The organism is Exiguobacterium sp. SH1S1 (assembly GCF_004337245.1).
In the GTDB taxonomy this organism is placed as follows: domain Bacteria; phylum Bacillota; class Bacilli; order Exiguobacteriales; family Exiguobacteriaceae; genus Exiguobacterium; species Exiguobacterium aurantiacum_A.
In genome coordinates this window covers 1-115,343 of the sequence record NZ_SJUZ01000004.1, presented here as the reverse complement: position 1 = coordinate 115,343, position 115,343 = coordinate 1, and the positions used below count along the sequence as shown (strand labels likewise).

Annotated in this window: 117 protein-coding genes, 2 tRNA genes, 1 rRNA gene and 1 other annotated feature (1 of these 121 running past the window's edge); of the genes, 76 read left to right on the top strand and 44 right to left on the bottom strand. The window is 51.8% G+C overall.

Going from position 1 to position 115,343, the window contains the following annotated elements; genetic code table 11:
* From EVJ23_RS09535 to EVJ23_RS09525, 3 genes are all read left to right on the top strand, one after another.
* Positions 1-781 carry the 3' portion of an LCP family protein gene (locus EVJ23_RS09535; protein ID WP_131465707.1) on the top strand. 434 nt of this gene lie to the left of the window's left edge, so the window shows 781 of its 1,215 coding nt (coding positions 435-1,215); the start codon falls outside the window, past its left edge; its stop codon occupies positions 779-781.
* Between the two features lie 79 nt (positions 782-860).
* On the top strand, positions 861-1,565 hold the full coding sequence (locus EVJ23_RS09530; protein WP_071399121.1) for an SDR family oxidoreductase: 705 nt from the start codon (positions 861-863) through the stop codon (positions 1,563-1,565).
* A 28-nt stretch (positions 1,566-1,593) separates the two neighbouring features.
* Positions 1,594-1,812, top strand: a complete 219-nt coding sequence (locus EVJ23_RS09525; RefSeq protein WP_016508377.1) for a PspC domain-containing protein — start codon at positions 1,594-1,596, stop codon at positions 1,810-1,812.
* 36 nt (positions 1,813-1,848) lie between these two features.
* On the opposite strand, the gene EVJ23_RS09520 is transcribed toward EVJ23_RS09525, so the two are convergent.
* Positions 1,849-2,700 (bottom strand): aldose 1-epimerase family protein, encoded by an 852-nt coding sequence (locus EVJ23_RS09520; RefSeq protein WP_233589682.1) that lies wholly within the window; start codon positions 2,698-2,700, stop codon positions 1,849-1,851.
* 75 nt (positions 2,701-2,775) lie between these two features.
* On the opposite strand from EVJ23_RS09520, the gene EVJ23_RS09515 reads away from it, so the two are divergent.
* Positions 2,776-3,330, top strand: coding sequence for a TlpA family protein disulfide reductase (locus tag EVJ23_RS09515; protein WP_070328877.1), 555 nt, complete (start codon positions 2,776-2,778; stop codon positions 3,328-3,330).
* 41 nt (positions 3,331-3,371) lie between these two features.
* On the opposite strand, the gene EVJ23_RS09510 is transcribed toward EVJ23_RS09515, so the two are convergent.
* The 4 genes from EVJ23_RS09510 to EVJ23_RS09495 all read right to left on the bottom strand — a co-directional run bounded on the left by EVJ23_RS09510 (position 3,372) and on the right by EVJ23_RS09495 (position 5,107).
* Positions 3,372-3,578: a DUF3006 domain-containing protein gene (locus EVJ23_RS09510; RefSeq protein ID WP_016508383.1), complete on the bottom strand. Its 207-nt coding sequence runs from the start codon at positions 3,576-3,578 to the stop codon at positions 3,372-3,374.
* 392 nt (positions 3,579-3,970) lie between these two features.
* Positions 3,971-4,771 carry an MBL fold metallo-hydrolase gene (locus EVJ23_RS09505; protein ID WP_131465705.1) on the bottom strand — a complete coding sequence of 267 codons (801 nt, stop codon included), beginning with the start codon at positions 4,769-4,771 and terminating at the stop codon, positions 3,971-3,973.
* Positions 4,772-4,934: 163 nt separating this feature from the next.
* Positions 4,935-5,008, bottom strand: a tRNA-Gly gene (locus EVJ23_RS09500).
* Between the two features lie 25 nt (positions 5,009-5,033).
* Positions 5,034-5,107: transfer RNA gene (locus EVJ23_RS09495), tRNA-Gly, on the bottom strand.
* Between the two features lie 128 nt (positions 5,108-5,235).
* Between EVJ23_RS09495 and EVJ23_RS09490 the strand changes: the two genes are divergently transcribed.
* The 3 genes from EVJ23_RS09490 to EVJ23_RS09480 are packed head-to-tail and all read left to right on the top strand — an operon-like array spanning position 5,236 to position 6,562.
* Positions 5,236-5,595 carry a hypothetical protein gene (locus tag EVJ23_RS09490; protein WP_131441135.1) on the top strand — a complete coding sequence of 120 codons (360 nt, stop codon included), beginning with the start codon at positions 5,236-5,238 and terminating at the stop codon, positions 5,593-5,595.
* A 2-nt stretch (positions 5,596-5,597) separates the two neighbouring features.
* On the top strand, positions 5,598-6,152 hold the full coding sequence (locus EVJ23_RS09485; protein ID WP_070328879.1) for a hypothetical protein: 555 nt from the start codon (positions 5,598-5,600) through the stop codon (positions 6,150-6,152).
* Positions 6,149-6,562: a hypothetical protein gene (locus EVJ23_RS09480; protein WP_070328880.1), complete on the top strand. Its 414-nt coding sequence runs from the start codon at positions 6,149-6,151 to the stop codon at positions 6,560-6,562. The genes EVJ23_RS09485 and EVJ23_RS09480 overlap by 4 nt, the downstream gene beginning before the upstream one ends.
* 40 nt (positions 6,563-6,602) lie before the next feature.
* On the opposite strand, the gene EVJ23_RS09475 is transcribed toward EVJ23_RS09480, so the two are convergent.
* The 3 genes from EVJ23_RS09475 to EVJ23_RS09465 all read right to left on the bottom strand — a co-directional run bounded on the left by EVJ23_RS09475 (position 6,603) and on the right by EVJ23_RS09465 (position 11,979).
* Complete coding sequence (locus tag EVJ23_RS09475; RefSeq protein ID WP_131465703.1) at positions 6,603-9,173, bottom strand: SH3 domain-containing protein; 2,571 nt, start codon at positions 9,171-9,173, stop codon at positions 6,603-6,605.
* Positions 9,174-9,365: 192 nt separating this feature from the next.
* Positions 9,366-10,268, bottom strand: a complete 903-nt coding sequence (locus EVJ23_RS09470) for an alpha/beta fold hydrolase (protein ID WP_131465701.1) — start codon at positions 10,266-10,268, stop codon at positions 9,366-9,368.
* A 25-nt stretch (positions 10,269-10,293) separates the two neighbouring features.
* Positions 10,294-11,979, bottom strand: a complete 1,686-nt coding sequence (locus EVJ23_RS09465) for a formate--tetrahydrofolate ligase (protein ID WP_070328882.1) — start codon at positions 11,977-11,979, stop codon at positions 10,294-10,296.
* A gap of 243 nt (positions 11,980-12,222) precedes the next feature.
* Between EVJ23_RS09465 and EVJ23_RS09460 the strand changes: the two genes are divergently transcribed.
* The 25 genes from EVJ23_RS09460 (at position 12,223) to EVJ23_RS09340 (ending at position 37,497) form a co-directional block, all read left to right on the top strand.
* Positions 12,223-13,128, top strand: a complete 906-nt coding sequence (locus EVJ23_RS09460; RefSeq protein ID WP_070328883.1) for a carbohydrate ABC transporter permease — start codon at positions 12,223-12,225, stop codon at positions 13,126-13,128.
* A complete protein-coding gene (locus EVJ23_RS09455) occupies positions 13,125-14,030 on the top strand; it encodes a carbohydrate ABC transporter permease (protein WP_083274118.1) in 906 nt (301 codons plus the stop codon). Before EVJ23_RS09460 ends, EVJ23_RS09455 begins: the two co-directional genes overlap by 4 nt.
* A 105-nt stretch (positions 14,031-14,135) precedes the next feature.
* Positions 14,136-14,377: a binding site (T-box leader), on the top strand.
* A gap of 65 nt (positions 14,378-14,442) precedes the next feature.
* Positions 14,443-15,426 (top strand): aspartate--ammonia ligase, encoded by a 984-nt coding sequence (gene asnA / locus EVJ23_RS09450; protein WP_070328884.1) that lies wholly within the window; start codon positions 14,443-14,445, stop codon positions 15,424-15,426.
* Between the two features lie 180 nt (positions 15,427-15,606).
* Positions 15,607-16,902: an ABC transporter substrate-binding protein gene (locus EVJ23_RS09445; protein ID WP_070328885.1), complete on the top strand. Its 1,296-nt coding sequence runs from the start codon at positions 15,607-15,609 to the stop codon at positions 16,900-16,902.
* Positions 16,903-17,049: 147 nt separating this feature from the next.
* The gene (locus tag EVJ23_RS09440; RefSeq protein ID WP_131443902.1) at positions 17,050-18,240 is read left to right on the top strand and encodes a right-handed parallel beta-helix repeat-containing protein; all 1,191 of its coding nucleotides are present in this window, start codon (positions 17,050-17,052) and stop codon (positions 18,238-18,240) included.
* Positions 18,227-18,793 carry a nitrous oxide reductase accessory protein NosL gene (locus EVJ23_RS09435; protein WP_201739233.1) on the top strand — a complete coding sequence of 189 codons (567 nt, stop codon included), beginning with the start codon at positions 18,227-18,229 and terminating at the stop codon, positions 18,791-18,793. The genes EVJ23_RS09440 and EVJ23_RS09435 overlap by 14 nt, the downstream gene beginning before the upstream one ends.
* A 3-nt stretch (positions 18,794-18,796) precedes the next feature.
* Positions 18,797-19,597 (top strand): ABC-2 transporter permease, encoded by an 801-nt coding sequence (locus tag EVJ23_RS09430; protein ID WP_070328888.1) that lies wholly within the window; start codon positions 18,797-18,799, stop codon positions 19,595-19,597.
* Positions 19,584-20,303, top strand: coding sequence for an ABC transporter ATP-binding protein (locus tag EVJ23_RS09425; protein ID WP_070328889.1), 720 nt, complete (start codon positions 19,584-19,586; stop codon positions 20,301-20,303). The genes EVJ23_RS09430 and EVJ23_RS09425 overlap by 14 nt, the downstream gene beginning before the upstream one ends.
* A gap of 63 nt (positions 20,304-20,366) precedes the next feature.
* Positions 20,367-21,827, top strand: a complete 1,461-nt coding sequence (locus tag EVJ23_RS09420) for an MDR family MFS transporter (RefSeq protein WP_131465798.1) — start codon at positions 20,367-20,369, stop codon at positions 21,825-21,827.
* A gap of 35 nt (positions 21,828-21,862) precedes the next feature.
* Positions 21,863-22,981 (top strand): PQQ-dependent sugar dehydrogenase, encoded by a 1,119-nt coding sequence (locus EVJ23_RS09415; RefSeq protein WP_236633747.1) that lies wholly within the window; start codon positions 21,863-21,865, stop codon positions 22,979-22,981.
* A gap of 95 nt (positions 22,982-23,076) precedes the next feature.
* Positions 23,077-24,285 carry a M48 family metallopeptidase gene (locus EVJ23_RS09410; protein ID WP_131465699.1) on the top strand — a complete coding sequence of 403 codons (1,209 nt, stop codon included), beginning with the start codon at positions 23,077-23,079 and terminating at the stop codon, positions 24,283-24,285.
* A gap of 102 nt (positions 24,286-24,387) precedes the next feature.
* Positions 24,388-26,139 (top strand): sensor histidine kinase, encoded by a 1,752-nt coding sequence (locus tag EVJ23_RS09405; RefSeq protein WP_236633746.1) that lies wholly within the window; start codon positions 24,388-24,390, stop codon positions 26,137-26,139.
* Positions 26,136-26,843, top strand: a complete 708-nt coding sequence (locus EVJ23_RS09400) for a response regulator transcription factor (protein ID WP_070328894.1) — start codon at positions 26,136-26,138, stop codon at positions 26,841-26,843. Before EVJ23_RS09405 ends, EVJ23_RS09400 begins: the two co-directional genes overlap by 4 nt.
* A 15-nt stretch (positions 26,844-26,858) precedes the next feature.
* Positions 26,859-27,572, top strand: coding sequence for a purine-nucleoside phosphorylase (gene deoD / locus EVJ23_RS09395; RefSeq protein WP_016508372.1), 714 nt, complete (start codon positions 26,859-26,861; stop codon positions 27,570-27,572).
* Positions 27,573-27,714: 142 nt separating this feature from the next.
* Positions 27,715-28,881: an MFS transporter gene (locus EVJ23_RS09390; protein ID WP_070328895.1), complete on the top strand. Its 1,167-nt coding sequence runs from the start codon at positions 27,715-27,717 to the stop codon at positions 28,879-28,881.
* Between the two features lie 105 nt (positions 28,882-28,986).
* Entirely contained in the window at positions 28,987-30,372 is a 1,386-nt protein-coding gene (locus EVJ23_RS09385) for an aldehyde dehydrogenase (protein WP_070328896.1), read from the top strand.
* 185 nt (positions 30,373-30,557) lie between these two features.
* Positions 30,558-31,268 carry a Crp/Fnr family transcriptional regulator gene (locus tag EVJ23_RS09380; protein WP_070328897.1) on the top strand — a complete coding sequence of 237 codons (711 nt, stop codon included), beginning with the start codon at positions 30,558-30,560 and terminating at the stop codon, positions 31,266-31,268.
* Positions 31,269-31,452: 184 nt separating this feature from the next.
* Positions 31,453-31,572: a cytochrome c oxidase subunit 2A gene (locus EVJ23_RS09375; protein WP_233589685.1), complete on the top strand. Its 120-nt coding sequence runs from the start codon at positions 31,453-31,455 to the stop codon at positions 31,570-31,572.
* Positions 31,573-31,593: 21 nt separating this feature from the next.
* Positions 31,594-32,064, top strand: coding sequence for a cytochrome c oxidase subunit II (locus EVJ23_RS09370; RefSeq protein ID WP_070328898.1), 471 nt, complete (start codon positions 31,594-31,596; stop codon positions 32,062-32,064).
* Entirely contained in the window at positions 32,065-33,750 is a 1,686-nt protein-coding gene (locus EVJ23_RS09365) for a b(o/a)3-type cytochrome-c oxidase subunit 1 (RefSeq protein WP_070328899.1), read from the top strand.
* A gap of 48 nt (positions 33,751-33,798) precedes the next feature.
* Positions 33,799-34,407: a kinase gene (locus EVJ23_RS09360; protein WP_070328900.1), complete on the top strand. Its 609-nt coding sequence runs from the start codon at positions 33,799-33,801 to the stop codon at positions 34,405-34,407.
* Between the two features lie 135 nt (positions 34,408-34,542).
* A complete protein-coding gene (locus EVJ23_RS09355) occupies positions 34,543-34,935 on the top strand; it encodes a GntR family transcriptional regulator (RefSeq protein WP_070328901.1) in 393 nt (130 codons plus the stop codon).
* Positions 34,913-35,593: an ATP-binding cassette domain-containing protein gene (locus EVJ23_RS09350; RefSeq protein WP_131465695.1), complete on the top strand. Its 681-nt coding sequence runs from the start codon at positions 34,913-34,915 to the stop codon at positions 35,591-35,593. Before EVJ23_RS09355 ends, EVJ23_RS09350 begins: the two co-directional genes overlap by 23 nt.
* The gene (locus tag EVJ23_RS09345; RefSeq protein WP_131465693.1) at positions 35,590-36,396 is read left to right on the top strand and encodes a hypothetical protein; all 807 of its coding nucleotides are present in this window, start codon (positions 35,590-35,592) and stop codon (positions 36,394-36,396) included. The genes EVJ23_RS09350 and EVJ23_RS09345 overlap by 4 nt, the downstream gene beginning before the upstream one ends.
* Positions 36,397-36,405: 9 nt before the next feature.
* Positions 36,406-37,497, top strand: a complete 1,092-nt coding sequence (locus EVJ23_RS09340) for a hypothetical protein (RefSeq protein WP_131465691.1) — start codon at positions 36,406-36,408, stop codon at positions 37,495-37,497.
* Between the two features lie 29 nt (positions 37,498-37,526).
* Here the strand turns inward: EVJ23_RS09340 and EVJ23_RS09335 are convergent, their stop codons facing one another.
* From EVJ23_RS09335 to EVJ23_RS09325, 3 genes are read right to left on the bottom strand one after another with little or no spacing between them, the layout of a single operon-like run.
* On the bottom strand, positions 37,527-38,168 hold the full coding sequence (locus EVJ23_RS09335; protein WP_070328905.1) for a hypothetical protein: 642 nt from the start codon (positions 38,166-38,168) through the stop codon (positions 37,527-37,529).
* A complete protein-coding gene (locus EVJ23_RS09330; protein WP_070328906.1) occupies positions 38,165-39,331 on the bottom strand; it encodes a DEAD/DEAH box helicase in 1,167 nt (388 codons plus the stop codon). The genes EVJ23_RS09335 and EVJ23_RS09330 overlap by 4 nt, the downstream gene beginning before the upstream one ends.
* Positions 39,332-39,385: 54 nt before the next feature.
* Positions 39,386-39,808, bottom strand: coding sequence for a hypothetical protein (locus tag EVJ23_RS09325; RefSeq protein WP_070328907.1), 423 nt, complete (start codon positions 39,806-39,808; stop codon positions 39,386-39,388).
* A gap of 360 nt (positions 39,809-40,168) precedes the next feature.
* On the opposite strand from EVJ23_RS09325, the gene pflB reads away from it, so the two are divergent.
* The gene (gene pflB, locus EVJ23_RS09320) at positions 40,169-42,415 is read left to right on the top strand and encodes a formate C-acetyltransferase (RefSeq protein WP_131465689.1); all 2,247 of its coding nucleotides are present in this window, start codon (positions 40,169-40,171) and stop codon (positions 42,413-42,415) included.
* 56 nt (positions 42,416-42,471) lie between these two features.
* Positions 42,472-43,188 (top strand): pyruvate formate-lyase-activating protein, encoded by a 717-nt coding sequence (gene pflA / locus EVJ23_RS09315; RefSeq protein WP_070328909.1) that lies wholly within the window; start codon positions 42,472-42,474, stop codon positions 43,186-43,188.
* 40 nt (positions 43,189-43,228) lie between these two features.
* Here the strand turns inward: pflA and EVJ23_RS09310 are convergent, their stop codons facing one another.
* Positions 43,229-44,455, bottom strand: coding sequence for an NAD(P)-dependent malic enzyme (locus tag EVJ23_RS09310; RefSeq protein WP_131465687.1), 1,227 nt, complete (start codon positions 44,453-44,455; stop codon positions 43,229-43,231).
* Positions 44,456-44,662: 207 nt separating this feature from the next.
* Positions 44,663-45,631 (bottom strand): ribosome small subunit-dependent GTPase A, encoded by a 969-nt coding sequence (gene rsgA / locus EVJ23_RS09305; RefSeq protein ID WP_236633745.1) that lies wholly within the window; start codon positions 45,629-45,631, stop codon positions 44,663-44,665.
* Between the two features lie 244 nt (positions 45,632-45,875).
* Here rsgA and EVJ23_RS09300 point away from each other — a divergent pair, with 244 nt between their 5' ends.
* From EVJ23_RS09300 to EVJ23_RS09275, 6 genes are all read left to right on the top strand, one after another.
* Positions 45,876-46,259 carry a lmo0954 family membrane protein gene (locus tag EVJ23_RS09300; protein ID WP_016508398.1) on the top strand — a complete coding sequence of 128 codons (384 nt, stop codon included), beginning with the start codon at positions 45,876-45,878 and terminating at the stop codon, positions 46,257-46,259.
* Positions 46,260-46,282: 23 nt separating this feature from the next.
* Positions 46,283-46,939, top strand: a complete 657-nt coding sequence (locus tag EVJ23_RS09295) for a PspA/IM30 family protein (RefSeq protein ID WP_070328911.1) — start codon at positions 46,283-46,285, stop codon at positions 46,937-46,939.
* Positions 46,940-47,025: 86 nt separating this feature from the next.
* Entirely contained in the window at positions 47,026-47,718 is a 693-nt protein-coding gene (gene liaF, locus EVJ23_RS09290) for a cell wall-active antibiotics response protein LiaF (RefSeq protein ID WP_070328912.1), read from the top strand.
* A complete protein-coding gene (locus tag EVJ23_RS09285) occupies positions 47,715-48,743 on the top strand; it encodes a sensor histidine kinase (RefSeq protein WP_016508424.1) in 1,029 nt (342 codons plus the stop codon). Before liaF ends, EVJ23_RS09285 begins: the two co-directional genes overlap by 4 nt.
* A complete protein-coding gene (locus EVJ23_RS09280; RefSeq protein ID WP_070328913.1) occupies positions 48,740-49,372 on the top strand; it encodes a response regulator in 633 nt (210 codons plus the stop codon). The genes EVJ23_RS09285 and EVJ23_RS09280 overlap by 4 nt, the downstream gene beginning before the upstream one ends.
* Before the next feature lie 22 nt (positions 49,373-49,394).
* A complete protein-coding gene (locus tag EVJ23_RS09275; RefSeq protein WP_131465685.1) occupies positions 49,395-49,940 on the top strand; it encodes a GNAT family N-acetyltransferase in 546 nt (181 codons plus the stop codon).
* Positions 49,941-49,958: 18 nt separating this feature from the next.
* Here EVJ23_RS09275 and EVJ23_RS09270 read toward each other — a convergent pair whose 3' ends face one another.
* The 4 genes from EVJ23_RS09270 to EVJ23_RS09255 form a co-directional block, all read right to left on the bottom strand.
* On the bottom strand, positions 49,959-51,848 hold the full coding sequence (locus EVJ23_RS09270; RefSeq protein WP_131465683.1) for an ABC-F family ATP-binding cassette domain-containing protein: 1,890 nt from the start codon (positions 51,846-51,848) through the stop codon (positions 49,959-49,961).
* Complete coding sequence (locus EVJ23_RS09265) at positions 51,845-52,546, bottom strand: lysophospholipid acyltransferase family protein (RefSeq protein WP_070328916.1); 702 nt, start codon at positions 52,544-52,546, stop codon at positions 51,845-51,847. Before EVJ23_RS09265 ends, EVJ23_RS09270 begins: the two co-directional genes overlap by 4 nt.
* A gap of 87 nt (positions 52,547-52,633) precedes the next feature.
* The gene (locus EVJ23_RS09260) at positions 52,634-52,894 is read right to left on the bottom strand and encodes a hypothetical protein (protein ID WP_016508370.1); all 261 of its coding nucleotides are present in this window, start codon (positions 52,892-52,894) and stop codon (positions 52,634-52,636) included.
* Between the two features lie 84 nt (positions 52,895-52,978).
* Positions 52,979-53,221, bottom strand: a complete 243-nt coding sequence (locus EVJ23_RS09255; protein WP_070328917.1) for a hypothetical protein — start codon at positions 53,219-53,221, stop codon at positions 52,979-52,981.
* 567 nt (positions 53,222-53,788) lie between these two features.
* On the opposite strand from EVJ23_RS09255, the gene EVJ23_RS09250 reads away from it, so the two are divergent.
* From EVJ23_RS09250 to map, 5 genes are all read left to right on the top strand, one after another.
* Positions 53,789-54,640: a CvfB family protein gene (locus tag EVJ23_RS09250; protein ID WP_070328918.1), complete on the top strand. Its 852-nt coding sequence runs from the start codon at positions 53,789-53,791 to the stop codon at positions 54,638-54,640.
* A gap of 162 nt (positions 54,641-54,802) precedes the next feature.
* Complete coding sequence (gene cshA / locus EVJ23_RS09245) at positions 54,803-56,332, top strand: degradosome RNA helicase CshA (protein ID WP_070328919.1); 1,530 nt, start codon at positions 54,803-54,805, stop codon at positions 56,330-56,332.
* A gap of 102 nt (positions 56,333-56,434) precedes the next feature.
* Complete coding sequence (locus tag EVJ23_RS09240) at positions 56,435-56,686, top strand: hypothetical protein (protein ID WP_035385950.1); 252 nt, start codon at positions 56,435-56,437, stop codon at positions 56,684-56,686.
* A 67-nt stretch (positions 56,687-56,753) separates the two neighbouring features.
* Positions 56,754-57,917 (top strand): EAL-associated domain-containing protein, encoded by a 1,164-nt coding sequence (locus EVJ23_RS09235; protein ID WP_236641231.1) that lies wholly within the window; start codon positions 56,754-56,756, stop codon positions 57,915-57,917.
* A gap of 11 nt (positions 57,918-57,928) precedes the next feature.
* Positions 57,929-58,684 carry a type I methionyl aminopeptidase gene (gene map / locus EVJ23_RS09230; protein WP_131465679.1) on the top strand — a complete coding sequence of 252 codons (756 nt, stop codon included), beginning with the start codon at positions 57,929-57,931 and terminating at the stop codon, positions 58,682-58,684.
* Positions 58,685-58,725: 41 nt separating this feature from the next.
* On the opposite strand, the gene menC is transcribed toward map, so the two are convergent.
* Genes menC through EVJ23_RS09200 form a run of 6 tightly spaced genes read right to left on the bottom strand, consistent with a single transcriptional unit; the run spans position 58,726 to position 65,826 of the window.
* The gene (gene menC / locus EVJ23_RS09225) at positions 58,726-59,793 is read right to left on the bottom strand and encodes an o-succinylbenzoate synthase (RefSeq protein WP_131465677.1); all 1,068 of its coding nucleotides are present in this window, start codon (positions 59,791-59,793) and stop codon (positions 58,726-58,728) included.
* Positions 59,777-61,147: an o-succinylbenzoate--CoA ligase gene (menE, locus tag EVJ23_RS09220; protein WP_131465675.1), complete on the bottom strand. Its 1,371-nt coding sequence runs from the start codon at positions 61,145-61,147 to the stop codon at positions 59,777-59,779. Before menE ends, menC begins: the two co-directional genes overlap by 17 nt.
* 49 nt (positions 61,148-61,196) lie before the next feature.
* Entirely contained in the window at positions 61,197-62,021 is an 825-nt protein-coding gene (gene menB / locus EVJ23_RS09215; RefSeq protein WP_070328925.1) for a 1,4-dihydroxy-2-naphthoyl-CoA synthase, read from the bottom strand.
* On the bottom strand, positions 62,022-62,798 hold the full coding sequence (locus EVJ23_RS09210) for an alpha/beta fold hydrolase (RefSeq protein ID WP_236633743.1): 777 nt from the start codon (positions 62,796-62,798) through the stop codon (positions 62,022-62,024). It abuts the gene before it with no gap.
* On the bottom strand, positions 62,795-64,444 hold the full coding sequence (gene menD, locus EVJ23_RS09205) for a 2-succinyl-5-enolpyruvyl-6-hydroxy-3-cyclohexene-1-carboxylic-acid synthase (RefSeq protein ID WP_131465672.1): 1,650 nt from the start codon (positions 64,442-64,444) through the stop codon (positions 62,795-62,797). Before menD ends, EVJ23_RS09210 begins: the two co-directional genes overlap by 4 nt.
* Entirely contained in the window at positions 64,441-65,826 is a 1,386-nt protein-coding gene (locus EVJ23_RS09200) for an isochorismate synthase (protein ID WP_131441103.1), read from the bottom strand. The genes menD and EVJ23_RS09200 overlap by 4 nt, the downstream gene beginning before the upstream one ends.
* 167 nt (positions 65,827-65,993) lie before the next feature.
* Here EVJ23_RS09200 and EVJ23_RS09195 point away from each other — a divergent pair, with 167 nt between their 5' ends.
* Both EVJ23_RS09195 and EVJ23_RS09190 read left to right on the top strand, forming a co-directional pair.
* Positions 65,994-66,893: a 1,4-dihydroxy-2-naphthoate polyprenyltransferase gene (locus EVJ23_RS09195; protein WP_131465670.1), complete on the top strand. Its 900-nt coding sequence runs from the start codon at positions 65,994-65,996 to the stop codon at positions 66,891-66,893.
* Positions 66,894-66,913: 20 nt separating this feature from the next.
* Positions 66,914-67,465, top strand: a complete 552-nt coding sequence (locus EVJ23_RS09190) for a beta-class carbonic anhydrase (protein WP_070328930.1) — start codon at positions 66,914-66,916, stop codon at positions 67,463-67,465.
* Between the two features lie 46 nt (positions 67,466-67,511).
* On the opposite strand, the gene EVJ23_RS09185 is transcribed toward EVJ23_RS09190, so the two are convergent.
* The 4 genes from EVJ23_RS09185 to EVJ23_RS09170 form a co-directional block, all read right to left on the bottom strand.
* Entirely contained in the window at positions 67,512-68,459 is a 948-nt protein-coding gene (locus tag EVJ23_RS09185) for a YihY/virulence factor BrkB family protein (protein WP_131465668.1), read from the bottom strand.
* Positions 68,460-68,528: 69 nt separating this feature from the next.
* Positions 68,529-68,966, bottom strand: coding sequence for an NUDIX hydrolase (locus tag EVJ23_RS09180; RefSeq protein ID WP_201739232.1), 438 nt, complete (start codon positions 68,964-68,966; stop codon positions 68,529-68,531).
* 65 nt (positions 68,967-69,031) lie between these two features.
* On the bottom strand, positions 69,032-69,958 hold the full coding sequence (locus EVJ23_RS09175) for a carbohydrate kinase family protein (RefSeq protein ID WP_070328933.1): 927 nt from the start codon (positions 69,956-69,958) through the stop codon (positions 69,032-69,034).
* A gap of 118 nt (positions 69,959-70,076) precedes the next feature.
* A complete protein-coding gene (locus EVJ23_RS09170; protein ID WP_131465664.1) occupies positions 70,077-71,987 on the bottom strand; it encodes a heavy metal translocating P-type ATPase in 1,911 nt (636 codons plus the stop codon).
* A gap of 199 nt (positions 71,988-72,186) precedes the next feature.
* On the opposite strand from EVJ23_RS09170, the gene EVJ23_RS09165 reads away from it, so the two are divergent.
* Both EVJ23_RS09165 and EVJ23_RS09160 read left to right on the top strand, forming a co-directional pair.
* The gene (locus EVJ23_RS09165) at positions 72,187-73,131 is read left to right on the top strand and encodes a DMT family transporter (RefSeq protein WP_131465662.1); all 945 of its coding nucleotides are present in this window, start codon (positions 72,187-72,189) and stop codon (positions 73,129-73,131) included.
* 134 nt (positions 73,132-73,265) lie between these two features.
* Positions 73,266-73,568 carry a hypothetical protein gene (locus tag EVJ23_RS09160; RefSeq protein ID WP_016510464.1) on the top strand — a complete coding sequence of 101 codons (303 nt, stop codon included), beginning with the start codon at positions 73,266-73,268 and terminating at the stop codon, positions 73,566-73,568.
* A 41-nt stretch (positions 73,569-73,609) separates the two neighbouring features.
* On the opposite strand, the gene EVJ23_RS09155 is transcribed toward EVJ23_RS09160, so the two are convergent.
* Genes EVJ23_RS09155 through yfkAB form a run of 3 tightly spaced genes read right to left on the bottom strand, consistent with a single transcriptional unit; the run spans position 73,610 to position 76,145 of the window.
* The gene (locus tag EVJ23_RS09155; RefSeq protein ID WP_016510467.1) at positions 73,610-74,752 is read right to left on the bottom strand and encodes an MFS transporter; all 1,143 of its coding nucleotides are present in this window, start codon (positions 74,750-74,752) and stop codon (positions 73,610-73,612) included.
* Between the two features lie 38 nt (positions 74,753-74,790).
* Positions 74,791-74,985 carry a hypothetical protein gene (locus EVJ23_RS09150; protein WP_233589689.1) on the bottom strand — a complete coding sequence of 65 codons (195 nt, stop codon included), beginning with the start codon at positions 74,983-74,985 and terminating at the stop codon, positions 74,791-74,793.
* Between the two features lie 53 nt (positions 74,986-75,038).
* Positions 75,039-76,145 carry a radical SAM/CxCxxxxC motif protein YfkAB gene (gene yfkAB / locus EVJ23_RS09145; protein WP_071399171.1) on the bottom strand — a complete coding sequence of 369 codons (1,107 nt, stop codon included), beginning with the start codon at positions 76,143-76,145 and terminating at the stop codon, positions 75,039-75,041.
* An 85-nt stretch (positions 76,146-76,230) separates the two neighbouring features.
* Between yfkAB and EVJ23_RS09140 the strand changes: the two genes are divergently transcribed.
* The 3 genes from EVJ23_RS09140 (at position 76,231) to cdd (ending at position 78,315) form a co-directional block, all read left to right on the top strand.
* A complete protein-coding gene (locus EVJ23_RS09140; protein WP_016510454.1) occupies positions 76,231-76,440 on the top strand; it encodes a hypothetical protein in 210 nt (69 codons plus the stop codon).
* Positions 76,437-77,813 carry a 23S rRNA (uracil(1939)-C(5))-methyltransferase RlmD gene (rlmD, locus tag EVJ23_RS09135; protein ID WP_070328938.1) on the top strand — a complete coding sequence of 459 codons (1,377 nt, stop codon included), beginning with the start codon at positions 76,437-76,439 and terminating at the stop codon, positions 77,811-77,813. The genes EVJ23_RS09140 and rlmD overlap by 4 nt, the downstream gene beginning before the upstream one ends.
* Positions 77,814-77,907: 94 nt before the next feature.
* Entirely contained in the window at positions 77,908-78,315 is a 408-nt protein-coding gene (cdd, locus tag EVJ23_RS09130; protein WP_016510463.1) for a cytidine deaminase, read from the top strand.
* A gap of 32 nt (positions 78,316-78,347) precedes the next feature.
* Here cdd and EVJ23_RS09125 read toward each other — a convergent pair whose 3' ends face one another.
* Positions 78,348-78,557, bottom strand: coding sequence for a hypothetical protein (locus EVJ23_RS09125; RefSeq protein WP_070328939.1), 210 nt, complete (start codon positions 78,555-78,557; stop codon positions 78,348-78,350).
* Between the two features lie 124 nt (positions 78,558-78,681).
* Here EVJ23_RS09125 and EVJ23_RS09120 point away from each other — a divergent pair, with 124 nt between their 5' ends.
* Complete coding sequence (locus EVJ23_RS09120; protein ID WP_070328940.1) at positions 78,682-78,969, top strand: hypothetical protein; 288 nt, start codon at positions 78,682-78,684, stop codon at positions 78,967-78,969.
* A 25-nt stretch (positions 78,970-78,994) separates the two neighbouring features.
* Here the strand turns inward: EVJ23_RS09120 and EVJ23_RS09115 are convergent, their stop codons facing one another.
* The 5 genes from EVJ23_RS09115 to EVJ23_RS09095 all read right to left on the bottom strand — a co-directional run bounded on the left by EVJ23_RS09115 (position 78,995) and on the right by EVJ23_RS09095 (position 84,077).
* Positions 78,995-80,383, bottom strand: a complete 1,389-nt coding sequence (locus tag EVJ23_RS09115) for a sensor histidine kinase (protein ID WP_070328941.1) — start codon at positions 80,381-80,383, stop codon at positions 78,995-78,997.
* Positions 80,380-81,069, bottom strand: coding sequence for a response regulator transcription factor (locus EVJ23_RS09110; protein WP_070328942.1), 690 nt, complete (start codon positions 81,067-81,069; stop codon positions 80,380-80,382). The genes EVJ23_RS09115 and EVJ23_RS09110 overlap by 4 nt, the downstream gene beginning before the upstream one ends.
* Before the next feature lie 168 nt (positions 81,070-81,237).
* Entirely contained in the window at positions 81,238-81,804 is a 567-nt protein-coding gene (locus EVJ23_RS09105) for a GNAT family N-acetyltransferase (protein WP_070328980.1), read from the bottom strand.
* A 199-nt stretch (positions 81,805-82,003) separates the two neighbouring features.
* Positions 82,004-83,155 carry an amidohydrolase gene (locus tag EVJ23_RS09100; protein ID WP_070328943.1) on the bottom strand — a complete coding sequence of 384 codons (1,152 nt, stop codon included), beginning with the start codon at positions 83,153-83,155 and terminating at the stop codon, positions 82,004-82,006.
* 13 nt (positions 83,156-83,168) lie between these two features.
* Positions 83,169-84,077 carry a TIGR01777 family oxidoreductase gene (locus EVJ23_RS09095; protein WP_070328944.1) on the bottom strand — a complete coding sequence of 303 codons (909 nt, stop codon included), beginning with the start codon at positions 84,075-84,077 and terminating at the stop codon, positions 83,169-83,171.
* 155 nt (positions 84,078-84,232) lie between these two features.
* On the opposite strand from EVJ23_RS09095, the gene recX reads away from it, so the two are divergent.
* The 12 genes from recX to EVJ23_RS09035 all read left to right on the top strand — a co-directional run bounded on the left by recX (position 84,233) and on the right by EVJ23_RS09035 (position 97,178).
* Positions 84,233-85,045, top strand: coding sequence for a recombination regulator RecX (gene recX, locus EVJ23_RS09090; protein ID WP_070328945.1), 813 nt, complete (start codon positions 84,233-84,235; stop codon positions 85,043-85,045).
* Positions 85,046-85,095: 50 nt separating this feature from the next.
* A complete protein-coding gene (locus EVJ23_RS09085) occupies positions 85,096-86,736 on the top strand; it encodes an L-lactate permease (protein ID WP_131470813.1) in 1,641 nt (546 codons plus the stop codon).
* 315 nt (positions 86,737-87,051) lie between these two features.
* A complete protein-coding gene (locus EVJ23_RS09080; protein ID WP_070328946.1) occupies positions 87,052-88,776 on the top strand; it encodes an ABC transporter ATP-binding protein in 1,725 nt (574 codons plus the stop codon).
* 24 nt (positions 88,777-88,800) lie between these two features.
* Positions 88,801-90,846: an ABC transporter ATP-binding protein gene (locus EVJ23_RS09075; RefSeq protein ID WP_070328947.1), complete on the top strand. Its 2,046-nt coding sequence runs from the start codon at positions 88,801-88,803 to the stop codon at positions 90,844-90,846.
* Between the two features lie 13 nt (positions 90,847-90,859).
* A complete protein-coding gene (locus EVJ23_RS09070) occupies positions 90,860-92,038 on the top strand; it encodes an RtcB family protein (protein WP_131465660.1) in 1,179 nt (392 codons plus the stop codon).
* A gap of 67 nt (positions 92,039-92,105) precedes the next feature.
* Positions 92,106-92,420, top strand: a complete 315-nt coding sequence (locus tag EVJ23_RS09065) for a YfhH family protein (protein WP_070328949.1) — start codon at positions 92,106-92,108, stop codon at positions 92,418-92,420.
* Complete coding sequence (locus EVJ23_RS09060; RefSeq protein ID WP_070328950.1) at positions 92,417-92,686, top strand: YfhJ family protein; 270 nt, start codon at positions 92,417-92,419, stop codon at positions 92,684-92,686. Before EVJ23_RS09065 ends, EVJ23_RS09060 begins: the two co-directional genes overlap by 4 nt.
* A 163-nt stretch (positions 92,687-92,849) precedes the next feature.
* The gene (locus tag EVJ23_RS09055) at positions 92,850-93,389 is read left to right on the top strand and encodes a helix-turn-helix domain-containing protein (protein WP_070328951.1); all 540 of its coding nucleotides are present in this window, start codon (positions 92,850-92,852) and stop codon (positions 93,387-93,389) included.
* Between the two features lie 16 nt (positions 93,390-93,405).
* Entirely contained in the window at positions 93,406-94,512 is a 1,107-nt protein-coding gene (locus EVJ23_RS09050; RefSeq protein ID WP_131465658.1) for an ABC transporter ATP-binding protein, read from the top strand.
* The gene (locus EVJ23_RS09045; protein ID WP_070328953.1) at positions 94,499-95,320 is read left to right on the top strand and encodes an ABC transporter permease; all 822 of its coding nucleotides are present in this window, start codon (positions 94,499-94,501) and stop codon (positions 95,318-95,320) included. The genes EVJ23_RS09050 and EVJ23_RS09045 overlap by 14 nt, the downstream gene beginning before the upstream one ends.
* The gene (locus tag EVJ23_RS09040) at positions 95,317-96,111 is read left to right on the top strand and encodes an ABC transporter permease (RefSeq protein WP_070328954.1); all 795 of its coding nucleotides are present in this window, start codon (positions 95,317-95,319) and stop codon (positions 96,109-96,111) included. Before EVJ23_RS09045 ends, EVJ23_RS09040 begins: the two co-directional genes overlap by 4 nt.
* Positions 96,108-97,178, top strand: coding sequence for an ABC transporter substrate-binding protein (locus EVJ23_RS09035; RefSeq protein WP_131465656.1), 1,071 nt, complete (start codon positions 96,108-96,110; stop codon positions 97,176-97,178). Before EVJ23_RS09040 ends, EVJ23_RS09035 begins: the two co-directional genes overlap by 4 nt.
* Before the next feature lie 50 nt (positions 97,179-97,228).
* Here the strand turns inward: EVJ23_RS09035 and EVJ23_RS09030 are convergent, their stop codons facing one another.
* The 3 genes from EVJ23_RS09030 to exaC form a co-directional block, all read right to left on the bottom strand.
* The gene (locus tag EVJ23_RS09030; protein WP_070328982.1) at positions 97,229-97,960 is read right to left on the bottom strand and encodes a nuclease-related domain-containing protein; all 732 of its coding nucleotides are present in this window, start codon (positions 97,958-97,960) and stop codon (positions 97,229-97,231) included.
* A 153-nt stretch (positions 97,961-98,113) separates the two neighbouring features.
* Entirely contained in the window at positions 98,114-98,473 is a 360-nt protein-coding gene (locus EVJ23_RS09025; RefSeq protein WP_131465654.1) for a DUF779 domain-containing protein, read from the bottom strand.
* Between the two features lies 1 nt (position 98,474).
* Complete coding sequence (gene exaC / locus EVJ23_RS09020; protein WP_131465652.1) at positions 98,475-99,995, bottom strand: acetaldehyde dehydrogenase ExaC; 1,521 nt, start codon at positions 99,993-99,995, stop codon at positions 98,475-98,477.
* Positions 99,996-100,217: 222 nt separating this feature from the next.
* Here exaC and EVJ23_RS09015 point away from each other — a divergent pair, with 222 nt between their 5' ends.
* Positions 100,218-100,751 (top strand): YceI family protein, encoded by a 534-nt coding sequence (locus EVJ23_RS09015; RefSeq protein ID WP_131465650.1) that lies wholly within the window; start codon positions 100,218-100,220, stop codon positions 100,749-100,751.
* Positions 100,752-100,778: 27 nt separating this feature from the next.
* Here the strand turns inward: EVJ23_RS09015 and EVJ23_RS09010 are convergent, their stop codons facing one another.
* Complete coding sequence (locus tag EVJ23_RS09010; protein ID WP_236641229.1) at positions 100,779-101,738, bottom strand: metal-dependent hydrolase; 960 nt, start codon at positions 101,736-101,738, stop codon at positions 100,779-100,781.
* A gap of 109 nt (positions 101,739-101,847) precedes the next feature.
* Between EVJ23_RS09010 and mutY the strand changes: the two genes are divergently transcribed.
* The 5 genes from mutY to EVJ23_RS08985 all read left to right on the top strand — a co-directional run bounded on the left by mutY (position 101,848) and on the right by EVJ23_RS08985 (position 106,949).
* The gene (mutY, locus tag EVJ23_RS09005; protein ID WP_131465648.1) at positions 101,848-102,882 is read left to right on the top strand and encodes an A/G-specific adenine glycosylase; all 1,035 of its coding nucleotides are present in this window, start codon (positions 101,848-101,850) and stop codon (positions 102,880-102,882) included.
* Positions 102,869-103,294, top strand: coding sequence for an SRPBCC family protein (locus EVJ23_RS09000; RefSeq protein WP_071399191.1), 426 nt, complete (start codon positions 102,869-102,871; stop codon positions 103,292-103,294). The genes mutY and EVJ23_RS09000 overlap by 14 nt, the downstream gene beginning before the upstream one ends.
* A gap of 88 nt (positions 103,295-103,382) precedes the next feature.
* Complete coding sequence (gene ntdP, locus EVJ23_RS08995) at positions 103,383-103,925, top strand: nucleoside tri-diphosphate phosphatase (RefSeq protein WP_021067741.1); 543 nt, start codon at positions 103,383-103,385, stop codon at positions 103,923-103,925.
* 37 nt (positions 103,926-103,962) lie between these two features.
* Positions 103,963-105,711 (top strand): ABC transporter ATP-binding protein, encoded by a 1,749-nt coding sequence (locus EVJ23_RS08990; RefSeq protein ID WP_131465646.1) that lies wholly within the window; start codon positions 103,963-103,965, stop codon positions 105,709-105,711.
* Between the two features lie 89 nt (positions 105,712-105,800).
* Positions 105,801-106,949, top strand: a complete 1,149-nt coding sequence (locus tag EVJ23_RS08985; protein ID WP_071399193.1) for a DUF3238 domain-containing protein — start codon at positions 105,801-105,803, stop codon at positions 106,947-106,949.
* Positions 106,950-106,962: 13 nt separating this feature from the next.
* Here EVJ23_RS08985 and EVJ23_RS08980 read toward each other — a convergent pair whose 3' ends face one another.
* The gene (locus EVJ23_RS08980) at positions 106,963-107,382 is read right to left on the bottom strand and encodes a thiol-disulfide oxidoreductase DCC family protein (RefSeq protein WP_131444189.1); all 420 of its coding nucleotides are present in this window, start codon (positions 107,380-107,382) and stop codon (positions 106,963-106,965) included.
* Between the two features lie 53 nt (positions 107,383-107,435).
* Complete coding sequence (locus EVJ23_RS08975) at positions 107,436-108,668, bottom strand: MFS transporter (protein ID WP_071399195.1); 1,233 nt, start codon at positions 108,666-108,668, stop codon at positions 107,436-107,438.
* 92 nt (positions 108,669-108,760) lie between these two features.
* Between EVJ23_RS08975 and EVJ23_RS08970 the strand changes: the two genes are divergently transcribed.
* Positions 108,761-110,398 (top strand): ABC transporter substrate-binding protein, encoded by a 1,638-nt coding sequence (locus EVJ23_RS08970; protein WP_161567024.1) that lies wholly within the window; start codon positions 108,761-108,763, stop codon positions 110,396-110,398.
* Between the two features lie 33 nt (positions 110,399-110,431).
* On the opposite strand, the gene EVJ23_RS08965 is transcribed toward EVJ23_RS08970, so the two are convergent.
* Positions 110,432-111,730: a glutamate-1-semialdehyde 2,1-aminomutase gene (locus EVJ23_RS08965; protein ID WP_131465642.1), complete on the bottom strand. Its 1,299-nt coding sequence runs from the start codon at positions 111,728-111,730 to the stop codon at positions 110,432-110,434.
* A gap of 193 nt (positions 111,731-111,923) precedes the next feature.
* Here EVJ23_RS08965 and perR point away from each other — a divergent pair, with 193 nt between their 5' ends.
* Entirely contained in the window at positions 111,924-112,355 is a 432-nt protein-coding gene (gene perR / locus EVJ23_RS08960) for a peroxide-responsive transcriptional repressor PerR (RefSeq protein WP_131441208.1), read from the top strand.
* 27 nt (positions 112,356-112,382) lie between these two features.
* Here perR and EVJ23_RS08955 read toward each other — a convergent pair whose 3' ends face one another.
* The gene (locus EVJ23_RS08955) at positions 112,383-112,742 is read right to left on the bottom strand and encodes a YgzB family protein (protein ID WP_070328968.1); all 360 of its coding nucleotides are present in this window, start codon (positions 112,740-112,742) and stop codon (positions 112,383-112,385) included.
* Positions 112,743-112,914: 172 nt separating this feature from the next.
* Here EVJ23_RS08955 and EVJ23_RS08950 point away from each other — a divergent pair, with 172 nt between their 5' ends.
* From EVJ23_RS08950 to EVJ23_RS08940, 3 genes are all read left to right on the top strand, one after another.
* Complete coding sequence (locus EVJ23_RS08950; protein ID WP_070328983.1) at positions 112,915-113,781, top strand: nucleotidyltransferase-like protein; 867 nt, start codon at positions 112,915-112,917, stop codon at positions 113,779-113,781.
* Positions 113,782-113,813: 32 nt separating this feature from the next.
* On the top strand, positions 113,814-114,989 hold the full coding sequence (locus EVJ23_RS08945) for a PstS family phosphate ABC transporter substrate-binding protein (protein WP_236633742.1): 1,176 nt from the start codon (positions 113,814-113,816) through the stop codon (positions 114,987-114,989).
* 291 nt (positions 114,990-115,280) lie between these two features.
* Positions 115,281-115,343 (top strand): 16S ribosomal RNA (locus EVJ23_RS08940); the annotation flags it as partial.

Genomic DNA, 115,343 nt, shown 5'->3' with positions numbered 1-115,343 from the left:
CGGGGTCGGTTATATGGCATCAAACCCAGTTACGTTCTTAGTCATGGGCAGTGACGCCCGTGTCGGCGAATCGGTGTCCGGTTCACGAACCGATTCGCTTCAGTTGATGGAGTTCGTCCCGCGTTCGCGGACCGTTCAAAACGTATCGATTCCACGAGATACGTATACGACGATCCCTTGTGAACCTGAGCGCGAAGGCGATAAGATTACCCATGCCTTCGCTTATGGAGGCGCTGAGTGTACGGTCGGTGCAGTCGAAGGATTGACCGAGACTTCGGTCGACGGTCAAGTCGTCATCACGTTCGAGACGTTCATGGAATTGATCGACGTCGTCGGCGGAGTGAACATCACGGCCACCCATTCGTTCAGCGAAAAGGGGTTTAATCAAACGTATGAATACACGGAAGGTGTATCGTATTCGATGGACGGGGATATGGCGCTCGCCTACGCGCGACATCGTAAATCGGATACAGACGGTGCCCGTTCAAGTCGCCAAACCGAAGTCATGTCGGCAGTGGCCGACAAGTTGGTAAGCCCGGCCGGATGGTCGAAGATCCCGGCCACGTACAGTTTTATGAAAGATGAGATGGGGCTCGAAATGAATCCGCTGCAAATGGCGTCGGTTGGCCTCACGATGATGCTTCAACCCGAAGTGAACAAACTTCAAGTCGACGGACAAGATGCTTACATTGACAACATCTACTATTACCAACCGAATGAAGAGAGCGTCCAATCGATTCGTGACGCGCTCGACTTAACGATGTGGGGAACTGTGAGATAATTTTGCGAAACGGGTTTGATTCCGTACGGAAAGAGGAATTTTAATCAAATGAACTACTCTTTTGAGGAGGGAAATTTGAATGAAAGTTTTAGTCATTGGAGCAACAGGAAAGATCGGTAGACGTGTCTTGAAAAGTTTAGCGAAAACGCATCAAGTGACCGCTTTAATTCGTTATCCTGAACTGCAAGCAGAGTACGAAAAAATGGGTGCGCGCGTGCTCACCGTCGATGTTGAAAAAGAGCTTGATAAAAAGATTCACGAGGCGACCGCTGGCCAAGACGCCGTCATCGTCGCTGCGACAGCAGGTGCTGAAGGCACGAGCAAAGAGATTGAACTGCTTGACCGGAACGTCGCGATGAAAGCGATTGACGCCGCTAAAAAAGAGCGCGTCCGTCACGTGGTCTTACTAAGCGCATACGGTGCCGATCGACCAGACGCGGGCCCGAAAGAACATTACAACTTCTTGTCTGCGAATAATGCGGCCGATGAGTATATCGAACATAGCGGCTTGAACTACACGATCATTTGCCCAGTGGCAATTATAGATGGACCTGGAAAAGGGTCGATCGAAGCTTCAGAAGACTTAAGTGACGCCTCAGGCGCCACGATTTCCGAGACGGACGTCGCGACAGTCATTGCTGCCTCGCTCGATAATCGGGGCTTGTACGGACGTCGGATTGAAATTAGATCAGGAAGTACACCGATCAACGATGCACTCGATTTTGATAGTCGAGGCGAAGCCGCGACAGCTGGAAGAACGACACTTCGTCGACCACAGCGATGACCGAAAAAATGAAGGAGAAGGTGTCTTGATGGAACGAAAACTGTACAAAGATCCGTCTGACCAAATGATAGCAGGCGTTTGCTCGGGGCTCGGGAAGTACCTCGGAGTAGACGTGACGTTGATGCGGATCATCTTCGTCGTACTCGCCTTATTCGGCGGACCGGGCTTGTTAATTTATATCGTGCTCGCGATTGTCATGAAAAAACCGCCTTCAGAGTATGAGGCGGAACAAGAAAGCCGCTTCTAACGAAAACGTGCTGACCAATGCGGTCAGCACGTTTTTTCATTCCGTATAGAGCGTGTAAGTCGCTTCGAACGTTTCGTTCGGTGCGAGCAACTGCATATCTTCTTTTTGACGGATGTCTTTACGATGTCCTTTATAATCGGCATGACCGAACCAAGGTTCGAGGCAGGCGAACGGGGCGTCAGACTGAGGCGGTGACCAAATCCCGAAATGGGTGAATGTCGGGCACTCCATGACGATGGCGCGACCGCTCGGTTGGTGGCGCAGTGCAGCATACTCGATATTTTCGAAAATTAAAGCGTCTTGGTCGAACAAGTGATGCGAGAGCGGGATGTAGCGACGTTCGCCGAGCGGTTGATAGGCGCCGGTCAAATAAGGACCCTCTAACAATAAGCGATCAAGTGAGCGCGTCTCACCGAAATCGATTGTATACTCTTCGAACACCCCGCCCGCGAACGGGATATTGAAGGCAGGGTGTCCGCCGATGCTGAACGGTAACACCTCGTCGCCGCCGTTTCGGACGCGATATGTCACGTTCAATTCCTCGCCGATCAGTCGATAGTCCACGTGAAGTTCGAACGGGAACGGATAGTGTTTCTGTGTCTCGACCGAGTCACGGAGAACGAACCGGACGTGTGTATCAGACGATTCTGCGACTTCGAACGTCTCATCGCGAGCGAATCCGTGTTGGCTCATCGTATACGTCAAGCCATCATATAAGTAACGGTCATCCAACAACCGTCCGACGAACGGGAATAAAATCGGGGCTTGTCGTCCCCAATACGTAGGGTCGCCTTGCCAGAGTAGCTCGGTCCCGTCGACTTTCCAACTCGTCATTTCCGCGCCTTGCGCTTTCAAAGTGACACTGACTTTTTCATTGTGAAGTTGCACGATAGTTCCGCTCCTTTGAGTGAATGTGATAAGTTAAGTTTAGAAATGAATAGGACAGAGAACAAGGGGTAAATGATGCGATTTCATAAACTGGCTATTGGATTGATTATGGCGGGACTCATCGCCGGTCTGGGCTATAAAGGGTATGACGAATACAAGGCGAGTCAAGCGAGCGAACAGACTGACCGTGTCGCGACGGACGACACGGTTCTCGGTGGTCTCGAGATCGGTCAACGCGCGCCCGCCTTCGAACTGGAGACAATCGAAGGGGAAACGTTGGCACTTGATGCATACGCAGGACAGCAAGTCGTCTTAAACTTCTGGGCATCGTGGTGCCCGCCTTGCCGAGAAGAACTGCCGGAATTGATCGAGTTCGGCGAAGAAACCGGGATTCCGGTGCTCGGGGTGAACGTCACGAAAAATGAGCGACGCGGCAGACAAGACGTCGAGGCGTTTTTGAAAGAAGTCCCGGTCAGCTTCCCGGTATTATTGGACGAAGCAGGCACGGTGGAGAAGACGTACCGCGTCGTCGCTTTGCCGACAACGTATGTCGTCGGTCCGGACGGTGTGATTACAGCCAAACAAGTCGGTCCGGTCGACTTTAACTGGTTACGCGAACAGACAAAATGAACGTACAAAGACAGACTGGAAGAGAACCGGTCTGTCTTTGTTTACTTTTTATAATGTTGTTTGATGAGCGCATCGAAATTCGGTGTCATGTCTTCTTCAAGATAATAATGGTGGTTATCTCGAATGATCGTATCGCCAACCCGTGCTTCTGATGGCAAGAATCGTCGTGGGATAAAACTTGAGCCGTTGTTCCAACGTAACACGGCGTATTTCCCTTCGACTCGCACCAACGTGCCGTATTTGATCATGCCTCTTCCTCCTCAGCGAACAGCTTTCTGTCTCTTTTATTCTTATAGAGTGTATTCCCACATTCCATAAAACCTACACATATTTGAATGTTGCTACACAAACGAAGGAGAAGTAAACAACGATCAGTAATTGTGAAGAAAGTTTGAAGAAAACGCTTTCTTTTTGAAATGTTTTCTTCTATAATGAAGGCACGGGGTGATTATGACGAATTTGTGAACAATGGGGGTATGGTCAATGTTTTCATCAGCTATGATCGGATTGCTCGCTCTTACCGGAGTGACGATTTATGGGATTGACCGTATGTTCACGGTCCGTTCAGAACGCATCACAAAGAAATAGGTTTACATAGGGGGATCGCAACGTCTTGGGGAGACGTTGCGATTTTTTTGCGTCAATAGTCGCGTTGGCGTGCCTCGCGCTCATGCTCTTTTTGTTCGACATGTTTTCGATTGCGTTCGTGAACCCGGTTAAAAAAGGCGTGCTCAGGCCAAAGCGGGGACCAGACGCGTTCTTCAGGCAAAGCGAGGATATATTCTTCGGCAGCGCTGAGTCGCTCGATCATCTTACTGCGGTCATCACATAGGTCGCCGTGGCCGGGGATGAGCCAACGGATCTCGTGTTCGTAGACGGCGGATTGAAGTTTTTGAAGCGATTCGAGATACGCTTCCGCGTCGTGCTCAATGAACGGTGGTTCGATGTTCGATCCGTAATCACCGCACACGAGCAGACGCAACGGTTCGACAATGAGTGACATATGGGTCGCTTCATGTCCTGGCGTCAAGTAGAACGTGATCGGGGTAGCACCGAGCTCGACCGTACTGTCTTCGGAGATGATGATGTCGACGACTGGCTTTTGAATCGGGCGGTCGATGTAATACTGTTCGTAGAACGTTTTAATCTCTTCAAGTTGGGCGCTGGCGTCTGTTTCGACGAACGTTTTTGAAGCAATCACGGTCGCATCAGGGAAAGCGTAAGCGCCGATGATATGGTCATAGTGCTGGTGCGTATAAATGACGTACAATTTCTTACCTTGTCGCTTCAACTCGATATCGCGACGGATGGTCGCAACTTCTTCTGGCAACCAGTTCGGGTCGATTAAGATGAGGCTGTCTTCAGTGTCGATCAAAGTCGATGTGGTTCGCATTAAAGCACTCTCATAAACGGTAAATGGCTGTAGGCGGACTTGAATCATGGTGATCCCTCCTTCATATCTCCAATTCTTTTCCCGAATCGGTCTCATTTAAGCGTGACGTCAAAAAACAAAAGAGCAGGAAGTCGAATGACCTCCTGCTCGTTACATGGTGTGCACCATGTGGTTATGTGTGCGAGTTAAGCCTCGCGAATATGTCGGAAATTGGAGCGGGTGAAGAGAATCGAACTCTCGTCATCAGCTTGGAAGGCTGAGGTTTTACCATTAAACTACACCCGCACATTCAAGTATACGATTTAAAAATTGGAGCGGGTGAAGAGAATCGAACTCTCGTCATCAGCTTGGAAGGCTGAGGTTTTACCATTAAACTACACCCGCGAAACGCTTAACGTTACGGTAATATAATAGCACACGATTTAACCTTTGCAAACCCTTTTTCGAAAAAACATTAGTTGTGGCGGATAGGTGGTCTTGCTAAGATAATAGAAGAGGGGAGTGGGACGGGTATGAGCGAACGAAAATCTTATTTGAAGATGATGAGTGAAGGGTTTCGCATGATGAACCAGGCGAAACAAGTCGAACAAACTGTAACGCTCCGTCAATGGACGTTCTCGGTGCGGCATGAGTCGATGTGGCATGTGATTTTACGGACTGACCGGCTAAAATGGGTCAGTTCACCGACCGAGACGTTGGTCATCGAGCCGATGTTCGTTCAAATCGGAGCGTTGCATCTCACGCGCCACGTTGAAACGAACGAGGTACGTTTGAAAATCGAGGAAGAATGGGGAATTGAAAGTAAGATCGTCTGCGACGACCAAGAGTGGGAACGATTCGTCGAAGCGCTCAAACAATTGAAGGGGGAGTAGTCGTGAGTCGAGAACGACTGTATCGGATTGAAGCGGAAGCCCGTGGCAGCGCTTGGCGGGCCCGCGTATTGACCGGCATCCAACGGTTCCGCTTTTTTAAAGGGGAACTGCTCGCACCGACTGAACGACCCTACGTCGTCTTGAGCATCTCCCAAGACGCGGGGGCGTTACCCGATTTGATTGAGACGGATATGGGCGTCTTGCTCATCCACGAACGAATCGGACCCATCTTTATGAATCTATGTCCGTACGACATCCAGCTCGTCCGGGTTGAACTGCATACGAGTACCGGCAAGACCGACCACTATTGCGCGCTCAACGTCTTACGCCGATTTGAGATCGAGCACCTCGAGGATTCCGGTGAATATCGTCCGTTAAGCGAGGATCGTCTCTACTTTCTGTCCCGACAAACCGTTCGGATGGATTTATGCGGACATATGATCGCCCAAGATCGAAACAGCCAACGCCTTTACGTGACGGAGCGGCTCAAATATGCGCTGCAAGCCAAAATGGTCACCGGCCTGACATTCAAGAAAACGAAGGAGCAATTAGCATGAAAGAATACGAAATCGACGGGTGGCTTCGTTTATCCTACCCAGAGCACTATGAATACAATGAAGAAGAGGATCACGTCAGCTTCTATTCGGTGGAGGAAGATGCGCAAGGCACGCTTCAAATGTCTATCTATGAAGCAGAGGAGGCCCAGGCCCCTGAAGATGCGGCGCTGCAAGAACTGAATACCTTTTTAGGGGAGTTCCCGATCGACATTAAAGTCGCACCGAGCGTGACGGATCAATCGGGCGGCATGACGACGGCTTACGCGAGCGGGATTGAAGACGACATGTATTTGGACGTCTGGTCGCTCACGGACGGGAAGCGCCTGTTGTTTTTGACGTACGTCGCCGACAAGAAGACGGATGAAAAGTTAGAGATCGAAGCGATCGTCGATTCCATCGAATGGACATGAAAAGAGACACGAAGCCAAGTTGGCTCGTGTCTCTTGTTCGTTATTGGAACTTTGGTACGTCGAAGTGAACTGTGTACGAATTAAGTTGGCTATACACGTTATTGATTCGATGGGTTTGTTTTAAAGCCCAACCGATATCGGTCGCATATTGATGCACACCCGGTCGGTCTGGGTTGAAACGCATCTTATAAAGTGTATTTTGTTTATAGGTTGGGTGATTGATGTATTGTTCGCTAATCCATCTAGCACCATCTTTAATTGCAATCTCTGGTGTGAACCACTTCTGCTCGAACGCGAATTTCGCGCCTAAAACAACGGGATTGCTATCTGAAGCTCGGATGCCGTACATATTGTAGACTGTAGCCGCAACAGGACGTTCAGGATAGATGCGTGTACCGCTATTATTAATTAATGCGTTGCCGTCTTTATCGACAGGAACCCCTTTAGATAAAAGTGATGAACCATACCCTGTTTCATGTGTAGCGTGGGCAAGCAAATAGACTTCATTTACATTATATTGTTTTCCTGAGTCGATGAAGAGTTGTCCTTTATCGGTTAACGTTCCGCTCAATCTGCCGTTGTTATTGAGGACTTTATTCAACATCGGGGCAGTCGTTCCTGCATTCTTCGTCAAGTCGAGGAATTGATAAAATCCACCTGAACCAACTGTGAAATGATCAGGGTTTGTAAACGCATCAATTTCAGACAACGAAGCGTGACGCCAAACATGATCGTAAATACGAACGTTATGTCCGCCTGGTCGGTAGTACGGACCGATTAAATAGTAATTTCCGACTTGTCCCGTAATACGGACTGTTTCACCAGGGTTAATATGTCCGTATACATGTGAATTCAGATTATCTAAACTAAGAAGTTTTGCTTCTCCGACAACGGAAGAGGCCGGAACGTATCCGATCATTGGACCATAAGAAACTTTGTACCACGTCGAGATGCCGCTCGGACGCTCCATATATTGAAGAAGAGCGCCGCTTGGGATTGTCGCCAACACTTCGGCGTTATTGCTTGACGGATTTTTTTGCAAGTTAATCGATCGAACTGTTTGAAGAGGTGTATGAGTGATCACACCAGTAGACCCGGTGACTTTTACCCACGAACGCGGTAAGTAAGTCGCTTTCGTTTTATTCGCGTCTGTCAGCCCGGAATTGGCGGCTTGGCGTTCGGCCATCCCGCGAACTGTCATTGGATAGTCTGTATACGATACAATGCGTTGGATACCAGTAGCTGGCGGCGTCGTCGTAACGGGTGCCGTATAACTCAAATGGATATAGCCGCCGACGAAACTTCCGCTCGTCAAGATGCCCCATTCCGTATTCAAGACAGGTTTCACTTTTACAATCGTGCCATGGATAAGGGTGCCGATGGCGGCATTTCCAGTCCCAGGAGTCGGCCGGACGTTCAGTGGCGTACCGCTTGAGATGACTTGTACTTCAAGCTCAGGTCCGTATTGTTCGGTTGAAGTCGACGGGGCTGTGAGCGAGAAGTTACGTGCTGCGACATACCCAGTCGTGTTTGCGTAACGAACTTTGAACCATGAGCCCGTCGCGCCGTGCGCCGACAGCTGATCGACTTTTGCACCGACCGGGATCGTTTGAAGGACGTTTCCGCGCGTCGAAGTCGAAGAGTACATCGTCGCCGTCTCTTTAGCGTAGTAAGGTGTGACCTGTTCTGCGACTTGTGACTCAGATAAGTTTCGCATCGGTACGTAACCTGTCAACGAGCCGGCTGCGACTTTCGCCCAAGACCCGGTTGTACCGTGTGTCGAGATCAATTTAACGCTTGTCGCGATTTGAAGTGTGCCGACTACTTTTCTTGAAGTCGACATCGAATTGAAAATACTTGATGTCGATTTGACGTACATCGTTGTCGGTTCGACTGTCACGAGCGGCTGCAAGTTCCGTTTCGCGACATAGCCCGTCTTCCCGCTGTATGTCACTTTGGCCCACGATCCGGTCGCGCCGTGCTCCGAGAGGAACGTTACTTTCGCACCTTTCGGGATCGCAATCAGGGTTGGGGACGTTGAAATCATCGAGCTATGCATCGTCGTGTTTGTTGTCGTACTATGCGTCGGGTTCGCTTGGGGTGCCACGGTTTCGCCTCCTACTTGAGAGAAGTAGCGTTGAGCCACATAGCCAGTTTTCCCGCCGTATGTGACTTTGAACCATGATCCAGTCGCGCCGTGCGTCGATATGTAAGTGACGGTCGCACCTTTTGGAATCGTTGTAACGATTGAAGCGCTCGTTGTCATCGCCGAGCGCATATTGACGGTCGCATTAGCTGTATACGTTTTGGTTGTTGCCGCTTTCGTGACGGTAGACTTCAACGTTAAGTACGAGGAAGAAACGTATCGCTTTTGGCCTTGAAACTCGATTTGGGCCCAGTTGTTGCTTGTCGAATAAACTTGTACAGCAGTTCCTTTCGTCAACTTGCCGACAATCGCTGCCGAAGTCGACGTAGACGACCGGACGTTCAAAATGGAGGTATTCACCGTGCCTTCGTATGTTGCTGCATATGACTCGGTCGGTCCGATCATGCTCAATACTGTGCTAGAGATGAGGACGGCCGCGCTCAGTCGTGTAATAGTTGGTTTCAATGTGTTACCCCTTTCATTCCATATACTTCAATCTGTAAGTGTTCTTCGTAGTGCGCGGTCTAAGTATAGCGCACTTAAAAAATGGAAAGAAGATGAAAAATTTCAAAAAAGGTAAATGAATTAGAAAGTCGTTGTCTTAAAATGTAAAAATAAAAAACCTCCATTTAATAGGAGGTTTTTCCATGTCTTAGCTTAGAGGTTGCGCAAGAGCCAACTGCTTATATCGGTCCACACTTCGTCGCGTTGCCGTTCGCGGAGCACTTCGTGACGCGCATTGTCGTAAGACAACACCGTCAGTTCGACTTCTGCTGCCTGATAGTTTCGAACAATCCCTTTCAACCCTTCCCCGTCGTGTACGACCGGGTCGTCCGTTCCGGCGACGAAGAGAATCGGGAGCGTCTTCGGATGTTCATGGATACGGGCGAGGGATGTGACCTCTAGCGAAGCGCTAGCTACTTCATATAAGTAACCGAGTGTCGGGATACCGCCGCAGTCCGGGTCGCTGCGGTAAGAGGCCACTTCTTCCGGGACGCTAGAAATCCAATCGTTCTCCGTCTTCGCGGGGAAGAATTTTAAATTGTAGCGCCCGAACAAGAGGCGTTCGAATAGGCGAGAGTGGTAATCGCTCCCTTTCATACGAATTGCCGACCCGATGGCGTAAAGCCCGAGCCGGCCGACGAAACCAGAGCCAGGAGGCGGTGAAATGGCGACGATGCCGGCTAGGTTATGACCCATGATTTGACCGAGACGACGGACGAGCAAAGAACCGAAACTATGTCCGATTACAAACGTCGGCAAATCATTTTGATAGTGACCGATCAATGCGACAGCGTCTTCGACCATTTGGTCAAATCCTTCTTTTGGAAGTAAGTGAGCGTATGTGGATTGAGCACGCGCTGATTTTCCAGCTCCGCGAAGGTCGCAAACAAAAACGTTAAATCCAGTTGTTGCCATAAAATCGGCGAATTCGACATACCTACCGTGGTGTTCGAGCATGCCGTGAAACAAGAAACAATTTCCAATCGGGTTCGTTGCCGGGACGTGCAATACATGCGTGCGGTACCCGTCTGCGTACGTGTGCTCAATGACGTCCAAAGTCATCCCTCCGTTGTCGTGTGGATTAAAACAATCCGATGGCCTTACCTGTCTCGTCGATGCCCATGTTGAGAGCGGCTGGATGTTTTGGCAGTCCTGGCATCGTCAAGACGTTACCCGTCAAGGCGACGAGGAAGCCGGCACCGACCGACGGTTTCAACTCTCGTACGGTTACCGTGAATCCTTGAACGTATCCGAGTTTTGTCGGATCGTCGGATAGTGAGAACGGTGTTTTGGCCATACAGATCGGCAAATCGTCCCATCCGTTCGCTTTAATTTGAGCCATTTGTTTTTTCGCCGTAGCGGTGAACGTGACGCCGGCCGCTCCGTAAACTTCTCGGGCAATCGTCGTAATCTTCTGTTCGATCGAATCGGTCAGCTCGTAAAGAGGTGTGAGCATGGCTTCGTTCGACTCGACTGTCTCGATGACGGCCTCGGCAAGTGCTTGTCCGCCTTGTCCGCCGCTCGCCCAAACTTCGCTGAGGGCGACGCGGATTTGATGCGTTTCGCACCAGTCGAGCACAGTGTCGAGCTCTGCGATCGAATCTGAATTAAAGCGGTTCAAGGCAACGATGGTTGGCAAACCGAGCTTTGTCATCGTGTCGACATGTTTGGCGAGCAACTCCATGCCTTTTGTGACGGCCTCGACGTTTTCGATGTGGAGTTGGTCTTTGGCGACACCACCATGCATCTTCAACGCGCGGACTGTCGCCACGAGGACGACCGCATCAGGACTTAAGTTGCCGATACGCGATTTAATATGACAGAACTTCTCGGCGCCAAGATCAGCTCCGAAGCCGGCCTCGGTGACGACGTATTCGCCGAGCTTCAAGGCAGTCTTTGTCGCGATGAGCGAGTTACAGCCGTGCGCGATGTTCGCGAACGGGCCGCCGTGGACGAGAGCCGGGGTCTGTTCAAGTGTTTGGACCAAGTTTGGCTTGAACGCCTCTTTCAGTAAGAGTGTGGCCGCACCGGCCGCACCAATCTGTTCAGCCGTGACGGGTTCATTATCGAAGTCGTAGGCGACGACGATCCGCTTGATACGCGCCTCTAGATCGGCGAGCGAATCGGCGAGGCAAAGGATCGCCATAATTTCTGAGGCGACGGTGATGTCAAAACCGTCTTCGCGCGGGACACCGTGTGCGGCTCCGCCAAGTCCGACCGTCACGTGGCGAAGGGCACGGTCGTTCAAGTCGAGGACGCGCTTCCAGACAATTTTCCGAACGTCGATTTTTAGGTCGTTGCCTTGATGAAGATGGTTGTCGAGCATGGCGCTGATCGTGTTGTGGGCTGACGTGATGGCGTGCATGTCACCCGTGAAGTGGAGGTTGATGTCTTCCATCGGCAAGACTTGGCTGAATCCGCCGCCGGCCGCTCCGCCTTTTAGCCCCATCGTCGGGCCGAGTGACGGCTCGCGGAGACAGACGATCGCTTGTTTATCGAGTCGGTTCAACGCTTGACCGAGTCCGACGGTGACCGTCGATTTTCCTTCTCCGGCGGGCGTCGGATTGATGGCTGTGACGAGGACGAGCTTGCCGTCTGCTCGGGTCTTCACTTGTTCGAGCAAATCGAACGACAGTTTTGCTTTGTATTTCCCGTAAAGGTCGAGATCATCTTCTTGTAGGCCGAGCTTTTCAGCGATTTGCTTGATGGGGAGCATGTCCGCTTGTTGGGCGATCGCTAAGTCAGATAACGGTTTGATTGTCGTCATGTATAAATTCCCTCCACTTTCGAACGTTTTACTAATATTATGTTTGATTCATTCGTGATTCGAGCCATAATTTGGATCGTTTCTCTAATATAAACTGGCTCGTTCGTATTGTCATTGACTTTATCATAACGCATCAGTTCTGCAAATTCACTAATTGAGTTCAATATATTCCACCCATTCCGTCAAATGTATCCGTTTTCATTTTATTTCATTGCAGGTAAATTGATAGTGGAGGCGATGAAGATGATTGAAACACCGAAGCGAAGCAAACAGAGACGGAATTGGAAGAAGCCGGCAAGCTTTATCGCATTTGTCGGTCCGGCCTTTTTGGCGTTCGTGGCCATTGTACTCATCCCGTTCTTTAACGGGATCTATTACAGTTTCACGGACTGGAACGGGGTGACCGGTCAGTTGAACTTTGTCGGATGGGATAACTATCATCGACTCTTGTTCGAGGACGCCCAGTTCCGTTCGTCGTTTTGGATCACGACGAAATACACGATCGTGGCCGTCATCATGACGAACATTGTCGGCTTTTCATTGGCGCTACTGTTGACGATGAATATTAAGACGCGAAATATATTGCGAACGGTCTTCTTTATGCCGAACTTGATTGGCGGACTCATCCTTGGTTTCATCTGGCAATTCATTTACGTGAAAGGATTCGAGTCGATCGGATCATTGACCGGCTGGAGCCTGTTCGAGCTGCCGTGGCTCGGCGACGCCCAGACAGCGTTTTGGGGAATCGTCATCGTCGCGATCTGGCAAGGCGGGGGCTACGTGATGGTCATCTATATCGCGGCGCTGCAGAACGTGCCTACGGATTTGCTCGAGGCGGCCCGGATCGACGGGGCGAACCGGTTGAAAATGTTGCGCCATATCACGCTCCCGATGATCATGCCATCGATTACGATCTGTCTGTTCTTGACGATCTCCTGGTCGTTCAAAGTATTCGATACGAATTTGTCGCTCACGAACGGAGGACCGTTCAAATCGACCGAGATGCTCGCCTTGAACATTTATACAGAGTCGTTCGTGAACAACAATTACGGTCTCGGCTCGGCGAAAGCGGTCATCTTCTTCCTCGTCGTCGCGGCGATCACCGTCACCCAAGTGTATTTGACGAAAAAACGGGAGGTGCAGGCATGACGACGGAAAAAATTGAACAGTTCGAACCAAAAATAGATCAGACGCCGAGACGGCAGTTGCCGCAAAAGCCGCTGCGGACGAGCGGATATACGACCGGCCTTGGCCTCATCGAATTGGTCGCTATTTTACTAGGACTGTTGTATCTCGTCCCGTTTTATTACGTCATCGTCAACTCGTTCAAGTCGATTGCTGAGATTTATACGAACACGTCCGCACTCCCGAACGTCTGGCTCGGATCGAACTATACGGAAGCGTGGGAGGCGATGAACTATGGCCGCGTCTTTTTGAACTCGCTTTTGATCACGGCCGGCGCGAACATCGTCATCGTCATCTTCACGTCGATGGCGGCATGGAAGCTCGTCCGGACGAAACATTGGATCTCGACCGTCATCTTCTTCTTGTTCGTCGCGGCGATGGTCATCCCGTTCCAATCGATCATGATTCCGCTCGTGAAAGTATCGAGCGTGCTCGGTCTATTGAACAGTCATTGGGGACTGATGGTCATGTATCTCGGGTTCGGGTCAGGTATTTCGGTGTTCTTATATCATGGCTTCATGAAATCGATCCCGGAAGAAATCGAAGAGGCGGCCATCATCGACGGTTGCTCGACATGGGGGCTGTTCTGGCGGATCGTGTTCCCGCTCTTGAAACCGATCACGGTAACGATCGTCATCTTGAACAGCCTATGGATTTGGAACGATTTTCTGTTACCTTCACTTGTCCTCCGAGACATTGAACTGCGGACGATCCCGCTCGCGACGTTCTATTTCTTCGGACAATATACGAAACAATGGGATTTGGCACTCGCTGGTTTAGTTCTTGGGATCGTTCCGCTCCTCATCTTCTTCTTTGGTATGCAACAGCATATCATCAAAGGGATTACGAGCGGCTCGATCAAATAACCCTTCCCAAGGGATCTCCCTCGTCCGCTACACGGGGGAGAATTTTTTTTAGAAAAGCTGTTGACATTCGTCTGAATATTTATAATAATGAGTTCAATTCAATTGTGAACGACATTGAAAGGACGAGTACACAGAAGACGTAAGCAAAGCGAGCCGGGGAAGGTGAGAGCCCGGACTGAAATCTCTGTCGAAGAACCTCCTGGAGTCGCTACCCGAACGCTTTGCAAGTAGACGTAGCCGGACCGTTCCCCGTTATCGGAACTACGAGATGTTCGTCTCGAAAAAGTGAGTAGATTCGTCTACTAATTTGGGTGGCACCGCGGAGCTTGAAGCCTTCCGTCCCATAGTCCATGGGATTGGAGGGCTTTTTTCTATTGCTCCGTCCCAAATCCCACAATTGGAGGAAGACAAAATGACAACGACAGCAACAAGCATGATGAAGGAAAAACAACAGGCAATCACGGCGGTAAAGGCAATGTTCGAGGACAAGTTCAGCACGGCGCTAGGTCTCACGCAAGTACAGGCACCGCTATTCGTCACATCGGCGAGCGGAGTCAACGATCACTTGAACGGCGTCGAGCGCATCATTCAGTTCGACACACAATATCCGGGACATGAGCTTGAGATCGTCCAGTCGCTTGCGAAATGGAAACGCGAAGCGCTCGGCCGGTACGGGTTCAAAGTTGGCGAAGGGTTGTATACACAGATGCGTGCGATCCGCCGCGACGAAGAACTCGACGCGACACACTCGCTTCATGTCGATCAATGGGACTGGGAACGCGTCATCGCCCGGGAACACCGGACGACCGACTATTTGAAAGCGACCGTCGAATCGATTTATGCGGCCTTGCTTGAAACGGAACGGTCGGTCGAGTCGGCATACGCGATCGAAGCGATTCTTCCTGAGTCGATTCACTTCTTGACGAGCCAAGAGCTAGAAGACCTGTATCCGACGCTGACGCCAAAAGAACGGGAACATGCGATTTGTAAAGAGCATGGCGCGGTCTTCCTCTCACAAATCGGAGGCGCGCTCGCCTCAGGAGAGAAACATGATGGCCGAGCGGCTGACTATGACGACTGGTCGCTCAACGGCGATATTCTCGTCTGGCATCCAGAACTCGAGACGGCGTTCGAACTGTCGTCGATGGGAATCCGTGTCGATGAGACAGCGCTCGCTGAGCAGTTGGTGACAGCCGGCGCGGAAGAGAAGCGGAAGTATCCGTTCCATCAAGCCGTGCTCGAAGGACGTCTCCCACTTACGGTCGGAGGCGGAATCGGCCAGTCACGTGTCGCCATGTATCTGCTCCGGGCCCGTCATATCGGTGAAGTCCAATCGTCGGTCTGGCCGAGCGAGATGGTCGCGGCGTGCGAAGAAGCTGGAATTAGCCTGTTGTAATTATATAGAAGCAAATGAGCCAGGACTTTCTTACGAGAAAGTCCTGGTTTTCTGTACAACATTTTCCACCCTACACGTCAATTTTGACACCTACATAATGGAAGCGTTTTCATTTAAAGTAAGGGTGTACTGATTGGATCGATTATTTTAGTCGACTTACACACCGAGGGAGGAAGCAAGATGAAACGCAAATGGAGATTATCGACAGCTGTGATGACGGCTGGCATGGTATTGACGCTCGCTGCCTGCGGGGGCGGATCGCTCACAGAAGGGGAAGGGTCGGCTGACGGGAACGCGGATAGCGGTGACTCAAAAGATGTGACGTTGAACGTCTTCCAATTTAAAGCCGAAATCGCTAAAGACCTCGAGGCGATGGCGAAAGAATATGAAGAAGAGACGGGCGTCAAAGTAACCGTTCAAACGGTCGGCGGCGGAGCCGACTACGGTGCCGCGCTCAAATCGCAATTCGCATCTGGCAATGAACCGGATATCTTTAACAACGGTGGCTTCACGGAAGCGCAGACGTGGAAAGATAAGTTGGAAGATTTGTCGGATGAAAAGTGGGTCGGTGATTTGACGGAAGTGGCCAAAGAACCGATGACGATGGACGGGAAACTGTACGGTATGCCGATGAACCTTGAAGGCTACGGTTTCATCTACAATAAGGAGCTGTTTGAGAAAGCGGGCATCAGTGAACTGCCGAAGACGCTGTCTGAATTGACGGACGCGGCTGAAAAATTGGACAAGGCGGGCATCACCCCGTTCTCGGTCGGATACGCGGAGTTTTGGATTCTCGGCATCCACTTGCTCAACATCCCGATGGCACAACAAGATGATCCCGATGCGTTCATCCAAGCGCTCAACGACAACAAAGAGAAGTTCGAAGACAATGAGCAGTTCCAACAGTTCTTGAAACTGTTCGACCTGACCATCAAATACGGCAACAAGAACCCGCTCACGACGGACTACAACACGCAAGTCACACAGTTCGCCCAAGGCGAGACAGCGATGCTCCAGCAAGGCAACTGGGCCCAACAGATGATTCTCGACGTGAATCCGGACATCGAGATGGGCTTCGTACCGATTCCGATCAATGATGATAAAGAGAAGATGGACCGCTTGCCGGTCGGCGTCCCGAATAACTGGGTCGTCAACAAAAACTCACAATATAAAGAAGAAGCGAAAGACTTCCTCGAGTGGATGGCGACGTCAGACACAGGAAAAGACTACATGGTCAACAAGTTCAAGTTCATCCCGGCGTTCAAGTCGATCGAAGCGAACGACCTCGGACCACTCGCTGACGATATCCTTGCCTATTCGAACGAAGGCAAGACGATCTCATGGAACTGGTTCAAGTATCCGGACGGCGCGGTCAACGAGTATGGTGCCTTGATGCAAGCGTACGTCGGCGGTCAGAAGACCGGTGACGAGATGCTCCAAGACTTCACAAAAGTATGGATGGATAAAGCTAAATAAAGAAAACACAAGCAGCGAACTGACCCCTTCGCCGCTTGTGTTTTTTTTATGAAGAAACTGTCACAGGAATCCCATAAAAAGCACACACATACCCCCCTAGGTTTTCGTACAATATGTTTTGTAAGCGATTGATCAAGAGGAGGGGTTATGAGACAACTAAAACTTGGATTGCTCATCGGCTTGTTGTTCGCAGCCCCGTCTGTCCACGCGGAGTCCGATTTAGTGACGCTTGACGAACCGATCGTGGTCCGTTCGAATGAGACGTTTGACGGTGCGGGGAAACGCTTCGTCAGCTGCAATGAACCGGCGTTTCGGTTAGAAGGGACCGGGGCGGTGCTCGAGAATGTTTTGGTCGAACAGTGCCGGCAGACGGACGTGGCTGCCATACAAGTCTCAGGGCTTGGCCATCAGCTGATCGATGTGACCGTCGAAGCGTCCGGGACCGGTATCGTAGTGGAAGACAGCTACGGGGTAAGGCTCGTCCGTCCCGTCATCTCGGGGTCTAATCAACACGAGGGCATCTCGCTATTGAACAGCGAAGCGGCTTTGATCAAAGGGGCGGTCATCGACCGAGTCCGTGACGGGATCTACATCGAGAACGGGTCGGGTCACCAGCTGATTCGACCGAGCGTTGCCGATGCTAGATACGGTGTCCATCTCATGTTTCCGACAGACGTGTCGATCAATTTGCCGAACCTCCGGCGCAACGGAGCAGGTGCGATGATCATGGGGACAGAGCGCGTCGTCATCGAGAACGGACAAATCCATGACCAAGTCGGCGCGACGGCGACCGGGATCATGTTGTTTGAAGCAGTCGAGACGACGTTGCGTGCCAACGCGATCTTCGGCAATCGGATCGGGATTTATGCGGAAAAATCGGAGTGGACGACGATTCATGACAACGGTGTAAACGGCAATGATGTAGGACTGCGCTTGAAGTCGGCGAACGGGATGACGATGGCAGGGAACGACTTGACCGGCAATCGGTATCCGGTCGTCTCGTTTGAGTCGGCAGACAATGTGATTCAAGGAAACGATTGGGGCGGACAGACGCTCGATTTGACACGCGACGGGTTCAGTGAGATCCCGTTTCGGGCCGACCCGTACTTGTTTTTATTGGCCGATTCATATGAAGCGTTCGAGTTGCTGTACGGTGCCCCGGGGCTAACCGTGCTTGAACGTGTGCTCCGTAGCCCGGACGAGGTCACACTCACGGACGCAGGGCCAATTGTGTCCGCGTTTCGCATCGAGTGGAACGGGTCGTTCGGAGCGGTCGCTTTAACCGGAATGATGGTTTTACTATGGATATTTGGGAGGAAACGATATGACTACGTATAAAAAAATGGCAGGACTATTCGCCGCATCAAGTTTGACGCTCGCACTTGGGGCGTGTTCGAGCGCTGCGGCGGAACCGTTCGATATCGAATGGGGCGAGACCGAGTGTGAAGTGTGCAAGATGAAAGTGATGGATAAACAATTCGCTGCCGAAGCGATTATGGACAACGGGAAAGGCTATGCGTTCGACGATATCGGTTGTTTGATGCGTGACTGGTACCCTGAGCAAACGGAAGAGGACATCGCGGCGATGTATGTGAAAGACTACAATACGATGGACTGGGTCGATTTAGATGAAGGTACGTTTGTCTATAATAAAGAAGCGAAAACGCCGATGGCTTATAACATCGTCTCGTTCGCAAAAGCAGCGGACGCGGAGACGTATGCCGAAGAGAATGGCGGCATGGTGATGGATTTAGACGACTTGAAAGAACACACGTGGGAACGCGGCGAGATGAACGGTCATAAAAAAATGAATTCGGACGACGATGGCGAAGCGAGCGACATGAGTGACGCGCACGATTCGGATGAGTCATCTGACGGTCACAGGCAGTAAGCGATGTTATGGCGGATCGAATGGTCCCGTACGCTGCGTCAGAAAGAAAGTTACGTCTTCTTGCTTGCTTGGGTACTGACACTCGTCTTGCTGGGTGGTCTCGGCCAAGCGATCCCGGTGGCGACGGCGTATACGAACGTCAGCGCGACACTCGTCACGGTGATCGGGCTCGTGTTACCGCTCCTCGTCATGTTGACGACGGCACTGCAGTGGGGCAATGAGCGTGAATCAAAGCGGATGCGACTCGTCTCGACGTTCACGGTGTCGATGCGCCGCGTGGTCTGGATGCGTTACAGCGCATTCCTGGCGACGCAAGGACTCATCATCACGCTTGCGTTCGCGCTCGCCTCGTTCCTTGTTTCGATGCCGCTCGAGACGTGGTTCGTCCTATGGGTGTATGCGTTCGGCCTCACCGCGTACGGTGCCGCGATCGGCACGTTCATCGGCGTCGTCGGACGGACGAGGCTTCGAGCCGTGCTCCTCTCGTTCATCGTCTGGGTCGTCCTCGTTTTACTTTGGCCGACGCTCCTCGTGGCAACGATTGCTTGGCTGCCTTACGGGTCGCAAGCGAGTGCGATGGTCGGGCTTCTGTTTTTGAACGGATTTGAGCTACTGCGCGTCTGGGTGAGCTCGGTCTTGTCGGCACCTGACCTGTTCGGGGCCGTCTATGAAACGTTTATCGGCTGGCTCGGCGACCCACTCGGTAGTTTGACCGTCAGCATCGCGATCTTGAGTGTCGTGTTTGTGTTGTGGTTCGGGACAGCTTGGTTACTTCGACAGGAGGGACGACATGATTCAGCTTGAACAGGTCGGTAAACGCTATGGCGATGTATGGTCGCTCCATCCGCTTGACGGAGCGATTGCCGACGGTCGGGTCGTCGCCTTATGCGGAAGCAACGGGGCTGGGAAATCGACGCTACTGAACATGATGAACGGTACGCTCGCACCGAGTGTCGGTCATATCTCGTTGAACGGGGAGACGCGTGACCGTCGAAAATCGTATAATCAATCGTTTGGTTATATGCCTGATGATTTCGCATTCGATCCGTCGTGGACCGTCGGTGAGACGTTTGCGTATTACGCGTTGCTTCAAGGAGTCAAACCGGATGCGTCTCTATTGAACCGTGTCGGGCTTGACGCCAAGACCCGGCAACAGGTCGGGATGTTGTCGAAAGGGATGCGGCAACGTCTCCTGCTCGCTCAAGCGTTGGTCACGAAACCTGACATTTTACTGCTAGACGAGCCGACGAACGGTCTCGACCCGACGTGGATGCATGTATTGGGCCGACTGTTGCGGGAAGAGGCCGATCGCGGGACGACGATCGTGTTCTCGACACACCAGCTCGATGTGGCGGCGAGGCTTGCTGACGAAGTCTGGATGCTTGATGCCGGCCGGCTGGCCGGACGTGTCCTCGTTCAAGATGAACAGGCCGCTTACGCCGAAATTAAAAACTTCTTTTTCGAACCGGAAGTTGAGGCTTGTCAAACAGACGCCGCTCGCACAAAATAATAGACAGTTGAAGTGGTGGTCGGAGCCTTCCGGCGCCACTATTTTTGTGGGGAGATGGAACAGATGAGAAAGAATGTTACGGTCGCACTACTGCTTGCGACTTTTTTGGCGGCGATCGAAGGGACGGTCGTCTCGGTCGCGACGCCGGTCATTGCGAGCGAGTTGAACGGCGCGGCGCTCGTTAGTTGGGTATTTGCCGCCTTCTTACTATTTACCGCGGTGTCGACACCGATTTACGGGAAAGTCGCCGACTTGTTCGGTCGAAAGCGTGTCCTCTTGTTTGGGATCGGGCTGTTCACACTTGCCTCGCTCTTATGCGGTTTAGCGACATCGATGGAGCAGTTGATCGTGTTTCGGGCGCTGCAAGGTCTTGGTGCCGGTGCGGTCCTGCCGATCTCGATGACGATTATCGGGGACTTGTATAAGTATGAAGAGCGCGGCAAAATCCAAGGGATTTTAAGCGCGGTGTGGGGCGTGTCCGGTGTACTCGGACCGGTCATCGGAGGATTTTTGGTCGAGACGTTGTCTTGGCGCTACGTGTTCTTGTTGAACGTTCCGTTTGCGCTCTTATCGTTCATCATGATCGTCACATTTTATAAAGAGACGGTCGCCGAGACGACCGAACGGATCGATATAAAAGGGGCACTCCTGTTCGCCGGGGGGACGACCGCATTCTTGTACGCCTTGATCACGTTCAGTGAAACGAACATCTTGACGTTACCGGTCGTCGTCAGCGCTGTGCTCAGTCTTATCTTGCTCGTCAATTTCTTCATGTCGGAGCGCCGGGCCAAGACACCACTCCTGCCGCTCGAGCTTTTGAAGCAGCCGATTATCGCGTCCATCAACGGGGCCGTCTTCTTTGCTGCTTGGGTGCTCGTCTCGATGTCAGCCTACATCCCGATTTGGGCGCAGGCTGTACTTGGTAAATCGGCGACGGAGGCGGGCTTTATGCTCATGCCGCTCTCGGTCGCATGGACGTTCACGTCGATTATCGGCGGACGGACGCTCGGAGCGGCATCACCGCGACGACGAGCTGTCTTCGGGATGGGCCTGCTCTTGATCGGGACGGTCATCTTGACGCTGATGACTCCATCGAGTTCGGACGTCTGGGTGTACCTCGCCGTCGCCATCATCGGCGTCGGATTCGGTTTGTCACAACCGATGTTCATCGTCGTGTTGCAGACGGTCGTGTCATACCGTCAGCGCGGGACAGCGACAGCGGCGAACTCGTTTTTAAGTACGGTCGGACAGACGCTCGGCGTCGCGGTGTTCGGGGCGATGTTCAACTTTATCGTCTTGAGCGGATTCCGGAACGACGAAACGTTGAGCGGTGCCTCGCTCGAATCGTTCTTCAACCAGGCGGCGAGTGCCACGCTTGACGAGGGTGTTCGCCTGCAAGGTGAGCAGTTGATCGCCTCGGGACTGAACAGTGTCTTCGTCGGAGCGGCGCTCGCGGCGTTCATCGCCTTGCTCATCGCGCTTCGGTTACCGGCCCGCCCACCCGAACCTTCACGTGACGCCTAAAAGCGCGGTATGATGGGGGAAAGGAGGCGGTCACGTTGAAACGATGGTTACTCATGTTGTCACTCGTCTTTGTTGCCGGTTGTGCGTCTGATTCGGCGGACGATGCGGTCCAAGAAGAGGAAACCCCGATCGAACAACCGGCTGAATCGACGGAAGTTGCGCCGAACGAAGATGACGCGTTATCGGTTGCGCCGAACGAAGATGACGCGTTATCGGTTGGGGCGAACGAATCGATTGCGCGACAGCTCGACGTCCCATGGTCGATTACACGAACCGAGGACGGTTGGCTTGTTTCAGAGCGCGGGGGAACGATTGCTGTCATTGATGCTGACGGTAACGTCTCGCGTCAACCGGTCGAACTGACTGAAGATGTGCTTGAAATCGGGGAAGGCGGACTACTCGGTCTTGCTCTCGCGGATGACTTTGCGACGTCGCGACAGCTGTACGCCTATCATACGTACGGGATACCTGGGGATGTGCGGAACCGGGTCGTCGAATTGACGTGGGACGGAGAACGATTTGAAGAGACGGACATCGTCTTGGAAGACATTCCCGGAGCGCAGTTTCATAACGGCGGACGCTTATTACTCGACGGTGACGTGATTTGGGTCACGACCGGAGACGCACTCGTCCCAGACCTCGCTCAAGATGAGACATCGATTGCCGGGAAAATCCTGCGCGTGCCGTTGTCCGGCGAAGGGGACCCGGTCGATTGGATTTATTCGTCCGGCCATCGGAATCCGCAAGGGTTGACCGTCATCGAAGACGTGCTCTATGCGAGCGAACATGGGGCATCCGGTCATGACGAAGTGAACATCATCGAGCCAGGAAACAATTACGGGTGGCCGATCATCGAGGCCGATGAGACGGAAGACGGTCTCGAGACGCCTTGGTTTGAGGTCGGGGGAACGTCATGGGCGCCATCTGGCATCGTTGCCGACGATCAGTACGTCTATATGGCGACGTTGCGTGGGAATCGTTTGGTCGCGATCGACCGTGAGACGCGCGAAGTCATTCCGCTCGTCGAGGATCAAGGTCGCATCCGTGACGTCTGGTTAGAAGATGATCGCCTGTATTACATCACGAACAATACGGACGGCCGTGGAAATCCAGGAGCGGAAGACGATCAACTGTTCGTGCTCGAATTACGTTAGAAGCTGACATTTCGTCAGTTTCTATTTTTTTGTTGTTTTACGTGTGAGATTCCGTATAATAAAGACGGTAATTGGAAAATGAAGGAGTTAATGACATGAATCATTCAAAATTGGTACATAAGCACGAACAATTGTATTTCGGACTGCTTGTCGCGATGAGCATCCTGACAATTATTGTCGGAATCGTCTTGACGATTGCCTCACTCGGTATCTTCCTGTGGATCATCGGGCTAATCGTCTCGCTGTCGATGTTCGCACACTGGATTCAAATCGGCTATATTCGGACGAACGGGGTCAAAGTGACGGAGCGACAATTCGCCGACCTGCATGAGATGTATCAGCGCGTCGGACAAGGGATGGGTATCCGTTTGTTGCCAGACGTCTATATTTTACAGGCGGGCGGGGTCTTGAACGCGTTCGCGACCCGATTCTTCCAAAAGAATATGATCATCTTGTATTCGGACGTCGTGGAACTGTCGCGGAACGGTCAGACGAAAGAAGTCGAGTTCGTCATCGCGCATGAACTCGCGCACATCCGCCGCAATCACGTCCAAAAACAGTGGCTCGTCTTGCTCGGGAATATCGTTCCATTTTTAGGGACAGCGTATTCACGCGCGTGCGAATATACGTGCGACCGGATGGCCGCGCATTATATTCAAGACGAAGCGGCTTCAAAACGAGCGCTCACCATCCTTGCCGTCGGCGGAAAGCTCGCCAAAGAAGTGAACGAGTTCGACTATTTATATGAAGCAAGCCGTGAGAACGGGTTCATCGCCAAATATAGCGAACTGATTTCGACGCATCCGACATTGCCGAAACGGATCGCCGCTATCGCCACGCATGCCGGTGAGGCGAACGTGCCGATGTTCAAGACGGCTGGTTATGTCAAAGCCTCAATCATCGGAACGATTGTCGTCACCGTGCTCGTCAACGGGGCCATCATCGCGTGGCTCGTCATGAGTGATGGGTTCACGAGCCTCGCCGCTTCACCGTTCAGCGAAGGGTTCGCCGGTGAAATGACGGAAGAACCGCTCCAAGAATTGGCGTACGACAATGCAGGTGCCGATGCGATTCGAGAAGAGCTGGCGAATGGGGCAGATGTCAATATGCAAGACAGTTATGGCGATACGCCGCTCCATAACTTGCTGTACAATGATGGAATGGACTACGATTCATTAGTGCTCTTGCTCGAAAGCGGGGCAGATGTCACCATAGAAAATGACGATGGTATGACGCCGATCGATGTGGCGAAAGATTGGAGCCACGAATTTGGGATTATAGAACTGCTACGTTCTTATGAATGAACAGCTGGCTCGTCTCTCGGGAAACTGAGGGACGAGTTTTTTATGTTGGGATTGCAAACGCTTGCATGACCCGTGATATAATCTTCAAGAGGAGGGGTGTCGGTGAGGAGCATCCGTACGAAATTGACCGGGATGATCGCATTGACGATCATCGTTCCGGTTATTTTAGCGACCGTCATATCATTTTGGTACGTCAAAGACCGGGAACGAGAGCGCGGTCTCGAGCTCACGGACTGGTCACTCGAGCGCGGGACGTTGCAGATCGAACGCTACATCTCTGACTTGAGCCGCCTGCCGACGAGCCTATACGCCAATCGGGACGTCCTCGACATTCTTGAATACGGTCCCGGGCTGTCACTCGAGCAGACGGAGCTTGAAGTTCGGCGGGCCCTCCTTGGTATGTACTTATCACGGGAGGATGTCGCACAGATTCAATTGCTCATGCTTGAAGACATGGACTCGTTCGCCGCCTATAAAATGAAAGTGTCACCACGTTCGAAAAAACAACCGAGTGCGATTCAACAACAATTGCTGAAGTATGAAGAGAGCCGTGTCTTGCTCGAGGCGTCGCATCCGCTCGTCCCGTACCATGACTTTGGACCGATCGTCTCGGCAGAAGAGGTCGTGACGCTTCATTTCCGGCTCGACAAGATCGAGACGGATAAACCGCTCGCAATCCTCTCGATCGATATACCGGAAGAAGTGTTTGTCGGACAACTCGCGTCGTTGCAAAACAATCCGGAGGAAAGCCTTTGGTTTATTGGCGGGAACAATCAAGTGTTTGCCAAGCTCGGGGACGAGGACATCCCGGACACTGTGGCGGCGAAGTCGATGTCGGTCGACGGGAAACATCATCGGATCATTAAATCGTTCGAGTTTGAAAATCAAACGTTTTATGTCGGGAAATCGATTCCGGATCGGTTGTTGATTGAACCGGCATCCCGGACGTCATTCATCATCTTCGTCGTCGGGATGGTTTCGCTCGTTTTAGCGTTGATCGGGGCGACATATGCATCGATGCGTTTGACGACGCCGATTAAAACGCTCACGTCGAACATTTGGCGAATCGAGCAAGGGGACATGACCGTTTCGTTCGATTCCCTGGGAAATGATGAGTTCGGCGTCCTTGGTCGGCAGTTCAAACGGATGATCGAACGGATCGATGACTTGATTCAGCGCGAATATCGGTTGGCACTCGAAAATCGGACGAACGAACTGCGCGCCCTGCAGGCACAAACGAACCCGCATTTTTTATTCAATGCGCTGCAGTCGATCGGGACGCTCGCCCTAAAAGGGGACGGTAAAACGGTTTATCGCTTAATCACACAGTTATCCTCGATGATGCGGTACACGATGCACCCGGACGAGTCGATGGTGACGCTCAAGCGCGAAGTCGAGCATCTCAATTCGTACGTTCGGCTCCAACAGGTCCGCTTCCCCGATCAGTTCGACGTCGAGGTCGACGTCCCGGACGCGTTGCTCGACTTGATCGTTCCGAAGATGATCCTCCAACCGCTCGCGGAGAACTTTTTCAAACATGGGTTTGAGCGGGACGGGGCGACGGCGGCCAATCGATTCTGCTTAAACATCCGTCAAACGGGAGCCGCCCTCATCATCCGTTGTGAGAACAGCGGGCGAGCGATCTCGGACTTTGAGCTGAACGCCCTGCAACAACGGATCGAACGGTCGACAGGACCGATTCATGGTGCGGAAGGCACCGGTTTAAAGAACATTCGCGATCGACTCATGTTAAACTATAATCGGGAGGCTGAGTTTATGTTGGCTACACCAGAGACCGGCGGATTCCGCATCATCATGCGTTTCCCGGCCGTGAAGGAGGCGGGTGCGTCATGACGAAAGTATTGATCGTCGACGATGAGTCGCCAGTACGGGAAGCGGTCAAATTGCTTGGGGAGTGGGAACGTCTCGGCGTCACGAAAGTGTTCGAAGCGAGCGACGGCGAAGAAGCGAAACGGATTATCACGAAAGAGCGCCCGGCCTTGGTTTTATCGGATATTCAAATGCCGCGCTGCAACGGGATTGAGTTGATGGAATGGGTGCATCAAGAGGTGGAGTCGGTAAAGCTGATCGTGTTGACCGGGTACGATGAGTATTCGTATATGCGGCGCGCGATTCAGCTCGGCAGCTTCGATTACTTGCTGAAACCGATTGATCCGGACGTGTTGAACGATACGCTCGAACGTGCCCTCGCAGACGTCTGTCCAGCCGAGGAAGACCCAATCTTCCAAATCGGTGCGTTTATTGAGCGTCATTATGCGGAAGAGCTCAGCTTGCAAGGGATGAGCGAGCGCTTTTACTTGAGCCGCGAATACATATCGCGTCGTTTTAAGCAGCAGTATGGCGTCAACTTATCCGAGTACTTGCTGTCGATCCGCATGCTCGAAGCCAAGCGTCTCCTTGAAACAAGTAGACAACGTATTTATGAAGTCGCCCAAGCGGTTGGTTTTTCGGACGACAAATACTTCCGAAAAGTCTTTAAAAAACAAGTTGGTGTTACCCCGAACGAATATCGGGAAGACTACCAACGACAACTTTAAAGGAGGAATTTTATCATGAGTGTACACATTGGGGCAAAAGAAGGACAAATCGCAGAAACGGTATTACTTCCAGGAGATCCGTTGCGCGCGAAATACATCGCCGAGACGTTCTTAGAGGATGTCGAACTGTATAACGAAGTGCGTGGCATGTACGGTTTCACGGGTACGTATAAAGGCAAACGCATCTCTGTTCAAGGGACAGGTATGGGTGTGCCGTCGATGTCGATTTACGTCAACGAATTGATCATGTCGTACGGTGCTAAAAACTTGATTCGTGTCGGTACAGCCGGCGGGATTCAAGAAGACGTCAAAGTGCGTGACGTTGTCATCGCGATGAGCGCGTCGAGTGAGATGGGACAAAACCGTGTCCGGTTCGACGGCATGGACTACGCACCGACAGCGACGTTCGACCTCCTACATCGTGCGTATATGAACGCGGAGAAAGCGGGCATCCCGGTCAAAGTCGGTCAAATCTTCACGGCCGACCAGTTCTACCAAGATGACTTCCACCACTTCAAAAAGTGGGCGGACTTCGGTTGCCTCGCAATCGAGATGGAAGCAGCCGGCCTTTACACGCTCGCGGCGAAACATAAAGTCAACGCCTTGACGATCCTCACGATCTCTGACCACTTGTTAACGGGTGAAGAGACGACATCAGAAGAACGTCAATCGACGTTCGACGAGATGATTCGTGTCGCCCTCGACACAGCAGTCGAAGTGACGAACTAAATCATAAGTCCCTACAGACGCAACGTTTGTAGGGACTTTTTGTGTCAGTGTGCCAACGTGTCTATACAAAGCGGAACCGGCAAGCTAGACTGAAGCTGAAAACTCAGTGTCCGTGGAGGTGCTGAGCTAAGGAGAGAATTCCGTGAATAAACCATCCGCTTTTGTGATTTATAGTATCGTCTTTTTTGCGTTTTTTGATCTGTTTGCCCAACTTCCCGTCATGAGCACGTTCGCGACCTCAGTCGGTGCGACGCCGTTCATCGCCGGTGTCGTCATTGCCATCTATTCATTGTCGAACACGTTCGGGAACATTTTGTCTGGCGTTTGGACGGACAAGTTCGGTCCGTTCCGAATCTTACTCGTCGGTTTAGTGTTATCAAGTGCGAGTCTGCTCATGTATCGCCTTGTCGATGATGCTTCGATGTTATTGGTGGTGCGTGTCGTTCACGGATTCGTGGCCGGCTTGATTGTACCGGCTGCGTTTACGCTATCCGCGAACTTGACCGCGGCCAATCGACAAGGGAAAAAAGTGGCGCTCACCGGGAGCTTCGTCGGGTTGGCGGCGATTCTAGGACCAGCGTTCAGCGGCATCATGGCCAGCCGCACATCGGTCCCGGTCGTATTTACGTACGTGGCGGCGTATGGCGTGCTTGTGGCTTTGCTTGCCCTCGTCGTGTTAAAGCGGTTGCGATTCGCTGTTAAACATGAGGACCGGCGCGAAGTGGTTGGTTCGAAAACGCTAGAGCGTGACGTCGTCAAAGCGTATGTCGGGGCGTTTTTATTAATGTTCTCGCAAGGAGCGCTCGCTTATTTATTACCGCTTTACGTGCAAGCGCTCGGTTACGACTCACGGCTCAGCGGGACGTTGCTCAGCACGTTTGGCGTTGCTGCCGTCCTCGTGTTCGTCTTGCCGACGAACCGTATCTTCGACCGGTTCGAGCCGGCGCGCTTGGCTGCGCTCGGGATCGGCATCCTTGGGGTTAGTCAAATTCTGATCGGTTTGTCGGGTAGCGCAAATCTGCTCTATCTCGTGCTCGGCTGTTATGGCGTCGGCTTCGCTATTTTGTTCCCGGCCATCAACACGATGTTGATCAAAGCGACGAACAGTGCCAATCGAGGCAAATCATACGGCTACTTCTATGCGTTTTTCTCTCTCGGTACGGTCGTGGGTTCGGCTCTCTTAGGGTGGCTGTCCGTCTCGTTAACGCAGAAATTCACGCTGACCGGGATTGTTTTGCTGCTAGCGGGCCTGCTTTTGATTGTGATCGAGCAGACAAGGAAACGTGTCGTTTCAAACAAGACCGGGTGAGATGGGCACGTATCAAGCAGCAACGGCTGAACGTTCAAAATGGTCGGGTCTGATTGGATAGTGATAAGATAAAGACAGCGTTATCACTCAAAGGGAGGCAGATTTATGCTCGCACCAATCGAACAGTTGACGATCGAAGAGCTCATCAGTAAGCAACGTCGTTTCTTTAAGACGCAAGCGACCAAATCGCTCGCATTCCGTCTCAGTATGTTGACGTTTTTGAAAGAATCAATCAAACATCACGAAGCAGAGATTATCGAAGCGTTAAAAACAGATTTAAATAAATCAGAGCTCGATGCGTTCACGACGGAGATCGGCTTTATTTACGACGAGATCAGTCGGACGAATCGAGAGTTGAAGCGTTGGATGCGCCCGAAACGGGTTCGCGGCGCAGCGATCCACCTCGGGACAAAAAGTGAAGTCATGTATGAACCGTACGGCACCGTTCTCATTATCGCGCCTTGGAATTATCCATTCCAATTGGCAATCGCACCGCTCATCGGAGCAATCGCGGCCGGGAACACGGCTGTCGTGAAACCGTCGGAATTGACGCCGAACGTGGCCCAAGTAATGACGAAAGTGCTCGAACGGGCGTTCACCGATCGTTACGTCGTCAGCGTCGAAGGGGATAAAGACGTCGCTCAAGCTTTGCTCGCGCAAAAATGGGATCATATCTTCTTTACCGGTTCGACCCAAGTCGGAAAAATCGTCATGGAGGCTGCGGCCAAGCAATTGACGCCGGTCACGCTCGAACTAGGTGGGAAGTCACCGGCCATCGTCCATGAAGATGCCAATATTAACATTGCGGCGAAACGGATTGCGTGGGGGAAATGGATGAACGCCGGGCAGACGTGTGTCGCCCCGGACTACGTGCTCGTCCACGAGTCGAAACGTGATGCGTTTCTTGAAGCAATCAAGCGGGAAGCGTTCCTGATGTTTGGGAACGGAATCGGGACAGAACGGTTCACCCGGATCGTCAGCGAGTCTCATTTTGATCGGTTGACGAGTTATTTGAGTCAAGGGGACGTCTTCTTCGGGGGAGCGACGGAGCGGGAAAGTTTGAAAATCGCCCCGACCGTCATGACGGATATTCATGATGGGGCTGCTGTCATGAAAGACGAGATTTTCGGACCGATTTTGCCGGTGCTGACGTATCGTCAACTCGATGAGGCGATCGAGTTTGTGTCCGACCGTCCGCATCCGCTCGCGCTCTATCTGTTCACGGAAACGAAAGCTGTCGAACAGACGGTGCTCAAGCATCTGACATTCGGCGGCGGTTGTGTCAACGATGTCCTCATGCATTTGACAAACCCGAACTTGCCATTTGGCGGTGTCGGGGAGAGTGGGATGGGGGCTTATCACGGACGCTATAGCTTTGAGGCGTTCAGCCATGCCAAATCAATATTACGCAACACGACAAAATTTGATGTGCCGATTCGTTATCCAAACTTTAAAGGTGCGGAGAAGCTGATCCGTCTCGTCTATCGCTGAGACTGATCTGAGACTGTAGACTTTCTACAGTCTTTTTTTTATGAGAACGAATTGAAAAATAGAAGATTGTTTGAAATGTCACATACTTTTGTGATCAGGGTGCTCACGCTACTGTATAATAAAGCCATAAATGAAACGTACGAGACATTCCAGGCACGAATGAATTGTGGAGGGAGCAGACGAATATGTCTACGAAATGTGGGACGACCGAACCGAACAGCTTTATCTTTTCAGCGGAGACGAAACAGTTATTGCTCGAAATGATGACACCTCAAGACTACCCGAAGGCTAGCATCGTCTGTTGGGAAGGTGAGAAGTGTGATAAATTCTTTTATTTGAAGAGCGGATCTGTCAAATTCACGAAGATCACGAAAAAAGGGAATCCAATCGTCATGTTCTTATATGGCGCCGACGATTTTTTTGGTGAGTTTGATATCGTCGACACGTTCCCGAGTTCTTACAGCATCGAGACGACGGAAGAAAGTGTCATTGGCGTTATTTCAAAGAAAGACATCGAGACTATCATGCAGCAAGACGCCAAATTTGCCGGTGACGTGCTGCGCTGGACGTCGATGATGCGTAAACATTCAGAGATGAAACTGCGTGATTTGCTATTGTACGGAAAGCCGGGAGCGCTCGCTTCGACGTTGCTTCGGATGGCGGCCATGCACGGTGTGGAGGAAGATGACGCGGTCGTCATCTCACGACATCCTTCCGATGGGGAGCTCGGTCAACTGATCGGGGCACCGCGTGAGACCGTCAACCGGATGATGAACCAGTGGCGAAAAGAAGGCGTCCTGACAACGACGGGAAACTCGATCGTCTTGCATGATATCGATTTCTTAAAAGAGCTGTGCCATTGCGAAGGCTGTCCGGCCGGGATTTGCCGATTATAACGAGGAACCGTCTCTTAGAGAGGCGGTTTTTTTGTCGTCTTGATTTGGCTAATTGTGAATTTTATGTGTGGAAACTACGCAAAATTGATGTGATTGTCACTTTTGAAGTGATAAAAGTCACATATTAAGTCAGGGTGAATTTCATACAATGAAAGAGGAAATTATAGCGAAAGGGGTCCTTCACGTGGATAAGAACGGTGGACAAGAACCGAATCTGAAAGGCACGTTTACATCGGTCATGATCGTCGCGGGTGTCATCATCGCCATGTGGTCGTCGGTCTTTTATTTATTTGTTACACGATAACGTCAAAAGGAGAAAACAAACATGCATATTCATAAGCTTGAAAAATATTGGTTGATCTTTGGCATCGTTCTATTAGGCGTGTTTTTGACAGTGCTCGGCATTTCGGCGTTTGCGGCCGGAAACCAGCCCGCATCGGACGCTGATTTGATCGACCCGGCGAAAGTGCATCAGACGGCGCCGTTCGATAAACCTGGACTTAATAAAATTGGTGATAACGAGTATGAACTCGTCATGGTCGCGCAGGCGTTCACGTTCACACCGGGTAACGTTGAAATCCCGAAAGGTGCGAAAGTGACGTTTCTCGTCACGTCACCGGACGTCGTCCACGGTTTCCAGTTGACGGGGACACCGGTCAACATGATGGTCGTGCCGGGACATATCAACTCGCTCACGTATACGTTTGAAGAAACAGGCGAATTTTTAATTCTCTGTAACGAATATTGCGGGACGGGCCATCACATGATGGCGACAAAAATTAAGGTGGTGGACTAAATGAACGACGTAGCCTCAAAACTGAAACAGTGGGAAATGGAGCGCGGTGTGCCGGTGCCGAGCATCGGTGTGAAAGAAGCGCGCCTCGCCTATGCCCACGTTGTCGTCTCGGTACTCGCCGTGTTGATTGGAGCGATCGCGGGACTCATGCAGACGCTCATCCGTACAGGAATCATTCCGGAAGTATTCGGTTACTATCAATTGTTGACGGCCCACGGTATCATGCTTGGTCTCGTCTTTACGACGATGTTTATCATCGGCTTACTTTACGCGCTGCTCGCCAAGTCGTTCGGACGGTTTGAATCGTTCCCGACACGTGTCGCTTGGCTCGGTTTTTGGATGATCATCGCCGGGGCGGTACTCGTGACGATCATGGTGCTCGCCAATAAAGCGACTGTACTTTACACGTTCTACGCTCCGCTCATGGCCGACCCGATCTTCTATGTCGGTCTCGTTCTCTTCGTCGTCGGTACATGGTTCTCGGCGTTCGCGATGTTCCGCATGTATGCGGACTATAAACGGGAACACCCTGGCGTCCATCCGCCACTCCCAGCGTACATGAGTATCATGACGATGTTGCTCTGGGTCATCGCGACACTCGGTGTTGCCGGGACGATTTTGTTCCAACTGCTCCCGCTCTCGCTCGGATGGAAAGACACGGTCGGGATTGAACTGAGCCGGACGTTGTTCTGGTACTTCGGTCACCCGCTCGTTTACTTCTGGCTCATGCCGGCCTATATCGTCTGGTATACGGTCGTGCCGAAAGTCATCGGTGGGAAGATTTTCTCGGACGCGCTCGCGCGGATGGCGTTCTTGTTATTCCTCTTGTTCTCGTTCCCGGTCGGTTTCCACCACCAGTTGACAGAGCCGGGGATTGATCCGTTTTGGAAGTTCGTCCAAGTCATCTTGACGTTCCTCGTCGTCATTCCGTCGTTCATGACGGCGTTCTCGCTGTTCGCGACGTTCGAGCTGCGGGGACGCGCTCTCGGAGCACGCGGTCTGTTCGGTTGGGTCAAAAAGATGCCGTACGGCGATGTGCGTTTCCTCGCCCCGTTCGTCGGGATGTTGTTCTTCATTCCGGCTGGTGCCGGCGGTATCATCAACGCGTCGCACCAATTGAACGCGATGGTCCACAACACGCTTTGGGTCACCGGTCACTTCCATATCACGGTCGGAACGGCCGTCGCCTTGACGTTCTTTGGAACTGCCTATTGGCTCGTACCGGTACTACGCGGACGTACACTCACGAAATCAATGAACCGTCTCGGTTTGATTCAGACGGGGACGTGGGCGTTCGGGATGTCGATCATGTCGTATGCGATGCACATCTCAGGCCTTCAAGGTAACCCGCGTCGGACCGGTCCGGCGACGTATTTCTCAGACGCGTTGACGCGTGAATGGATCCCGTACCATATGGCGATGGCAATCGGCGGGACGATCCTTCTCGTCTCGGTGCTCATCTTCGTCTATTCGATGTTCAACCTGTCATTCCTCGCACCAAAAGGTGAGGAAGAGTTCCCACTCGCGGAAACGGAAGAGGCGGCAATGGAGACGCCACGGTTCTTTGAGAACTGGAAGCTCTGGATCACGGTCACGTTCGTCTTGATCGCATTCGCCTACACGGTTCCGATTTGGCACTTGATTGAAAGCGCGCCTCCGGGAGCGAAAGGTTGGGTGCTCTGGTAAACTGAAGTCAGCCTCTAGGGCTGACTTTTTTGATTTGGGGGAGAACGTATGGAGACGTTACAGGAAGTGATTCGTGAAGCATACGCTAACCGTGTCCACGACCGGCCGTTCATCGTCGCGATCGACGGCTTGAGCGGGGCCGGGAAGACGACGCTCGTCGAACAATTGAGTGGTATCGCGCCGAACGAACTGCTTCTACATATTGATGACTTCATCGTCGAACGGCATCGGCGCTATGAGACGGGGCAGCCTGAGGCGGTGGAATACTATGCGCTCCAATGGGACGTCGATCTGCTCGTGAAGATGTTGTTCGAGCCGTTGTCCCGAGGTGAGACGCGTCTGACGTTGCCATACTACGAGCGAGACGAGGACGCGATTGTCATGCGGACGATCGATGTGGCTCCGAATGCGCTCGTGTTGATTGAAGGCATCTTCTTATTGCGGGACGAGTGGCGGTCGTATTTCGACTACATCGTTTATCTTGACTGTCCACGCGAGACGCGTTACGAGCGTGTGCTAAATCGCGATACGTATATCGGCGATTTAGCGGCACGGCTCGCCAAATATGAGCGCCGCTACTGGCCGGGTGAAGCGCACTACATCAAGACGGTCAATCCAGTGATACGAGCCGACTATATCGTCCGCTCATCAAACTGACGCATCCTAATCAATGAGGATGCGTCTTTTGTTTTGGATTGTTTTGGGAAATTATTATTGACAGTCAAGTGTATTACGGTAATAATACAGTCAGATAGTGTATTAGTCGCATCATACACTTAGAGAGGTGACAACATGATCATTCAATTTAACACGAGGTCTCCCGTCTACATCCAAGTCGTCGACTACTTCAAAAAGAAGATGGCGCTAGGCGAGTTGAAGGCGGGCGAAGAGATGCCGTCGCGGCGAGAGCTCGCGACCGAACTGAAAATCAATCCGAACACCGTCCAAAAGGCGTTCAAGGAAATGGAGGAACAGCAATTGATCACGACCGAACGCAATCGTCCAAGTCGGGTGACGACGGACGACCACGTATTAAAACGAATTCGGACCGAACTCGTCGATGAGGCGGTCGCTGTCTTCGTCGAATCGATTCAAGAGCTCGACGTCACGATGGACGAGCTCGTCAGCAAAATCAAACGGCAATACGGGGAGGGGAATCTCGATGATCGAGGTACTGGGAGTTAAGAAGCGTTACCGCAAAAAACAAGTCATCGAAGATGTGTCGTTCACGGCCAACAAAGGCGAGATCACATGCCTCATCGGTCTGAACGGGACCGGCAAGTCGACGATTTTAAAAGGCATCATGGGGCTGACCCCGTTCGATCAAGGCAACGTTTTGATTGACGGCAAGCCGATCGATTTGAACAACGTCGCGTTCGTACCGGACCATTCGACGTTTCCGATCCACTTTTCGATCGAGCAGTGCGAAGCGTTCATGCGCGATTTTTATCCGAAGTTCGACACGAAGTTGTTCGCTAGACTCGTCGACGAGTTCAAACTGTTTCCAGAAGACAAGTTGAGTGAACTGTCGAAAGGGGCGCTCGCCAAGGTCAATTTGGCGCTCGGCATCGCCCAAGACCCGGACTACTTGCTGCTCGACGAACCGTTCTCAGGTATCGATGTGTTTTCAAAAGAGCAAATCGTCGAGCTGTTTTCGAGTGACATCATGGAAGACCGCGGTGTCTTGATCACGACGCACGAGATTGACGACATCGAGTATTTGGTCGACAAGGCCGTCATGTTGAACCGAGGACGGATCGTCCGTGAATTCGACGTCGAGGACGTCCGCTTCATTCACGGGAAATCGATCGTCGACGTCATGATAGAGGAGTATGGGGCATGAATTTGTTAAGACTACTCGGATGGGAAGTCGAGCGGGCGACGAAACCGTATCTCATCTTGATCACGCTTCTCGTCGTCACCCAATTTGCTTGGCTCGGCTTCTTCTTATGGAGCGAGACGAATATGTATGAAAAACTGCGTCGCACTGGGACACCTGATTATGTATTATCGTTTGGAAACTATATCGGCGGGACGGCATATATTTTGTCGATTGGATTGGCGATTGCGGCGATGCTACTTTATAGCTTTTGGATTTGGTATCGCGATTTCCAAGGACGCGGCATGTTCATGATGCGCTTATTGATGATGCCGCAACAACGGATGCTCGTCTTCGGGGCAAAATTCGCAACGATGCTGTTGATGATTCTCGGTTTGTTTGCCGTCCAATGGATCGCGCTCAAGCTCCAGTACATAGCGTTCACGGGTTGGTTCGATTCGCAGATGGTACCGATACGTGGCTCGTTCGAGCAGGCTGTCTCTTATGATGGCATGCTGTCTGTCATGTATCCGATGTCAATCGTGAATTTCATCATTCACCAAGCGTTGATTGGGCTCGTTGTTTTATTCATTTTCACGTTCGTGTTGGTGGAACGGAGTCTATGGCAACGGACGATGTGGGCGCCGGTGATTGCCACTGTTTCATTGGGAGCCATCATTGTGCTTCCGGCCATCGGTTTCGGCTTCATCGGAAACGGGCTCTTTATGGATGAATCGTTGCTCGTCGCCGGGATCGGTTTGGCGGCTTGGTTTATCGGGTTGGTTTGGATCAGTCGTCGCTACTTGACGAAGAAACTAAGTGTGTGAGGTGAGTATATGAAACGAATATGGAATGTGGCTGCGCTCGGTGCGGTAATCGTCCTCGGACTCGGGACGTTCGTCATCGACATGAACAAGACGGAAGCGGAGTGGGAGTTAACTGTCAAAACGAATCCTGATGTATGGGCCGACCAGACGATCGATGTGTTTTATGAGACGGAGAACGAGACGAGTGAACGATTCGAAGTGACGACAGAACGTAGTCGGATCGCGACGAATATGAACTATATCGAAGAAGCGATTCATTATCGAGACACACTCGATCCTTCGTTGCGCGGCTTCTATCGCCAGATGAAAGAATTGAACTTTGCCCAATCGATTCGCACGGATGAAGGATATGTCGGCCTCGGACAAAACGGAAATCAGGAAATTGTCTTATTCAAGTCTACGGATGGTGAGACTGTGACGAGTGAGACGTTTAAGGCGCCGGCCGATGTGATGGAGGGCTCGTGGGCTGGTCTGTTCGTTCACGACGGGGACGTTCATTTAATTTTCCGCAGTGGTTATGAGGCGGAATCAAAAACAAAACTTGCCGTGCTTAAGGAAGGAACAAACGAGATAACGATCAAAGATCTCGATCTCGACAACGACTTCGTTTCCGAAGTGCTCGGGACGTCTTGGTTTTATGACCGCAATATGATGCCGATCTCGACCGGTAATCGGTTTATCCCAGTTCGAGTTGGGGCGTATGAATCCTTCACAGAGAACGGGGAGACCCATTCTACCGAAACAAATCGTCCAGGACTGTTCGCTTATGACATCGAAACGAATAAAGTCGTCCAACTCGCTTCAAAAGCCGAAGAGTCAAACTTGACCGTACATGATAACGAGTTGATGGCGGTGCAACTAGACGGATCCGAAATCGTCGTCGATTTGATGACAGGAAAACCGTCGACACGCCAAGTCATCGATGGTTCAGTTGGCACAACTACCTATGTCGGAAACCAACTGTACCACGTCCGTCCGACGAAAGACGGAGCCGTCATCGACGTATACGAGGACGGGAAAGAAGTCTCGAGCGCCGCGGTGAACGCGACGAACGAGGAAGCGAAGTTATTGCTCGATGGCGCCCAATTTTATGTGAGATAAAAAATAACCGAGAGGCGGCTGCCTCTCGGTTATTTCGTTGGTTTCGGGATGATGACCCCTTCTTCTAAATCAAGCAACATATCGATCAGTTCCGCGCAAAACTCAGGGAATTGATCGAGGAACGCACCTGGACCGACCTCATCCATGAAGTCGATGTACAGATCTGCTACGTTGCCAGCCATCTTCGCTGGAAGTGCGAGGAAGGCCGACCCGAAGCGCCAGCTGCCACGGATGTCGAGCAGCTTGCCGAGCATGACGTCGCCTGGTTCGCGTACTTCCGGTAGCATTACCTTGTACGTCTCTTTCGTCTCCCAATCACGTAAGCCGTCTTCGGTCACTTCAAACACAGAGCACCGGGGGACGGCGAGACCGCGCAAGGCATGATAGAGAGCAGGTGACATGTCAGCTTTGTGGTCCGCCAAATAGCGGCCGTGCGGTGTCATCCCGTCCTCATCCGTCTCAAAGAAGACGGCCCAATCGATGAACAAATCGCGGAACAGTTCGGCGTCTTTCAAGTGCCACGTGCCTTCCGAAGCGATCTCTTGGATATAGTTCGTCCACTGCGTGCTGCGTGCGAGTGCCGCTTGCTCGTATAACTTTTTCAGTTCGGCCAGCAATTCGGACTCTTCGACGAGCAAAGGGAAGGGAATTACTTTCCGGTCTTTTTTCATCGCCGTGGTCCTCGCTTGTCTGCAGGACGTTTGACGACCGGCGGTTTGTCTTCGATCCGTTTCTCGATGACTTCGCCACGGTAAATCTCAAGCTCTTTCAATTCGACACCGAGCTGGCGGGCGAACGATTTCAAGTGCGTCAAATCTTCCGGTGTCACGATCGACAGGACCGTCCCGGCCGCGCTACCGCGAGCGGTCCGTCCTGAGCGGTGGATGAAGTCATCGGTCGATTCAGGTAAATCGAAATGGACGACGTGCGTCACTTCATCGATGTCGAGTCCGCGCGCTGCGAGACCCGTCGTGATGAGGAGCGGATATTCGCCTTTACGGAATTCGCGGAGCGTCTCGACGCGGGCACGTTTCCCTTTCAAGCTATCGAGCATACGGTAGTTCACTTTCATCTTATCGAGCTCACCTTTGAGCGGCGGTAAGAACGAGCGGTTGTTGATGAAGGCGAGCACTTTGACACCGTCGACGTGTGATAGGCGACGAAGCAATTCTGGCTTATAGCGACGTGTCGTCAACATATAGCCGTACGTCACTTGAGCACTGACAGTCCGTTCGACCTTCACGTGAACCGGTTCTTTCAAGAACGGGGCAGCCCAGGCTTGGAGCGTATCCGTCAACGTCGCCGAAACGAGTGAGATTTGATGCTCGTGCGCCGTATGGTTGATGATGCGCTCAGCCGCTTCCGTCAATCCGCTGTCGATGATTTGATCGGCTTCATCGAGCACGATCGTATGCGTTTCGTGCAGTTTAAGTTTTTTCTTCTCGATCAATTCAACGAGACGTCCTGGTGTCCCGACGATCAAATGCGGTTTTTTCTTCAAGCGATCGATTTGGCGCTTCAGTTCGACGCCGCCGATGAACGAGGCAATCCGGACGTCACCTTTTTCGGTGAAACGTTGCGCCACCGTTTGGATCTGCATGACGAGTTCGCGCGTCGGTGCGACGATGACGACTTGGATCCGGTCGTTCGAGGCATCGATTTTTTCAATAGCGGGTAAAAGATAAGCGAGTGTCTTACCTGTCCCTGTTGGTGCTTCGATTGTGACGTCTTTTCCTTCTAAAAGGGGCGGGAACGCTTCCGCTTGGACCGGCATCGGTTCGTTAAAGCCAAGGCGTTCCCAGGCTTCGTTAATGAATGGTTTTGTAAAGTTCATATCAGTTCTCCTTATCGTTGGGCAAAAACAAAGGAAGCATAAGCGCTCCCTGGTTCAAATATAGCGAACATGTTCAGTGTCTTGGTCAATCGATGAACGGAGTGTCTGTGTGTACACTTGCCCGTCCTCGACGAGTTTGATGTGCACGTCGATGTGCTCAGGCGAGGCTTCGACACCTTCGACCGTGAAGCCTTGATACACGCGGTATTCCAATTCCTTAAGCAATTTTGCATAGGCGTTTAGTTCTGGATACGTCGTCGCGACGTCGATTGGGCGCGACACGAGTGCGACCATTAAATGGTCACGGAAATCGATGAAATCCTCATTCTCGATATCGTCATCAAAGCGAATCCAAAAGCCTTTTTCTTCAAATTCTGTGATAAATCCGTCGCGCTTGTCTCCAGCCTCTTCGACTTTAAGGGAGATGCGGTCACCGGCTTTTAAGTTATGCTCGGCTGTTAATGGTTCATACGTCATGGGAAGAACCCCTTCCTCTTCTACAATGTTCTGCTTCCATTGTGCTCGATATAAGGCAAAAATTCAAGTTCTATCCCGAACCTGTGAGTTAAGTCACTACAAAAACTGTATGATTTTTCACAACTACTTAAAGATAATACAGAATTCACAAGAACGTGAACGAATAGGGATTCGTCTGTTTCTATGTAAGTTGAAAAACTACTATAACAGATAAAATAGCGCTTACAAAAACGGCGTAACACCAATGTTCATGAGATTGTTACAACTTTCACAAGAATGTAAAACATATTGTTCACGTTTTCACGTACACTCATATTATAAGGAATCAGGCAGTTATCTCAACTATGAGGAGTGACCATAATGGCAACTGAAATTAAATCAGCCTGGTCAGGATTTGTTCCTGGACAGTGGACGAACGAAGTGAATGTCGGTGAATTTATCCGCTTGAACCGCCACGAGTATACAGGGGATGACCGTTTCTTAGTCGGACCGACAGAGGCGACGAATCGTCTTTGGGGACAAGTGATGGAATTGACGAAAGAAGAACGGGAACGCGGGGGCGTTTGGGATGTCGATCAAAACACGCCGTCGACAATCATCTCACACGGACCTGGGTACTTAAATAAAGACCTTGAAAAAGTCGTCGGTGTCCAAACGGACGAACCGTTCAAACGCTCGATTCATCCGAACGGCGGCATTCGCATGGTCGACGCCGCGCTCGAGTCATACGGCTTCGAACCAAATCCTGAAATCACAAAAATCTATTCAGACATTCGTAAAACACACAACCAAGGTGTTTTCGATGCCTACACACCAGAGATGCGGGCGGCACGTAAGTCAGGGATCATCACAGGTCTCCCAGACGCATACGGACGTGGCCGGATCATCGGTGACTACCGTCGCGTTGCCTTGTACGGTTTAGATTTCTTGATTGCCGAGCGTAAAAAAGATTTGGCGAACAATGGCGGTTTCCTCTCGGAAGCAGACATTCGGACGCGGGAAGAGATGTCTGAACAGCTTCGTGCCCTTCAAGAATTGAAACAACTCGGCGCTGCTTACGGATTCGACCTCGGTCGCCCGGCTGAAACGACGCAAGAAGCCTATCAATGGGTATATCTCGCTTACCTTGCAGCTGTCAAAGAACAAAACGGTGCGGCGATGTCTCTCGGACGCGTATCGACATTCCTTGACGTGTACGCTGAGCGTGACATGGCGGCAGGCCGTTTGACAGAGTCAGACGTCCAAGAAATCGTCGATCACTTCATCATGAAACTCCGCATCGTCAAATTCTTGCGGACGCCTGACTATAACGAATTGTTCTCTGGAGATCCAACGTGGGTCACGGAATCAATCGGTGGGATGAGTGAGGATGGCCGTTCGAACGTCACGAAGAGCTCGTTCCGTTTCCTTCACTCGCTCACAAACCTCGGCCCGGCACCAGAACCGAACTTGACGGTGCTTTGGTCGACGAAATTACCGGAAGGATTCAAACAATATTGCGCGAAGATGTCAATTGAGACGTCGGCGATCCAATACGAGAACGACGACCTCATGCTTCCAGAGTTTGGTGACGATTACGGCATCGCCTGCTGTGTGTCACCGATGAAAATCGGCAAACAGATGCAGTTCTTCGGTGCCCGTGCCAATATGGCGAAAGCACTCCTCTACAGCATGAACGGTGGACGCGATGAGAAGAGCGGCGAACAAATCGCTCCGGCTTGGGACATGAACACAGAAGACGTCCTCACGTACGACAAAGTGTACGCTGACTTCGACCGGACGCTCGACTGGCTCGCGGAGCTTTACGTCAACACACTCAACGTCATTCACTTCATGCATGATAAATATGCGTACGAACGGATTGAAATGGCGCTCCACGACCCTGAAATCTTACGGACGATGGCTTGTGGTATCGCTGGCCTTTCGGTGACGGCGGACAGCTTGTCAGCAATCAAATATGCGACGGTCAAACCGGTCCGGAATGAATTCGGCATCGCTGTCGACTTTGAAACAGAAGGCGACTTCCCGAAATTCGGAAACAACGATGACCGTGTCGACGCGATCGCCGTCGAACTCGTAGAATCGTTCATGGAAAAAGTCCGGAAACACAAAACGTATCGCGACGCGCTTCATACGCAATCGGTCTTGACGATCACGTCGAACGTCGTCTACGGCAAGAAAACAGGTAATACACCGGACGGCCGTCGTGCTGGTGAGCCGTTCGCACCGGGTGCGAACCCGATGCACGGCCGCGATACGAAAGGAGCGGCAGCGTCGCTCTCGTCAGTCGCTAAACTTCCGTTCGAACACGCGCAAGACGGTATCTCATACACGTTCTCGATCGTACCGAAAGCACTCGGTAAAGAAGACGTCGCACGTGAACTTAACTTGGCGGCACTTCTTGACGGCTATATGGGTGGCGAGCACAAAGGTCACCACTTGAACGTCAACGTCTTCAACCGTGAGACGTTGCTCGACGCCATGGAACATCCAGAAGAGTATCCGCAGCTCACGATCCGCGTATCAGGTTACGCCGTCAACTTCATCAAGTTGACACGCGAGCAACAGATCGACGTCATCAACCGGACGTTCCACGGTTCATTGTAAGTAAAGGCTTGGCGGCCTTCGCTTGAAGGCCGCTCATTCGTTAGGAGGTCATCTCGATGACAATGGGATATGTACACTCGGTCGAATCGTTTGGAACCGTTGACGGCCCGGGAATTCGTTTTATCGTCTTTTTGCAAGGTTGTGCGCTTCGCTGCTTGTATTGCCACAACGCTGATACGTGGGATTTTAAAAAGAATAACCATCGTTCGGCCGAGGACGTCATTCAAGAAGCGCTCAGCTATCGTCCGTTCATGGAAGCATCAAAAGGCGGCATCACAATTTCAGGGGGCGATCCGCTCGCGCAACCAGAGTTTTTAGAAGCGCTGTTGCGTGAAGCGAAAAAACACGGGCTCCACACGACGCTCGATACGTCGGGTGCACTCCGTCCCCCTAACCTTGACGCCATCTTAGACCACACCGACCTCGTCTTGCTCGATATTAAACATATCGATGACGACATGTGCAAGAAACTGACAGGACGGAGCAACGCCAACACGCTCGCGCTTGCTGAACACTTATCCGAGCGCGGAACGAAAATGTGGATTCGCCACGTCCTTGTCCCGGAATGGACGCTTGATGAAGGGGCGCTCCGGCGCACGGCGGCGTTCATTCAAAAACTCGACCACGTCGAGAAAGTCGAAATCTTGCCGTATCACGAGATGGGCGTCTATAAATGGGAGGCGCTCGGCCTCGACTATCCGTTAAAAGGCATCAAACCACCGACGACGGAAGAAGTCGAGTGGGCGGAAGGGATCTTACAAGGTACAGTCTAAAAAACTGCGCAGACCGTTATGGTCTGCGCAATTTTTCGTGTTATAGCCGCTTATCACGTACGTGGCGGCGAATGGCGTCCTCGTCGAGCGGACGGTTGGCGACACCGGTCTCGACAGCAGTCTTCGCGACGGCGATCGCGACGGCCGGTGCGACCCGCTCGTCGAACGGGCTCGGGATGACGATGCCGTTCGCGAGGTCGTCCTCTGTCAACAAGTCGGCGATCGCATGGACGGCCGCTTCTTTCATCTCTTCGTTGATCTCTGACGCCCGGACGTCGAGCGCCCCACGGAAAATACCGGGGAAGGCGAGGACGTTGTTCACTTGGTTGGCGAAGTCCGAGCGACCGGTCGCGACGATGCGGGCACCAGCGGAAGTCGCGAGATCCGGCATAATCTCCGGCACCGGGTTCGCGAGGGCGAAGATGATCGAATCTGTGGCCATCGAGCGGACCATGTCCTCGGTGACGGCGCCTGCGGCCGAGACACCGATGAAGACGTCGGCCCCCTCGAGCACGTCTGAGAGTGTGCCGACGTGGAGCTTCCGGTTCGTCGCCTTGGCGATCTGGTCTTTGAACGGGTTCATGCCGTCGGCGCGTCCTTCATAAATCGCACCTTTCGTATCACAGATGACGAGATCCTCTACGCCGAAGCGCTTGAGCAGCTTGGCGATGGCGATTCCGGCGGCCCCGGCTCCGTTCATGACGACACGCAGTTCAGGCATCGCTTTGTCGACTAAACGGAGTGCATTGACGAGGCCGGCCAAGACGACGATGGCCGTCCCGTGTTGATCGTCATGGAAGACCGGGATCGGGAGCGTCTGCTTCAACCGGGCCTCGATCTCAAAACATTCGGGTGCCTTGATGTCTTCTAAGTTGACGGCGCCGAACGTCGGGGCGAGCAGTTCGACCGTCCGCACGATCTCATCGACGTTGTGTGTGTCTAAACAAATCGGGAACGCATCGACCCCGGCGAAACTTTTGAACAGGACGGCCTTGCCTTCCATGACCGGCAACGCCGCTTCCGGACCGATGTTGCCGAGCCCGAGTACGGCGCTTCCGTCCGAGACGACGGCGACCGTGTTGGCGCGCAACGTATATTCATAGGACAGCTCTTTATTTTCAGCGATGCGGCGGCACGGTTCGGCGACGCCCGGTGAGTAGGCGAGGCTGAGCGCTTCTGTCGTGTCGACGTCGACTTTTGGTGTCGTTTCCAATTTACCGTGGTGCAAAGCATGCATCTCGAGTGCGCGTTCGTTCAATGTTTTCATAACTCTCTCCCTGTGTGCGTACGATTTTTTGTCTGTCACAATCGACTACATTGTATCGAAGAAACCGCTTACTTTCGAGCGTTTTACCTGCTATGGACGCAATTATTTCTGAACGATTGTTCATATATGTAGAATTGGTCTTAACATTTGGTGCTAATCATAAACGAAAACAAAAAGAGTCGCGGATATTCCGCAACTCCTTTGATTTCATGCTCTTGTTTTGCGCTGTTTCTTTTCTGCTAGTCGTGCCGCTTCGGCTTGGCGTTTTTCAGCGTAACGCAGCTCGCGTTCGAGTTTGACGTAACTCGCATACCGTTTTTTATCGAGCGCACCGGTCGCAATCGCGTCGCGAACGGCACAACCGGGTTCGGCTTGATGCGAGCAGTCACGGAACCGGCATCGTTCTGACAACTCCTCGATATCGCTGAACGTGTCGTCGAGATGATCGGCGCCGTCCCAAAGACCGAACTCACGCATGCCGGGCGTGTCGATGATGAAGAAGTCGTCGACGCGGAACAGTTCGCGGTGCGTCGTCGTATGCTTACCGCGCTCGTCGCTTTCACGGACGGCTTGCGTCTCGGCGAGTGTTTTCCCGGCAAGCGCGTTTGTCAGCGTCGATTTCCCGACGCCGGACGAACCGACTAGGACGAGCGTGCTCCCGCTCGGCAGTGCAGTTCGCAATGCCTCGACCCCGTCGCCGGTGATCGAGCTGACCGGGAAGACATCAATGCCTGGCGTCGTCAGTTGGATGTCTTGAACGAGTGGGGCCACATCAGTTACTTGATCAGCCTTCGTTAAGACGATAAGCGGTATCGCCCCCGTCTCCCAGGCGGCGAGCGAGTAACGCTCGAGCCGGCGCAGGTTGAAGTCGTGACCGACCGCCATCGTGATTAAAATATAGTCGACGTTCGCGCAGATCAGTTGTTCGCGCGTCTCGTTGCCGGCGGCTGTCCGTGAAAGAACAGTCCGTCGTTCAAGGAGACGTCGAACCGTACCTTGACCGTGCTCGCGAATCGTGAACTCGACGAAGTCGCCGATGACCGGATAGTCGCGCTCGCTCATCGCCTCGTGGCGAAATTTGCCCGATATCCCGCATGTGAAAGCAGCGTCCTCTGTCGTTACCGTGTACATATGTTGGAACTGTGCTGTGACGCGTCCCGTTGTTGTGTGATCCAAATCGAATCCTCCTTTTAGTTGTGGAGGACAACTGCCCTCCTGTTGGCTGACAAGGTGTATACGGCTGTTTGTAAGGTGCTCATAAAACATCATCCTTTCATTGTTCGATACATTCACTGTACCACATTTTCTGATAACGCTATCATCTCAGTCTACAGACCGAGGGAAAACAAGCCTTCCGCTCGTCGCCATCTTTTAAATGGCGTATTATGATAAGAGTGTACTTAATGAGGAGGGATGACAGATGAATCGCCAAGTGAAGCAAGTGTTGTTCATCGTGGCGGCAATCTCTCTAGTTCTCGTCCTAATCGGCTTTTTACCAAATATGATCATGTTTGGTTTGGGGGCGCTCTTAGCACTTTGGGCTGGAGTCAGATTCATGGCCGTGACGCATGTCGGCGCAAAAATCGGTTACGGCTTACTCGCCGTGATCGGGATCATCACGATTTTGTCGAATATTTGGGCGTTAATCGGAATTGTGGTGGCATGGATGTTGTTTAAAGGGTATATGATGTATGCCAACCAAAAGCGGGACGTTGAGATTTTAAATGCGGACGGGTCGCGTGCTAGTCGTAGCAGCTTCCAATCGTTCGATCAAGTCTGGCAAAAGTTTGTAAACCGTCGCTAAGTTTTTAGAAGGAGGATTTTATGATGAAGACACCATTTGATCAGTTTCGTGATTTAGCTAACGAGTTGACGAAAGAATTTTCAAAAGAAATGAAAAAGTATCAAGATAAAGAGGCGCCACGCTCGAGTGGGGAAGCCGAATTGAACCGCCACATCCGCGGTGCTGAAAAAGAGGCGTTGTCGGTCGAACGTCTCGTCGAGCGTCAGAAGGCGTTGCTCGGCGAACTCGCGACGAAGCGTGACGATGCCAAATTGATGGCTGACAAGCGCTACGAACAGACAGAGCTCGCGAAACAAGCCGGCGAAGAGAAGTTGGCTGAACGCGCTGCTCTCGAGTCAAAACATTACGGTGAACAGTATCGCTACTTCGAAGGCTTGCTAGACGAAGGCGGTCGTGAACTTGACGCCCTTGAGCGCCGTGCCCTCGAGATGCGCCTCAAACTCGACGAGATGCAAAACAAACGTTACGAGTTCGCGATGCGTGAGAACCTTGATTTGTTGAAAGGTGCGCTCGATCAAATCTTCGGAGCGGACACATCGAAGTCGCATCCGTTCACAGAAGAAGAGAAGAAAGACGCAACGAAGGAAGAACCTGCGGCCGAAGAAAAAACCGACGCGGCGGACGAAGATGATTTCGAAGCAAAATTAAAAGAACTTGAGCGTCGCTTTAAACAAGACTGACGCACTGGTTCAGCGATGGTCCAGAGTATTTTCGGGCCATCGCTTCTTTGCTTCATTGTACATATCGTTAGGGAGGGGGAAGCAGAGTGGAACGTTGGAACACACGCCAAATTATCGGCTTCATGATTATTTTATTTGCCATCGGACTATTTATCGACATCGTGACGGGTGGGAACAGCGTCCTCTTCAGCATGATTGTGCCGCTCTTATTGCTTTATATCGGGCGTCGCTTCAGCCGGAAAGGAAATCAGCCGGTCAGTTATATCTTTTACGGGATCGGTGGTGTGATGCTCGTCGGACTCATCTTTTCTTCGGCCGCGTTCGGGTTCGTCTTATCAGGATTATTGCTCATGTTTGGGTACCGTTTGTATAAAAATCGACCGCTTGAGTCGAATCGGTTCCGGTCGCACATTCGTCAAGAACAGGCGTTTTCGTTCGGGACGAAAGAGTCGGGCCATTACGTCTTGCAAGACACGAATGAATTCTTTTTGCTACGCGACGTCGAGATGGATTTATCGCGCGCCATCATTCCGGAAGGGGAGACGTTCTTGCTCTTGAACGGACTCGCCGGGGATATCCGTATCCTCATCCCGGCCGGTTACGATTACTCGATCGACGCCTCAATCGGTTTCGGCAAGATCCAAGTCGATGAATCGAATTATTCACCGGTGTTCAACCGCCGTTTTTATACGGCGTCTGATGAGTACCAAGCGGCGACGCGAAAAGTCCGGATTCATATCGTGCTCATGAGCGGAAGCGTCGAGGTGATGACCGTATGAAGAAAGATTCTTACCCAAGGACGGTCGTCTGGCACCAGTTATTCAGCAGTCTACTGACGGCGTTATTCGTGACGATTGCATTTCTAATAGGTGACTCGACTTCACTCCGAGATTTATTTACACGTGAAGAAGGGTTGCCTTTCGGTGTGTCTATCGTTGTCATCGCCGTTTTGATCGGCAGCATATTCGGAGTTGGGTCTTACTTTTACTTGCGCCGGGATTTCCGTGAAGTGGCGATTGCCCTATGGAAGCTCGAGAATCAAAAAGAGATCACGTTCCGGCCGTTATCGCCGTATCGCGACACGCTCGAACGGATTGTCCGTATCAGCAAACAACGTACGGAGATGATCGAGGTCGCCAAACGGGTCGGCGATCGGCCGGTCAGTGTCGAAGAGGCACGAAGCGAGGCGGTCGTCGAAGAACGTCGTCGTGTCGCCCGTGAGCTGCACGACTCGGTCAGTCAACAGCTATACGCGATCTCGATGATGACGACAGCGGTCAAGCAGACGATCGAATCGAAACCGGAACTCGCCGCTAAACAGATCGGTCAAGTCGAAGTCATGGCACAGACCGCCCAGGCCGAGATGCGTTCGCTCTTGTTGCAGCTTCGTCCCGTCGAGTTAGAAGGGATGACCTTGAAGACGGGGATTGAACGTCTGTTAGAAGAACTGTCCCGCAAACAATCGACCGAGCTCATCTGGCGTCTCGAGGAAGTGAAATTGTCACGCCATACGGAAAATGAGTTGTTCCGCATCGTTCAAGAAGCGATCAGCAATACGCTCAGACATGCCAAGGCGAAGCGGCTCGAAATTGAAATGCGGACCGTCCAACAGACGGTCATCTTGAAAATAAATGACGACGGGATCGGTTTTAATGTCGAGGATACACAAGTCGCCTCATATGGCTTACAATCGATAAGAGAGAGAACGGCCGAAGTCGGCGGGACGTTACGTCTCGTCAGCGTGCCTGGAGTCGGTACACAAATCGAAGTGCGTGTGAAACAACAAGTGGAGGGGTTAGAATGATTCGAGTCGTATTGATTGATGATCATGAAATGGTCCGGGCCGGTGTCTCGGCATTTCTGTCGACACAGCCGGACATTGAAGTAGTCGGGGAAGCGTCGGACGGGGCGACCGGAGCGGAACTCGCCATCGCTGAAAAACCGGACGTCGTCTTGATGGACCTCGTGATGGAACCTGTGGACGGAGTCGAGTCGACGAAGCGTATTAAAGCGAGCTGGAAAGATGCGAAAATCTTAGTCGTGACGAGCTTTTTGGACGATGAAAAAGTGTATCCGGTCATCGAGGCCGGTGCGATGAGTTACGTCTTGAAGACGGCAAATGCGAATGAAATCGCCGACGCGATCCGTCAGACGGCAGCCGGTAATCCGGTCATGGCCGCACAAGTGACCGGCAAGATGCTCGAACGTCTGCGGCACCCGGAGACGACCCTTCATGAAAGTTTGACGGCGCGAGAACGCGAGATTTTGCAACTGATGGCCGAAGGCAAGGCGAACCAAGTCATCGCCGATGAATTATATATTTCATTGAAGACGGTGAAGACGCACGTCTCGAACATTTTGACGAAGCTTGACGTCTATGACCGGACGCAAGCGGTCGTCTATGCGTTTCAACATAATTTAGTGGACAAATAATCACTCGGACGGGGGAAACGGGATGATTCCAACGATTGAAACGGAACGACTGCAGTTACGGCAGTTACAACCGACCGATGCGGAGCGTCTATTCACGATTTTTTCAAACGTCGACGTGTTGCGCCATTATGGGATGGAGCCGCATCAATCGCTTGAACAGACGGAACAAATGCTATTCGGAATGCTAGAAGGGATTGCCGACGGATCGATCATGCGTTGGGGCATTATGAGGAAAGGTCATCCCGAGTTGATGGGGACGATCGGATTCCACAATCGCGCCCCGCGCCATCGACGTGCCGAGATCGGTTATGAGATCCATCCGCGCTATTGGCGGAACGGCTACGCGACAGAGGCGTTGCAGGCGGCATTGACGTTTGCTGCGTGTTCCGCAGACATCGAGCGAGTCGGGGCTATCGTCTATCCTGAAAATATCGCTTCGCAGCAACTGTTAGAACGCAACGGTTTCATTCGTGAAGGAACGCTGCGCCACTATATGCGCCAAGGCAATCAACCATACGACGTGTACGTATACGGCTACATAGCGAAAAAAGACGGACCACAATGTTAAATTGTGATCCGTCTTTTTTTATTTTTTCTGAGCTTGAATTTGTTCATCGATTTCAGACAAGTACTCCCAGCGCTCCATTTTTTCTTCGAGTGTTTGCTTGAGGGTACTGATTTCAGCGTAAAGATCGTTCACTTTTCCGAGATCGCTACCGGCATCGGCGAGTCGCGCTTCTGCAGCTTCGATTTTCTGTTCGGTTGTAGCGATCTCTTCCTCGATCGTCTCCCACTCTTTTTGTTCTTTAAAAGTGAATTTGACGACGTCGGCTTTGGCGCGTTCTTTCTTGTCTTTCGGTTCTTTTTTAAGTTGCCGTGCCTCGTCTTGAAGCTCGGCCAGATAGTCGCTATATTCGGCGTGGTAGACGTTGATCGTCCCCTCTTCGAAGGCGATCAGTTGCTCGGCGATACGGTCAAGGAAGTAACGGTCGTGACTGACGGCGATGACGGTTCCTGGGAACGACTCTAAGTAGTCCTCTAAAACCGACAACGTTTCCGTATCGAGATCGTTCGTCGGCTCATCTAAGAACAAGACGTTCGGCTCATCCATCAAAATCCGCAACAACACAAGGCGCCGTTTCTCGCCACCGGAAAGTTTACTGATCGGTTTATATTGGGCGTCCGGTGTGAACAAGAAACGCTCGAGCATTTGACCGGCGGTGATCGTCTCGCCGTCCGGTGTGTAGATGACTTGGGCGATCCGTTCAATCTCGTCGATGACCCGTCGCGTCGTATCGTCAAATTCGACTTGTTGACCGTAGTAACCGATGTGAACCGTCTCACCGTGGACGACCGTGCCTGACGTCGGTTCGATGCGACCGGCGAGCAAGTTCATGAGCGTCGTCTTGCCGCTCCCGTTCGGTCCAACGATGCCGTACCGTTCCCGGCGTCCGAACAGCCAGCTGAAATCGTGAATGAGCGGCGTGTCCGCATACTGGAACGACAACTGTTCGACTTCGATGACTTTTTTTCCGAGCCGGCGTGAACCGACCGATACGTCGAGCGCATCGTCTTCGGCGAGTGCCTCTTGCTGCTTTAAGCCCTCGACACGTTGAATCCGGGCTTTCTGTTTCGTCGTCCGGGCTTTGGCACCGCGGCGCAGCCAAGCGAGCTCGCGTCGCAAGATGTTTTGCCGCTTTTGTTCCATCGACTGGGAGCGGGCTTTGCGTTCGGCTCGCTTCTCGAGAAACAGTTCATAGTTCCCGTCATAAAAGTAAGACGTGCCGTCGGCAATCTCGAGAATATGGTTCGTCACCCGGTTCAAGAAATAACGGTCGTGGGTGATGAGCAAGATCGCGCCTCGATAGTCCGCGAGAACCGTCTCGAGCCAAGCGATCGTATCGGCGTCAAGTTCGTTCGTCGGCTCGTCGAGTAAGAGCAAATCGGCTTCGTCGAGCAAGGCCGCAGCGAGCGCGACCCGTTTTTGTTGGCCCCCGGAGAGGGAGCTGATCTCGGCCGACACATCAGGTAACCCGAGCCGATTCAAGATCGACTTCAGCTTCGCTTCCGTTTCCCAAGCATCAGCGGCATCGACCGCTTGCTGTGCTTTCATGAAACGTTCGAGCCATTGCTCGCTCGATGGGTTCGCCTCGAGTGCCTGGCGAGCGAGCTCGTATTGTTTTAACGCCATGACGGATGGAGTGTTGCTCGTGAACAAGGCGTCTAAAATGGTCTGACCGGGAGCGAAATCAACGGTTTGCGTCAAATAACGAATCCGATAGTCGTTCGGATGTTGCATCGTGCCTTTGTCTGCTGTTTCGACGCCGGCAATGATTTTTAAGAACGTCGATTTCCCAGAACCGTTGACGCCGATGACGCCAATCCGGTTACCGGGATGAATCGTCATCGTGACGTCGTCAAACAAGACTTTATCGGCGAACTCTTTACGGATGCCTTCGATTGTTAATAAACTCATTTGGAACCTCCTTCAACGACTTGGCGAATCATCGCTTCTACTTTCGCTGTCAATTCTTTATTCGAGACGTCAGCCGGGTCGATAGCCGGTAAAAACGTCACATCGACGATACCCGGTCTAATCCGGTTTTTCATTTCGAGCAGGTGATAGCTGCCGTTGATCGCCACCGGAACGATTTTTGCTCCGCTCGACGTGGCGAGCGTCAGGCTGCCGGCTTTAAACTCTTTCATCGGCCCGCCTTTTGAACGAGTGCCTTCCGGGAAGATGATGATGGACTGTCCGGATTGGATCGTCTCGACACCGGCGCGGATCGCTTTGACGGATTGGCGGCGGTCACTGCGATCGATAAAGATACAACCCATCAATTCCATCCAACCCGCGATCATCGGAATTTTTTTGACTTCGATTTTTGAGATGAACGCTTTCGGATGGTTCGTCGCCGTGATCATGATCGGGATGTCGAAGTTTCCTTGGTGGTTAGCGACGTAGACGACCGGTTCGTTCGGAATATGTTCTTGTCCGTGCACACGGACTCGGGCTCCGGCCACTTTCAATAAGAAGCTGGCCCAGTTGTAGGCGATTTTTTGAACGTAATCGTATCGTGCCGGTACGTCGAGTCGTTTTGCTTTCGGATAAAACGGAAGCAAGACGGGCAAGACGGCGAAGAACGAGAAAAACCAAATGGCGGTGCGTAACATAGTATCAATCTCCTTTTCAAAATAGAGCCAAACAGCAAGAAAGAGTCTTCTTCTCACACAGAGAATCTGACTCTTAGACATGAATCTTTATTCCCAGAAGCGAGAATCGGTTTCCTCTTCTTCTTCCTCGAGTTCGAACGTAATTCGTTTATTCACCGGGTCAACGACAAAGTAGGCACCGTCTTGCTCGATGCTCTTAAACTGCATCACGTGATCACTGCCAATTTCTAAGGTGAGGCGGATTCGATTGTCGTCATCGACGAGCAAAATGCCGTCTTCTTTCAGCCACAGCTCCATGACGGGTGAATAGCGTAACAGCCATTCGTTCGATAAAGGGATTTCATTCATTCGTGTTTGTGCCTCCTACGGTCCAAGTCCGTTGTGCTCTTCTATCTAGAATAGAATACCAAAAGTGGCGTGGGAACACGAGCGTTATGTAGAGCGTTTGCGTGAACTGGAGTGCATGCGAGCGACGATGCGATCGATGCGCTTTTGATTGCGCCTTTCTTTCAGGAGCACGTTCATTTGTGCGATAAGCTGTTTAAATGAAGATAGACCCATGGCGAGCAGCGCCGCGAACAAGAATGTGCCGATCGGATCTTTGAAAAAACCGGTTTGGAGCGAGACGGACAAACCGACGACTGAAAGAATCGTGGTGAGAAAATAAAATAGCATGAGTGACTCTCCCTTCCCAGATGATTCAATTGAAAAAACCGAACGTATTTCTCGTTCGACAAGTGAGCAAAAAATTCCTTTTTTTGTCGAACAAAACAAAAAAACGCCTTCTGACGAGCGAGAGGGCGCTTACTCTTGAACCATCGTGACGGAAGACGATACGTTCGTATCGACACCGTTTGAGAATATGAAACTCAGCGAAGCGAGAAGAGCGAAGAATGCAATCAAAAGGCCCTTCATGAAGCGTTTCGCAAATGAGCGAGATTGAACATCAAACATTTTATTTCCCCCGTTCGGACATTGCTGAAACCTGATTTATAAACAACACTCCTTTAATAATAACGTTTTCAAAAAGTGGATACTAGATGGAAAAACATTGTTCACAAAATTGTCACAAAATTCCGTCTGATACTCGGTCGATTTAGAAGCTTGACGGTTGGGTGGTTCATTGTCTCGTTCACAAATTGGACACAATTGACCCGAAGCAAGAAAAGGAACGTGATATGATTAAGAACGTGTGTAGGTAGGTATACTGACAGTAATAAGATGAAAAAGGATGTGTATAGAATGGTATTACGTGCAGGAGATGTAGTCGATCTAGTTGCGGAACGTTCAGCCGATTTTGGCGTATTTATTGGGAACGGCCGTGAAGAGGTATTACTTCATCGGAAAGAACAAACAGAAGAAGTCACAGTCGGTCAAACGGTGCGTGTCTTCCTTTATCACGACTCGGAAGGCCGTCTCGCTTCGACGATGACGATTCCGAACGTATCGTTTGAAGAATATGAATGGTTCGAGGTGACAGGCGTTCGCTACAATACGGGTGTGTTCGTCAACATCGGCATTCAAAAGGATGTGCTCGTCTCGCTCGACGACCTTCCTGAAAACCGGACATATTGGCCGAAAGAAGGCGATAAGCTATGCGTCCGTCTCAAATACGATCAAAAAGGCCGTCTTCTCGGAGAACCGGCTCATTATGCGTATTTGAACTTGCTCGCCCGTCCCGCCAAAGAAGAGTGGGGCAATCAAGACGTTCAAGCGATCGTCGTCAACAAACGTGACGTCGGTGTCAACGTCTGGGTCGAGAATGAATCACTCGGTTTCTTACATGAAGCAGAGATGACGCGGTGGCCGCGTCTCGGCGAACAGTTAGCAGTACGTGTGACGCAAGTGAAGCAAGACGGTACCGTTCTTGTATCGATGAAACCGCGAGCGTATGAAGCGATCGACCCGGATGCGGAAAGCATTCGTTCTTACATCGAAGAACGCGGTGGTGAAATGCCTTACGGCGACAAGACAGCCCCAGACGTGATCGACCGTGAGTTTGGCATGAGCAAGGCGGCCTTCAAACGGGCGCTCGGGAAGCTCTTGAAAGAAAAGCAAGTTGAAAAACTCGACAACGGGTATAAATTGAAATAAGATTACTCATGTCCAGGTGGCTAAAAAAAGTTTTAGAATGTATTTCTTTCATTTTAGAAACAAATGCGGTATAGTAATAAGAGTTGACTACGAGGAAACATTTAAAGAACGTCTGCAGAACTAACCTCAGACGTTTTTTGCATGAACAAAGGAGAATATAATTTGACAAAATTTCAAGATTTACAGTTAAGTGAAGCATTAGTAAAAGGTGTACTCAAAATGGGCTTCGAGGAAGCGACACCGATCCAAGCTGAAACAATCCCAATCGCACTTACAGGAGCGGATGTATTAGGCCAAGCACAAACAGGTACAGGGAAAACAGCAGCTTTCGGTATTCCGACAATTGAGCGAATCGACACAAAGGCGCGTCAAGTCCAAGCACTTGTTCTTGCACCGACACGTGAACTTGCGATTCAAGTTGCAGAAGAGTTAAACAAAATCGGGGAAACGAAGCGTGTATACGCACTTCCTGTATACGGTGGTCAACAAATCGACCGCCAAATCCGCGGCTTGAAAAAGAACCCGCAAATCGTCGTTGCGACACCTGGACGTCTCATGGACCACATGAAACGCAAGACGATCAAACTCGACGAGATCCAAACAGTGATCTTGGATGAGGCGGATGAAATGCTCAACATGGGCTTCGTTGAAGATATCGAGATGATTTTGAAAGGCCTTCCGGCTGAACGTCAAACGCTTCTCTTCTCAGCGACAATGCCACCACAAATCAAGAAGATCGCTGAGCGCTTCATGAAGTCGCCGACGATCATCAAAGTGAAATCGAAGGAAATGACAGTTGAAAACATCAACCAACAGTTCCTCGAATTGCGCGAAGGTCAAAAATTCGATACACTTTGCCGTTTGATCGACATCGACTCACCAGAACTCAGCATCATCTTCGCTCGTACGAAGAAACGTGTTGACGAAGTTACAGAAGCACTCATCAAACGTGGTTACACGGCTGATGGCCTTCACGGTGACTTGACGCAATCAAAACGTGACCAAGTCATCCGTCGTTTCAAAAACGGCACGATCGACATCTTGGTCGCAACAGATGTAGCGGCGCGTGGACTTGATATCACAGGTGTCACACACGTATACAACTTTGACGTCCCACAAGATCCGGAAAGCTACGTGCACCGTATCGGACGTACAGGCCGTGCTGGTAAAACAGGTACTGCCCTTACGTTCATCACGCCACGTGAATTCGGTCAAGTGAAGTCAATCGAACGTGTGACGAACAAGAAAATGAACCGTCGTCACGTACCGACGATCGCAGAAGTACTTGAAGGAAACCAAAAGCAATCAGCTGAAGATTTGATCGAACGCGTTCAAGCGGGCGACTTCAAAGCTTACACGCAACTTGCGACTGAGCTCCTTGAAGAGTACGAAGCAGTCGAGCTTCTCGCAGCAGCACTTCGTGGTTTGACGAAAGAGCCAGATTCAACACCTGTTGAAATCTCTTACGCAGAACCAGTCCGTGTGAAACGTCAAGGTGGACGCAACGACCGCGGTGGATACCGTGGCGGCGCACGCAGTGGTGGCGGAGACCGTCGCACTGGCGGCGGAGACCGTGGCGGACGCTCAGGCGAACGTAGCGGTGGCGGTGGATACCGTGGAAAACGCACTGGTGGGACTGACGATCGTCGTCGCTCATCAGAAGACCGTGGCCCACGTCGTCCGCGTGACTAATCGATAAAACGAAAACCGCATTTCCTTAAGTGGATTTGCGGTTTTTTTATTTATCTCATGCTACACTGAACGAGTAGAGATTGAAGGATGAGGTGTCAACGGATGGTAGAACTAGGTTTAGGTCTCGTCATATTATTGGCGTGCATCCTAGCATTGAAGCCGATTGTTATGCGGACAGTACGTCCGAATTTCCGATATATTCCGGTCGCCACACTTTTGTTTGGCGCGATGATTTGGTTGGTCATGGCCATCGGCGTCGGCGGGAAGATGGGAATCGGATACGGTGTGATGAGTATCGTGTATTTTATTGCTTGTTTCGGTGCCTATATGTATGTGCATACACGAGCGAGCTGAAACCGGCTCGCTTTCTTGTTTCGAAAATGAGGATGAGGTGATCCAATTGGATGCAGTGGATGTGATGATGAATCCAAATGAAGTCGAAGTGACGTATGAACCGATTTTCGGGGCGGCCACGTTTCAAGTGGAAGGCTACATGGTACACGGCCATTTCAGGGGCGAGTCGCTCACACAGTTCTTTTATGATGACGACGTACCGGTCGAGTATCAACTCGACATCGCCAAGCGGATGGAACGGTTGGCCGCCGAAGCGTTGCGTGACGAAAAGCAGTTCGTCACGTTCCGCTGCCGGTCGGAATGGATCCTTGAAGAAGGGGGCGAAGCATTTTTAGCACCGTTACGGGAATTGAACTTCCCGCTCCACCGGATATTTGTGACACTTCAAGGGACCGAGCTCGTCGATGTGTCTCGTCTGTCCCGTGTCGTCCAATATTATCGATCTTCTGGTGTGAGAGTCGCGCTCGACTTCGCGGAGTCGACGAGTATCGAGGACATCATGACGATTGCACCGGAGTTGTTGCTTGTCGATTTAGCAACGATGGTCGAGAAGAAGACGTTGTCGGTGACTTACCCCCAAATGCTCCAGACGATGGAATACATCGCTTCGAAACTCGGGGCCCCGCTGCTTTATAAGTCAATCGATCATCTCGGTCAGTTGCGTTACGCCTGGCAGCACGGTGGGAGTTACTACATGGGCGGCTTGTTAGGTCGTCAAGAGGATTTCCCGCCGCGTGAAGCAAAAGGAATGAGTGTGCTCACGCAAGAAGTTCCAGCGTTCTTCCTGCACGACCAAGAGCGATTGAAGCGGTTGTATGAGCTAGAATTCGAACTTCACGGAAAAGTCGCGGAGCTCGTCCAAACCGGGAAATGGTCACGGGATAAGAAGGATGAATGGCTGCTCCATATCGCCCCTAAATTAGAAGGGATGCTCGTCCGCTACTACTTGACCGATCAAACGGGCTTCCAGACGAGTGCGAACGTCTACCAAGAGCAACACGTTTGGAAAGTCGATAACACATACCGAGGCTATAACTGGAGTTTTCGACCGTACTTTATCCGGACGATGGCGGCGATGAGTGTTCGCGGGCGGGGCTATTTGTCGGAAGACTATCGCGACTTCAGCTCCAACGAAGTGACACGTACGTTCAGCTACCCGTTACCGGACGGCATGTTTTTGTTCGCCGATTTATCAGAAGAGTACTTATACCAAAACCGATTATTAGATTGAGAGGGATTATGATGTTTGATTACGATTATGATGCGTTGCGTGAGATTGGGAGAATCGTCGCCCGGGCAAGGGATGAGATGGCACGGGCCGTCACGCCAGGGATGACGACGAAAGAGCTCGATACGATCGGGCAACGTATTCTTGAAGAAGAAAGAGCGGCCTCGGCGCCGATTACGATGTATGAGTTTCCGGGCTATACGTGTATCTCCATCAATGAAGTGGCTGCCCACGGAATTCCAGGTAAAGAAGTCATTAAAGACGGGGACATCGTCAATGTCGATGTGTCTGCCGTGAAAGATGGCTATTATGCAGACACGGGACGGACGGTGATTGCCGGCACACCGAAATCGCCAGAGCATGTCCGCTTAGTCGAGGTCTCGCTCACGTCGCTCGAAGCAGGTCTCAGCAAAGTGAAGGCCGGTACGAAAGTGAACCAGATCGGAAAAGCGATTTACGCGGATGTCCGCAAAAACGGCTTCACCGTCATTCGAAACTTGGCAGGTCATGGACTCGGCCGCACGCTCCACGGCGAACCGGAGACAATCTCGAACTACTATAGCCGGGAAGAGAATGACATCTTGAAAGTCGGTCAAGTCATTGCGGTCGAGACGTTCGTCTCGACGAAAGACGAGATCGTCTACCAGTCAGAAGAGGATGGCTGGGCGTTATTCACACCGAACGACAGCCCCGTCTCGCAGTTTGAGCACACGGTCATCGTGACCGAGGACGGCTATGAAGTGTTGACTGGCACGTTCCGAGAAGAATGACGCAATCAAACAAGGATACAGACCGCGGTCTGTATCCTTGTTTACGTTAACTGGATGATTTGTTCGCTTAACTGATGAATTTTTTTCCAATCCGGAGTGACGACGTCAGGGATCGAGAGCTGACCGTTTTCGACGTCGAGCGGCGTATCGAGCAAGTCAGTCTCAAAATAGGCGCTCGTTCCGGCCATGTCGGCCGGATAGGCGGCACCCGTCAACGAGGCGAATAAGAGCGTATGATAACGGCCGATCGATGATTCGTACATACCACCGACCCAATAAGGGGTACCGCTGTCACGGATCGCGAGCGCCTCGGTCAATCCCCCGACGCGGGCGGGTTTGATATTGACGATGCGTCCGGCCCGAAGCCGATTCATCGTCTCGACGTCTTGCCGTGAGGTGATGGACTCGTCAAGACAAATGGGCGTCTTGAGTTTTGTTTGCAGGTCGGCCGAGTCGACCCAGCAGTCGCTCGGATAAGGCTGCTCGATCATCAAGAGGCGATGGGCATCGAGTTGTTCGAACCAGTCGAGCGGCTGCTCGTGCGCACTGCCGTTCAAGTCGATCATGAGCGGAGCGTCCGGGAAAAAAGTCCGCACTTCCGCGAGCGCCGTCAATAGCTCATGAGGCGAAGCTTTCAACTTGATCCGTTCGAACCCGGAATCGAGCGCCTGTTCGATCGCGTTCAACGTTTCGGTGAGCAAGCCGATCCCAATCGTCCGCCCGCAAGCGACGTGATGTCCGGCTTGCAAAAGTTGTTTTAGCGTCACGCCAGCACGGGCGGCCTCGATTTCCCAGAGTGCACTCTCCCACATCGCTTTTGCCATCGGGTGCCCGATAATCGAACGGACATGGTCTGGAAATGTGGTCGCGCTGACCGTCTGCCCGTTCAACAATCGATAGATCAGTTCAGACGTGTCGACGGTCGAGCGGACCGTCTCCGACGTGTACCACGGCGTCTCAAAGGCGACACCTTCCCCGTATCCGACTGCTCCGTCGGTCGTTTCGAGACGGAGGATGACCGTCCGTCGCGTCGTCAAGACGGAATGGGCTGTCACAAGCGGGTGTTTGAACGTGAGCGGGACGATGTAAAGGTCAGCTCGTTGAATCATAATCGGTCTCCTTTAAGCGGTATCGCATCAATTTTCCGTTGGCGTTTCGTGGGAGCTGAGTGACCGCGATCAATGCCTTCGGGTGCTTATACTTAGCGAGGTGATCGTTTAAAATTTGCGTAAGTTCGTGAAGGTCGTACGTCCCGACGATATAGGCGATCGGGACGGCGCCCCATGTCGGGTCAGGCTTCCCGGTGACACCTGCGTCCTCGATACCGGGGCATCGCAACAGGACGCTCTCGATCTCCGCGGGATAGATGTTTTCTCCGCCCGAGATGATCAAGTCGCTCCGGCGATCCAAAACATATAAATAGCCGTCTTGGATCGTTCCGAGGTCGCCGGTTCGCCAGTACCTGTCCTCGGTCCAAGCGTTCGCTTCCGATTCGTTATAATAGCCGGGCGTGACGGTCGGGCCATTGACTTCGATCTCACCATCGCGACTGATACGGATGTGGGTCGGTGCGATCGCTTGACCGCTTGAACCGATATGGTCCAGTGCTTCGGACGGCAACAACGTCGCGACTTGAGAGCAAGTTTCCGTCATCCCGTACGTCTGCGCGATCGGCAAGTGGCGGCGGTCTGCTTCTTCGAGCAACGGCCGTGGCACCGGTCCGCCTCCGACGAGAATGACGCGGAGATGGTGACTTGTCAATCCTGCGTCGAGCAGTCGCCCGAGCATGATGGCGACGAGGGAAAGATGGGTGATCCGTTCGGACGCGATCAATTGGATCGTACGCAAGACGTCAAACTTCGGTTCGACGTATAATGCTGAGCCGAACAGGGCACAGCGGTACACTTGAGCGAGTCCGCTCATGTGGAACAGCGGTGTGACGACGAGCATGCGGTCGGTCGGCTCGTATCCGAGATGTTTTTTTGCGGCCTCGGCGCTCGCGCGATGATTTCCGTACGTCTGTTGCACCGCTTTGGCGTGTCCGGTCGTGCCGGACGTAAACATGAGCGACATCACCTCGTCACGCCCCCAGCGATGATGTCGGCGCAATGGCTCTTGATCGCGTACGCTCACGTCGATTTGAGGGACGTTGAGGTCGATTTCCTGATCGACGAGTAAGATGTCGATGTGGGCCTTGTCGAGTTGCATTGCGAGTTCGCTTGTGGTCAGTCGTGTATTCAACGGGACGAGTACTTTTCCGAGCAAATGGACGGCGTGGACTGCGACGACATAGTCTTTACTATTTGACGCATACAGTCCGATGTGACGAGCGTCCGGAACGGTCCGGCCTAAAAAGTGTGCCAAGCGCGAGCTCTCATCGATCAATTCGCCCCACGTCAGACGTTCCGTTGCGGTGACGAGGGCGATCGTGTCGACAGGATGTTGCTTCAAATCATAATCCATCACAATTACCTCCAAAAAAAGAGTAGCGAATTCGCTACTCTCTTACGATTTACGGGAAACGCGGGAATTGACCGAAGTCAGGGTCACGTTTTTCTTTGAAGGCGTCACGGCCTTCTTTTGCTTCATCTGTCGTGTAGTAAAGGAGCGTCGCATCACCGGCGAGCTGTTGGATCCCGGCCAAGCCGTCCGTATCAGCGTTCATCGCAGCTTTCAAGAAGCGGAGTGCTGTCGGCGAGTGTTGCAAGATCTCTTGGCACCATTGGACCGTCTCGGCTTCAAGCTGTTCGAGCGGGACGACCGTGTTGATGAGCCCCATGTCGAGCGCTTGTTGTGCGTCGTATTGACGGCACAAGTACCAAATCTCACGAGCCTTCTTATGTCCGACGATGCGGGCCAAGTAGCCTGAACCGTAACCGGCGTCGAACGATCCGACTTTCGGTCCAGTTTGACCGAAACGAGCGTTGTCGGCCGCAATCGTCAAGTCACAGACGAGGTGCAAGACGTGTCCGCCACCGATGGCGTATCCAGCGACCATGGCGATGACCGGTTTCGGGATGACTCGGATCAAGCGCTGAAGATCAAGGACGTTCAAGCGCGGGATATCATCGTCACCGACGTAGCCGCCGTGACCGCGAACTTTTTGGTCGCCACCTGAGCAGAAGGCTTGATCGCCTTCACCTGTCAAGATGATGACGCCGACTTCTTTATCGTCACGGGCGCGCGCGAACGCGTCAATCAATTCGTTGACCGTGAGCGGACGGAATGCGTTCCGAACTTCCGGGCGGTTGATCGTGATTTTTGCGATCCCGTTCCACTTCTCATATTTAATGTCTTCATACGTCCGGACCGATGTCCAGTTTGCTACTGATTCCATTTAAATTCCCCCTAAAATCAATTTCTCTATCATTGTACCAAATTGTTGGGCGTTCTCGATATGGGGAGCATGGCCCGCACCCGAAATTTCGTGTATCCGAATGTCTGGACGACGTTCACGCATAGCGCGAGCAATCGTTTGAAACTTCACATCGTGCGCACCGACGATCAAATCGGTTCGAGGCAGGCGGTCAAGATGCGTCCATAGCGACGGCATACTGCCGGTCCCGATGGCGCGCAAACTGTTCGCGAGCGCCGACGGGTCTTGAACGAGCCGCTCATGTCGAAGCGAGGCCCGCATCTCGTCCGTTTGACGCCAAAGCGGGAGCATCTCCCATGCGGCGACGAACGCTTCGATTCCGTCCGTCTCGATTCGTCGCGCGAGCCGTTCATCGGCGTCGCGTCGCGCTCGTCGTTCTGAAGCGGTGAGACCGGGCGTCGTACTAATCCCGATGAAGTGGTCTACGCGCTCGTCACAGGCTGCGAGTGTCATCCCGATGCGGCCGCCGAGCGAATAGCCGATGACCGTCCACGGCCTTTCGTCCGTGTCGAGCAGCGTCGACAAATCCTTCACTTGTTGGCTCATCTTCGCGCGGGCGACCGAGCAACTGCCGGTCTGTCCATGTTGAAGCAGGGACGGGGCGACGAGGCGCACCGGCAAGTCAGGGAAATACGAGAGCCATCCGGCGTTGCTCGTGAAGCCGTGCAACAAGAGGACCGGTCTTCCGGACCCGTGCTCGAGTACTTCATACGAGACGTCACGGACAGTACGTCTCACGTCCCGTTCTCCAACGTGAGACGCGTGCAGATCGATTCCGTCCAGTTCCGGTGGGATAAGACGTTGTCGGCACGGTCGGACGGGAATTCGATCAACTGAATCCCGGCCTCGATCGCTGCTGTCACGTCTTCTGGACGTTCGAGCAATTGATAGCTAAGCCCGTATGTGTCGGCGAAGCCACGGATGTTCAAGTCGAGCGGTGTACCGAACAAGTCTTCGAACATCTGTGGCTCGATTGATGCTTGCGGTAAGAAGGAGAAGATGCCGCCACCGTTGTTGTTGGCGACGATGATCGAGAACGAGCCAGGATGCGTTTTTAGTAACTGCAGGGCGTTGCTGTCGTGATAGAACGCCAAGTCACCGATCAGTAACGCGGCTCGTTCTGTGTCGTGGCAAGCACCGAGCGCGCTCGAGATGATTCCGTCGATCCCGTTCGCGCCTCGGTTGGCGAAGACGGATACGGCTTGTCCGGCGCCGAGCGTCGTGTCGACGTCACGGATCGGCATGCTGTTGCTGACGAACAAGCGGTCGATCTGAGCGTTCAAGACGTGGCGGGTCAAGGCGCTCTCACCGCTCAGACTTGGTTTGGCCGATTCGGCGACTTGTTCGAATAAGGAAAAACGAGCGCGGTAGACGTCGTCAAACGGGACGTCGATGACCTCCAAATAATCATTCGCGTCGCCGTAGACGACAGTCGCACGACTCGATGGGTCGCGAAACGAGCCAGGCTGTTCAATCAAGATTTGGTGGGTCTGTTTGAGCCATTCATTCAACCGTTTCGATACAGGAGCCGCACCGAAGCGAACGACCGCATTCGGCGTCCATTCTGGGCTATGCTCACTTGCGAGCCACGTGTCATAATTCGTCAAAACGCCGTCAAAGCAACGCATGCCACTGAGCGGATCGGCGAACACCGGAATTCGGTGAGTGTTTGCTACGTTGGAGATGGTTTCGAGCCAAGACGTCGGCGTGCCAGGTCCGACGACGAAAGCGAGCCGTTCGACGGCCGTCTCTTGTTTGAAGCGAACCAAGTCGTCGGTGACGGGACGAATGTACGAGGTCTCGCTCCGTCTCGAAGTGGCGGTCAATTGTGACTTCAGACGTTCGATATCGGGCAGTAACGGTTCTCGGAACGGAATGTTAATATGGACCGGTCCGAGCGGGGCCTGCGCACTCAAGCGTACGAGACGTCCGACGGCTTGTTCCATATAGCGCAGACTCTCTGGCTCGGGCACCGGTAGATCGAGGCTCGTCTTCACATGTTCACCGTAGAGACGGACTTGATCGATTGCTTGCGGGGCCCCGACGTTACGCAACTCATGCGGCCGATCTGTCGTCAAGACGACGAGCGGGAGCTGGGAAATCGTTGCCTCGGCGATAGCTGAAAAATAGTTGGTAGCGGCTGTGCCGCTCGTACAAATTAATGCGACCGGCCGAACGTCTTCGCCAGCGCGGGTTAGTCCGAGCGCGAAGAAAGCGGCTGAACGCTCATCGACGACGACGTGATGGCGTATATTCGGGTGCAAATACGCGGCCATCGCCAGCGGTGTCGAACGCGAACCGGGACTGATGACGACGTCATAAATCCCAGTTTCGACGAGTCGATTCATCATATGGGATACCCAATTCGTTAACATATCGTTCATTCGTGATTGCCTCCTGAAATGACTTGGTCTAACCCGAGCGCTTGCTTGATCGGGCTCAATTTGACTTCTGTCTCGGCTAGCTCTGATTCGAGTTCAGACTCTTGGACGATTCCACAGCCTGCGTATAATGCCACGAACTGATGCTGGACGAGGGCCGAACGGATGGAGACGACAAATTCACCTTCTCCGTCGGTGTTCAACCAGCCGAACGGTGAGCCGTACCAGCCGCGATCGAACCGTTCGATGTCGCGCAGCAAGCGGACGGCCGTCCGCTTCGGAGAACCGCCGAGTGCGGGTGTCGGGTGCAACGACTCAATGATGGAGAGGAGAGACGCGTTCGTGTCCAAAGTCGCTTTGATCGGTGTGTGTAAATGAAATACCGAGCGGTTCTCTAAAATCGTCGGGGACGGTGCGACATGAATGGTCGCTGCATAAGGCGTGAGAGCGTTTTGAATGTCTTTGACGACGATTTGGTGCTCCTCTAAATTTTTACGGTCATGCAACAACTGCTGTTTCGCCGTCTCGGTTTCCGCGTCCGTATCCGGGCGTTTGATCGTGCCGGCGATGGCCGCGGTCTCGATATGCGGTCCTTGTTTACGGACGAGCCGCTCCGGTGTGGCCCCGAAAAATCCGATTTCCCGTTTCGGTTGATATAAGAACACGTAACTACCTTCTTGATGTTCAGACAAGTGCCGTAGCGTCTTCGCGAACGGGAACGCTTCATCTGACGTCTGGTAAATCTCTTCCCGGGCGATGACGAGTTTCTCGACTTTTTCTTCGGCGATATATCCTTTCGCCTGTTGAAAACTTGATTTAAAGTGATCGACGCCGTCTTTTACTTTCGAATACGTCGGTGTCGACTCATCGGGCGCGTGCAGGGCGTTGAACTGGGCCAATTGGTCGGCTAGTTGAATTAAATATTGTTCAACGGTCTGGTTTGAAGAAACAAGGGTCGACACCGTCAACGTGTGCTTGTCACCGGAACGACGGTATAAAAATTTAGGGACGACTAAAGCCGCCTCGCCGAATGAGTCCCACATGTTTTTTTGAGGTCGGACGAACGTATCGAACGAAAATCCTGAGAACGCATAGATGACGGCATCGACATCTCGGCGATGCAGGCTCCAGTCGTATTGCAGACGTTGGAACCGTTCGGGTCCGGACGCCGTCAAGACGAGCGCGTCGGCACAACCGAGCATTTCAAGTGAGCGATCGGGTGTCGAAAAATAATAGTGTGATGTTTCTGTATTTTGAATGATATGAAACGCGTCGAACGAAGGGATCTCCCACGTGTATGAGGCAAGGACAGGTCGTTGCCATGCGCGTGCGCGTTTATGCGCTTGTTCGATTCGTTGTTTAATGTGTGTTTGAGTATCTGGCATATAAGAAAAGCCTCCTCAATCCGATAGAATATTCATCTTTTAGTGTATCATGACTTAACGGCTGTACTGCCGGTCAAATGCTCGAGAAACATGACTTCAGACGATTGAGGGGCGGGCATTGACAGATTTTTTTGTGGAGACGTAAACTAACGAAGGGAGGGAAGTAGATGAAGAAGAGAGAGAAAGGTGCTTATTGGCGCATGATTCGTCCGCACACACTGACGGCGAGCTTTATTCCGGTGCTGTTAGGAACGTTTATCGTCGTCGGTCAAACCGATTTGAAATGGGATCTGTTCTTGGCGATGCTCATCGCCTCGGTCTTGATTCAAATCGCGACGAATTTATTTAATGAATACTATGACTACAAACGCGGGCTCGACCACGAGGGCTCGATTGGAATTGGCGGCTCGATCGTGCGAGACGGGTTCACGCCGGGTCAAGTGCTCGGCATCGCGCTCGGGATGTATGGCGTCGCGGGAGTTCTCGGTCTATACATTGCCGCTTCGACGAGCTGGCATTTGCTTTGGATCGGAGCGTTGTCGATGGTGGTCGGCTATCTGTATACGGGTGGCCCGCTTCCGATCGCGTATACGCCGTTCGGTGAACTCGTCGCCGGATTGTTCATGGGCTACGTCATCATCGGGATTTCAGGGTATATCCAAATCGGCACGGTGACGACTGAGTTGTTGCTCGTGTCGTTCCCGATGGCGCTCTTGATCGGGGCGATTTTACTGGCCAACAATATTCGAGACTTGGATAACGACAAGGTGAACGGACGACGCACGATCGCGTGTCTCGTCGGACATCGCCGGGCCGTGCTCGTTTTGGCCGGATTCTTTATCGTAGCGCTGATTGGTATCCTCGTCGCCGTATTCGTTTACGGGGTCACGCCTTGGGTATTGCTTTCGTTAATGACCGTTCCGATCATGATTCGTGCGGTGAAGCGGTTCTGGGTGAAACGTGAGCCGGCCGACCTGATGCCGGCGATGGCGATGACGGCGAAGGTCAACACGTTGTTCGGGGCCTGGATGGTCATCGGATTGATCGTCGCACGCGTTATCGCATAAACATAGAGGAGGGGAACGATATGTCAGTCGTCAAAGACATGCTTGCGTTCAATGAACGGTTCGTGACAGAGAAGCAGTATGAGCAGTACGTGTCAGATAAATTTCCTGATAAGAAAATTGTCATTTTAACTTGTATGGACACACGGTTGACGTCGTTATTGCCACATGCGCTCGGTTTGAAGAACGGCGACGCGAAAATCATCAAAAACGCGGGCGCGGTATTGTCGCATCCGTTCGGATCGGTCATGCGTTCGATTCTCGTCGCCTTATACGCTCTCGGTGCGGAAGAGGTGATCGTTGTTGGACATTACGATTGCGGCATGGCCGCTATCGACCCGAACGCGGTCATCGGCGAGATGGAGCGGCGCGGAATTGATCCGCAGACGTTACAGACGCTCAAAGCCTCAGGCATGAACTTGGAGAAGTGGTTGCATGGCTTTGACTCGGTCGAGGCGAACGTCGTCAACTCGGTCAGTCTGATCAAAAACCATCCGCTCCTGCCGCCGGGTACGGACGTCCACGGATTTGTCATCGATCCAGGAACGGGGCGACTCGATGTCGTAGAGGCATAATCATCCATGCAAAAAGGCGAACTCTCTCAACGGAGTTCGCCTTTTGTCATCCGTACGTGTTGACCGGAATATCTTTGTAGTCATCTTCGTCCGAGTCTTTCGACTTGGATTTTTTGTTTTTCTTATAGTTTTTCTCATACTCCTGCTCGCTCGGGGTTTTGAAGAAGCGTTGCCACGTGGCGTTGATCTCAGAGCCGATCAAGATGATCATGCCGGTCAACTGCAGCCAAAGCAACGTGACGATGATGCCTCCGAGTGATCCGTACGTCGAATCGTAGTTACCGAAGTTCGAGACGTATAGGCTAAAACCGAGTGAGACGAGCTGCCAAGCGATGACGCCAAAGATGGCGCCGGGGACGGTGCTTTTCCAAAATACGTGTTGTTGCGGTGCGATCTTATAAAAGATCGACAGCGTCAAGATTAAGATGACCGTCGTCAGCACGTAACGGAACACGTTGATCAAGACGACTTCGGCACCGGAAATCGGGAGGTAGTCTGAAATGAATCCGATGATCTGTGAGCCGAACACGTTCGAGATGATGAGCAGCAAGACGCCGACGCCGAGGAGGAACGTCAAGCCGAGGGCGATGCCTTTACTGACGAAGAAGTTGCGTTCGTTGTCCTCACCGTACGCGTGGATTGCCATATTGATCAATCGTTCGACTCCTTTAGAGGCCGACCAAATCGCTAAAATCGCACCAATCGAGAGCAATCCGCCTCGTGGCTCGCCGATTGCCTCAAAGATCCCTGATAAAAACTCGGTCGCCGCCGAACCTGGTGCCAGGTTATTTAATTGTTCTTGAAACGACGCTTGCGTGATGTCGAAGAACGAGAGCAACGCTAAAATAAAAATGATTCCCGGAAAAATGGATAAGAACCAAAAAAAAGCGAGCGTTGCCCCGTAATCTTGAACGTCATGCTCTTTAAAACGACGAAACAACTCTTTCCCGAAGGAAAGCCAATTCTTTTTTTCTTTCACTTCTGTAGTGTCCATGCGCATATCCTCCTGAACGTTATCGTTAGAAACTATCTTTCCCGATTTGTCAGTAGGTTACACATTGATTCAGTCTTCGGCTAACGTTTTGTCAAAGAATCGTTCTGGATTGGTGGTGAGCAGCTCGGCTAAAGAAGGGGGTCTGACCGGCAGGCGGCTCAATGCGCTCCGCTTCACCCAAATCGGTGTGTACGAGCCGTTCGTCTGTTCAGCTTGGAACTCTTCGCCTGTACCGGTGCCGAATTCGCCACTTGTGACGCGGGCCCAAAAATAAGGATTCAATTCACCGTTGAAGGCGACGTAGGCGGCGACTCCTTCAAGCTCGACGTGGACACCGAGTTCTTCATAAGCTTCACGGACAGCAGTTTCTTCAGCCGTATGGCCAAATTCGACACCGCCGCCAGGGAAGACGTAATAGAGTGCGTTTTCTTTTTCGCGTCGAATGAGCGCGACCTCGTCGTTTTCGTTCGTGAGGATGATGGCGCTGCGTAATTTTGTTCTGACCAATGGGATCGTTCCTTTCGGTAGCTTATAGTGAACAAAACGCATCGACTCACCGTCGATGCGCTTTGTTAATCTGTCGTCTTTTGTTCTAACGATTCGTACATATCAGAAGTCAAACCGTTCTCATGAGAACCGATAACTTTTGCGGCGACACGCATGCCGAGGCGAAGCGCGTCTTCGATCGAATGATGTTTCATCAATTCGGAGATGACGGCCGAGAAGAAAGAATCACCGGCGCCTGTTGAATCAGCGACTTTGACTTTCGTCGTCGGGACGTGTCCTTGCTCGTTCGTCCGGAGATCGACGTAGACGGCACCGAGCTCGCTCATCGTGACGATTGTGAGCGGCGCACCTTTCATCGCGAGCACTTCGGCGACGCGCAATGCGTCATCGACGGTGACGATTGACATATCGGACAGGATTTCGGCTTCTTCACGGCTACAGATGAAGCCGGTGAAGCCTTGAAGCAAGTGGCGATTTCGTTCGATGACGGACAAATGACCGCACACCCCGTAAAGCGGAAGCTTCATCTCGCGACAAAGTTCGATCGTCTCATTCAAGACGTTGACCGACAAATCGAGGTCGATGGCGACGGCTTCGCTTTCGGCGAACACCGTATCGATTCGGCGGAGGATACATTGTTCCATCATCGCTTCATCTGGTTGTTTCGAGATCGAGGTCTGGAGATCGCCGTTATTGTCCATGACGGCGAGCCACATGCCCATACCGTTATCTTCAAGCAGGTCGACATGGTCGACGTTGACGTTTAAGTCGCGAAGCTCTTGAAGGACACCCATCCCGATTTGGTCGTTTGTGACGGTTGACACGAACCGGACGTCGTTACCGAGGACACCTAGGTTTTGCGCGACGTTACGGCCGGTTCCGCCGTTCGAGAACGCGATGTCCCCGACGTTTTTCGCATCTTTATGAAGCGGGGCGAACGATGTTCCTTTAATATCGACAAACACTTTGCCGATCACTGCAATCGTATTCATATGCTGTACCACCTTTAGCCAATCATCTATCTGTTATCGGTCTGTTAGACACATTGTTTCCATTATAGCGAAAGCGTCATTCGCTTTCAATGACGGTTTCAAACGCTGTCGAAATTTGTCAGTCCCATGAAGAACTGAGCAAACGCAGTCCGTTCAAAATGACGAGAATCGTTGACCCTTCATGACCGACGACGGCGAACGGCATGACGAGTAGCTCGAAGATGTTCGTCGCGATCAAAACGAGGATGACGCCGAGGGCGAACACGACGTTCTGCAAGACGATCCGGTTCAATTTACGAGATTGCTCGATCGCTGAACTCAAGCGGACGAGGTCGTTTTTCATGAGGACGACGTCAGCCGTCTCGAGTGCGGCGTCGGTTCCTTCGCCCATGGCGATCCCGACATCTGCTGTCGCGAGGGCTGGGGCGTCGTTGATGCCGTCGCCAATCATCCCGATCGTGCCGTACTCTTGTTTTAACAGCTTGATTTGTTCGACTTTCTCTTCCGGGAGGCATTCGGCGATGTAGCGGGTCAAACCCGCCTCCGTCGCGATGGCGCGTGCGGTCGCTTCATTGTCGCCTGTGATCATGATCGTCGCGATCCCGAGATGGTTCAAGCGCTCGATTGCTTGTTTGGCTTCCGGGCGTAACGTGTCACGCAGTGCGAATGCACCGATCGTCTGCTTATCGTCACTGACGAAGACGAGTGTGTGTCCGGCGGCTTTTAACCGCTCGACATCTTCGCGGTAGAAGTCACCGCTCCGGTCGGCGAACTTTTGTTTACCGACCCGGTAGGAAGTGCCGTCAATCGTCGCCTCGATGCCTGAACCGGTGATGTCTTTAAAGTGGTCCATGTCTCCCGTATGTTTGCCCGTGAACTTGACGAGCGCCTCGGCGAGCGGGTGCATCGAATGTTCTTCGATCAAACTGACGACGCGATAAACGTCTTCTGCTGCCATGTCAGGATGAACCAACGCCGTTTGGACGACCGGCTTACCGATTGTGAGTGTTCCGGTCTTATCGAATGCGATCGCTTTGAGGTGTCCCATGTTCTCGATGTGGACACCGCCTTTGAACAAAATCCCGTGTTTAGCGGACGAGGCGATGGCGGCGAGCGCGGCCGGTGTGATCGCCGCGACGAGGGCGCACGGTGAGGCGACGACGAGCAGGATCATCCCGCGGTATATGCTCGTTTCGAGCGACCACGAAGTGAGGACGGGGCCGAGCAAGATGATGGCCGTGACCGAGATGAGCACGATCTGGACGTATCGTCCCTCATAGCGGTCGATGAACTGGGCCGACGGTGATTTTTCTTCTTGGGCTTGCTGCACCATCTGAATGATTTTTTGGAACAACGTCTCGGTGGCGAGTTTCGTCACGGATAACGTGAGCACCCCGTTCAAGTTAACACTTGAACCGAACACTTCGTCGCCGACGGTCCGATCGACCGGAATCGATTCCCCGGTGATGGCTGCTTCTTCGACGGAGGCGGTCCCGCTCAAAATGCGCCCATCGACCGGGATGCGTTCACCCGGCCGGACGTAAATCCGGTCGCCGACTTTTAAGTCATCGATGTGGACGACTTCGAGACCGCCGGCTGCATCGAAACGGGTCGCTTGTTCCGGTTGGAGTTCCATTAACGATTCGAGCGCACGCTCGTTTTTGTTCAGCGTGTAAGTCTCGAGCGCGCCGGACAAGGCGAAGATGAAGATGAGGATCGCGCCCTCCATCCAATAGCCGATCGAGGCGGCGCCGATCGCCGCGATGATCATGAGTAGCTCGACGTTCAATGAACGGGTTTCCCACGTATCGGTCAGTCCTTCTTTGGCTTTGGCATAACCGCCGATCAAGAAGGCGCTCAAGTAGAGCGTGACGTATATCCAAGGGGTTCCGCCTTGTCTTTCTGTGAAATATGCGAGTACAATCAATACACCGCTGATGAGCGCCATGATGAGCTCGATATGTTCGAACCAGTTTGCCCGTTTGAAGACGTGGCTTTTTTCTTGTGCAGTAGTTGCGTGTACGTTCATAGTAGGCACCTCTTTCTAATTGAGAATATATATCAGTTAAATGATAATGACTGAGGATGATTATCATTATCTTTTGTTGTTTTAAAGGGTTTTACATCCGTTTTCTTCATTTCTCTTATTTATAATGATTATCATGTGAGTCTATTTTATCATCATTCATAACAACTCACAAACTAAAAGATTAAGGAGATTTCGTGTCATGCAAAATATTTTTCAACGCTCTTGGAGCGTCACGCTGTTGGCGTTGTTCAACACGTTTTTATGGGGCAGTGCTTTCCCGTTCATTAAATTAAGTTATGAGGCGTTAGACATCGGAGCAGGCGAGTACGGCCAACAACTGTTCTTTGCCGGCGAACGGTTTTTACTGGCCGGCATTCTGTTGCTCGTGATCAGCCGGCTCGTCTTCAAGCGGCCGATCCGATTGAATGCGGAAAAATTGAAGGCATATGCACACTTAGGGGCGTTCTTGACGTTTTTGCAATATCTGTTCTTCTATATCGGATTGTCCATCTCGACCGGGGTGCAAGGGTCGATCATCGCCGGCTCGACATCGTTCTTTCAAATGGCGCTCGCACATTTCCGCTATGAAGATGATCGGTTGAACCGGTTGAAAGGCATCGCGCTCACTCTCGGCTTCTCAGGGATCGTCATCGCGAACTGGCCGACAGCAAGCTCGGAAATCGGTTTTGGAATCGGTGAAATCCTCCTCATCTTGGCGATGGTGTCTGGCGCGTTCGGGAACCTGGTCGCGAAAGATTACTCGCGACATCATGACGTCGCCCCGATGACCGCTTGGGCGATGGTGATCGGTTCGCTCGGCCTGTTGATCGTCGGATTTATCCTTGACCCGGGAGGCGTGTTCTTGCCTTACACGGTGAAGACGCTATTGTTCCTGTTATACCTCGCATTGTTGTCAGCGATCGGTTTCACGTTGTGGAACACGCTCATGAAGCACAACCCGGTGAGCCGGGTGTCGCTCTATATGTTCTTTGTTCCCTTATTCGGCGTCCTGTTATCGAGTTTACTGCTCGGTGAGACGATTCCTTGGAACGCGCTCGTCGGGTTGCTATTCGTCATCGCCGGCATCTACTTGTCAACGTATTTTCAAGGTCGTCGTCGGCCGGGCGGCTCTGCCGCGAAATGAGTTCGAGGTACAGTTGACGGAAGTTTATTCTCATGGCAAAATATATTAAAAATTCTGATAATTTTTCAGTTATGAATCGGTCTTCGTTGTAAAGACTTGCGTACGACAAGTTAACAGAAGGGAGGGTTTGTGCCATGACGAGAAATTTGATTGTCCGAAACATCCTCGTGTCGCGCCAACCGCGAGACGAGTACGTCAAGTACGTGATGAAGTGCGTGAGTCGCGGATTGAAAGAACATCACGACCAAGTCGATGTGCGCGCCGTCAGGCAAGGCGACGACATCCAGACGAAGTGGCAAATCAATGACCGCGTCATCGAGGTGACGCTCAAGTCCGACGTATTGGCATCGCTCGATACGGAGCCGTTCGCTCTCGATGAGGTGTTCATCCGGGCGTTCGAACGAAATGATGTCAGAGTCGGGCCACCAAACGAATGACAAACGAAAAGGATGAATCTCCGCGGAGACTCATCCTTTACTTATGCTTCGATCGGTTTGGCTTTTGACGTGAACAGGCTGATCGACAGGATGCCGAGTATTAAGGCGTACATGAGGAAATATACTTCTTTAGGCAACGCGACCCAAAAGGCACCGATCATCGGACCGCTGATCGACCCGACACTGAACGAGATGCTGTACAGCATGTTGCCGGTCGGTAAGAGTGAGCGGGGCAACACTTCTGTCATATGGGCGAGGCCGAGCGAATAAGTAGAACCGAGTCCGGCACCGGCCAAGGCGAACAAGACGAGCAACCACAAATAGTTGTCGACGGCGAGGTTCGCGAGGGCGAACAAGAGCGTACCGAGCGTCAAGACGATTTGCAGGACGCGTTTCTTCCCGAAGTGATCGGCGAGCCGTCCGAGCGGCAACTGGACGATGATGGACGCGACGATGAACGTCGTGATGAGCGTGCTCGTCTGCGCGAGCCCGATGTCGTTACGGACGGTGAAGATCGGCAAGTTCGCATTCAGGCTCGCTTCAAGAAAGCCGTATGTAAAAGCCGGAAGCAGCGTGTACCCGGCACCGATCAAGACGAGGCGGATGCGTCCGGTCGAATCCGTCTTCACTTTCTCCGCTTCGGGGTACTCGTTGTCGACCTTGAAGATAAGGAAGAGTGATCCGAGACAGAAGAAGATCAAGACGAGGAACGGGAGCCAAAAGTGAATATCGACGAGCGGGGCGATCAACGGACCGACTGCAAACCCGAGACTGAACGACATCCCGTAATACGCCATCGCCCGGCCGAGACTCCGTTTCTCGCTCACCGACGTGACCCACACTTGCGAGCCGTAGTGAAGCGCTGAGTCCCCGAATCCGATGACGAAGCGCATGACGGCCCACATGAGCAGTGACGGCCAAAGCGGTAAAAAGAACGTGGCGAGCGCCGTCAACACGATGCCGAGGACGATTGTCGGGCGGAATCCGTATTTGCGGACGAACCGTTCGAGTAGCGGTGCCGAGACGATGATGCCCAAATAGAGCATCGTCGCGTTCAGTCCGTTCAGCCAGGCCGGGTTGCCGTCACGTTCGATTAATGTGGATAGTAAAGGGATGAGCGCCCCTTGAATCAAGCCCGAAATAAAAACGACGAGCAATAAGATCGAAAAACGAAACCGTTCCATAGGTCACCTCACATACAAAAATAAAAAGCTGAGAGGACTCAGCTTTTTGGTTCATCAATCGGTTGAGGAGTATGATTTATTTGTAACAACTCATCGTCCCAACTGCCTTGACTGAACACTTCATCATGGTCTACTTTGTCCGAAACGAATGCGGCTGTCAATAAGATGCTGAGCACGCCTCCGAAAATGATGATTCCCATGACGGTAACGATGAACACATAGATCGCTGTCATCATCGAACACCTCGATTCGTTTTATATACTAAATATTTCCCGAATCGAAATAATTAAAACGAGTGGGCGACACGTTGTCTAAAGTCGACTGTCGGATAGTACGCTTGTTTGACGAGTGCGTTCGGTCCGAGGCATTTGACGGCGGGACAATGGCACGACAGTGTGGCGTTCAACGCGCTGTTCGTCCATTGATCGTACGCGTCTTGGAACGACGTATCGTACAACGTGCCGAGTGTGCCGAGTTCGTCGCCGAAGTCGGTGACGATGATCTGACCGTCAAAAATGTTCGTGTTCAACCGGGAGCGTCCGTCCGGGTCGTTGCGGACCGTCACGTTTTTCGCAGTCGAGAGTCGCCGCAGTAAGGCGCGGTCGGCTTCTGAGTCCGAGCAGGCGTAAAACGGCAACGTTCCAAACAGCATCCAGACGTTCTCGTCCCGAATGTCGAGTACGTCATGGATAGCTTGACGGATCTCGTCGAGAGAGGCCGACTCGAGCGCGCTAGCGAAGTCTGCGGGGTACATTGGGTGCAATTCGTGGCGTTGACAACCGAGCGAGACGATTTCCTCGTGAATCTCTTTTAAATGGGGGATCGTCCGCTTGTTGATCATCGTCTCGGCCGATACGATGACCCCTTCGGCCGTGAGGGCTCGGGCATTGTCCTTCATCGTCTGAAGCATCTTGAGCCGAGCGGATTCGCTCGGCTTGCGGTCCATCATCGCGAAACCGCCCTCTAAGAAATCGGCGTCCGTTCCCCAATTATGAGAAATGTGCAAAACGTCGAGGTAAGGGGTAATAAGATGATAGCGAGATAACGGCAACGTCAAGTTCGAGTTGATCTGTGTGCGGGCACCGCGCTCCTTAGCGTAGCGTAGAAGCGGGACGACATAGTTTCGAACTGACTTCATCGACAGCATCGGCTCACCGCCCGTGATCGAGAAGGCGCGCAAGTGCTCGATCTCGTCGAGGCGCGAAATCAACAGTTCGAGCGGGACCTCGGGTTCTTCCGTTTGATCGAGCATATAGCCGACCGCACAATGCTCGCAGCGCATATTGCATAGTTTCGTCGTCGTCACTTCGACGTTCGAGAGAACGAGTCGACCGAACTCGGTTTGATCGAGATACGCTTCCCACGGATCGAACGTCGTCGAGATGTTTTGCATGTGGATTCCACCTTTTTATCAAGTTACATGAAATAGTATGCTATAATAACAACTCTTTGTCACTAAGCGAAGGAGCGATCATGAGATGGGTAAATCACGAACAGATACGGCAGGAAAAATGAACGTGTTAAAATCGAGAACGGAGTTACTGTGCTTATCAGTCAACACGTTAGACGAATTCACGACGCCAGAGGATTTGCATCGATTGTTAGCTGATATTGATTCCTTACGTGCGAAAGTCGTACGTTACGCCAAAGATTTAGAACAAGTATCTCGAAAGGATGAAACACATTGAAATTGATCGTAGGAGAACGTGCAAGCACGAAAGCAGAACGGTTAGGCATTAACGGGGAGGGCATCGCGATGATCAATCGGATGGTCATCTTTATCCCGAACCTGTTACCAGGGGAACGAGCCGATATCGAAATCACGCGCATCGAACGAAACTATGCCGAGGCGCGGGTCACGAAGCGACACAACGACTCGCCGGACCGGGTCAAACCGCCGTGTCCAATTTATGACGAATGTGGCGGTTGCCAGATTCAACATATGAGTTCACGTCTGCAAATGGACTATAAAGAAGATATCGTCCGCAACGCGTTCCGTCAGAAGACGAAGTTGAACGTCGATAAGTCCGATATCCGTCCGACGAAAGGGATGGAAAACCCTTGGTACTATCGTAATAAGTCCCAATTCCCGTTGTCAGTCCAACGCGGCGAAATCGTCTCAGGCCTCTACAAGCCGAACTCGAACGACCTCGTGCCGATCGAGCACTGCATGGTGCAACAACGTGATACGACGAACGTCAACAACGCTATCGTCCGTATTTTGAACGAGCTCGACATCCCGGTCTATGACGCGAGACGTGACGTCGGTTTTGCCCGGACGATCGTCGTCCGTTCAGGTTACAAGACGAACGACGTTCAAGTCGTTCTCGTCGTCGGGAGTGAGGACGTACCGAACTTGGATACGCTCAGCGACCGCATCATGGAATTGCCGAACGTCGTCTCGTTCCATATCAACATCAACTCGAACCGGTCGGGCGTCATCTTCGGTTACCGAACGGTCCACATCGCCGGTCAAGATAAGATGGACGAGCAGCTAGACGACGTGCATTACCACTTGTCGCCACGTGCTTTCTTCCAACTCAATCCGGCCCAAACCGAAGTCATGTACCGTGAAGTCGTCGAGGCGGCCGGTCTGACTGGTGAAGAACGCGTCATCGATGCGTACGCCGGTGTCGGTTCAATCGGACTTTGGCTCGCACCGCACGCGAAAGAGATTCGCGGGATGGAAGTCGTACCTGAAGCGGTTGAAGACGCAAATGCTCACATGCGTGAGAACGGCTACAATCATGCGACATACGTCGAGGGGCGCGCTGAACATTGGATTCCGCGCTGGGTGAAAGACGGGTGGATTCCTGACGTCATCGTCGTCGACCCGCCGCGAACAGGTGTGGACCATCAGCTCCTAAACGCGATGATTTCTTCGAAAGCGAAACGGATCGTCTACGTGTCATGTAACCCGCAGACGCTCGTGCGCGACGCGGATCAACTCATGAAAGCCGATTATAAGGTCAACTACGTCCAACCGTACGATATGTTCCCGCAAACGGCTCACGTCGAATCGATTGTCGTCTTCGAGAAAAAGAAGAAGAAAAAATATTGACGGGACCGTGAAAACGCTTGTAAAGAAAACGTTTTCACGTTATAGTTCAGATGTCAGACTTCTTTTTTAAATTCAAGAAGCGGAGGAACATTCAATGATTCCACATGAAAAAGTTCAAGAGCTCGTTCATAAGGCGATTGACGCGCGGTCGCGCGCATATACACCTTACTCGAAGTTCAACGTCGGTGCCGTCGTCATCGATGAGACGGGTAAGGAAATCTTAGGTTGTAACGTCGAGAACGCGTCGTACGGTTTGTCGATGTGTGCGGAACGGACTGCCATCTTCAAGGCGGTGTCGGAAGGCAGCAAGTCGATCGACACGGTCGTCGTCGTCGGAGACACGGAAGGCCCGATCTCGCCATGCGGCGCTTGTCGTCAAGTCATCGCCGAGTTTGCGAGTGACGACTTCACGTTGATCTTGGCCAACATGGCCGGTGAGACGAAAGTGATGACAAAAGAAGAGATGCTGCCATACGGCTTCTCGCCAAAAGACTTAACATGAAAATAAGGATGCGGACAAAGTTGTCCGCATCCTTATTTGTTGCCGTCATATTTTTTCTCGCTGACTGAGTCGTCTTTTGAGTGGCGCTTTCGTTTTTCGTCTTTCACTTTTTGATTCAGCTCTTCGACCGGGATTGGGTCGACCGTCTCCATGCCTTCTTGGTCAAAGATGCTCTCTTTGTCCGTATCGACGGCGTCCGGATTATCGAACGGTCGTTTTGACGGTTGTTCCTGCTTCTTCATCTCCATCGCCTCCTTCTTTGAGTGTTATTCCACTTCCGTATTTTGTGTAAACGCTTTAGAAAAGTGTTTCAAGTTTCGGGAACAGTGGAATTATCTGTGCATAGTGACTAAGGAGGGGTATTGGATGGATAAGAAAGTATTGATGGGGATCGTGCTCGGTGTGGCTGGTGCTGCACTCGTCGCGCCGAAAGTCGCAGCGCTGTTGACGCAAGACCAAGAGGATAACACGTGGAGCAAGATGGACAAGATGGAAAGTGTCGATTCCGATAAAGACGAGGCGGAAGCAGGGTTGACGCAACTCGACTCGAATCATCGGGCCGAGTGGCAAGCGAACGGGTTCCCGCAGACACACGCCGAACGCGAGCGGCTCATGAATGAATCAGATGATGCCTATAAAGGCAAAGATATTTAAAAAGAGGCAGCCGCGGCTGCCTCTTTTATATGTCTTCATCGTCTGGCAAGAGCGGCAAAGCAAGCGACACGGTCGTGCCGCTGCCGACTTCGGACGTGAAATGCATCGAGCCGCCATGGCGTTCCATAATGTGCTTGGCGATGGCGAGCCCGAGTCCGGTACCGCCGTCTTCACGCGTCCGCGATTTGTTGACGCGGTAGAAACGTTTCGTCAATTGATCGAGATCCTCTTTCGGGATGCCCCGGCCTTCATCGCGAATCTCGGTGATGGCATAGTTCTCTTCCGCGAACGTCCTCACATGGATCGACCTGCCGGCATCCGTGTAACGAAGAGCGTTATCGAGTAAGTTTCCGACGACTTGTTCGAGGCGATCGTGATCCCCGAGGATGATGAGGTCGAAGTCGAGATCCGCTTCGATGGTGACACCTTTCGCGCGCGCGATCGGTTCAAACCGGTATAACACGTCTTCGAGCACTTGTGAGTACACGACCGGTTCTTTCGTCATCGGATACGAATCGCGTTCGAGCTGGGCGAGGTCGAGCAGATCGTTGACGAGTCGTTGCAACCGTTCCGTCTCGTTCTCGATGATGTCGTAATACTGGGCTTGCGTCTTCTCGTCGAGCGTCGGGTCTTGCAGCATCTCGGTATACCCGCGAATGTAAGACAGCGGGGTCCGGAGCTCATGGCTGACGTTAGCCAAAAATTCTTTGCGCTGCTCCTCGACGAGTCCGAGCGACTCGGCCATCCGGTTGAGCGTCTCGGCCAAGTCACCGATCTCGTCATCGGAATCGATCGGGATGCGGTGCGAGAAGTCACCTTTGGCATACACTTGGGAAGCGCGTTTCATTTGGATGAGCGGTTGAATGATTGTGTCGATGATTTGCGTCCCGAAAATGAGCAAGTTGACAATCATCAAGATGAGCAAGAACGTGATCATCAGCCGGATCGGTTGGAACGGCTCACTGATTTTGCTCAGCTCCATATAGAGGATGAGGGCATTATCGAGTTCGCCGTCACGGATGAGCGGGAAAGCGGACATGAGAATGTCGACATCCTCGGTCGGGTGCTTGCGCGTGACCGAGATGGCGTAGCCGTCTTGCAAACGAGCGAGATCTTGTTCGCGTAAAAACGTCTTCCCGGAGCCGAGACTATCTTCCCGTACGGACGAGAGGAATACTTTCGTTTCGGTCAGTTCATTCGTGTACGTCATGCTGTCAGCGAACGCGTCGGAGAAGCCGTCCGCCTTATAGATGGTGACGAGTTTCTCCCCTCGGTTGATCAGCAGTTCTTCTTGCGTCTGAATGTAAAACTTGTCGTACAAGTAAAACGTCATGATGATGAACACGAACGCAGAGAAGAGGCTGGCCGTCCAGATGGTGATCCAAATCCGCTTCCGGATCGTGTATTGCTTCATACGTTCGCCTCGAACTTGTAGCCGATCCCCCAGACGGTCTGGATGTAGCCACCGGCTTCGCCGAGCTTGAGACGGAGCGTTTTAATGTGCGTGTCGACCGTCCGGAGGTTGCCGTGGTATTCGGTACCCCAAATTTGGTCGAGGAGCTGTTCTCGAGAGAACACTTTGTCTTCGTTTGTGATGAACAAGTAGAGGAGATCGAACTCCTTACGCGTCAAGTTAACAGTTTTGCCTTTCACGCTGACGGCGCGGCCTTCGATATCGATTGATAAGACACCGGCGTCGAACGTGGCTTCTTGTTCTTTTGAGAAGTTGTGCGTGCGCCGAAGTGTCGCTTCGATTCGGGCGAGCAGTTCGCGCGGGCTGAACGGTTTTGTGATGTAGTCGTCCGCGCCGATCTTCAATCCGTGAATCCGGTCGAGTTCTTCAGACCGGGCCGTCAGCATGATGATCGGGACGTTCGAGAACTCACGGATGCGCATGCAGGCGGTCAGACCGTCAAGCTCGGGCATCATGACGTCGAGCAAGACGAGGTGGAACGACTGTTCTTTTAACAGGTCGATCGCCTCAAGGCCGTTTGTTGCGGTGACCGTCTCATAGCCTTCTTTTTCTAAATTGGAAACGAGCAAATCGCGCATCTGCTCCTCATCGTCGGTTACTAAGATTCGAAATACTGGTTCTATCATCTGGCATTCTCCTTTACAAACCGGTTAACGAAGGATGTGATAATTCCCTCATACTTCTATCATACCTATCTCTTCGAATTAGAACAGAATTATTCATTGTCGTAAAGTTGTCCTCAACAAATCCACACAAAAACGCCACAAAAAAGCCAATTCTTTGTCAGAATTGGCTTATGCTTCGAGTTGGGCTTCGTACGAATGATCGAACTCAGGCGCATGAAGTGAATGCAAGTACAGCTGGAAGCTCGACTTCGACACTTCATACAAGACGTATTCGACGTCACCGCTATTAATTTCTGCTAACAAATCGGGCCGGATCTCGTCGGCGCAAAACGCATAAGGAAGTTTTGCCGCCGCCGCGATTGAACGCTCATTTGCTTTGCGAATCTTTAAAAATACACTCTCAATATCAAGGTCGAAGAACAGCTCTGAGAAGAACGTTTCTTTCGCGACTTGATTGTAACCTTTCCCATGGTACGGTTTGCCAAGCCACGTACCGAGGAAGCCGTAACCGGTTTCCACATCGAACAAGCTGATCGTCCCGATCGGGGTACCGAACTCGTTCGTAATTGTACGTGAGATGATGTTTCCTTGCTCTTCTAGCTCGATGATTTGCTTCGTGCTAAATAAAAACTCGTCAAAGTGGACCGTCTTTTGACGGACATATGGAAAGACATCTGGGTGTTGCATCAGTTCGAACAACTCCGCGCAGTCGGTAAGCTCACGAAATTTGAGCACCAAACATTCCTCCTCCTAGTTCAGACCGCTGAAGAATAGTTGTAACGAAAGCATACTTCTGGCTACGTTGTTCGAACTTGCCTTGGCTGCTCTCTTTTATGAGTTACAAGATTATTTTATAGACTTTTTTTGAAAAAGCAAGCAAATAAAATGTAACTTCACAAAAAAAATAAAAGAGCGCTTTCACGTCTGGGGTTACTCACATTTCATGATGGGTTTTCGAGCGATCCGTCGAGTAGACGATACGGCCGTCGACGATGGTCATGATCGGCTTCGACATGTAGTCGAGCGGGAAGTGACTCCACAAGACGAGGTCGGCGTCTTTGCCGACTTCGAGTGACCCGACGCGGTCATCAACCCCGAGTGACTGGGCCGGATGGATCGTGATGGCGCGCAGGGCGACGTCGACCGGAAGGCCTTCACGGGCGGCAAGACCGGCGCAAAGATTCAAATATTGGACCGGGGTATATGGATGGTCGGTCGTGATCGAGACGATCATATCGTGTTCATGCAAGATGCGGTACGTCTCCCACGTTTTGTTTTGAAGTTCGATTTTAGACTTACGGGTGAACGTCGGTCCGACGGTGACATGTTTGACGCCGAGTTCACGCAACTTCTCGGCGACGAGATGACCTTCCGTACAGTGCTCAATCCGGTAATCGAGATCGAACTCTTGAGCGAAGCGGACGACCGAAAGAATATCGTCGGCACGGTGGGCGTGGACTCGGACCGGCATCTTCCGGTCGAGCGCGAGTTGGATCATCTGACTCCCGAACGTGCCGATCGTCTTCGTCGAATCGACGGTCCGGAACGCCTCGCGCAGTAGTCCCATGATGCCCATGCGGGTCAACTCACCGGATTTCCCCATACTGTGGACGCGCTTCGGGTTTTCGCCGAGAGCAAGTTTCAAGCCGGCGTAACGGCGCAATACCATATCCTCGATAAAGCGACCGTGCGTTTTAATGACGCTCGTCACTCCGCCGATGACGTTCATGCTGCCCGGCATGACTTGGACCGCCGTGACACCGGCCATGAGCGCTTCACGGAAGCCTTCATCGAGCGGATAAACCCCGTCGATGGCCCGTGCGTGCGGTGTCATCGCTTCGACCGTCTCATTGGCGTCATTCCCGACGGAACCCGTCCCTTCGTCATACAGTCCGAGATGGGTATGGGCATCGATGAAACCGGGGAACAGGAAGTTGCCTTCCGCCTCGATGACGGTCTCGCCGTCCGTTGGGTCTAACAAGTCCGCCATTTCGATAATTTTTCCATCTTTTATGCGAATGTCCCCGTAAAAGTTTGGCGCGGTGATCGGATAAATATGGGCGTTACGAATTAATAGATTACTCACGAGCTGTCTCCTCTCAAGTCAAATGCAGTAGTTGTTTTAGTGCGGGTTCTAACGTCTCATAGCGAAAACGAAAGCCGTGATTGAGCGCTTTTGTCGGGACGACTTTGGCACCTTCGAGTACGATCACGCTCTTTTCGCCGAGTACGAGTTTGAGGATCGGGGCCGGAGCCGGAGCCCAGTGTGGACGATGCATCACTTGTCCGAGCGTCTTCCCGAATTGGTCCATTGTCACCGGTGTCGGCGCCGTCCCGTTGACCGGTCCATGCATCGAATCGGTCTCGATGATGTAGACGAATAAGCGGACGAGATCGTCTATGTGGATCCAAGGGACCCACTGTTTTCCGGAACCGAGCCGTCCGCCGGCACCGAGCGTGTAGGGCAGCTTCATGAGCGGGAACGCGCCCCCGTCGTTTGACAAGACGACACCAGTTCGCATCGTGGCGAGACGAATGTCCATATCGGCGACGGGCGCGATTTCTTTCTCCCACAAGACGCAGACGTTTCCTAAGAAGTTGGTCCGGTCCGGGAGCGGTGTCGATTCCGAGTAAGTGATCGACCGGTCTTCGCCGTAAATGCCGATTGCTGATCCGCTGATGACAACGTCCGGTTTCTGCTTCATGTTTTTGATGATGCGAACGACTTCTTTCGTCCCATCGATACGGCTTTGGAGGATGGCTTGTTTTTGTTTGTGCGTCCAGCGTCCGTCGTTAATGGAGGCTCCTGCCAAGTGGATAAAGGCGTCGACATCTTGGAGTTCGGTCTCGGGATGGCTGTCTGGCGTCAACCATTCGACGAACGAGATGCCTCCTTGACGTGGGCGCGGATGGCGCGTCAAGACGACGACTTGATGACCGGCCTCGGCTAGCGCCCGAACGAGCGGCCGGCCAATCAATCCGGTACCACCGGTGATTGCAATTTTCATGTGAATCCCTCCATTATTCTTGAAGCGTTTTCAAATCGGGTATGATAACGGTAAATACAATAGCTAGTTAAATAAATACCCTTTCTTTTAACTTATCAAAAATCCTTCTGAAAAGGGGAACGTGATATGTTAGAAGCAGGAAAAGGAGGGGTTTCATGAAAATCAGCAAGTTTACGGCTCAAAAGAAAAACAAGGACCGCTTGAACGTCTTCATCGAGAAAGATGGGCAAGAAGAGTTCGCGTTCGCCATCGATTTAGACGTCTTCATTAAATATGGATTGACGAAAGGGATGGAACTTGAAGACGATTTTGTCCGTGACGTCCTCCAAGCCGAAGAGGAACAGAAAGCATACAAAGCAGCCGTCAATTATTTATCGTACCGAATGCGTGCCGTTTCAGAGGTCCGTGACTATCTCGTGAAGAAAGAGATAGATGAGGCAGCCATCAAGCGCGTGATTGATAGATTGATTGAACAACGCTATTTGAACGATGCCGAATTCGCCAAAGCCTACACCCAGACAAAGTTTAATACGAGTCCGAGCGGCCCGAGCAAAATCAAGCGGGAATTGGTCCAGCTTCGAATCACACCTGAAATCATTGAAGAGGTCATCGCTGCGATCTCGCACGAAGACCAGCTTGAGAAAGCCGGAAAGTTCGTAAATAGGAAACAATTGGAAACGAATCGCCGTTCCGCCACAGAAGTGCAACAAAGAATTCAACAAACCCTGGTGCAAAGAGGATTTTCGTTTGATATCATTTCAGAGGCGATCCTTACGTTTTGGGAAAACGAGGATGAGGACGTCGAGCTTGCAGCTTGCTTGAAGCAGGCTGAAAAACTGAGTCGGAAGTACAACGGGTATGCCCCATATGAGCGGAAACAGCGCATGAAGATGCAGCTTCGGAGCAAAGGATTTCCGTATGAGGTGATTGACCGGACTTTAGAACGACTCGCTGAACAAGAGACATAACGGGAAATTCATTTACGGCAGGGGAAAAAATCTGAAAAGGTGGGTCTACATTGACGATTTTTGAATGGATTACAGCACTTGTGCCAATTTTGGCTGTGCTTGTATTATTGGTTATTATGCGTTTACCAGCATCGGTTGCGATGCCACTCTCGCTCCTGTTGACGGCGCTACTTGCGTTCTTCGTCTGGGAACTTGATGCAACCCGCATTACAGCGGCGGTGTTACAAGGAATCGTCATCGCGATCACGGCAGCGTGGATCGTGTATGGCGCGATCGGGATGATGAATACGATGAAAGAGGGCGGCGGTATGAACGCCATCCGTTCCGGTTTTGTCACCATCACACCGGATCCGCGGATTCAAGTCCTCATCGTCGGCTGGTTGTTCGTTTCGTTCATTGAAGGTGCTTCAGGCTTTGGGACACCGGCGACGGTGGCGGCCCCGCTATTGATCGCACTAGGTTTCCCGCCGATTGCGGCTGTTGTCATCGCCTTGTCGGCCGACGTATCAGCCGTCACGTTCGGTGCAGTCGGGACACCGGCTTTGATCGGGATTGGTAACGGACTCTCGCTCGATGTGAGCAAACCGGAATCAATCGAATTTTTAACAAGTGTCGTCTTACAGACGGTATTGATCGATATGCTCGTTGGTCTTTTTATCCCGTTCATTTTGATTTTGATGCTGACTCGATTCTTTAGTAAAGCGAAGTCGGTCAAACCCGCATTCGAAGTATTGCCGATCGCCCTTGTGGCGGCTCTCGTCTACAGCGTTCCGGCTTACATTTGGACGCTCATCCTCGGATTTGAATTTGGGAGCATGCTCGGTGGCTTGACCGGTCTTGTGATTCTCGTCGCGATGGCACGAAAAGGTATTCTCATGCCAAAACGGATTTGGACGTTTGACGGTTACGCCGACGAGCTCGATCAACCGGTTGAACAGCCGACAGTCGGGAAAGGGAAACGTGAACTTCCGCAGTGGAAAGCATGGGCCCCTTACTTGATTTTGACGATCTTCCTCATCTTGACACGGACGGTCCCGTTCTTGAACGAGTTGACGCGCAGTGTCCGGATTGACCTCCCGAACATTTTAGGAGTAGAAGGAATCTCGACGTCGTGGGAGCCGTTCTATTCACCAGGGTTCATGTTCATCTTGACGATGATTGCAACGTTCTTCTTGCACAATATGAGTTGGTCGCAAGTGACGTCGGTCTTTAAAGCGACGACACTCGGCATCGGCGGAACGTTAATTACGCTTGCGGCGTCAGTTCCAATGGTTCGAATCTTTATCCATTCAGAGAATGGCGGAGCTGGACTCGCATCGATGCCAGTCGAACTCGCGACGGCTGCAGCGGACACGTTCGGTGGCGTTTGGCCGCTTGTCGCACCATGGATCGGGGCGCTCGGAGCGTTCGTATCGGGCTCGGCCACGTTCTCGAACATGATGTTCTCGAGCTTGACGACAAATGTCGCCGATTCGGTCGGGATGAGTGAGACGCTCGCCTTATCGATGCAGATGGCCGGCGCGAACGCTGGTAACATGATCTGTGTGCTGAACGTCGTCGCGGTCGCTTCGGTCGCGGGTCTGCTCGGTAAAGAAGGAACGATCATTCGCTACACGCTCATGCCGATGATCTACTATGTGACAGCAACAGGGATCGTCGGGATGATTCTCGCGACGTTCTTCTTAAACTGAAACAAGTTACAATATTTTTACAAAAAAATATTGACAATTTTCTGAACAGTCTGCTAAGGTTTTAGTAGATTTTCAAACTATGAAGAGAGAGGAGCCAGAATGATGAAGTACTTGACTACACTACAACGCACACACACAACATCATATGGCTACTCGTATTTGACTGCGTAACACGGCAGCTGGATAGGGGTAGTGTCCTTTCCCTGACCATGCAAATGACTGAAGACTTTCAAGCGTACTTCATCCGATTGGTTGCACAATCAGGTGGAGTGCGCTTTTTTGCGTGCTCGGAAAGGACGGAAGGGGGAATCAGTCGTGAAACTGATTAAACAATTGGATTGGTTTATTAAGAGGCAGAAACGAACGTATGTCATTGCGATCATTTTGCTCATCATTACCGGGGTCATCGATATGCTCCCGCCATGGATTATCGGGCAAGCAATCGATGCGATCCGTGAAGGAAGTTTGACGACGGAACGGCTCATCACAATCGTCGGCTCACTGCTAGGCATCATGGTGTTATCGTACGTTTTATCGTACTTGTGGATCGCGCGTCTATTCGGGACGGCGTTCCTGCTCGAGAAAAAACTGCGGGCCCGATTCTTCGGGTATTTGCTCAAACAGACGCCGCGGTTTTATCAACAGCACCGCACCGGGGACTTGATGGCGCTCGCGACGAATGATTTGAAAGCGGTTGAACGGACGGCCGGTTTCGGTGTCATGACGCTCGTCGATTCGTTCAACATGACACTGATCGCATTGACGATCATGGGGGTGTTCATCGATTGGAAATTGACGCTTGCGGCACTGTTGCCGATGCCGTTACTTGCCTGGTCGATGAATAAGCTTGGCCGTCAAATTCACGCTCGCTTCACCGCGGCGCAAGATTCGTTCGGCGTTATGAACGACCAAGTCGTTGAATCGATTTCAGGACTTCGCGTCATCCGTTCGTTCGTGCAAGAAGAAGCGGATACGAAGAAGTTCGATACGATCACCGACGACGTCATGGCGAAAAACATGCACGTCGCCAAAATCGACGTATTGTTCGAACCGGTCATCAAACTGCTCGTCGGTTTGAGTTACTTGATCGGCTTGTCGTTCGGGACGTACCTCGTCTTTACGAATGACATCACGCTCGGTCAACTCGTCTCGTTCAACATTTATCTCGGGATGCTCATTTGGCCGATGTACGCGTTCGGTGAGTTGATCAACGTCGTCCAACGCGGGACGGCGAGCTTAGAGCGGATTGAAGCGACGATGAACGAAGCGCCGGACGTCGTCTCGAACGGCACGGTGCAAGTCGACGTGCCAGAGAAGATCACCTTCAAATCGTTATCGTTCCGCTATCCGGGTGCGAGCCGCCCGTCGCTCGAAGACATCGTACTCCACGTATCACGCGGAGAAACGATCGGAATCGTCGGACCGACCGGGGCCGGCAAAACGACGCTCCTGCGTCAGCTGATCCGCGAATATCCAATCGATGACTCTTTGCTCGTCAACGGGATCCCGGTTCACAAAATTAAACTCGACACGGTACGAGGTTGGAGCGGTTACGTGTCACAAGAACATCTATTGTTCTCGAAGACGGTCCGCGACAACATCTTGTTCGGGGCCGATGACGCGACCGAAGCCGACCTCGAGACGGCGATTCGGCTTGCGGCGTTTGATACCGATATCGAGCATTTAGAGAACGGGCTCGATACGGTCGTCGGCGAGCAAGGGGTCATGCTGTCAGGCGGACAGAAACAACGTCTGTCGATTGCGCGTGCGCTCTTGAAAGACCCAGAGATTTTATTGCTCGACGATTCGCTCTCGGCGGTCGATGCGAAAACGGAAGCCCGAATCATCGATTCGGTCCGGACGAGCCGTGCCGAACAGACGACGTTCATCGTCGCGCACCGCTTGTCTGCCGTTTCCCACGCTGATCAAATCCTTGTCTTGCAAGACGGTCGCGTCACTGAACGCGGCACACATGACCAACTGATGAAACAGCACGGTTGGTATTTCGAACAGTTCAATCGACAAGGAGAGACGGAGTAATCCGTACGAAAGGGGGAATCTCTTATGATCGATCAACACGAATTAGATCCGGTCCGCAGGAAAAAGACGATTCGCTCACTCGTTGGCTATGCCAAACAAGTGAAGCGCTCGATTTTCCTCGGGTTGATCCTACTCTTTTTAGCGGTCGGCGCAGAACTTGCGGGACCGTATATCGCAAAAATTATCATCGATGACCATATCGTCGCTATCGAGCGCGACTGGGTTCAAGTCGAGGCCGGGGGCAGTGTCTCGTTTGACGGCAATAACTATGAGAAAGAGACGCGGTTGGACGGGCAAGACGTCGTCCGTCCCGTCTCGATTGTTCAGACGACCGAAGGCTACTATCTCGTACCGGACGCCGTCATGAGCGGTGGGGTCAGAGAAGTCGATAACGGTGTCTTGACCATCACGCGGAGTGAGGAGACAGCGACGTACGACAACATCGTGCCGTTGTCTTCGACCGACGTCTTCCAGTTTTATGAGACGGATCTTCGGGCCGTCCTCGTCTTATCTGCCATCTACGTCGTCCTGTTGCTCATCGCAGCAGGTCTCAACTGGGGGCAACAGATGCTCCTGCAACGTTCGGCGCATACAATCGTCAAGACGATGCGCCTTGACGTCATGCGGCATTTGCAGACGATTCCAGTCCGTTACTTTGACCAGACGCCGATCGGGAAAATCGTCAGCCGGGTCACGAACGATACGGAGACGATTCGTGATTTGTATTTGGGCGTTCTCGCCCGCGTCTTCCAAAGCGTCGTCATGATGATCGGTGTTTTGATCGCCATGTTCTTCCTAGACGTTCGCCTCGGACTCGTCTCGCTCATCATCATCCCGGTCGTCATCGTCTGGGTGAAGTTGTTCCAGCGTCTCTCGACCCGGAACAACTTTAAAGTCCGGGCGCTCGTCGCCGATATGAACGCACAATTGAACGAGAGCATCCAAACGATGCCGATCATTCAATCGTATGTGCGTGAAGACCTCGTCTATGATGAGTTCGATGTCAAGAACAGCGACAACTTCCAGACACGCCGGAAACTGTTGAAGCTCGACGCCCTTATGTCGCACAACTTGGTCAACTTCTTCCGCAACATGGCACTCGCGCTCCTCATTTGGGTCGTTGGTGCGCAAACGCTCGGAACGGGCAGTGTGCTCACGCTCGGGATACTTTACGCCTACATCGATTACGTGTCCCGTATTTTTGAGCCGGTGACGCAAATTATGAACCAGTTGTCACCGCTCCAACAAGCGCTCGTTTCGGCGGACCGAATGTTCCAACTGCTCGACGAGAAAGGCGAAAACGTCTCGTCTGAACGCATTCCGCGCTTTAATGGCGAAGTCGTGTTCGACAACGTGACGTTCAGCTATGAGGCTGGAAAGCCCGTGTTACAACAGATCGACATTCAAGCTGCACCTGGTGAAACGGTCGCACTCGTCGGCCACACCGGGAGCGGTAAGAGTTCGATCATGAACTTGCTCATGCGCTTTTATGATCCGTCGTCAGGAAAACTTTGCATCGACGGGGTGGACGTGACGACACTTCCGACGCAAGCCGTTCGGGACCATCTCGGCATCGTGTTGCAAGACCCGTTCTTGTTCACGGGCTCGATTCGGACGAACGTGACGCTCGGTGATGAGACCATTCCTGATGAACGGATTTGGCAAGCGTTGACGGCGGTCGGTGCCGATCGGTTCGTCAAGCAGTTGCCGCAAGGACTCGACGAGCCGGTCATTGAGCGCGGCGCTTCACTTTCGAGTGGAGAGCGACAATTGATCAGTTTCGCCCGGGCGCTCGTGTTTGACCCGGCCATCCTCGTCCTTGACGAGGCGACGGCTAGTGTCGACTCAGAGACAGAGGCGCTCATCCAAGACGCGCTGAAGACGCTCACATACGGACGCACGACGTTCGTCATCGCGCACCGATTGTCGACGATTCGTGAGGCCGATCAAATCCTCGTCCTCGACCACGGTCAAATCATCGAGCGCGGGAATCACCAGTCACTCATCGCTGACGGCGGCGTCTACGCCCGGATGCATGAGTTGCAAAGTAAACAGCAAGTGATCAGCTGAGAAAGGAGACGTTATGGAGATCATCGGCAAATATAATCAAGCTACAGTCTTCAATGAACGGATTGACGATATGACGCGTGCACAGATTCAAACGCTCGTCGACCAACCGTTCACGGAAGGGGCAGCGATTCGAATCATGCCGGATATGCATGCCGGCAAAGGCTCGGTCGTCGGGACGACGATGACGATTCACGACAAAATCGTACCGAACCTCGTCGGTGTCGATCTCGGGTGTGGCATGCTTTGCACCGAGATCAATGTGAAGCGGATCGACTTTCAAAAACTTGACGATATGATTCGTCAACTTGTTCCGAGTGGGATGAACATCCGGGAGTCGGCGCATTCATACGCGTCAAAGATTCCGCTAGAAGACGTTCGCGCCCCGTATAAGCTAGACCGGGCGTTACGCTCGGTCGGAACACTTGGCTCGGGCAATCATTTCATTGAGGTGAACCGTGATGATCATGGACGGACGTTTCTCGTCATCCATTCGGGTTCACGCCACCTCGGTGTCCAAATTGCAGAACACTATCAGCAGCGAGCGATCCGTCATATGATGGATACGACAGAAGTACAGAATGAGATCGAGCGTTTGAAAGAAACTGGACGCGAAAGTGATATTCAAGCTTATCTCGAGTACGCGAAGGCGGCGAAACAAGGATTGCGAGACCTCGCTTATATCGAAGGTACAGATATGGATGACTACATGCATGACGTTCGGATTGCCCAACAATACGCGGCAAGTAACCGACTGGCGATGACCGATGTCATCGTCGAAGCGATGAACTGGAACGTCGTCGATCAGTTCGATACGGTGCATAACTATATCGATCACGACGACATGATCCTCAGAAAAGGGGCGATTTCCGCAAAAGCCGGAGAGCGCGTCATCATCCCGATGAACATGCGTGACGGGTCGCTCATCTGTACCGGAAAAGGCAACCCGGACTGGAACTTCTCAGGTCCGCATGGCGCCGGGCGCATCATGTCGCGCTCAGCGGCACGAAAACGCGTCGACTTCAACGAATTTAAAAAATCGATGGAAGGCGTCTGGTCGAGCTCGGTTCGGAAGTCGACAATTGATGAATCACCGTTCGTCTATAAATCGATGAAAGAGATTGTGCGCTATATTGAACCGGCCGTCACGATTGATCAACTGATTAAACCGCTTTATAACTTCAAGGCGAACTGAACATTATTCAGTTTCGCCTTTTTCTTTTACTCGGAAAATCTGATACGCTACAAGTGAGGTGAACGAAATGGAAAAACGGTTGAGTGCGTTATCAAAGTATGAGCTCGAGCAAGAAATTCGTGACTTGCATGAGCGGAAACGAAAAGCCGAACAGATGGGTATGGTGAGTGAGATTGAGGTCGTGCTTCGCCGCATCGCCATCGCGGAGAGTTATTTGATTGATCCGGCATCGTTCAAACCAGGTACGACGTATATCGTCACCTACAATAATCGTCCGTTCCGATTGAAGTTTGTCAACGGCGTCATGGGTTGGGGAACGTTTGAAGGAGAAGCGATGGAACATGCGATCCCGCTCTCTGAGCTATCGGAGGTGCGCGTATGAACCGGTCAGACCAATACAAGCGGTTGGCAGAAATCTTAAGAGACAAGAACGACTTGTTGAATGAAGACGAGGCGTTAACGTGGGTTGAGGTGTTGTGGGAAGATTTTGAGACGACACTCGCCCGCGCTGGTGAACCGTACCCAGGGGAGGCAAAGTCGTTCCAATACGTCGTTCAACAAATCGATGCGTACGGGGCGCAATTGCACTTATTTCAAACGAAAAATGAAAAATTCAAACACCTGATTTCGAAACGGGATCTCCACTAAAAAATCACGCGATTGTTGCGTGATTTTTTGCTTGCAAACGTGGTACAGTTGGTTATAATAAAAGTCGCTATTTGTTTGCTTTAGAGTTGAGTATTTATAAACTTTCTTTAGTAAGTATCATGTATCACTAAACTTTCCTTAGAAAGGGAAGGAGGAATACAGTTTGGAAGTCGGTCAAAACATTAAACGACTCCGCGTCAAAAAAGGGTTGACCCAAGAAGAGTTGGCGGAACGTACCGATTTGAGTAAAGGCTACATTTCCCAAATCGAGCGTGATTTGAGTTCTCCTTCGCTTGAGACGCTGTTCGATTTGTTAGAAGTGCTTGGATGTTCGCCTAAAGAGTTTTTCGATGAGGAAATCAATCAAAAAGTCGTCTATACGGAAGACGACCGCACGGTATATGTCGACGAGAATCGGCTGTATCGGACGGAGTGGCTCATCCCAGAATCCAATGAGAAAGAGATGGAACCGATTCTCCTCACGTTCTCAAAACAAGGGGAGTTCAAACGGTACGAGCCGTCACGCGCGGAGACGTTCGTTTACGTACTGTCCGGCCGCGTCGCCCTCAAGCTAGGGAACCACACGTACTTCGCCAAACCGGGCGAGACGTTGTACTACGTCGCTTCAGACGCGCATCAGCTCGTCAACGATTTTGATGGCGCAAGCGAGTGTCTCGTCGTCGCCACACATTCGTATTTATAACAAGGGAGGAAACCAAATGAACCCAGAAACGATCATTCGTTTTGACAACGTGTCGAAGCGGTACGACGATACTGTCGTCTTAGAGAATATTAACTTTGAAATCGAGCGTGGGAAATTCTATACGCTGCTCGGTCCTTCGGGATGCGGAAAGACAACGATTCTGCGGATCATCGCCGGATTCACCGATGCGACAGAAGGTGACATCGAGTTCAACGGGAAGCGGATCAACGACGTGCCAGCGAACAAACGTCAAGTCAACACGGTCTTCCAAGATTACGCCTTGTTCCCGCACTTGAACGTATACGAGAACGTTGCTTTCGGTTTGCGCATCAAGAAGATGAAAGAAGCGGACGTCAAGACGAAAGTCGAACAAGCGCTCAAGTTCGTCAACTTGATAGGCTACGAATCACGTGAAATCGACGAGATGTCAGGCGGACAACGCCAACGCGTCGCCATCGCCCGCGCCATCGTCAACGAACCGGAAGTCATCTTGCTCGATGAGCCGCTTTCAGCGCTCGACCTCAAACTTCGGACTGAGATGCAGTACGAGTTGCGCGAACTTCAGCAGCGTCTCGGCATCACGTTCATCTTCGTTACCCATGATCAAGAAGAAGCGCTCGCCATGTCCGACGAGATTTTCGTCATGAACAACGGGGAGATCGTTCAAAGCGGGACACCGACAGATATTTATGACGAGCCGATCAACCGCTTCGTCGCTGACTTTATCGGGGAGTCGAACATTGTTCCTGGTGTTATGCCGGAAGATCACCTTGTCACGTTTGCCGGGAAAACGTTCGATTGTGTCGACCAAGGGTTTGACCGCAATGAAAAAGTCGAAGTCATCATTCGTCCAGAAGACTTGGAGATGACGTCGGTCGACGCGGCGAAACTCGTCGTCGATGTCGACTCACAACTGTTCCGTGGCGTCCATTACGAGATTTGCTGTTACGACCAAGAAGGCAACGAGTGGCTCGTCCATTCGACGAAGAAATCAGTCGTCGGGTCGAAAATCGGGCTCACGTTCGATGACGAGGCGGTTCACGTCATGCGTCTAGGCGAGACCGAAGAAGAGTTTGACCGTCGTCTCGAATCGTATGAGGAGGTCGCCCATGAATCAAACTAGTCAAACCGCCAAGACGGTCTATTTGACGACGTACTGGATATGGATTGCGCTGTTCGTCATCGCGCCGCTACTCCTGGTCGTCTACTACTCATTTTTTGATATCGAAGGGAACTTGAGTTTAGAGAACTATCAGATGTTCTTCACATCGACTTACTTGACGATGACACTGTCTTCGTTCTGGTATGCGTTTCTCATCACGTCCTTCTCGCTTCTCATCGGGTATCCGACCGCTTATTTATTGACGAGAACGAAACATAAGCAGCTCTGGCTGTTGCTCATCATTTTGCCATCATGGATCAACTTATTACTGAAAGCGTACGCGTTCCTTGGTATCTTTGGAACGTACGGCATCACGAACCAATTTTTAGAGGCGATCGGCATCGGGACGAAACAAATCTTATTCACGGACTTCAGTTTCGTATTCGTTTCGGTTTATATCTTCATCCCGTTCATGATTTTGCCGATCTACAACGCCATCGAGAAGCTGCCACCGTCGCTCGTCTACGCGTCGCGTGACCTCGGTGCCTCGAACTGGACGACGTTCCGTCGCGTCATCTTCCCATTGACGCTCGACGGGGTGAAGTCAGGGATTCAAATCGTCTTCATTCCGGCGTTGTCGCTCTTCATGATCACGCGCCTCATTGCCGGAAACCGTGTCATCACGCTCGGGACGGCGATCGAACAACAATTTCTCGTCACGCAAAACTGGGGCATGGGGTCAACAATCGCTGTGTTCTTGATTTTGGCGATGGTACTCGTCATGGTCATCACACGTGACTGGGGCGCGAAAGGGGCGGTGCGTCGATGAAGAAGAAAAAATTCAAGTTAGCGAATTTGTATTTGATTGCGGTGTTCTTTATTCTGTACGCACCAATCCTCTATCTAGTGTTTTACTCGTTTAACAGTGGAGGAACGATGAGTAACTTTGAAGGGTTCACCCTCGAGTGGTATAAATCGCTGTTCACAGATACCCGTTTGCTCGTCATCGTCTTGAACACGATCGTCATTGCGCTCTTGTCGGCGACCATCTCGACCGTGCTCGGTGTCATCGGGGCGCTTGCCATTTATACGGCACGGCAACGGTTCACGAAGACGTCGCTCTTATCGCTCAACAACGTCTTGATCGTCAGCCCGGACGTCATCATCGGAGCGTCGTTCCTCATTTTGTTCACGATGCTCGGCATTCAGCTCGGGTTCTATTCGGTGCTCTTGGCGCACATCGCGTTCTCGGTTCCGATCGTGGTCATTTTAGTGTTACCGAAACTTCAAGAGATGAGCCCGACACTGATCGATGCGTCGCGTGACCTTGGAGCGAGCTCGTGGGACGTGCTCACGAAAGTCATCTTGCCGTATATCACTCCAGGTATCTTCGCAGGGTTCTTCACGGCGCTGACGTATTCACTCGATGACTTTGCGGTGACGTTCTTCGTCACGGGTAACGGCTTCACGACACTTGCCGTCGAGGTCTACTCACGGGCACGCCAAGGGATCTCACTTGAGATCAACGCGTTGTCGACGCTCTTGTTCGTGTTCACGCTCATACTCGTCCTCGGTTATTACGTACTCGCACAACGGAGTGCGAAGGAGGTAAGACGATGAAAAAACTAGTCATCATGTTGACGGTGCCGCTTCTCGTCAGTTTTGGTTTGTTGGTTTGGGTGTATCAAATCAACATGGCCCAAGGGTTTGGCGGCGATAACACACTCGTTGTCTACAACTGGGGTGATTATATCGATGAAGATTTGATCGGCGAATTCGAAGAAGAGACCGGACTCAAAGTCATCTACCAAACGTTCGACTCGAACGAGGCGATGCTGACGAAGATCCAGCAAGGCGGTACCGCGTTTGATATCGCCGTCCCGTCCGATTATGCGATCAGTAAGATGATCGAAGACGATCTGCTCTTGCCGATCGATTACGACAAACTCGAAAATTTCGATAACATCGACCCACGCTTCCTCGACAAGTCGTTCGACCCAGGCAACACGTACTCGGTCCCTTACTTCTGGGGTACGGTCGGGATCGTCTACAATCCTGAACTCGTCGACGGTGAGATCACATCATGGAACGACTTGTGGGACATGCCGCTCGAGAATGATATTTTGCTGGCGGACGGGACACGAGAAGTGATGGGCTTCGGTCTTAACTCGCTCGGCTATTCGCTCAACACGACGGACCGTGATGAACTGCTCGAGGCAGAAGCGAAGCTCGAAACGCTTTGGCCGAACATTAAAGCGATTGTCGGTGATGAGATCAAAATGCTCATGGCCAATCGTGAAGCAGCCGCAGCCGTCGTCTGGTCGGGTGACGCTTCTGAGATCATGTACGAGAACGACGAGTTGACGTACGTGATCCCGGAAGAGGGGACGAATCTTTGGTTCGATAACCTCGTCATCCCGAGCACGTCGAAAAACATTGAAGGGGCACATCAATTTATCGACTTCATGCTCGATGCTGAAATCGCGGCACGAAATACCGATTACGTCGGGTATTCGACACCGAACGAAGCAGCACTTGAATTTTTAGATGAAGAAGTCACATCGGACGAACGGTTCTATCCGTCTAAAGACGTGACAGATGAGCTTGAAGTGTACGAAAACCTAGGCAAACGCATGAACGCGTATTACAACGAGTTGTACTTGCGCTTCAAAATGCAGAGTAAATAAAGTAAGTCCCGCTCAAACGTTGAGCGGGACTTTTTAGGCTGATTCTTATATTAACCGATTGGAGATTTTGTCTGCCTGATGGCGTCGATGTGCGCTTCCTTGACCTCGATGCTCGCGTTCATATAAGGAAGGAGTCGTTCATACACTTCAATCCGTTCAGCTGCCGTCAATCGAGGTTCACGAGAGGCCATCATTTGCTTCGCCCATATTTTTCGATTCAACACAGGAACGCTAGACGACTCAACCCGCTTCAACGTAGAGCGATCACTGAAGACAATCCAGGAGTGTAAATAGCTTCGATCGAGATGTAGTAGCTGTTCGATTGCCCGCATATGGAGCTCGTTTTGCTTAATCGGATTGTAGAATTTAAACTTCTTTCGATTGGATAAAGCCTGTGTCCACTGTCGATCTTGTTCCCGTCCGAAGATCCAACCGCTATAATTTTTGGACTCGATGACGTGAACACCGCTCTCATCGATGAACACCACATCGACTTCTGTCGTCCGGTCACGTTTTGTTGGATGAGGCAAATACAGGTTCGTCAAGATGAGCGGGGCGAGCCGGCGCGCCTCAAGTTCAGCAACACAGCGGTACTCTCCATATAATCCGATATCTTGCACGACTTTGATGTAGCGATGACCAGTCTGAGCAAAATATTGACTTTGTTTATACCTTTTTACTTTTGTATACACGATTGTCCCACAAATCAAAAAAAGCGGGACGGCAAAACTGAGTAAGGAGATTAATACACTTCCAAGTACTTCGTTTAATAATTGGCTCATCATCATTCTCCCTTCTTATCTACGTTCACTATACAAGATGACGAGAAACGATTGAGTAATTTTTGGGGATTATTGGAAATAAGAAATTGAAAAGTACACGGTGAATCACAAAAAAGACCAACCATCTGTTAAGATGACTGGTCAAAAAAACAATCAAGACTGTTGCAACTCGGCACGCTCCTCGTCTGTGAATACGCGGGAACGGCTCAAAAACCGTTTCCCTTCGACGCCTTCGACCGAGAACATGCCGCCCCGGCCGTCGACGACGTCGATGATGAGCTGGGTGTGCTTCCAATACTCATACTGCTTCTCGTGGATATAGAACGGACAGCCGCCGATCTCTCCGAGCAGGACGTCGTGATCACCAATCAGAAATTCGCCTTGGGGGAAGCACATCGGTGAGCTCCCGTCACAGCAACCGCCCGACTGGTGGAACAGGAGCGGACCGTGTTTCGCAAGCAACTGCTCGAGGAGCGCGAGCGTGGCGGGGGTGGCCTCGACGCGACGCACCATCTTAAAAGAACCCGAGTTTTTGTTCGCTGTAGCTGACGAGCATATTTTTTGTACGTTGGTAATGGTTGAGCATCATCTTATGATTTTCACGTCCGATCCCAGACATTTTGTAACCGCCGAACGCGGCATGGGCCGGATACTGATGGTAACAGTTGATCCAAACACGACCCGCTTGAATCTCACGGCCGAACCGATAAGCCCGGTTCATATCGCGTGTCCAGACGCCGGCGCCGAGACCATAGAGCGTATCGTTCGCGATGGCGAGCGCGTCCGCGTCGTCCTTGAACGTCGTCACCGACAAGACTGGACCAAAGATTTCTTCTTGGAAGATGCGCATCTTGTTGTGACCTTTAAAGATGGTCGGTTGAACGTAATAGCCGTCGGCGAGGTCACCGTCCATCATGTTGCGCTCACCGCCGATCAAACATTCGGCTCCTTCGGCTTTTCCGATCTCAAGATACGATAAAACCTTCTCCAGCTGTTCGTTCGATGCTTGAGCACCCATCATAACGTCAGGGTCGAGCGGGTTGCCGAGCTTGATCGCTTTGACGCGCTCGAGGACGCGTGCCATAAACGGCTCATAAATCGAATCGTGGATGAGGGCGCGCGATGGACACGTGCATACTTCGCCTTGGTTTAATGCGAACATGACGAGCCCTTCGATCGCTTTGTCAAAGAAATCATCGTCCGCGTCCATAATGTCGGCGAAGAAGATATTTGGTGACTTGCCCCCGAGTTCGAGCGTCACCGGGATGATGTTTTGCGACGCGTATTGCATGATCAATCGGCCCGTCGTCGTTTCGCCAGTGAACGCGACTTTGTCGACGCGGTTACTTGAGGCGAGCGGCTTCCCGGCCTCGAGTCCGAAGCCATTGACGATGTTGAGCACGCCTGGCGGCAGCAAGTCTTCAATCAGCTCCATCAGTACCATAATCGAGGCCGGTGTCTGTTCGGCCGGTTTTAAGACGATGCAGTTGCCGGCGGCGAGTGCCGGTGCGACTTTCCAGATTGCCATCAAAATCGGGAAGTTCCATGGGATGATTTGAGCGACGACGCCGAGCGGTTCCGCGAAGTGATAGGCGACCGTGTCGTTGTCGAGCTCGCTGATGCCGCCTTCTTGCGAGCGGATGACACCGGCGAAATAGCGGAAGTGATCGATCGCGAGCGGCAGGTCGGCGTTCAACGTCTCACGGACGGCTTTTCCATTCTCCCACGTCTCCGCGTAAGCGAGCATCTCAAGGTTTTCTTCCATTCGGTCGGCAATCTTGTTTAAAATGACCGAGCGTTCGGTGACCGATGTTTTGCCCCAGGCGCCTTTGGCGGCATGGGCCGCGTCCAGTGCCAGCTCGATATCTTCTTTCGTCGACCGAGCGACCTCGCATAACACTTTACCATTTACCGGAGAGGTGTTCTCAAAATAGTCTCCCCCTGAAGGTGCTGTCCACTTTCCGTTGATGTAGTTCTCATAGCGGTCCTTGAACTGGACTTTCGTGCCTGCAGAGTTCGGTACTTCATAAATCATGATCGTTCCTCCCTTTTCCGTAAAGTATAGGGGCTCTATGTATGCGCTTACATTTTGTAGTAAGCCAATAGCTCCCTTTTTCATCCTAACGGGTTGCAGTGATAAAAGTCAAAATTTTTTGACAATAATTTGACACAATTATTTCGAGATGTTTTGAAGTCAAGATTTGTGGTAAAAACAGTATTGTGGAATCAATTTCAAATCGAAGGAGTGGACGTATTCATGGCAAAAACTTATCAAGTCGACCCAGCACACAGCTCAATCACTTTTACGGTGAAGCATATGATGATCTCGAAAGTGAAAGGCGAACTTAAAGAGTTTGCGGTTGATGCGAACGGACAGCCTGACGATTTAGCGAATGCACGGGTAAGCGTGACGATTAAAGCGGCCTCGATTGACACGAACAACGGTGACCGTGACGCACACTTACGGTCGGGCGACTTTTTCGACGCCGATCAACATCCGGACATCGTCTTCGAGTCGACATCATTCCAAGCGAAAGGCGGTAACGAGTTCGCTTTGACCGGTAATTTGACGATTCGTGGAACGACGCGCGAGGAGACGTTTGAAGTCGAGTATGAAGGCAGTGTGAAAGACCCGTGGGGCAATATGAAGCACGCCTTTACCGGAGACGGGACGATCAACCGGGAAGATTACGGGTTGACGTGGAACCAGGCGCTTGAAGCCGGCGGTGTCCTCGTCGATAAAAAAGTGAAATTTGAATTTGAGCTCCAATTCACGGAGTCTGAGGCATAAGAAAAAGTCGCTCGTGAGAGCGACTTTTTACTGTTCATAGACAAGTTTCTTTTGTAAGCTTTCTTCGCTGAACACCCAACCGGTGAACGAAGACAAGACTTCGTTCGACTCTTCGTCGACGATGACGACAGCAACGAACGGGTAGATGTCTTTCGAGAAGTAGCGCAAATTCGTGAACCGATACTCGATCATGCCGTTGTGACGTGTGACCGTGTACGTGTGAATTTTTGAAAATGCTAAGAACGACTGCAAGTCTGCATTTTTACGAGCTTCGACGAAGTGCAGGTCGTCTTCGCCAGGCATCGCCTTGTCACGGAAGCGACCACATTCGATGACTTCACCTTTTTTCACTTTGACCGCACCGAGTCCGTTGCGGAAACGAACGGCGACGTGCCAGTCGTCCCAACCAATACCTGGTGAGATAAAGAGCTCATGGGCACCGGCGAAGTGACGGGCGACCGTTGCGAGCGCACGGTTACGTAGTTTGAACTGAATCGCATAGTAACTGATGACGAGCGCAATGAGCAGTGCAAAAATCGGGACAGTTGCCCCTGTGATAAGCCATAATACATATGCTCCGTAATAAGCAGAGAACAAGTAGGGGTCAAACGTTCCGATGACGCCCCAGCCAATCCATTTCTTCGAGAAAGGTTGCAGGGCTTGCGTCCCGTAAGCGTTGAACAAGTCGACGGTGACGTGTAACAATACCGCGATTTGTGCCATGACCCATAAGGAAGCAGGGTTGACGCCAAGTACCATACCGATGATGGCACTGACGATGATCGGCCAAGCAAGAAGTGCGGTGATTCCGTGTGAAAGACCGCGGTGCTGGCGTAAATACGTGCTGTTTCCTTTAAGTTTGAAGACGGTGTCAAAGTCTGGCGCATGCGAACCGACAAGAGCGGTAGCCGTCATAGCCAAGAACATTTGCGAGTCGCCTGCTACTTCCGGGCTAAGTGTCGCAAGGGCGCTTAAACCAAGGCCCATTCCAATGTGTGTCGCAGTATCCAATGTGCTTCAGCACCTCCGTTAATAAAGAAACGACGTTCAATGATCGCTACCATCATACAATATTTTTAAAACGAGGGGAAACAAAATGCTCGATATTGATAAATTGTTCACAAATTATACTATTCGCCAGTTCAATAAAAATTTACTCACCTGGTTCAATCGTGAAAAACGCGATTTGCCGTGGCGACACGGGAAAAATCCGTACCGGGTGTGGGTGAGCGAAGTCATGCTCCAACAGACGCGCGTCGATACCGTCATCCCTTATTATAATCGATTCATGGACCGCTTCCCGACGATCGAGGACTTAGCAGAGGCTCATCCCGACGAGGTCGTCAAATATTGGGAAGGGCTTGGATATTACTCACGCGTCCGTAACCTCCATCAAGCGGTAAAAGAAGTCGTCTCTACGTATGACGGCGTCGTACCGGAGGAAAAAGAACTGTTTGAAAAATTGAAAGGGGTCGGTCCGTATACGACCGGAGCCGTGCTCTCGATCGCCTACAATCAGCCCGAGCCTGCCGTCGACGGGAACGTCATGCGCGTCATGGCCCGCCAGTTTGGCATCTATGAAGATATTGCCGTACCAAAGACGCGGAAGATTTTTGATCAAGTCATTCGGCGCCTGATGGACCCGGAGCACGCCTCCGATTTTAATGAAGCTGTCATGGAGCTCGGTGCGACCGTCTGTACCCCGAAAAATCCGATGTGCTCGCTCTGTCCGGTCCAAGACGAATGTTACGCCTATGCACATCATGTCCAAGATGAGCTTCCGGTCAAGACGAAAAAAGGCGCGGCCCGGATCGAGATGTTCGATGCCCTCTACTGTAAACGTGACGATCGCATCGCCTACGTTCAGCGGCCCGATACAGGTCTGCTCGCGGGAATGTGGCAATACCCGCTTACAGATCGTGGAACGGGGGAACAGTTAAACGGAACCTATATTGGACAAGTGAAACACGTGTTTTCACACATCATCTGGTACGTCGACTTATATGAGGTCGAAACGTTGCCGGACGAGGAGTGGATTTGGCTCGCCGGGGACGAGCGGGATGTGTTGACCGTGTCGGTTGCCCAACAAAAACTAGAACGATTGGTAGGGGATAGAAATGAGACAGTTTGACGTCGAAACGCCGTTCGACACTTCCGTCGAGGCGTTGTGGGAATTGTTGCAAGACGCGTCGCTTTTATCTGAACTGACGACGTTTCCAGAAGTGACGCTCGTCGGAGATGGCGCGTCCGTAGAAGGTAATCGAATCCATCTCCGTGTTGGTGTCGGACCGGTCACGCTGCCGTGGATCAGTGCGATCACGTTAGCGGGGCGGCACGCATTTTGTGACCAAGGTGTGACTTTGCCGTTCCCGTTCAAACGGTTTTGTCACGTTCACAGTGTGAAAGAAGTCGATGGGAAGGCCGTCATGGTCGATGAAGTGACATTTGATAGTTACTTACCCGAAGCGATTGTCGAGCAGTTTATTCTTCGCCCGATGTTCGCAGGACGAGCCGTCGCCTTCCAAAAAGCACTAAATTCGTGAAAATAAGAGATTTCCTTTTTCATTGGTTCTGAAAGTCGCTATAATTAAAAATGAGAATGTACAGCATCATAGCGGAAAGGAGGAGCTTATGAGCTTATTTCCCAAAGCAGGTAGCAAGATCGAGATACAGAGCTACAAGCACAACGGGACTTTGCATCGCGTTTGGGAAGAAACGCTCGTCCTTCAATCGTCAAAAACGGATATGATTGGGTTCAACGACCGCATTATGGTCAGTGAATCAGACGGCCGGCAATGGAGAACAAGAGAGCCGGCAATTTGCTACTTTTCATCTGAGTTTTGGTTTAATGTCATCTGTATGATTCGCGAAGACGGGATTTACTACTACTGTAATCTAGGTTCGCCGACAACGTTCGATGGGGCAGAACGAGCCATCAAGTACATTGACTACGATTTAGATATTAAAGTGTTCCCGGATATGTCGTACACGATTTTAGATGAGGATGAATATGAGCGGCATCGTCGCGAAATGAATTATCCGAAAGCGATTGATCGAATCTTGAAACAGAACGTTCAAGAACTTATCAACTGGATTCGAGGACGGAAAGGGCCGTTCAACCCAACATTCGTCGATGAATGGTATCGCGAATACGAAGCACGTTACCGGAGATGAGTACTCATCTCCGCTTTTTTTCTTGAAGGAGGGCTCTATGGGAAGTGTTAGACGCTATTTACAGTTTGTAAAACCATATAAAAAACAAATTGCTTTGACGATTTTCGTCGGGATTTTGAAATTCTCAATCCCGCTCGGATTGCCGCTACTTTATAGACATGTGATCGATAAATATTTGACGGACCCGGACCCGGCGACGGATTACACTGAGCTCGTTTGGTTGTTCAGCATCGTCTTCTTCATCTTCCTCGTCTTGAAGCCGCCGATCGAGTATTTGCGGCAGTATTTAGCGCAATGGGCCGCAACACGAATTTTGTTCGACGTTCGGAACCGATTGTTCGACCACGTGCAAAAGCTATCGCTTCGTTACTATTCGAACAATAAGACCGGGCAGATCATCTCGCGTATCATCAACGATGTCGAGCAGACGAAAGACTTTGTCATCACGGGACTCATGAACATTTGGCTCGATATGGTCACGATTTTGATCGCGATCGCCATCATGTATACAATCGACCCGCAATTGACGCTCATCGCTATCTTGCCGCTCCCGTTTTATGCGATCGCCGTCCGCTACTTCTATGGACGCTTGCGCCGCCTCACCCGGGAACGCTCGGCCGCACTCGCTGATCTTCAAGGCCATTTGACCGAACGTGTCAACGGCATGGCCGTCATCCGAAGCTTTGCGCTCGAGCCGTATGAGAACAAGGCGTTTGAAGAACAGAACGGTGGCTTCTTGAAAGCCGCACTTCGCCATACAGGTTGGAATGCGAAGACGTACGTCGTCGTGTCGACAATCACGGACATCGCGCCGATCTTAATCTTTACGTCGGCTTCTTGGCTCGTGTTACAAGAACAGGTCTCGCTCGGGACACTCGTCGCTTTCATCGCCTATATCGATCGCCTGTACGCACCGCTCGGCCGTCTCGTCAACTCAGCGACGACGCTCACGCAGTCGGTCGCGTCGATGGACCGGGTCTTTGAATTTCTCGATGAGCCGTATGATATCGAACAGAAACGCGATGCGTTCGTGCCGGTGCAGACAGCCGGGGATATCGAACTCGACGGTGTCGGCTTTGCCTATGAGAAAGAAGGGACGCGTGCTTTGCATGACGTCAGCCTGCACATCCGGTCCGGGGAACGAGTCGCTTTCGTCGGCATGTCCGGCGGTGGGAAATCGACGCTCGTCAGTTTGATTCCGCGTTTTTACGACGTGACGGACGGCAGTATCAAAATCGACGGCGTCGACGTCCGTGACTTTAAACTCCGGGCCCTTCGCGACCAAATCGGCATGGTCATGCAAGATTCGGTTCTCTTCAGTGAGTCGGTCGCCATGAACATCCGGATGGGGAATCCGGAAGCGACGGACGATGCCGTCATCGCCGCTGCGAAAGCGGCCAACGCCCACGAGTTCATCATGAACTTGGAGGACGGTTACAACACGCCGGTCGGCGAAAAAGGCGTGAAGCTGTCGGGGGGGCAGAAGCAACGTCTTGCCATCGCCCGCGTCTTCCTCAAACATCCGCCGATCATCATTCTCGATGAGGCGACGAGCGCGCTCGATCTCGAGAGTGAGTCGATGATCCAAGATTCGCTCGCAAGATTGACGAAAGGACGGACGACGCTCATCGTCGCCCACCGCCTATCAACGATCACCGACGCCGATAAAATTGTCGTCGTCGACAACGGTCGAATCATGGAAGCGGGAACGCATGAAGAATTGATGCGTCGCCGTGGCGCGTACTATGATTTGTATATGATCCAAGACTTAGCTGTCGTGGAGTGAGGCTTCGAGTTCAACTCGAAGTCTTTTTTTGTTTTCCGTATCTAGTAGACGGGAATGAAGAAACGACATGCCAAAAGGGGGATGACACGATGATGAATGGGGAAGGATTGATCAATGTCCGTCCGCTCAACGACGGGTTAGAGTTAACGTGGTCGTTTGATGGGAAAGTGCGCGTCACACGGAACGGGAAGTACGTGTATGAGGGGACGGATCAGCATTATGTCGACCGGGAGACGAGCGTCGGGGAGCAAGTCGCTTACCGCATCTCGGACGAGTTTGGCGAAGTGGCAAAACTGTATACTGCGGCCGTTAATCCAAACGACGACTTGTATTGGAATCGTCATCTGACGTCGGCGGTCGTGGCGCCGAGCGGAACGTATTTACAGTGGGACCCGATCGCGGACGTCGACACGTATGCGGTATATCGTGAGGGACGCCGTATCGCGGAAATCGTCGGGAGCGGATACATCGACGAGACACCGCTCGAACAACCGACGCTCTATGAGGTTCGGGCTTTGCGTCCGGTCAAGCGAGATGATAAACCGGGGACCCGTATCGTGCATATGGTCGGAAAAGTGATGTCGATCGCGAAAGAGATGAAGTCGGATACGAGACGTGACAAGGAGCTCTACACGATGTATTTCCTCGTCAGTCCGACACGTCCGGACGTGGCCACGGTCGACGGCATTAACCTGCGTGTCCAGACGTTCATTCGTCCGCCGATGATTAAAAACCCGAACCTGATGTCACCGCACCCGTATTTTGAAGGGGACGGACGTCCTTATAACGTCCATGCGACCGAATACCGGACCCGGACGGAAGTGAAAGTCGAGGGGTTGACCGATATTCCGATTATCTCGTTAAAAAAAGATGCGAACGTTACCCGCGGGTATACGAAGCATCATCGATTGACGGGCGAAGACGTCGCTTCGGTCGACCGCGTGTATGTAGAAGATGTCGACATCGAGCGGGGGAAAGCTGCATTTCGTTTGCAACATTCGGTAGGCAATCCGCTCGTCGTTGCGCCTGATATTAAATACACCATCGTCACGGCACTTAAAAACAGTGCGACGTTCAAACTGTCCGGAAGTCACACCCAGTCGCCGCATCATGAAGTCTACGTTCAAGTCGGCGATGCGCCGTGGATGACGATCCACCGGGCGGACGACCTTGGGGTCAGCTTTATGGGCAATCCGATGCCGGAGTGCCACTGGACGTACTTGACATGCATGGACTAAAAAACCAGCCGGCTCATTGATGAGTCGGCTGGTTTGGTGTTTGGTCGATAAAGCGACTTCGTTCTTCTGGGGTCGGTAGTTTGCACGTCTCTTTTTGACCGAACCAGCGATAGCGGTTGTTCGCGATGATGTCGTAACCAAAATCACGAAGCGGTTTAGGGACGAGTCGGATGAAGCGAAGCATCCGCCAGTTCCCGTCCAACCCCTCGGCGATTCGGGTCGCCGCGTCCGATTTCAAATAAGGGACGCCGCCTTTGATCAAAACGATGCTATCGACCGTATCCGGGATACGATGACGTTTTCGGATTGCTTGTCCGGCCTCACCTTGAAGTGAGGCGAAATGGAAGTTTCCTGTTGAATCACGATTTAAGATGAACTGCACACTGGCGTCACAAAAGTTGCAGTCTCCGTCAAATAACACAATGGCTGGCATAGGGAGCGCCTCCTTCTCTCCTGACTTTATCCGTTCGAACGAATGCTCAAACGTCAAGCGGCGAGCTGACGGGCAGGCTCCATCTTGTAGAGCGAGACGTAATAAAGGTAACCTCCAAGGGCGCCAAATAAGAACATGTAGCCGCTCATGAATACCGGCCCGATGAACGCGCCGACGACGATGCCGGCTGCGGCGACAAGTTTCGCCCCGTGGAACGTCAAGCCTCCGAAGGCGAGGTATGAGGCCCGTCGAGTCGGGTCGATCAAGTCGATTTGTTTCACTTGTCGAATCGGCGAATAGAGCAACTCACCAATGGTGAAGACGATGGCGAGAACGGCAAGCGTGATGAACGAGTTCATTGACGTAATCGCGGCATAGGCCGTCACGTATAAGGATAAGCCGATGAAGAAGATATACTTTTCCCGGTAGCGTTTCACGAAAGCGGTGACCGCGAACGTGATGGCGACGACGAGCAACGTGTTTTCAAGCTGCATGAACGCCATCATGCGGACGCCATCGAACGGGACGCCGACGATCGACCGTTCTGTGAACGATTCGGCCAAATGGACACCGATATAGTTTGCCATATGGAACTCGGTCGAGAAGACGAGCATGCTACCGAGGACGAACAGCATCCAACGACGGTCACTGAGTGCGATTCGATAGTTTTGATACACGCCGACGAGCGGGTTAGCAGACGTCGAACGGTTTCCTTTATAGCTATCAACGAGAAAACGTTGCAAGACGAGCGTCGTGATCGTCAACACGAGCGTCATTCCGACGAATAGTCCGAAACGATAGTCTCGATAAAAAGCACCTCCGAGCATGACGCCCCCAGCAATCGCCAAATTGACGAGCCAGTAGTCATATACGTAAATCGCTTTACGGTTCGACTCTTCCATCGAATCGATGACGATGGCTTCGAGAGCCGGGTAGTTCAAACCGTTCGCGACGGCGTGACCAAAGTAAAGCACGGCGACGGCAAACGCCCAGTTATTTGACGGATGAATGGCGACCGTCATCCCTAGAAAACAAAGGATTTGGACGATCTGACCGATTTGAAGCACGTGCTTGCGGTTGAAGCGGTCTGAAAAGTACCCGCCAAACAAGCCGGTGACGTAGCCGACGACAACAAACGACGTCATAATGATTCCGGCAGCGATTTTGCCGAGTTCTTCTGAAAAATATAAAGCCATAAATGGAAAGATGGCCGAGCCGACGATGCGGATGAAAAAGCCGCAGACGAGCCGGAGTCGAACGTTTAAAGGGAAATCTTTGAATTTCATGCGAGCACCTCCTTGTTACTAGTCTAATCGTGGACTACACTTGGTAAAAAGAGACAAATGATTTTTGGATGTCCACTTTTAGGGGGAACGACATGAATGCGAAGCTGGTGGCGATTTATCGTCGTGCGTTGGAACAGAACAAAGTGGAACTGACACTACGGGAAGCGGTCGATACGGTCGGCTATAGCGAGAAACAAGTGAAACGGGATATGAAGATGTGGGAAACGTTCGGGTGGGTGGAGTATCGGCCGGGGAAAGGACGAGGCCATGAATCGGTGCTCCGCTTTCAGCCGGAGTTTGACCGGACCCTGAGAGCTTGGATCGATGAGTCTTTCGTTCAGGCCTCGATGGCCGATGCGGCCAAGTGGTTGGAATGGGACTGGCCACCCGCCTTGCGAGAAGTGATTCAAGCACTTATTTGGAGCCGTTTTGGCTTTGAGCAGACTGAAGAAGACCGGTTCATTTTTCCGCGGACGAGGGCGCTCGAATCGCTCGACCCGCTCGATATCCACATCGCGATGGAGGCGTCTTTGTCACGGCACGTCTTCGACCGCCTGTTCGAATGGGACGGGACGACTGTCCAGTCCTCGCTCGCACATTATATAGAGGAAACACCGTTCGGATTTCGTTGCTATATCCGCAAAGGGGTAACGTTTCATAACGGGGTGACGCTTTCGGCCAAAGACGTCGTCTATTCGTTGAATCGGTTATTGGATCATGGCAAACAAGTATGGTTGTTCGCACCGATCGAACGAGTCGAGTCCCCGGCGCCGTACGTCATTGATTTACATACGAAAGCGCATATGGCCTATATTGAACGACTTCTCGCCCAAACCCCGGCCTCGATAACGTATCAAGGGGCCGAAGGGGTCGTGGGGACGGGACCGTTCAAGCTGGAGCAGACGTCGGAGGAAGTCGTACGTTTAAGAGCGTTCGAGCGTGGGCTCCGGCCGAGACCGTCTTTGGATGTGGTTGAATTCGTCACGTTTTCCGAAACGGATTATGTGAAATGGAGCACCCGTGACGACCATAGCCTCGTGAAGTGGATCGCCGAGGCGGGAGCACGCTATCTCGTGTTCAACATGAGGCAGTCTTGGTTGAAGGACGATGCGCCGGCGCGCCATGCGATTCAACGAGCGATTCAAAAAGAGGCGTTCGTGGAGATGGGAGGAGAGCGTCACCAAGTGGCGCATGGATTTTTTCCGGAGATGAGTCGTCCCGTTCACGTGCCCGGGGAGGGGACAATCTGTCAGCGTCCGCTCCGGCTGTTGCACTTGCCGTTTGAAGTGGCGGCGCAAGACGCGGCGCTCGTGGCTACACAGTTACGGACGGCCGGGTTTACCGTCGAGACTGAGACGTATACGATTGGGTCTTTGTTACAAGATGAGACGCTTTGCCGTGCCGATTTGATTTTATGCGGAGAGATGATGAGTGAAGATCTTGATTTGGCGTTCCTAGCCTTTTTGACGAGTGAACTGTCGCTTGTCGGCAAATTGCTCGCGAATGAAGAAAAACTCCGGGCGATGATGGACCGCTATCAACAAACTGACATGAGCGCTTGGTCGATGCTGCATCGCGAAGTCGAACGCTATTTGACTGAGGAGGCCCTCGTCATCCCGCTGTATCATGTCGCTCGTGAGCGCCGCTTTCCGAGTTTCTTTGGAGATGTGCCGCTCGATGTGTTCGGTCACCCGCGATATGATCAATTGTGGATTCGTCCGTCCGTATGAACATAAAAGGAGATGCCGCGGCATCTCCTTGTTTTATAGCTGTGCGAACGCGCGATTTACTGCGGCAATCGTCTCATCGATATCTTGTTCCGTATGTTCCGTCGTCAAGAACCACGCCTCATATTTAGAAGGGGCCAAGTTGACACCGTTCTCAAGCATCAATTTGAAGAAGCGGCCGAATACTTCGCCGTCCGACTTCTCGGCTCCTTCGTAGTCCGTGACGATCTCGTCCGTGAAGTAGACGGTGAGCGCGCCTTTTAGGCGGTTAAGCGTGATCGTGACGCCGTGAGTTTTCGCGGCTTCACGGATCCCTGCTTCGAGACGTGCGCCTAACGAATCTAATGTTTCATAGACGCCTGGTTGCTCGAGCACTTCGAGACAAGCGAGTCCGGTCGCCATCGAAGCGGGGTTTCCGGCCATCGTCCCGGCTTGGTAAGCGGGTCCGAGCGGTGCGACCGTCTCCATGATTTCTGCTTTCCCGCCGTATGCTCCGATTGGAAGTCCACCACCGATGATTTTACCGAGCGCCGTCATGTCTGGCTCGATGTTGTACACTTGTTGGGCGCTTCCGTACGTGAACCGGAACGCTGTGATGACTTCGTCGTAAATGACGAGCGCGCCGTGTTCATGGGTGATCTCGTTGATAGCTTGCAAGAAGCCGGGTTTTGGCTCAACGATCCCGAAGTTTCCGACGATTGGTTCGACGAGAACGCAGGCGACTTGATCGCCCCATTCTTTCATCATCGCCCGGTACGACTCGACGTCGTTGAACGGGACGGTGATAACTTCTTTCGCCGTGGCGCGGGTCACACCGGCTGAGTCGGGTGAACCGAGCGTCGCCGGTCCGCTTCCCGCCGCAATCAGCATCAAGTCGGAATGGCCATGGTAGCAGCCGCTGAACTTGACGACGAGTTCGCGTCCGGTATAGGCGCGGGCGACACGGATTGTCGTCATGACGGCCTCGGTCCCGGAATTGGTGAAGCGGACTTTGTCCATCGATGGGATCGCCGCTTTTAGTTTCTTGGCGAAGTCGACCTCAAGCGCGTGAGGCGTCCCGTAAAGAAGCCCTTTTGAGGACGCTTCGATGAGGGCGTTGTGGATATGGGGATGGGCATGGCCGGTAACGATTGGTCCATATGCGGCCAAGTAATCGATATAGCGGTTGCCGTCCACATCATAAAAATAAGCACCTTCGCCGCGCTCCATATAAACCGGGGCACCGCCGCCGACCGCTTTGAACGAACGTGAGGGACTGTTGACACCCCCGACGATATGCGTCAATGCGTCTTCATATAGTACGTCTGAAATTTTACGATTTGATGATGTTGTCATATGTATTGCCTCCTTTTACAAATTCGCAATTATTGTATCACAGCCGTCAACCGCATAAGCTCAACGTTTGACGAAGGGTTTAGAAATCAGTACACTATTTATAAAGATTACTATGTAAGAAATAGGTTAATTCTAAACAGACACTTCGCATAAATTCTAATAGAAGAAATGAGGGATTGACGTGGGAAGCGAAATGCTTGACCATGCTGTTCAGTCGCTCCGAGAACATGGAGTCAGAATGACGCCTCAGCGACAGGCGATTTTGGAGTACCTCGTCACGGAGCACAGTCACCCGACAGCGGATGACATTTATAAGGCACTTTCGGATAGGTTCCCGAACATGAGTGTCGCCACCGTCTATAACAACTTACGTGTCTTTAAAGATATCGGACTTGTTCAAGAGATGAATTATGGTGACGCTTCGAGCCGTTTCGATTTTGTGACATCACGTCACTATCACATTATCTGTGATGCGTGCGGGAAAGTCGTCGACTTTAACTATCCTGTCCTTGACGAGATTGAAGCCGTCGCTTCTCAATTGACAGGTTTCAAAGTGGATCGCCACCGCCTCGAAGTATACGGGACGTGCCCGGCTTGCCAAACTGAACAAGCGCATAAACATTAAAAACATCCTCAGGCTGAGGATGTTTTTTTAGTCGTTCTGGTGTGATTGACGTTTGTTATACTTCTCATCGAAGTCTTTGCCTTCGAGCGATTGATCGATCGTCAACGGTTCATCGCAATGCATACATAGATCGACACGTCCAAGCATCTTTGTTTCTTTCTCACAGTTCGGACAAGTGACGATGATTGCTTTCGTCGACGCCATGCCGACGATGAAGTAAAGCGCCGAGCTCGACAGTACCATCACGAAACCGAGCAACATGAAAATAATCATCAGCCACGCGATGCTTTTGGCAAGTAGTCCGAGATACATGACCCCAATCCCAGCGAACACGAGCAGCAAAGCCAGGTTTCTGGCGCGGTTGATTTTATTCCCCCGTTTTTTCATACATAATCCCTCCATGTCTGTCTTTACTATAGCTCATCTGCTCGAAGCTGAGAAGTTCGTACAATCGGTGGCAGGAGAATTTTAAAAGAAGGCGAATCATTTTTGTATCAGATTAGATAATCGTGTGAACCGATTGACGTTTACTAATTAGAAAGAAGGTATCAAGGTGACGATGGAATATGCGACTCGAACAATTTATTCAGAATATGCAGCCTTGAAAACAACGCTTGGCATCATTGAAGTGAAGAAGAAACGGCCGCGCGATCCATTAACAGATCAATCGGATCGATTGTTGATTGTGATTGAAGCGAAGGAAGAACCATTTTGGACAGTGAAACACTATCAAGTCGGACAAGAAAAAATCGTTCTTCATATAGTCAGTGATTCGATGATGGATCGTTGGATTCTAATGAACGAGAACCGGCGTGCCATCCATTGGATCGAAGACGGCATGGTGCTGTTCGAACGAAATGAGTTTTTGCTCGAGCTCAGGCAACGGTTGCGCAATTTCTCGAACGAGGAACAACGACTGCAACTCTCGCTCGCGTTCGCCAAGCTGCTTAGACGTTTCGAAGATGGGCGCGGACTGTTCTTACAGGAAGAGCATCAAGATGCGTTCACCCAAATCCACCATGCGCTCACGCATTTGGCGCGGCTCTCCATCCTGGAGGCAGGAATCCACCCAGAGATTGTATTATGGAAGCAAGTCCGTAAACTCGACCTAGAAGTGTATAAGCTTCACGACGAACTCGTGAACGGGCACGAATCACTCGAACAACGTATTCACCTGGTCATCATCGGCATGGAGCATTTAATTCAATCTAAAGTCTTGCCGGGTACGTTGTTACTTTTGCAGGCGATGCAACAACGTGACGAACCATGGTCGTTCTCGGAGTTGATGGAGCACCCGAACTTACAAGAGTTAAAAGTCGACCTCGGCAGCATCGTCGGCTTCTTAGTCCGGAAAGGTTACGTCCGGGCAGTGACACGTCCGACAAAAGGAGTAGGCGTCGAAGCGGTCGCTTATGAAATTGCTTAACTATATAGAAGAGAATGGGGAAACTGAATCGAATGAAGGTTACTAAATTTCTGCTCGGCAGTGTGTTTATTATATTTGCGGCTGGATTCTTATCAATTGTGACAGGATTGTTTGCGATGGGCGATCCTCTCGGAAGTGAGCGGCCGATCATTTGGACGATTTGGTACGTGGTCGTTCTCTTGATTGTTATTATGGCGCTATATGACTTTTCATCGTTATCGAAAGGACAACTCAAACGTATCGCTTTAATTGGAACGGTTGTCGGGATTGTTTTCTTTAGTTCCGTGAAAGGATATTACGTGTATACGGCGGGATTACGGATTGAAGAACGTGGCGTCTCGTTGCGTGACTATCAACCGTTCAAGCCTAAGTCTGATTTGGCTGAACTCGATAAGCCTTCAACATTTGAGATTGGAACAAACATTCCCCGACTAGACGGCGCGACGGCGCTGTATCCGATGTATGCTGCATTCGTCGAGGCGGTTTATCCTGAAGCGGATTATAACCCCGATAGCCCTGAAGTCAGCTCGGTCGTCTCGACGACGACAGGTACAGCGTATGAGCGATTGGTTGAAGGGGAAACGGATATCATCTTTGTAGCCGGACCGTCCGATCAACAGTTGGCAGTAGCTGAGCGACAAGGAGTAGAGTTTCAGATGACACCGATCGGCCGTGAGGCGTTCGTCTTTTTTGTACATGAAGACAATCCGGTCGACTCGCTCGAATTGGAACAAATTCAAAACATCTATGCAGGGGACATTACGAGTTGGGATGAAGTCGGTGGTAAAAAAGATTCGATTCGAGCGTTCCAACGGCCAGAAGACAGCGGGAGCCAAACGGCTTTGCAGCGTTTGATGGGGGACAAAAAGCTTATGGACGCCCCGGTCGAGGATGTCCCGGAAGGAATGGGTGGCATCATCGAACAGACGGCTTCCTATCAAAACCATAAAAATGCCATCGGATTCTCGTTCCGCTTTTATGCAACGGAGATGGTAGATGAACATGCGATTAAATTGTTACGGGTCGATGATGTCGCGCCTACGGTCGAGACAATCGGGGACGGGACGTACCCGATCACATCCGAGTTTTATGCGGTCACGACGACCGACAAATACGAGCAATATAAGCCGTTCATCGAATGGCTGACGTCTGAAGAAGGACAGTCACTTGTTGAAAAGACAGGATACGTGCCACTGGCTACAAATTGATTGGGATTGGGTCTCTAAATACAGAGATCCAATCTTTTTTTATTTTCTTGTTATTTTTTATTGACGCGGTGGTAAATAGGCATTATAGTTATAAACGTTGTCACAGCAAATGATTATTCCAGAAAAACAATTTGTGAAAAAAGTTGTTGACTTTTAATCAGGAAACGTGATAAATTAATTGAGTCGCCAAGCGCGACAGACGAACTTTGAAAACTGAACGATGAGGCAAAAAAAGTTTTACAAGTTTTGATTGAAGCGCAAGCTTCGTCATTTTCAAGAGCTATATCAAATTCTTTGGAGAGTTTGATCCTGGCTCAGGACGAACGCTGGCGGCGTGCCTAATACATGCAAGTC

Bases quoted from the DNA above. Each gene is read 5' to 3' on its own strand.
- EVJ23_RS09420 (WP_131465798.1), top strand. From the start codon at position 20,367: ATGAGAAAGAATGTTACGGTCGCACTACTGCTTGCGACTTTTTTGGCG.
- menB (WP_070328925.1), bottom strand. From the start codon at position 62,021: ATGGAATCAGTAGCAAACTGGACATCGGTCCGGACGTATGAAGACATT.
- EVJ23_RS09025 (WP_131465654.1), bottom strand. From the start codon at position 98,473: ATGGTGCGTCGCGTCGAGGCCACCCCCGCCACGCTCGCGCTCCTCGAG.
- EVJ23_RS08980 (WP_131444189.1), bottom strand. From the start codon at position 107,382: ATGCCAGCCATTGTGTTATTTGACGGAGACTGCAACTTTTGTGACGCC.
- EVJ23_RS09150 (WP_233589689.1), bottom strand. From the start codon at position 74,985: ATGACAGCGATCTATGTGTTCATCGTTACCGTCATGGGAATCATCATT.
- EVJ23_RS09385 (WP_070328896.1), top strand. From the start codon at position 28,987: ATGCTCGCACCAATCGAACAGTTGACGATCGAAGAGCTCATCAGTAAG.
- EVJ23_RS09265 (WP_070328916.1), bottom strand. From the start codon at position 52,546: ATGTTACGCACCGCCATTTGGTTTTTCTCGTTCTTCGCCGTCTTGCCC.
- EVJ23_RS08970 (WP_161567024.1), top strand. From the start codon at position 108,761: ATGAATGCGAAGCTGGTGGCGATTTATCGTCGTGCGTTGGAACAGAAC.
- EVJ23_RS09330 (WP_070328906.1), bottom strand. From the start codon at position 39,331: ATGAACTTTACAAAACCATTCATTAACGAAGCCTGGGAACGCCTTGGC.
- EVJ23_RS09460 (WP_070328883.1), top strand. From the start codon at position 12,223: ATGATTGAAACACCGAAGCGAAGCAAACAGAGACGGAATTGGAAGAAG.
- ntdP (WP_021067741.1), top strand. From the start codon at position 103,383: ATGAGCTTATTTCCCAAAGCAGGTAGCAAGATCGAGATACAGAGCTAC.
- EVJ23_RS09010 (WP_236641229.1), bottom strand. From the start codon at position 101,738: ATGGGCCTTGGTTTAAGCGCCCTTGCGACACTTAGCCCGGAAGTAGCA.
- EVJ23_RS09155 (WP_016510467.1), bottom strand. From the start codon at position 74,752: ATGGAACGGTTTCGTTTTTCGATCTTATTGCTCGTCGTTTTTATTTCG.
- EVJ23_RS09240 (WP_035385950.1), top strand. From the start codon at position 56,435: ATGGTAGAACTAGGTTTAGGTCTCGTCATATTATTGGCGTGCATCCTA.
- EVJ23_RS09060 (WP_070328950.1), top strand. From the start codon at position 92,417: ATGAACCGGTCAGACCAATACAAGCGGTTGGCAGAAATCTTAAGAGAC.
- EVJ23_RS09030 (WP_070328982.1), bottom strand. From the start codon at position 97,960: ATGAGCCAATTATTAAACGAAGTACTTGGAAGTGTATTAATCTCCTTA.
- EVJ23_RS09425 (WP_070328889.1), top strand. From the start codon at position 19,584: ATGATTCAGCTTGAACAGGTCGGTAAACGCTATGGCGATGTATGGTCG.
- EVJ23_RS08990 (WP_131465646.1), top strand. From the start codon at position 103,963: ATGGGAAGTGTTAGACGCTATTTACAGTTTGTAAAACCATATAAAAAA.
- EVJ23_RS09000 (WP_071399191.1), top strand. From the start codon at position 102,869: ATGAGACAGTTTGACGTCGAAACGCCGTTCGACACTTCCGTCGAGGCG.
- EVJ23_RS09160 (WP_016510464.1), top strand. From the start codon at position 73,266: ATGACGAGAAATTTGATTGTCCGAAACATCCTCGTGTCGCGCCAACCG.
- EVJ23_RS09095 (WP_070328944.1), bottom strand. From the start codon at position 84,077: ATGAAAATTGCAATCACCGGTGGTACCGGATTGATTGGCCGGCCGCTC.
- EVJ23_RS09465 (WP_070328882.1), bottom strand. From the start codon at position 11,979: ATGACGACAATCAAACCGTTATCTGACTTAGCGATCGCCCAACAAGCG.
- EVJ23_RS09325 (WP_070328907.1), bottom strand. From the start codon at position 39,808: ATGACGTATGAACCATTAACAGCCGAGCATAACTTAAAAGCCGGTGAC.
- EVJ23_RS09525 (WP_016508377.1), top strand. From the start codon at position 1,594: ATGGAACGAAAACTGTACAAAGATCCGTCTGACCAAATGATAGCAGGC.
- EVJ23_RS09015 (WP_131465650.1), top strand. From the start codon at position 100,218: ATGGCAAAAACTTATCAAGTCGACCCAGCACACAGCTCAATCACTTTT.
- EVJ23_RS09510 (WP_016508383.1), bottom strand. From the start codon at position 3,578: ATGATCAAATACGGCACGTTGGTGCGAGTCGAAGGGAAATACGCCGTG.
- EVJ23_RS09410 (WP_131465699.1), top strand. From the start codon at position 23,077: ATGAATCATTCAAAATTGGTACATAAGCACGAACAATTGTATTTCGGA.
- EVJ23_RS09490 (WP_131441135.1), top strand. From the start codon at position 5,236: ATGAGCGAACGAAAATCTTATTTGAAGATGATGAGTGAAGGGTTTCGC.
- EVJ23_RS09070 (WP_131465660.1), top strand. From the start codon at position 90,860: ATGGAGATCATCGGCAAATATAATCAAGCTACAGTCTTCAATGAACGG.
- EVJ23_RS09505 (WP_131465705.1), bottom strand. From the start codon at position 4,771: ATGATTCAAGTCCGCCTACAGCCATTTACCGTTTATGAGAGTGCTTTA.
- menD (WP_131465672.1), bottom strand. From the start codon at position 64,444: ATGAACGATATGTTAACGAATTGGGTATCCCATATGATGAATCGACTC.
- EVJ23_RS09185 (WP_131465668.1), bottom strand. From the start codon at position 68,459: ATGGACACTACAGAAGTGAAAGAAAAAAAGAATTGGCTTTCCTTCGGG.
- EVJ23_RS09400 (WP_070328894.1), top strand. From the start codon at position 26,136: ATGACGAAAGTATTGATCGTCGACGATGAGTCGCCAGTACGGGAAGCG.
- EVJ23_RS09530 (WP_071399121.1), top strand. From the start codon at position 861: ATGAAAGTTTTAGTCATTGGAGCAACAGGAAAGATCGGTAGACGTGTC.
- asnA (WP_070328884.1), top strand. From the start codon at position 14,443: ATGACAACGACAGCAACAAGCATGATGAAGGAAAAACAACAGGCAATC.
- EVJ23_RS08955 (WP_070328968.1), bottom strand. From the start codon at position 112,742: ATGAAAAAACGGGGGAATAAAATCAACCGCGCCAGAAACCTGGCTTTG.
- EVJ23_RS09295 (WP_070328911.1), top strand. From the start codon at position 46,283: ATGAAGACACCATTTGATCAGTTTCGTGATTTAGCTAACGAGTTGACG.
- EVJ23_RS09350 (WP_131465695.1), top strand. From the start codon at position 34,913: ATGATCGAGGTACTGGGAGTTAAGAAGCGTTACCGCAAAAAACAAGTC.
- pflB (WP_131465689.1), top strand. From the start codon at position 40,169: ATGGCAACTGAAATTAAATCAGCCTGGTCAGGATTTGTTCCTGGACAG.
- EVJ23_RS09480 (WP_070328880.1), top strand. From the start codon at position 6,149: ATGAAAGAATACGAAATCGACGGGTGGCTTCGTTTATCCTACCCAGAG.
- EVJ23_RS09200 (WP_131441103.1), bottom strand. From the start codon at position 65,826: ATGCCAGATACTCAAACACACATTAAACAACGAATCGAACAAGCGCAT.
- EVJ23_RS09275 (WP_131465685.1), top strand. From the start codon at position 49,395: ATGATTCCAACGATTGAAACGGAACGACTGCAGTTACGGCAGTTACAA.
- EVJ23_RS09355 (WP_070328901.1), top strand. From the start codon at position 34,543: ATGATCATTCAATTTAACACGAGGTCTCCCGTCTACATCCAAGTCGTC.
- EVJ23_RS09170 (WP_131465664.1), bottom strand. From the start codon at position 71,987: ATGAACGTACACGCAACTACTGCACAAGAAAAAAGCCACGTCTTCAAA.
- EVJ23_RS08945 (WP_236633742.1), top strand. From the start codon at position 113,814: ATGAAGGTTACTAAATTTCTGCTCGGCAGTGTGTTTATTATATTTGCG.
- EVJ23_RS09120 (WP_070328940.1), top strand. From the start codon at position 78,682: ATGGATAAGAAAGTATTGATGGGGATCGTGCTCGGTGTGGCTGGTGCT.
- EVJ23_RS09370 (WP_070328898.1), top strand. From the start codon at position 31,594: ATGCATATTCATAAGCTTGAAAAATATTGGTTGATCTTTGGCATCGTT.
- pflA (WP_070328909.1), top strand. From the start codon at position 42,472: ATGACAATGGGATATGTACACTCGGTCGAATCGTTTGGAACCGTTGAC.
- EVJ23_RS09335 (WP_070328905.1), bottom strand. From the start codon at position 38,168: ATGAAAAAAGACCGGAAAGTAATTCCCTTCCCTTTGCTCGTCGAAGAG.
- EVJ23_RS09045 (WP_070328953.1), top strand. From the start codon at position 94,499: ATGAATCAAACTAGTCAAACCGCCAAGACGGTCTATTTGACGACGTAC.
- EVJ23_RS09250 (WP_070328918.1), top strand. From the start codon at position 53,789: ATGGTATTACGTGCAGGAGATGTAGTCGATCTAGTTGCGGAACGTTCA.
- EVJ23_RS09050 (WP_131465658.1), top strand. From the start codon at position 93,406: ATGAACCCAGAAACGATCATTCGTTTTGACAACGTGTCGAAGCGGTAC.
- EVJ23_RS09075 (WP_070328947.1), top strand. From the start codon at position 88,801: ATGATCGATCAACACGAATTAGATCCGGTCCGCAGGAAAAAGACGATT.
- mutY (WP_131465648.1), top strand. From the start codon at position 101,848: ATGCTCGATATTGATAAATTGTTCACAAATTATACTATTCGCCAGTTC.
- menE (WP_131465675.1), bottom strand. From the start codon at position 61,147: ATGGATTATGATTTGAAGCAACATCCTGTCGACACGATCGCCCTCGTC.
- EVJ23_RS09110 (WP_070328942.1), bottom strand. From the start codon at position 81,069: ATGATAGAACCAGTATTTCGAATCTTAGTAACCGACGATGAGGAGCAG.
- EVJ23_RS09280 (WP_070328913.1), top strand. From the start codon at position 48,740: ATGATTCGAGTCGTATTGATTGATGATCATGAAATGGTCCGGGCCGGT.
- EVJ23_RS09065 (WP_070328949.1), top strand. From the start codon at position 92,106: ATGGAAAAACGGTTGAGTGCGTTATCAAAGTATGAGCTCGAGCAAGAA.
- exaC (WP_131465652.1), bottom strand. From the start codon at position 99,995: ATGATTTATGAAGTACCGAACTCTGCAGGCACGAAAGTCCAGTTCAAG.
- EVJ23_RS09440 (WP_131443902.1), top strand. From the start codon at position 17,050: ATGAGACAACTAAAACTTGGATTGCTCATCGGCTTGTTGTTCGCAGCC.
- EVJ23_RS09455 (WP_083274118.1), top strand. From the start codon at position 13,125: ATGACGACGGAAAAAATTGAACAGTTCGAACCAAAAATAGATCAGACG.
- EVJ23_RS09140 (WP_016510454.1), top strand. From the start codon at position 76,231: ATGGGTAAATCACGAACAGATACGGCAGGAAAAATGAACGTGTTAAAA.
- EVJ23_RS08985 (WP_071399193.1), top strand. From the start codon at position 105,801: ATGATGAATGGGGAAGGATTGATCAATGTCCGTCCGCTCAACGACGGG.
- menC (WP_131465677.1), bottom strand. From the start codon at position 59,793: ATGATTCAACGAGCTGACCTTTACATCGTCCCGCTCACGTTCAAACAC.
- EVJ23_RS08950 (WP_070328983.1), top strand. From the start codon at position 112,915: ATGGAATATGCGACTCGAACAATTTATTCAGAATATGCAGCCTTGAAA.
- EVJ23_RS09115 (WP_070328941.1), bottom strand. From the start codon at position 80,383: ATGAAGCAATACACGATCCGGAAGCGGATTTGGATCACCATCTGGACG.
- EVJ23_RS09165 (WP_131465662.1), top strand. From the start codon at position 72,187: ATGCAAAATATTTTTCAACGCTCTTGGAGCGTCACGCTGTTGGCGTTG.
- EVJ23_RS09380 (WP_070328897.1), top strand. From the start codon at position 30,558: ATGTCTACGAAATGTGGGACGACCGAACCGAACAGCTTTATCTTTTCA.
- deoD (WP_016508372.1), top strand. From the start codon at position 26,859: ATGAGTGTACACATTGGGGCAAAAGAAGGACAAATCGCAGAAACGGTA.
- EVJ23_RS09190 (WP_070328930.1), top strand. From the start codon at position 66,914: ATGTCAGTCGTCAAAGACATGCTTGCGTTCAATGAACGGTTCGTGACA.
- EVJ23_RS09345 (WP_131465693.1), top strand. From the start codon at position 35,590: ATGAATTTGTTAAGACTACTCGGATGGGAAGTCGAGCGGGCGACGAAA.
- EVJ23_RS09175 (WP_070328933.1), bottom strand. From the start codon at position 69,958: ATGAATACGATTGCAGTGATCGGCAAAGTGTTTGTCGATATTAAAGGA.
- EVJ23_RS09365 (WP_070328899.1), top strand. From the start codon at position 32,065: ATGAACGACGTAGCCTCAAAACTGAAACAGTGGGAAATGGAGCGCGGT.
- recX (WP_070328945.1), top strand. From the start codon at position 84,233: ATGAAAATCAGCAAGTTTACGGCTCAAAAGAAAAACAAGGACCGCTTG.
- EVJ23_RS09260 (WP_016508370.1), bottom strand. From the start codon at position 52,894: ATGAATGAAATCCCTTTATCGAACGAATGGCTGTTACGCTATTCACCC.
- EVJ23_RS09235 (WP_236641231.1), top strand. From the start codon at position 56,754: ATGAATCCAAATGAAGTCGAAGTGACGTATGAACCGATTTTCGGGGCG.
- EVJ23_RS09255 (WP_070328917.1), bottom strand. From the start codon at position 53,221: ATGCTATTTTATTTTCTCACCACGATTCTTTCAGTCGTCGGTTTGTCC.
- EVJ23_RS09040 (WP_070328954.1), top strand. From the start codon at position 95,317: ATGAAGAAGAAAAAATTCAAGTTAGCGAATTTGTATTTGATTGCGGTG.
- EVJ23_RS09310 (WP_131465687.1), bottom strand. From the start codon at position 44,455: ATGAAAACATTGAACGAACGCGCACTCGAGATGCATGCTTTGCACCAC.
- EVJ23_RS08975 (WP_071399195.1), bottom strand. From the start codon at position 108,668: ATGAAATTCAAAGATTTCCCTTTAAACGTTCGACTCCGGCTCGTCTGC.
- EVJ23_RS09435 (WP_201739233.1), top strand. From the start codon at position 18,227: ATGACTACGTATAAAAAAATGGCAGGACTATTCGCCGCATCAAGTTTG.
- EVJ23_RS09445 (WP_070328885.1), top strand. From the start codon at position 15,607: ATGAAACGCAAATGGAGATTATCGACAGCTGTGATGACGGCTGGCATG.
- EVJ23_RS09515 (WP_070328877.1), top strand. From the start codon at position 2,776: ATGCGATTTCATAAACTGGCTATTGGATTGATTATGGCGGGACTCATC.
- cdd (WP_016510463.1), top strand. From the start codon at position 77,908: ATGATTCCACATGAAAAAGTTCAAGAGCTCGTTCATAAGGCGATTGAC.
- EVJ23_RS09360 (WP_070328900.1), top strand. From the start codon at position 33,799: ATGGAGACGTTACAGGAAGTGATTCGTGAAGCATACGCTAACCGTGTC.
- EVJ23_RS09270 (WP_131465683.1), bottom strand. From the start codon at position 51,848: ATGAGTTTATTAACAATCGAAGGCATCCGTAAAGAGTTCGCCGATAAA.
- yfkAB (WP_071399171.1), bottom strand. From the start codon at position 76,145: ATGCAAAACATCTCGACGACGTTCGATCCGTGGGAAGCGTATCTCGAT.
- EVJ23_RS09035 (WP_131465656.1), top strand. From the start codon at position 96,108: ATGAAAAAACTAGTCATCATGTTGACGGTGCCGCTTCTCGTCAGTTTT.
- map (WP_131465679.1), top strand. From the start codon at position 57,929: ATGTTTGATTACGATTATGATGCGTTGCGTGAGATTGGGAGAATCGTC.
- perR (WP_131441208.1), top strand. From the start codon at position 111,924: ATGCTTGACCATGCTGTTCAGTCGCTCCGAGAACATGGAGTCAGAATG.
- EVJ23_RS09340 (WP_131465691.1), top strand. From the start codon at position 36,406: ATGAAACGAATATGGAATGTGGCTGCGCTCGGTGCGGTAATCGTCCTC.
- EVJ23_RS09300 (WP_016508398.1), top strand. From the start codon at position 45,876: ATGAATCGCCAAGTGAAGCAAGTGTTGTTCATCGTGGCGGCAATCTCT.
- EVJ23_RS09195 (WP_131465670.1), top strand. From the start codon at position 65,994: ATGAAGAAGAGAGAGAAAGGTGCTTATTGGCGCATGATTCGTCCGCAC.
- EVJ23_RS09430 (WP_070328888.1), top strand. From the start codon at position 18,797: ATGTTATGGCGGATCGAATGGTCCCGTACGCTGCGTCAGAAAGAAAGT.
- EVJ23_RS09125 (WP_070328939.1), bottom strand. From the start codon at position 78,557: ATGAAGAAGCAGGAACAACCGTCAAAACGACCGTTCGATAATCCGGAC.
- EVJ23_RS09285 (WP_016508424.1), top strand. From the start codon at position 47,715: ATGAAGAAAGATTCTTACCCAAGGACGGTCGTCTGGCACCAGTTATTC.
- EVJ23_RS08965 (WP_131465642.1), bottom strand. From the start codon at position 111,730: ATGACAACATCATCAAATCGTAAAATTTCAGACGTACTATATGAAGAC.